The sequence below is a fragment of the Halopseudomonas oceani genome (assembly GCF_963677335.1).
GTDB lineage: Bacteria > Pseudomonadota > Gammaproteobacteria > Pseudomonadales > Pseudomonadaceae > Halopseudomonas > Halopseudomonas oceani.
This window is the reverse complement of record NZ_OY781932.1, coordinates 1,406,030-1,521,372: the sequence shown is the minus strand read 5'-3', so window position 1 is coordinate 1,521,372 and position 115,343 is coordinate 1,406,030. Positions and strand designations below refer to the sequence as shown.

Sequence of the window (115,343 nt, the reverse complement as noted above, 5' to 3'; positions counted from 1 at the left end):
CGGCTCGCTTCATCAGCAACAATCTTGCTGGCAGCGCGCTTGGTGCCAACGAACAGAATCTTGTTCTTGCCAGCAGCCAGTTTTTCCACAAAGCTCAGAGCTTCGTGGAACATCGGCATGGTCTTTTCCAGGTTGATGATGTGAATCTTGTTACGAGCGCCGAAAATGTACTTGCCCATTTTCGGGTTCCAGTAACGGGTCTGGTGGCCGAAGTGCGCACCGGCCTTCAGCATGTCACGCATAGAAACTTGGGTCATGATAACTCCAGTAAGTCGGGTTGGGCCTCCACGCATCCCAGCATCCAACCCCGAAGGGCACCCAGGACACCGTGTCGATACGTGTGCGGTTTTTAAGGTAAATGCCGAGCGAATCTGACGACTCTTTTCTCAGCGGGGCGCTTTATACCATATCGCCAGATGCGAATAAAGCACTGCCGGGTGGCAGGCGACACACGGCCCGCTCAACAGCGCCGCGCAGGTCTGATAGAATCCCGTGTTTGTCCACTGTCGCCAGCCGGCGCCCAATCAAGAGAATCCAGCCATGACCGTTACCATCAAGACCGCCGAAGACATTGCCGGCATGCGGGTTGCCGGCCGCCTCGCGGCCGAGGTTCTGGAAATGATCGGTGAGTACGTCAAGCCAGGTGTCACCACCGACGAACTCAATACCCTCTGCCACGACTACATCGTCAACGTCCAGAACGCCATTCCGGCCCCGCTCAACTACGGCGGCGCACCCGGTCGCATGCCCTTCCCCAAGTCCATTTGCACCTCCATCAATCACGTGGTCTGCCACGGCATCCCGAACGACAAGCCGCTAAAGAATGGCGACGCGCTGAATATTGACGTCACTGTGATCAAGGACGGCTACCACGGCGATACCAGCAAGATGTTCATGGTTGGCGAGGTAGCCGAGTGGGTCGAACGCCTGAGCCGCGTCACCCAGGAGTGCATGTATAAAGGCATCGAAGTAGTACGCCCTGGCGCCCGCCTCGGCGACATTGGCGCAGTCATTCAGGAGCATGCCCACGCCAACCGCTACAGCGTGGTGCGCGAGTACTGCGGTCACGGTATCGGCAAGGTGTTCCACGAGGAGCCGCAGATTCTGCACTACGGCCGCGCTGGCACCGGCATGGAATTGCAAGAAGGCATGACCTTTACCATTGAACCGATGATCAACCAGGGCCGCCCGGAAACCCGCCTGCTGGGCGACAACTGGACAGCGATCACCAAGGATCGCAAGCTCTCTGCACAGTGGGAACATACCATTCTCGTCACGGCCGACGGTTACGAAGTGCTGACCCTGCGTAGCGACGAAACCTTCCGCTAACCGGCGACTGATTCGCTGTCCGGCCAAACCGACCTGCCGAGGAACTGAAATGATGGATGACGCGCTTTTCGATCCGGGCCAGTTCCAGGCAGAGCTGGCACTCAAGAGTAGCCCCATAGCCGCCTTCAAGAAGGCCATTCGCCAGGCCGACACACTGATCGCTCAACGCTTTCAGGAAGGGCGCGATATTCATCAGCTGATCCACGAGCGCGCCTGGTTTACTGATCAGATATTGCAGCAGGCGTGGGCACGGCTGCCCTGCGCTGGTGACCCGGGCATCGCCCTGCTGGCGGTCGGTGGTTATGGGCGCGGCGAGCTGCATCCGCACTCGGATATCGACCTGCTGATCCTGTTGCGCGGCGACGCCGAACCGTTCCGCGAGTCGATTGAGGCCTTCCTCATGCTGCTCTGGGACGTCGGTCTGGAGGTGGGCCAGAGCGTACGCAGCATCGAGGAGTGTCAACACGAGGCCCGCGCCGACCTGACGGTGATTACCAACCTGATGGAGTCGCGCACCCTTGCAGGCGATGAGGCCTTGCGTCAGGACATGATGCAGGCAATCGATACCAGCCACATGTGGACTGACGCGGAGTTTTTCCGCGCCAAGCGTGCCGAGCAACACGCCCGGCATGCCAAGTTCAACGACACCGAGTACAACCTCGAACCCAACGTCAAAAGCTCACCCGGCGGTCTGCGCGATATCCAGACCATTGCCTGGGTTGCACTGCGCCATTTCGGCACCAACGATCTGAGCGAGCTGGTACAGCAGGGCTTTCTGAACGAGCCCGAGTACCGCATTCTCGATTCCGGGCGCGCCTTTCTGTGGAAAGTCCGCTTTGCCCTGCACACACTGGCCGGGCGCGCCGAAGACCGTCTGCTGTTCGATCACCAGCGCGCCCTTGCCAAGGTGCTGGGCTACGAGGGAACCGACAGCAAGCTGGCGGTCGAGCGCTTCATGCAGAAGTACTACCGGGTGGTGATGTCACTGTCCGAGCTGAACGATCTGCTGATGCAGCACTTCGAGGAAATCCTGCTGCGTAACGCCGAGGCGGCGGATATTCGCCCGCTCAACAGTCGCTTCCAGGTACGCAACCATTACATTGAGGTAACCAACCCGAACGTTTTCAAGCGTACCCCATTCGCCATCCTTGAAATTTTCCTGCTGATGGCCCAGCACCCGGAAATTCGCGGCGTGCGCGCCGACACCATCCGCTTGCTGCGCGACCATCGCCACCTGATCGATGACGACTTCCGCAGTGACATCCGCAATACCAGCCTGTTTATCGAGCTGTTCCGCTGCAAGGAAGGCATCCACCGCAACCTGCGGCGGATGAACCGCTACGGCATTCTCGGCCGCTACCTGCCCGAGTTCGGCAAGATCGTCGGCCAGATGCAGCACGACCTGTTCCACATTTACACGGTCGATGCGCACACCCTGAATCTGATCAAGCACCTGCGTAAACTGAACCGCCCCGAATATCAGGACAAGTACCCCCTAGCCTGGCGTATATTCTGCCGCCTGCCCAAACCGGATCTGCTTTACATGGCGGGGCTGTACCACGACATCGCCAAGGGCCGCGGCGGCGACCACTCCGAGCTAGGCGCGGTCGACGCCGAACTGTTCTGCACCCGCCACCACCTGCCAGCCTGGGATACCCACCTGGTCAGCTGGCTGGTGGAAAACCATCTGCTGATGTCCACCACCGCCCAGCGCAAGGACATTTCCGACCCACTGGAGATTCACGACTTTGCCACCCGGGTCGGCAACCAGGTGCGACTCGACTACCTCTACGTGCTGACCATCGCCGACATCAACGCGACCAACCCGACGCTGTGGAACTCCTGGCGCGCGTCCTTGCTGCGCCAGCTGTATACCGAGACCAAGCGCGCCCTACGCCGAGGCCTGGACAACCCGCCGGACCGCGAAGAGCACATCCACCAGACCCAGCAGGCAGCACTCGATATTCTGGTGCGCAACGGCATCGAGGAAGAGGATGCTGAGGACCTCTGGTCAGAGCTGGGTGAGGACTATTTCCTGCGCCACACTGCCAGCGATGTGGCCTGGCATACCGAGGCGATCGTCCAGCACAACGACCGCCATGGTCCGCTGGTGCTGATCAAGGAAACCGCCCAACGCGAATTCGAGGGCGCCACTCAGATCTTCATCTATACCCCGGAGCAGAACGACCTGTTCGCGGCGACGGTGTCGGCGATGGATCAGCTCAACCTGAGCATTCAGGATGCGCGCATCATTACCTCGACCAGCCAGTTCAGCCTGGACACCTACATCGTGCTCGATTCCGACGGTGGCTCCATCGGTGAAAACCCCGAACGGATCCGCCAGATCAAGCAGGGGCTGGTCGACGCCCTGTCCGACCCGGACGCCTACCCGAGCATCATTCAGCGCCGCGTGCCGCGTCAGCTCAAGCACTTTGCCTTTGCGCCCGAGGTCACCATTTTCAACGACCCGAGCGGCCTGCACACCATTTTGGAGTTGAGTGCACCGGACCGGCCCGGCCTGCTGGCGCGCATGGGCCGCATCCTCCTCGACTTCGACATCAGCGTGCAGAACGCCAAGATCGTTACCTTGGGCGAGCGCGTGGACGACGTATTCGTCATCACCGACGCCAACAACCAGGCACTGTCGGACCCGCAGCTGTGCGAGCGCCTGCAGCAAACCATTATCGACACACTCAGCAGTACCCAGCCGACCGGCCAGGAGTACAGCAGCCCTATTGCCATCGGCCCCTGAGGACACCGCATGAATCACGACCTGCAGCGCCTGCAGCCCTACCCGTTCGAAAAGCTGCGCGCCCTGATCGCCGACGTCACCCCGAACCCGGCCCTGCGCCCGATCTCGCTGTCGATCGGCGAGCCCAAGCATCCGTCGCCGCCGTTCGTGCTGCAGGCGCTGGCCGACAACCTCAATCAGGCAGCGGTCTACCCGACGACTCAGGGCAAGCCCGAACTGCGGCAGAGCATTGCCGACTGGCTGACCAAACGCTTTGCGCTGACCAGCGGCAGTCTGGATATCAACAGCAATGTCATTCCGGTCAACGGCACCCGTGAAGCGCTGTTCTCCTTTACCCAAGCACTAATCGCCCGTGACCCGCAGGGCTTGGTGGTCAGCCCCAACCCCTTCTACCAAATCTACGAAGGGGCGGCATTTCTGGCCGGCGTTGAGCCGCACTACCTGGCCTGCGACGGCAGCAACGGTTTTATCCCGGATTTCAGCGCCGTCCCGGCTAACGTCTGGCAGCGCTGCCAGTTGCTATTTATCTGCACGCCCGGAAACCCGACCGGTGCGGTCACTCCACTGGACACCCTGCAGCAGTTGATCAAGCTGGCCGACCAGTACGACTTCGTCATCGCCTCGGACGAGTGCTACAGCGAAATCTACGCCCCGGACGGCCCCGCGCCGGTCGGCCTGCTGCAAGCCTGCGCCGCCATGGGCCGTGACGACTACGCCCGCTGCGTGGTGTTCCACAGCCTGTCCAAGCGCTCCAACCTGCCGGGGCTGCGCTCAGGCTTCGTCGCTGGCGACGCCAGCCTGCTCAAGCCGTATCTCACCTACCGCACCTACCACGGCTGCGCCATGCCGATCCACAGCCAGATCGCCAGCATCGCCGCCTGGAATGACGAGGCCCACGTAGCCGACAACCGCGCCCAGTATCAGGCCAAGTTCGACGCTGTTCTTGCCATTCTCCGCGACGTGATGGAAGTGGAACGGCCCGACGCCGGTTTCTACCTGTGGCCCAAGACCCCCATCGACGACGAGACCTTCACTACCCGCCTGCTGGCCGAGCAGAATGTCGCCGTGGTGCCCGGACGTTACCTGTCACGGGAAATTGATGGTTATAATCCCGGCGCCGGACGGGTCCGCATGGCGCTGGTCGCCCCGCTGGACGAGTGTATTGAAGCGGCCGAACGCATCCGCGACTTCATCAGGAGCCTGTAAGCCATGATTACCCTGTACGGCATTAAAGCCTGCGACACCATGAAAAAGGCTCGAACCTGGCTCGATGAGCACGGTGTCGACTACCAGTTTCACGATTACAAGACGCAAGGCATCGACGCCGAACGGCTGCAAGCCTGGTGTGCCGAACACGGTTGGGAAGTCATCCTCAACCGCAAGGGCACCACCTTCCGCAAGCTTGACGACGCGGACAAGGAAAACATCGATACAGACAAGGCGGTTGCGCTGATGCAAGCCAACCCCTCAATGATAAAAAGACCGGTACTGGATATCGGCTCGCAGCGCCTGGTCGGCTTCAAGCCGGAGTGGTACGCCAGCGCGTTTGAATCCAATGCATAGCACTAGCATCAAAGGAACCGCCCCATGAGTGAATGTTTCAGTCTGGCCTTTGGCATCGGCACCCAGAACAGCGCAGGTGATTGGCTGGAGGTGTTTTATCCGCAGCCCCTGCTCAACCCCGGCAACGCCCTGATCGACGTGATCAAGGCCGAGCTTGGTTACGCCGAAGGCAACCAGGCAATCGGTTTCGCCGCCAGCCAATGCGGCGCACTGAGCCAGGCACTGAATGCGGCCGGTTTCAGCGAGCAAGCGGCACTGGTGGCGCAGATGGCCGACAGCAGCCGTCCGCTGGTCGCGACCGTACTGGCCAGCGACGAAGCGCCCAGCTCCACCCCGGAAGCCTACCTCAAGCTGCACCTGCTCTCGCACCGCCTGGTCAAGCCGCACGGCGTGGTACTGGCCGGCATCTTCCCGCTGCTGCCGAACGTCGCCTGGACCACCCAGGGCGCCATCGACATCAACGAACTGCCGCAGCGCCAGATGGCCGCGCGCATGAAGGGTGAGTCGCTGGTCGTGCACAGCATCGACAAGTTCCCGTCGATGACCGACTACGTGGTCCCGGCCGGCATCCGTATCGCCGACACCGCCCGTGTACGTCTGGGCGCCTACGTGGGCGAAGGCACCACCGTCATGCACGAAGGCTTTATCAACTTCAACGCCGGTACCGCAGGCACCAGCATGGTTGAAGGCCGTATTTCTGCGGGCGTGTTCGTTGGCAAGGGTTCTGACCTGGGCGGCGGCTGCTCCACCATGGGCACCCTGTCCGGCGGCGGCAACATCGTCATCTCCGTTGGCGAAGGCTGCCTGATCGGCGCCAACGCCGGTATCGGTATCCCGCTGGGCGACCGCTGCACCGTTGAAGCCGGTCTGTACATCACTGCCGGTATCAAGGTGGCACTGCTGGACGACGCCGACAACCTGGTCGAAATCGTCAAGGCCCGCGACCTGGCCAACCAGTCCGACCTGCTGTTCCGTCGTAACTCGCAGACTGGCGCCATCGAGTGCAAGACCAACAAGAGCGCGATTCAGCTGAATGATATGCTGCACGCCCACAACTAATCGCGTTGTGGGAGCTGCAAGCGGCAAGCTATAAGCGGCAAGCAGTCCGCGAAGAGGCCCGTACCGGTGATCGGTTCGGGCCTTTTTTATAGCTACAAGCCTCAAGCGGCAAGCTACAAGCTACAAGCAGTTCGAGTGACGGGAGTTATCAGCGCTATAACCTGCAAGCGTGCTGGGGTAAGCCTGAAACCACAAAGCGCTTTTTGCTTTGGCTTTCGGCTTGTAGCTTGAGGCTTGCAGCTCGCTTTGCGGGCTAGCGCAGCAACCGCTGCACCGCCTGCGCCGCAGCCACCATGCCGAAGGTAGCGGTAACCATGGTCACAGCACCGAACCCACCGGAGCAGTCCAGACGTACGCCCTCACCGACGAAGGATTTCTGGGTGCAGACGCTGCCGTCGGGTTTGGGGTAGCGCAGTTGCTCTTTCGAGTAGACGCAGGGTACGCCGAAGCTGCGTTTGCTGTCGGCACGGGGGAAGTTGTGATCGCGACGCAACAGTGAGCGGGCCTTGGCAGCCAGCGGGTCGTTGACCGTTTTCGAGAGGTCTGCCACGGTGATTTGCGTCGGGTCGATCTGCCCGCCAGCCCCACCGGTGGTAATCACCGGGATCTTCCGGCGGCGGCACCAGGCAATCAGCGCGACCTTGGCGTTGACGCTGTCGATGCAGTCCACGACGCAATCGATGTCATCGGTAATCAGCTCAGCCAGATTATTCGCCGTCACAAAGTCCATCACCGCATGCACCTGGCACTCCGGGCTGATCGCCCGCAGACGTTCGGCCATCACCTCGACCTTGGGCTTGCCGACCTGACCGTCCAGCGCGTGCAACTGCCGATTGACGTTGCTGACACAAACCTCGTCCATATCGATCAGGCTGATGCGACCAATACCGCTGCGGGCCAGCGCCTCGGCCACCCAGCTACCCACCCCACCGATACCCACCACCACAACATGGCTGACGGCCAGACGCGCAAGCGCCTCCGTACCATACAAACGGCCAATTCCAGCAAAACGGGGGTCTTCGGTGATCACGGGGCATCCTCCTGCGGCCGCACAGTATACGGCAACAGGCAAAAAACTCGGCCTGAATTATTGATAACGCTTATCATTTGCGTAAAATACCCGAATTCACAACATCGATACGCAGCATGAACCCGGTCCACTCCCTGCTGGAACTCTACCTTCGCCATCGCACCGACCTGATCGACTACGCCCAGCCCATCGTCCGCAGCAGAGCCCAGGCAGAAGACATCGTGCAAGAAGCCTGGCTACGCTTCAGCCGCCAGAGCAGCGCGCGGCGCATGGATAACCCGGTCGCCTACCTGTATCGCATCGTGCGCAATCTCGCAGTAGACAGTAGCCGGCGGCAGCAGATCGAAAACACTCAGCCGGATGGCGATGCGCTGCTCGACAGCCTGCCCTCGGCACTCGGCCAACCCGAAGCGATTGCCCAGCATCAGGACACATTAAAACGAATCGAGGCGGGCCTGAACTCCCTGCCAGAACGCACCCGACGCGCCTTTCTCTTGCACCGCGTGCATGGACTCCGCTTCAAAGAGATCGCGGCAGAACTGAGCATATCCACTACCCTCGCCCACCAGCTGGTGCATACTGCACTGCTTCATTGCATGCAGCAGGTCAACGATGACTGAGCCATACGCCAAAGACAGCCCGGACGCCGCTGCCGCTGACTGGCTCCTGCGACAACAGCAGGCTCCGGACGACCCTGCGCTGCACGCTGAACTACAGAAGTGGCTGCAGCAAGACCCAAACCACTGGCGGTCATGGCAACGCGCTCAGCAAGTCTGGCAGCTCACGGCAAGCCTGGCGCCGCTGCCGCAGCCAGGCCATTCCAGGCAACGCCGCTGGCGCTATCCGTCAGCACTTGCGGCCAGCGTTCTGCTAGCCATAGTCATCAGTCAAAACCTAGTGCACAAGCACCCGCAATACCACAGCGATAGCCAACCCGAACAGATTACTCTGACCGACGGCACCCGCGTATTTCTGGATGCTGGCACCGAGCTGGATGTCAGTATGGCCGACGACAGCCGCCAGCTCGAGCTGCACAAGGGCCGCGTATTCCTGCAAGTCAGCCCAGACGCCAGCCGCCCGTTTCAGGTGTCCACGGATGACCTGACCGTCACCGTCACCGGCACCGCCTTTCTGGTAGATACCGATACCAGGCGCAATGCTGTTCAGGTTCGCGAGGGGCAAGTCAGAGTGGTCCACCCGGACGGACCAGAGGTTACGCTCAATGCAGGCCAGCAGCTTGCCGCCAACCAGTGCCGGCACAACTGCGTCAGTACAGTGGACAGCACCCAAATTGCCGAGTGGCAAAGCGGCTACCTTACGGTTCAGGACCAACCGCTGACCAGCGTGCTGGCGGAGCTGGGCCGATATCAGTCCGGATACCTGTGGCTGCGCAGCCCGGAGCTCGGCCAGAAGCGGGTTACCGGCCGGTTCAAACTAGACACTCCGGATGCAGCCTTACGTGCCGTTTTAGGCCCCTACAATGCCCGTATCAACAGCGTTTCCCCCTGGCTGACCATCATCAGCGACTAATTTTTTCCCACATTGCTGAAAAAACGCGGCACTCACACGTCACACCTTTGCAAACGCGAATCATTATCAATAGAAAGATTCAAAAGGGAGCCGTGTCTGTGCCCAACCAAACCACCCTGCGGTCAGTCCGCCCTGGCGCACTTGCGTGCGCGATTGCTCTGGGGCTTATCCCGCTCGTCAGTCAGGCCAACACTGTCAGCACCGAGCAAATAAGCTTTCACATCTACGACATCCCGGCACAACCCTTGGCAACCGCATTACTGGCGTTCAGCAACCAATCAGGCCTTCAGGTCAGCGCGCCGTCAGAATTGCTGACTGCTCATCAGGCGCCAGCCATTAAGGGGCAGCTGTCGGTTCTGACTGTGCTTGGCATGCTGCTGGAAGGCAGTAGCCTGAGCTGGCAACTCAGCGACGACGACACTGTCATCATTCTTCCGCAGCAACTGATTCAATCCGACGCCGCCGGTGAGGTTCGCTTGCCCACCATCCAGGTCCTTGCCGAACACACGTCCAGCCCCTACCAAAGCAGCAACACCTTGCTCCGTTCAGTAATCGAGGCCCTGCCGGCAGGCAACGGTGACATCACCAGCCTGCTTAAAACCAACCCAGCGGTGCAGTTCGAGAACAGCCAGCAAAGCAGCCGCACGCCAGGCGAAATCAGCCCGGCCGATATCAGCATTAACGGAGCCCAGTTCTATCAAAACGCCTTCATCGTTGACGGCATGAACATGAACAACGATATCGACCCGGCGCAGGAGGACACCCCCTACCGCCTGTTTGCGGTGCCCGGCCGCAGCCAGGGTCTGGCGCTGGACACCGATCTGCTGGAAGAGATCGAAGTACTCGACAGCAACGTGTCCGCCGCATACGGCGGGTTCAACGGCGGCGTAGTCAATGCCCGCACCCGCGACCCCAGGCGCGAGATGTCCGGCAGCCTGTCCTACCAGATCACCCGCTCGGAGTGGACCGAATACCACATTGACCCAGTGGAAGCCGACGACGTTGAAAACGCCTCCTCCTGGGATGACGGCCAGCCGGAGTTCGAGAAAACCACGGTGCGCGGTACTCTGGAAGGCTACCTGAACGACGACTTCGGCCTGCTCGCCAGCTTCAGTCAGAAGCGTTCGGAGATCCCGCTCAGCTTCTATTCCTCACACCTGGTCGATACCTACGGCTACCGCGAAGAAGAACAGACTCGCAGCATCGACAACTACTTTCTCAAAGGTATCTGGCATGCCTCCGACCGCCTGACCCTGCGTGGCAGCGTCGCCTATGCGCCAGAAGAGGCACAGTACTTCCGCTCAAACATTGCCAACTCGGACATCTACATCGAGTCTGGCGGCACTCAACTCAACCTGGAAGGGGTTTGGCAGGGAGACAACCTCACCCTCACCCAGAGTCTGGGCTGGAACCAGCTGGAGCAGTCTCGCAACCCGGACTTTGACGATTACTACGCCTGGCGCACCTCGGAAAGCAAATGGTGGGGCACCGGAAACAGCACGCTGGAAGGCGAGTTTGGCGATATCGAACAGCAGCAGTCCGGCTGGCAGTACAAGCTCGACGCCGCAGCGAAACCCATCAACTGGCTGGCCAGCGAACACCGTCTGCGCGGCGGCCTGGAGATCGGCGAAGACGAGGTCTTCTACGAACGCACCAGCGAAAGCAGTACCTATGTCACCCCCCGCGAAACCGACACCTGTACCAACAGCGCCGGCCAGCAAGTCGACGCCTGTTCCATGGGCCTGACCAACAACGGCTGGGCCGGCCAGTACATGAGCCGCCGCACCCGATATGCCGCCGGCGACTTCAGCTTTACCACCCTGAGCTGGGGCGCCTGGCTTGAAGACGATATCCAGATCGAACAGCTGCGCATCCGCCCGGGCGTGCGGATAGACAGCGACAACTACATGGACCAGACCACCATCGCTCCGCGCTTTGCCGCAGAGTACGACCTGTTCGCCAACGGTAATACCCTGCTGCAGGCCGGTGCCAACCGCTACTACGGCCGTAATATCGCCGCCTGGCGCCTGCAGGAAGGCCGCAATCAGTTGCGTTACAATAGTGAAACCCGGGCATCGATTGACGACGACTGGACCGTCGGCACCCAGGCACAAAACCAAGTCAGCTTCAGTCAGCTGAATATTGCCTACGACGATGAGCTGATGCTCGGCGTGGTACAGCGCTGGAATAATCTGGAGTTCGGCCTCAAGTACGTCAACCGCAAGGGGCGCGATCAGGTCGTTCAGGTCAGCGGCGAAACCCTCGGTGAGCCGTCCACCGATCCGACGCTGGATGACGACTACACCACCTGGGCTAACGAAGGCAAAAGCGAAACCGACATCATCACGCTGATGGTCACGCCGCTGCAGGCCTATTCGCTTTGGGGCACCAGCACCAGCGGCCAGTTGGCACTGGACTGGACCAACAGCAAGAGCAGCGCTCCCACCTATTTCGATGACAGCGCCGGCGAGCTGTACTACGAGAACCCGTATATCTCCTACCAGGGCAAGTTCATCCGCTATGCTGACCGCCCGGCCGATAACTTTACCCGCCCCTGGACCGCACGCCTGACCACCATCACTCAGGTACCGCAGGCCAACCTGATCTGGAGCAACTTCTTCCGCTACCGTGCCGACTACAGCAAAGTGGCCGATACTGGCGAGAACATCGACTATCAGGGCGTCTCTGTCGACGTCTGGGAAGTACAGGATTACGGCGGCGCGCTGACCTGGGATATGCGTCTGGCATGGGCGCTGGATCTGCCAAAACAGCAGGAGGTGTTCGTCAACGTCGACGTGTTCAACGTGCTAAACGAACGTAGCGCCGCAGAGGTATCCAGCAACAACACCGTTACCTACGAAGTCGGACGGCAATTCTGGCTGGAACTGGGCTATCGATTCTGAGCCATGTTTATGCACACAGGTTTCATTGTCGCAGCCCTGCTTGCGGTGCTGGGCTCCGGGCAGTCCCGCGCCGCCGAACCCTGCGACCTGAGCACAGCCGCCTGTCTGCGAGCGCACTACAGCGCACCGCAGGCGCAATGGCCACCGGCGCAGATTGACGCCGGGCAACCACAGCAGGACCTGGCCCCGCTGCCGGTCCTTCCTGCTCTGGACCCTGCACGTGTGGCGCTGGGCGCAGCCCTGTTCAGTGAGCCGCTGCTGTCGCAGGCACGCGACATTGCCTGCAGCAACTGCCACGACCCACAAAAAGCATTTGCCGACGGGCTGCGCGTCTCTCCCGGGCATCAACAACAACTCGGTACACGTAACACGCCAAGCGTGGTTGCCGTCGCGCTGATGGAGTCATTGTTCTGGGACGGTCGCAGCCCCAGCCTTGAAGACCAGGCGCTGAAGCCAATTGAAGCCCCGCATGAGATGGCCGCCCGGCTGCCTGAAGTGCTGCAGCGGCTCAATCAGCACCCGGAGTACCGCCAGCGCTTCGCTGCTGCCTTCGGCGACTCGCCCGTGGACGCCATCAAGCTGGCCAGCGCCCTGGCCGGCTTCCAGCGCAGCCTGCTACCCCAAGACCGTCCGCTGGACCGCTTTCTGCGCGGCGACACCACCGCACTGAGCGACCAGCAACTGCAGGGGCTGCATCTGTTCCGCACCAAGGCCCGCTGCCTGAACTGCCATCAGGGCCCGGCCCTGACCGATCAGCGCTTCCACAATCTGGGCCTGACCTACTATGGCCGCAAATATGAAGACACTGGCCGTTATCAGGTGACCACTAACCCAAACGATGTGGGTAAGTTCCGCACGCCATCTCTGCGTCTGGTCGCCCAGACCGGACCCTGGATGCACAACGGCCTGTTCCCTGATCTGAGCGGGGTGTTGCACATGTACAACGCGGGCATGCCGCAGCCTCAGCCTGCGGTGCATCAACAGAAAGACCCGCTATTTCCGGAAACCTCCAAGCTTCTGCGACCGCTAGGATTGACCAGCGAAGAGCTGGACGCGCTGGAGGCCTTTCTGCACACACTGTAATCGATCAGAAAACAACCAGCGTTACGCAGGCGCCGGTCTGTATACGATTGCCCCGGATATCCTGACGTTATCCACAGCCTCATCCCCAGCTTCTGTGCACAACGGGTGACAAGCCCCCAGCAGCGTGGGATGCTCCACCACCAGATCAGGAGTCAGCATGTCACCCAGCCCATCCAAGCCACCAGCACTGCATCCGCGCAACCGCTACCAAGGCCGCTACGACTTTCCCCTTTTGGTCCGCAAGTGCCCGCCACTAAAGGCTTTTATCCGCCAGGGCAAAGGTGGACAGACGACCATCGACTTTACTGATCCGGCCGCTCTGCGCTGCCTCAATGGTGCGCTGCTGACCCACTGGTACGGCATCAACGGCTGGCAGCTTCCGGAAGACGCGCTGTGCCCGCCCATCCCCGGCCGCGCCGATCTTATCCACCACTTGGCGGATTTGCTTGCAAGCAGCCACGATGGCGTTATCCCCAAGGGCGCGAGCCTACGCGGGCTGGATGTGGGCACCGGCGCGAATCTGATTTATCCCCTGATCGGCAATGCTGAATACGGCTGGCAATTTGTTGGCAGCGACATTGATGCCGACGCGCTGCGCAACGGCGAGCAGATCATTGCAGCCAACCCGGCTCTGCAGCCACAGATCGAGCTGCGCCGACAGTCCGAGCCGCAACAGATCTTCAACGGCATCATTGCAGCCGACGAGCTGTTCGACTTTACCGTCTGCAATCCGCCGTTCTACCGCAGCGCCGAAGAAGCCCGACAGGCCAATCAACGCAAGTGGCAGGGGCTGGGCAAGGCTCCGGCGGGACGCAACTTCGGCGGCCGTGCCAACGAGCTGTATTGCGCCGATGGCGAGAACGGCTTTCTGCAGCGCATGACAGAACAAAGCAAGACGCACGCGTCACAGGTGTTCTGGTTCACGACGCTGGTCGCCAGCGTCGGCAGCCTGAAAACGCTACCCGAGCAGCTGCGCGCGCTCGGCGCCACCGACGTACGGATCATCGACATGGGCCAGGGCAACAAGCGCAGTCGGCTGCTGGCCTGGACCTTCCTCGACAAGAAACAGCGTCGTGCATGGCGTCGGGCGCGCTGGCCCGACACGCGAATCTGAACAGCCAGTGCCGACCTCGATCACCGGCCGGAACCGAACGGTCGTCACTTAGGCAAGCAGCGCCCTGATCAGGCGGGAAGAGCGCCGCATGACTCTGGTATGATGGCGCCTTCCTCTGCCCAGACGAACCGGAACCATGACCGAGCTATCCCCTACCCTGCAGCTGGCCTGCGACCTAATCTCCCGCAACTCCACCACCCCAGAAGACGCTGGCTGCCAGCAATTGATGGGCGAGCGACTGGCGGCAGTTGGTTTTCAGCTGGAGCCATTGCGCTTCGGCGAGGTCGACAACCTGTGGGCGCGACGCGGCAGCGAAGGCCCGGTGCTGTGCTTTGCCGGCCACACCGATGTGGTGCCGACCGGCCCGGTCGAGCAATGGCAGACCAACCCGTTTATCCCGCAGATTCATGACGGCATGCTGCATGGCCGCGGCGCAGCCGATATGAAGGGTAGCCTTGCGGCGATGGTCGTGGCGGTCGAGCGCTTCGTTGCCGCCCACCCGGAGCACAAAGGCTCCATTGCCTTCCTGATCACCAGTGACGAGGAAGGCCCGGCAACCGACGGCACCGTGAAGGTGGTCGAAACCCTGGTCGAGCGTGGCGAGAAGGTTGACTGGTGCATCGTCGGCGAGCCCTCCAGTACCGAACTGGTCGGCGATATCGTCAAGAACGGCCGCCGCGGCTCGCTCAACGCCCGTCTGGTCATCCGCGGCAAGCAGGGCCATGTGGCCTATCCGCATCTGGCGCGTAACCCGATTCATCTGGCCGCCCCTGCACTGGCTGCGCTGGCTGCCGAGGTGTGGGACGAAGGCAATGCGTTCTTCCCGCCGACCAGCTTCCAGATTTCCAACATCCACTCTGGTACCGGTGCGACCAACGTGGTGCCCGGCGAGCTGGAAGCGCTGATCAACTTCCGTTTCTCCACCGAATCGACCGTTGAAGGACTGCAGCAGCGCGTATGCGACCTGCTGGATGCCCACGGCCTGGAGTACGAGCTGCACTGGACGGTGTCCGGTCTGCCCTTCCTGACTGAACCCGGTGCCCTGCTCGACGGCGTCTCGGCAGCGATCAAACAGGTCACCGGCCGCGAGACCCAGCCGTCGACCTCCGGCGGCACCTCCGATGGCCGCTTTATCGCGACCATGGGCACCCAGGTGGTTGAACTCGGTCCGGTGAACGCGACGATTCATCAGGTCAACGAGTGCATCAAGGCCGATGATCTCGACCTGCTGACCGACATCTATCAGGTCACGCTGGAACGGTTGCTGACCTGATGCTGCAACTGATCTGCCCACACTGTCATGCCCCGCTGAGCAACGTTGAGCGCCAATGGCGCTGCCCGGCCGGCCATAGCTACGATCAGGCCCGCCAGGGTTACCTGAATCTGCTGCTGGTGCAATTCAAGAACAGCAAGCAGCCCGGCGACACGCCGCAGATGCTGGCCTGCCGTCAGGCGTTCCTCGACGCTGGCCACTACCAGCCGGTAAGCGATGCAATCAATCAGCTATTTGCCGAATCCAGCCCCCAGACCCTGCTTGATATGGGCTGCGGTGAGGGTTACTACACCGAACGCCTGGCCCGCACCCTGCCCGACACCGCTATCGGTGGCTTCGACATCAGTAAGGACGCCATCATCAAGGCCTGCCGGCGCAGCCGCAGCATCCGCTGGATGGTAGCCTCCAGTGCTCGCCTGCCAGTTGCCGACCAGAGCCTGGACGCAGCCTTGAGCGTGTTCAGTCCGTGGTCTGCAGATGAGTGTCTGCGTACAGTCAGACCCGGCGGCCGCGTGCTGATCGTTGGCCCGCACAGCGACCATCTGCTGGCCCTGCGTGAGCGGCTGTACGACCAGATCCACCCAACGCCAGCACTGATCAAGACACTGCCGGACGGCCTGCGCATCGCCTCGGAGCAGACCCTGCGCTATCCTTTGCAACTGACAAGTGAGGATCTGGGCAATCTGATCGGCATGACGCCGCACGGCGTACGCAGCCGCCCCGAACGCCAGCAGGCCATCGCCGAGCAAGGTATTGAGGGCCTCGAAGTGGCCATGCAAATGATCATGCTGGAACGTTGCTGAGACCACTAACACGCCAAGGAGTAGCCGTGCGCCAACCCGATATCGAAATCTACCTGCGCGACGACCACGTAGCAGACCTGCTGGACTGGCTGCACAAGGTCATGGGCCCGTTGACGTTGGACGAACCCAAAGGGCTAACCCAGCATGGCGCCCTGCATGCAGACCAGACCATTCCGCTGATGGTAGTACGTAAAGCGGCCGGAAAATGGGCGAGTATCTGGTTCGACAGCGACGCGACCCCGTGGGAGAGCGATCGCGACTGCGCCCGAGCAGTGCACGCTGCACTCGGTCACGAAGTACGCTGCTCGGTAGGCGGCTGGGAAGAGGCTGATGGCGAGGCCGATGCCGACCGCTGGCTGAAGGTCAACGCCGACGGCGAACAAGAATTTCTATGGGCCCAGTAAGTGACCTATCTGCCAGACCTTGACCGCTTCCACGTTATCATGGTGGCGAGCAGCTGCGTCATTGTGGCGCTAGCGGTGGTGTTGCACTACGAGGTGCTGTCACGCCTGCACCGCTTTCTCGACGTCACCAAGATGGGCGAGCGGCCGCGCATCCTGACTCTGATCTTTGTGCTGCTATTCACCCATATCGCCGAGATCTGGCTGTTCGGTCTTAGCGCCTTCTTCCTGCTGCAAATGCCTGAGCAAGGCGGTATTGTCGGCCTGGAAAGCATTACTCTGTTCGAAACCATTTACCTATCCGCAACCACCTATACCACTCTTGGATACGGCGACCTGACACCGACCGGACACATCCGCTTTCTCTACGGCACCGAATCGCTGACAGGGCTGGTTCTGGTCACCTGGTCCGCCTCACTGACCTTCATCGAACTGCAAAGACAGTGGCAAGGGCGACGTCGGCATCCTTGAAACAGCGTCACCGGCCCCCCATCAATAGGGTATTGTCGGAGGAACCATGATGCTGATCTGCTGCCCCCATTGCCAACGCAAGAATCGACTGGACGCCAGTCGCCTCTCCGCCGCTCCCGTCTGCGGCGCCTGCAAGCAACCGCTGTTCAACGGCCAGCCCATGGCTGTCGATGCGAACGGGTTCGCCCGTCATGCCGGTGCAGACCTGCCGCTGGTAGTCGATTTCTGGGCAGCCTGGTGCGGACCATGTCGACAGTTCGCGCCCACCTTCAGCCAAAGCTGCAGCCAACATGAACCCCGAGCGCGCTTTCTCAAGGTCGATACCGAGGCTGCGCCCGATCTGGCCGCCCGTTTCGGCATTCGCAGTATTCCGACGTTGCTGATTGTGCATCAGGGCAAGGAAGTTGCACGGGTGAACGGTGCGTTGCCGGCTGGCGAATTTGACCGCTGGCTGCGCAGTCAACTGCCTACAGCAGGCTAAAAAACAGCAAAACAGCTCCGCAGCGCAAGACTACCCGCGCCGGGAAGAAGCGACGGCTGCCTGGCGGCAGCCGCTCAATCAAGATATGGGCGGTTACAGCTTGGTGACATCATCCGCCTGCAGGCCCTTCTGACCCTGCGAAACGGTGAACTCAACCCTCTGACCTTCTACCAACGTGCGGTGACCGTCACCACGAATGGCACGGAAGTGCACAAACACATCCGGGCCGGACTCGCGCTGAATGAAACCAAAACCTTTGGCATCGTTGAACCACTTCACGGTCCCCTGCTCACGCTCTGCCATTACCACATTCCTCGTCGTACCTGATCTGTTCCGCTGTCCGCCCGCGGACAACGCGTGCTCAATCGCCAGGTGCACGCACCCGGAGATCGTTTTTCGAGTCTAGTTCAAGGTTTCAACGCTGCAAGTTGCGCAAGGAAAGCGGCAACCGCCCGAACGGGCGGCTGCCGTGGGAAGGTCAGTTCTGTGCCGGCTGCGCGGCGGTGTCTTCGGCCGGCTTCAGGTCGGCATGGCGCAGCACCATGCGATCATGCTGAGCCACCCCCAACTGAAACGCCCAGCGTGGATCAGCGTTGACTGTCAGTGGATTCTCATCACTCTGCCCCAGCCCGTCGATGGTCAGCCAGTAGGCCCCGCCGAGCTCGTAGAGCGACGCTTCCAGCGTCGCACCAGACCAACTGCTCAGTTGCATCGTGAGCACCGGCTCCCCCAGCTGCAGCGCAGTACGCAGCGATACGTTCTGCGCCCGTAGGTCCGCCAGCGCCAGCACCATCGAGTTCAGCTCACGCTCGTGCCCGTTGGCCTCGCCATCGGTCAGCTTGAAGTTGTAATCCCCCTCGCTGGCCTTGTCGAGCTGCAGCTCCTCGCCATCGCTATAGCGCCAGTGCGCTGTAGCAATCTGCTCCAACGGGATCTGGCTAACCTGCAGGTCAAGCCAGTCCTGCGGGTTGGATGACATGCTCAGCGCCCGGTTGACCAGCCAGACCTGGTCCTGATCGGTAAAACGAACCAACTGGTCACTGCCGACCTTATTGCCGAACAGTACACCAAAGCCGCCATCGGCCGCCTTGATGCTGACCCGCAGAGCGCTGTCGTTACCTTCACCTTCGGTCAGCCCCAGGCGCTGGTGATACTCGGCATTGCTTGTCTTTGCCTCGATCACTCGCGCCTCGCGTAGCGCCAGCAGCAACGCCGCCAGCCGCTCCCGCTGCAACAGAAACTGATCTCGGCTGGCAACGGTCCAGGCCTCGCCATCACGCTGCAGCACAACCTGCTGAGCGCCATGAGCCAGTTCGATCTGCTCGACACCAGCCAGCAGCGCCAGTTGCGCTTCGTCCAGCAGTGGGTGACTTTGCAGATCAGTCACCCGATCACTGTTTCGAACCTGCAGAGCAACGGCAACCATCGCCACTGCCACTACCGCCAATGCGATAAGAATAATCCTGCGCATGTTGTCTCCTCAGCGTTTGCGGCGAATGCGGCCCAGCAACCACCAGAACAGCACGCCCAGTGTCAGCAAGGCGGGTACTGCCGCGGTATTCAGCCACTTCAGCTTGGTGCCCAGCTCGTCAATATCGGCGTTCAGCTGGTAGCGCACATCACGCAACTGCTTGCGGATCGCCACCTTCTCATCGAGAAAGGACTGAATGGTGTCCCGCTGCTCGGCGGTCAACTCGGTCAGCTGGGTAGGGTCCTGCCCCTGCTGCAGCTGAGCCAGTTTCTGGTCCGTTTCGGCCAGACGCTGCTGCAGCCGTTCCTCGCTGGCACGGAACCGGCTCTCGGCCTTACGCTGCAGCTCTTCTACTACCGTGAACGGGCGGCTGAAGTCACCACGCGAGCGGACACTGATCAGCGCATCCGAGCCGGACAGGTTATCCAGCGCATTGACCAGCAGGCCGGCGTTCTCTGCCCACGGCTGGGCGATGCGCTGGCCAAACAGATCGCGCACCTGGGTCCACATGCGGTCAGTCAGCATATCGGTGTCGGCAATGACCACCACATTGATGTTGTCCGCCTGTGTAAGCCCCGGCTCATGCCCTTCCATTCCCTGCGGATAGGCCGTCTTGGCCGGCCCCTGCAAACGGGCTGCCAGAGTGTAGACATTATCGTCTGGAGTGAAGCCCTTGAGCAGGTCTTCCGGGTCGCGCAGAGCCGAGAATGCTTCACTTGGCACCAACGCACTGAGGGCCGTGCTCTGCATCAGCGGGGTGAATTGAGTCTCGCTGCCTTCCACAGGCACCAGTGCGCCACCAGTGGCATAGGTCAGCAACTGCAGCGGCGCAGTAATGGTATCGTCCGAGTTAATCTGGTCTGCTTCCACTTCCAGCCAGCCGATATGGCGCGCCGGGCGCTGGCCAGGGCCACGCCCCACTGCCATCCCCTGCTGGGCGTCCACCACCACCTTGGTCGGATCGTAAGCTACGCCCCAGACCTGCAGCAGCGGCCCGAGATCGGAAGCCTTGCCGTCGGCCATGCCTTCGATCATCGCCTCCATACCCTGATCCGCCTCGGCGAAGGGGTCAACGTAAGCGAGCAACTTGCCGCCGCGCAGCACGAACTGATCGATGGCGTAGAGAGCCGCTTCACTCAGTGCCTTGGGATGAATCAGCAGCAGTACGTCGATGTCATCAGGAATGCTGTCGATGTCCTCGGCCAGCGGCTTGACATCAAACACCTGACGCACCTGCTCCAGCGACATCCAGGGCGCATCGGGTTGCTGAGTATAGGGATTCATGCCGCCGTCCACCGGCAGGCCGGAAATCAGGCCGACCTGAGGCTTGTCCGGCTTGGCCAGGGTGCTCACCAGACGGCTCAGCTCATACTCGAGCATGCCTTCCTGTTCCAGCGCAAAGAACGGAATCACTTCGCGCTGGGCCAGTTCGTTGGTGCCCGCCAGACCGAAGTACAGCGACTCCCCGCCATCGCTCAGCGGAATCGCCTGCAGACCAAATTCAGCGGCACGGTCTTCGGCCTCGGAGAACGGCTCCGGATCAATAATATGCAGACGAATCTTGCCGTCAGCACGGCGCTCGTACTCCTTGAGCATTTCCTCGACCCGGCGCTGGTAGTTACGCAGCACGGTCAGATCCTTGCTCGCCGAGTCAGAGAAGAAGAAATACAGATCAATCGGCGAGTCGAGCTCGGCGAGGACCTGCTTGGTGCCATCAGACAGGGTGTACAGTTTCTGTTCTGTCAGGTCCAGACGCGCGCTGGGGAACAGGACAGTGGTAGCCATGTTGAAGGCAAAGAAGGCCAGCAGCAGTACCAGCAGGCCGGCACCGGAATACATTAAACGTTTCATCGTGTTAGCTCCTTTGCCTCAATCGGCCTTTTTCAGGTCGATGACTACCGCCGTCGCGAGCAGCCAGGCGCCCATCAGCGAGAAGAAATACAGCAGGTCACGCACATCAAGTACGCCCTTGCTGATGGCTTCAAAGCGGGTCAGAAAGCTGAACGACGCCAGCGTATCCAGCACCCACTGCGGTGCCCAGCCACTAAAGGCGTTCTGCACCATCGAAACCCCGCTGACAACGAACAGGAAGCAAACCACCACACTGAGGATGAAAGCGATGACCTGATTCTTGGTCACCGCCGACATGCAGGAGCCGATGGCCAGATAACCGCCCGCCATCAGCCAGCTACCGATGTATCCGGTCAGGATGGCGCCGTTGTCCGGTGCGCCCAGATAGTTCACGGTCAACACCATCGGAAAGGTCAGCAACAGCGCGATACCAACAAACACCCAGGCGGCCAGAAACTTGCCAAGCACCATGGCCCCACGCGACACCGGCAGGGTCATCAGCAGTTCGATGGTGCCGGACTTGCGCTCCTCGGCCCACAACCGCATGGCCACCGCCGGAATCAGGAACAGGTACAGACCTGCGTGAAAGTTGAAGAAGGCAATCAGGTCTGCCTGACCCGCCTCGTAAAAGCCACCGACATCGAAGGTAAACAGCGACGCCATGACCAGAAAGATCACGATAAAGATATACGCCAGCGGCGTGGCGAAGTAACTGCCCAGCTCGCGGCGGAAGATAACACCCAGATTGTTCATGCCGATTCCCCCGAGGTCAGACTGCGGAACACGTCGTCCAGGCGACCGCGTTCCACCGACAGTTCATTGACCTGCCACTGCTGCTCACGTGCCAGTTGACCAACCGCCGGGAAGATCACTTCACCCGGCTTGGCCAGCACGGTCAGCGCTAGGCCATCTGCCGCACGCTCTACCGTGGCCACACCGGGCAGCGATTCGAGCGCCGCGCTGTCAGCGGGCGCAGCCAGCGACAAGGTGACGGCTTGGTGATAACGCGAGCGGGCTTCCAATTCGTCCGGTGTGCCGTCAGCCAGCAGCCGTCCCTTGCCGATGATCACGGCACGGGAGCAGACAGCACTGACCTCTTCGAGGATATGGGTAGAAATCACTACAATCTTGTTGCTGCCTTCAGCCAACTGCTGAATCAGGCGACGTACCTGATGCTTCTGGTTGGGGTCCAGACCATCGGTAGGTTCGTCCAGAATCAGCACCTGTGGATCGTGCAAAATCGCCTGGGCCAGGCCAACCCGACGCTTGAACCCCTTGGACAATGTCTCGATGCGCTGGCCCAGCACCTCCTGCAACTCAACCTGTTCGACCGCACGCTGCACATGACGCTGACGCTCCGCGCCGCGCAGCCCGCGTACACTGGCGATGAACTCAAGAAAGCCCTTGACGCGCATGTCGCCGTAGCAGGGAGCACCTTCCGGTAGATAGCCCATCTTCTGCTGCGCCAGCAGCGTCTGGGCCTGAATATCAAAACCGCAAACCGAGGCCGAGCCACCGTCAGGTGTCAGAAACCCGGTCAGCATCTTCATGGTAGTGGACTTGCCGGCCCCGTTGGGCCCGAGAAAACCGAGCACTTCACCCGGCTTGACGTCAAACGACAGATTGTCGACGGCGACGTGATCGCCGAAGCGTTTGGTCAGGCTGTTTATGCTTATCATGCCTTTTATTATTCCCCCAAAATGGTCTTTCGCGCGGCCTGCAGCTGGCTTCTCCGGCCAGCGGTCGCCCCTGATATCCATGCCGGTTTACGACAATGCAACTGTGCAGTGGTTCACAATCGCGTGAGGCAAAATGCCCCGTCTCCGGCTGGATACGGATATGCACGAGGCAGTGACTATATGAATCCCCCCGGTGCATTTCAAGCGAACCTTTTGCCTGACGCCCCCGCCGTCGCCAAGGCAGGCTGCGAGCAACCGGTAAACCAGCTAGAATCCGCTGCAAACCGCTTTGCGCCAACCAGCCACCGCCAATGCAGCCTCAGAGATACTTATGTCCGCATCCTACTCTTCCCTGTTCGGTCGCCTGCGCTTTGGGCTGGCGCGTCGTGCACTGTATCTCTGGGCACGCTCTCGCCGCATTGGTGATGACGACACCATCGATCCCCAACGCCCGGTGATCTATGTATTGCCCTATCGCTCGCTGAGTGACCTGATCGTTGCCGACCGCGAGTGCGTGCGTGCCGGACTGCCCCGCCCGGTGCGCGCACCGCTGCCGCCGCTGGACGAGCGCGAGTCCTACGTTTTCCTGAACCACCAACGCTCCTGGGTTGGTCGCCCCGACCCACGGAGCCAGTCGCCACGCCTGGGCAAGGTGCTGGACTGCGCCCTGGACGACGCAGCCAGCGTGCAATTGGTGCCGATCACCGTATTCTGGGGCCAGTCACCGGACAGCGAATCATCACCGCTGAAGCTGCTGTTCGCCTGGAACTGGATGGGCGGTCGCCTGCGCAAGTTTCTCGCCATCCTGCTGCAAGGCCGCAAGGTGCGCGTGCATTTCGGGCCACAGGTTCCGCTGCAGACACTGCTTGAACCCGGCATGGACCAGCAGCGCGCAGTGCGCCGGGTCAACCGGGTACTGCGCGTTCACTTCCGCCAGCAGCGTGCCGCAGTAGTTGGCCCGGAGCTGGTTCACCGCAGCACACTACTCAAGGGCCTGCTGCATGCACCGCTGGTACGCGCTGCGATTGCCCAGGAGGCGAGCGAAAAAGGCATCGACGAGCGCAAGGCACAGGCGATGGCTGCGCGCTACGCGAACGAGATAGCCTCAGACTTTACCTATACCATCATCCGCTTTCTGGAAGTGGTGCTGAGCTGGTTCTGGAACAAGCTGTATGACGGTATCCGGGTCAACAACATCAAGCCGATCCAGGACATCGCCCGCGGCAATGAAATCATCTATGTGCCCTGCCACCGCAGCCACATCGACTACCTGCTACTGTCCTACCTGCTGTTTCGCAACAGCATGACCCCGCCGCATATTGCCGCCGGCATCAACCTGAATATGCCGGTCATCGGTGGCATTCTGCGCCGCGGCGGCGCCTTCTTCATGCGTCGCAGCTTCAAGGGCAATCAACTCTATACCGCGGTGTTCAACGAATATCTGCACGCCCTGTTCAGCCGGGGCTTCCCAGTCGAGTACTTCATCGAAGGCGGTCGTTCGCGCACCGGTCGCATGCTCAGCCCGAAAACCGGCATGCTCGCCATCACCCTGCGCAGCTTCCTGCGCTCCCCGCGCCGCCCCATCGTCTTCGTACCGGTCTATATTGGCTACGAACGGGTACTGGAAGGTCGTACCTACCTTGGCGAGTTGCGCGGCCAGGCGAAAAAGAAGGAGTCGGTATTTGATATCTTCCGCGTGCTGTCTGCCCTCAAGCTGCGTTTTGGCCAGGTGGCGGTCAACTTTGGCGAGCCGCTCGCACTAGCCGACTTCCTCGACCGCGAGCAGCCGGATTGGCGTAGCCAGACCCTGGCCCCGGAATACCGCCCGGCTTGGTTGAATGCCACAACCAACACGCTAGCCCGTGAGCTGACCAGCGGCATCAGCGCTGCCGCCGACGTCAATCCGGTCAATATGGTCGCGCTGGTGATGCTGTCCACCGCCCGCCTAGCGCTGGATGAGACCTCGCTGGCCCGTGCGCTGGACCGCTACAAGGCACTGCTGCAGGCAGTGCCCTACAGCAATGGCGTCACCCTTCCAGCAATTGATGGTCAGGCAATGATCGAGCACGTGGAATCCATGCAGATGATCGACCGCCAGTCCGACGCCCTCGGCGAGATCATGCGTCTGGACGAGCCGCAGGCGGTACTGATGACGTACTACCGCAATAATGTGCTGCATCTGGTCGTATTGCCCGCGCTGATTGCCTGCCTGTTCCAGAACAACCCGAGGATGACCCGCGAGCAGATTGAACGCTTGGTCATGGGCATCTACCCGTATCTGCAGGGCGAACTGTTTCTGCAGTGGAACGAAGCAGAGCTGCCTGAGGTAATTCAACAGTGGATAGACAGCCTGATCGAGCAGCAACTGCTGCGCGAAGCCGATGGCCAGATTCACCGCCCGGACCTCAGCTCAGCGGAATTCGTCATGCTCAGCCTGCTGTCGCGCAGCATCATCCAGATTCTGGAGCGCTTCTATATGGTCTCGGCGCTGCTGCTGAACTTCCCCAACGGCAGCCAGACCGCCGAGCAGCTGGAGGCGCGCTGTACGGTGATGGCCCAACGGCTGTCCATCCTGCACGGGTTGAACGCCCCGGAATTCTTCGACAAGACGCTGTTCCGCCAATTCATCCAGCGCCTGACCGACGAACAGGTGCTCAGCGCCGACGATGAAGGCCGCCTGCGTTACGTGTCCGGACTGGAAGATATTGCCGAAAACACCGCGAAACGGGTGCTCAGCGCCGAAGTGCGGCTGTCGATTCGCCAGGTCGCACGCAGCGCAGAAGGCTCAAAACACCCGGAAAGCGCGAGCTGACCGCAGGTCAGTCGAGCTTTTTCTTACCATAAATGTCGTACCGGCTGGACTGGCCGGCCAGCTGTGCACTGGGCTGCTGACCGGCAATCGCCGGAGCCTTGCGCGGCCGCTTGACCGCGACACGGTGGCTGGCCAGCTGCAGAGCGGCAGCCAGCAGTTGCGGCGCGTCATCGTCATCACCAGCCAGCGGTCGGAACAGGCGCATCTCCTTCTTCACCAGCGCCGACTTGTCGCGATGCGGAAACATTGGGTCAAGGTGAACCACCTGCGGTACATCCTGCTGCCAGGCGCCCATCGCCGCAATCGCATCGCAGTGCATCAGCCGCATGCGGCTGGCAATCTCCGCGACCTCACCGCCGGCCGCCCTGGCTCGTTGCAGGCCGTCTTCCAACAGCGCGGCGATCACCGGTTGACGCTCCAGCAGGGTCACCTCGCAGCCCAGCGCGGCAATCACGAACGCATCGCGTCCCAGCCCGGCAGTCGCATCCAGCACGCTAGGCCGAATGCTGCCGCGAATACCGACCGCACGGGCAACCATCTGCCCTGCCCCGCCGCCAAACTGGCGCCGATGAGCCATCGCCCCACTGACAAAGTCGACCCGTATCGCGCCGGGCGCCCCCGCCTCAGTGCTGCGCAGCGATAGCCCTTCATCATCCAGCTCCAACAGCAAACCTGCACCGTCCGGCAGATCCCCCAGCACCGGCAACTGCAACCGCGCAGCCAACGCCTCAGCGGCGATCTGAAAGCGGCCATCCAGCCAATTGACCGCCAGGGTTAAGGGCATGTCGTTACTCATGAAGCTTCCTGTCGATATCAGAACAAGCCGCCCTGCTGCGGCGTTTCGGCGGCCTCACGCTCACCGGGCCAGAGTGGCATCGGCGGCAACGCGGGCAAGCGCTCACAGAGCGCGGCATGAAAGTCTCGGGCCAGTTGAGGAGCCAACAGGTTGTCCGGGGTATGCATAAACAGCATCGGTTGGCGCCCATCCTGCAGCCACTGCACGCACTTGTCGAGCCAGGGTGCCAGCGCCTTCCAGTTGGCAGCCAGGTCCATACCGCCAATAAAACGCACACTGGGCCGCTCGCTCAACGCGATGGCGTGAACCGGCAGACGCGGCTTGCGCTGCTTTGCCTCAAGGGTAGCGGGATCAGTTGCATCGCTGGCAAATAAGGCTCGGCTGTCGAAGCTGATCCGTTCAACACCGCGCTGATGCAACAACCGATTGAGCTGACGCTCGGCCTCGTCCTTACGAAAGAAGCCCGGATGACGCACTTCGACTGCATAGCAGTAATCGCTCGGCAAGCTGTCGAGAAAACCTGCAAGCGCACCCAGCGCTTCCGGCGCGAAGCGTTCCGGCAGCTGCAGCCAGATCGGCCCCAGTCGCTGCTCCAGTGGTGCCATGCGACTGAGGAAGGTCTTCAAAATCGGCTGTGTCGGATCCAGTCGACCGCCGTGACTGACCTCACGCGGCAACTTGGCACAGAAATGAAAATCGTCCGCCAGCAGCTCGGCCCAGCGGGCAACCCGCGTGTCACTGGGCAACGAATAGAAAGTGGTATTGCCCTCGACCGCACCGAAGACCCGGCTATACTGCGCCAGCCGCTCGTCCGCATCGCTGCCACGGGTATAGAGATGACCAGACCAGGACGGCTCGGCCCAGAGCGGGCAACCAGTGATAAAACGCATGGGTAACACGGTCACGACATCAGGCGTAGGTGTCAATGCCGACGATGGCGTCGGCGGCGCTGTCGACCGGCATGTTGGCGGTGCTTTGATAGCTGGCCAGTGCCTGATTGGCACGGCCGTAGACGGGCTCGTAAGACTCGCGACGGGCCGGAATATACTCAGCGCTCGGTGCCGAGGCGGCGACCATCTGACCTGCAGGCAAACGGGTTTGCGTTACCCCAGCCTGCTCGTTGCCAGGCACGGACGCAGCAGCACTGTTACCAGTCGTATTGGCAATCGCGCGGCTGCTGCGGTCAGGCAGCGATGAGTAGGGATTAAAACCGTCCAGGCGCACCAGATTCGCTCCGAAGATAATAGGGCCAGCTTACGCCTGGCCCTTGGGCGTGGCAACCTTGTCGCGCAGGTAGACCGGCTGGGCATCAGCGGCATCCATCACCTCACCTGCCAGCCAGCTCGGCAGCGCCAGGGTGATCAGGTCGCGTGCGTCCGGCAGCATCTGCGGCCAGCTGCGCTCGGCCGCCACCGCCAGGCGATCGGCGTACTGCCAGCCGGTGCCGGCACCGGCGACCACGCTGACGCCTTCGGGCAGGCTGACCGCTTCCGGAGGGCAGACCCGCTCCGCATCAAGCGACCGCATGACACCGTCCTGCAGGCCGTACAGCCCCCAGTAGACTTCGTCCATGCGTGCATCAATCGCCGCTGCAACAGTTTCGGCACCGTGCTCACGCCACGCGCGCTGGGCCAGCGCTGCCAGATTGGACACAGCGATCACCGGCTTCTCGGCGGCAAAGGCCAGCCCCTGCACCATGCCGGTCGCGATGCGCACACCGGTGAAGGCACCGGGGCCACGACCAAACACCAGCGCGTCAACATCCTGTAGGCGCAGGTCACGCTCATTGAGCAGCTCCTCGATCATCGGCAGCAGACGCTGGGCGTGCTGACGCGGAATCACTTCGCTGCGCACGGTGACGTTGCCGCCATGCAGCAGCGCGGCGGAACAGCATTCGGTGGCGGTATCCAGAGCAAGCAGTGTGGTCATGGTCGGATTCTGAATTCAGGGCCGGGCATTGTACAAAAATGCAAAGACCCGTGCGACCGAAGTCAGCACGGGTCTCAGGGTCACGCGGACAGGACTCAGTCCAGCGCGATGATGACCTTGGCAGTAATCTGCTCGACGCTGCCGATGCCTTCTACCTTGGCGCACTTCGGCGTGCCCTTGGCAGCAGACAGCTTCTGGTAGAAGTCGACCAGCGGCTTGGTCTGGGTGTGGTACACCTGCAGACGCTTGCGTACGGTCTCTTCCTTGTCATCGTCACGCTGGATCAGGTCTTCGCCGGTGACGTCGTCCTTGCCGGCAACCTTCGGCGGATTGTGCTCAACGTGGTAGACACGGCCGGAACCCGGATGCACACGGCGACCGGACAGACGGGCAACGATTTCCTCATCAGCAACAGCAATTTCCAGTACGCGATCGATGTCGATGCCGGCTTCAACCAGCGCTTCGGCTTGCGGAATGGTGCGCGGGAAGCCATCGAACAGGAAGCCGTTGACGCAGTCATCCTGAGTGATACGTTCCTTGATCAGGCCGATGATCAGGTCGTCGGAAACCAGGCCGCCGTTGTCCATGACCTCTTTCACCTGCTTGCCAAGCTCGGTACCGGCCTTGACCGCTGCGCGCAGCATGTCCCCGGTGGAGATCTGCGGGATACCAAAACGCTCGCAGATGAACTGGGCCTGTGTGCCCTTGCCCGCCCCTGGGGCGCCCAACAGGATAACTCGCATGATGTACTCCTCGTCTAACTGAATCCGAGCTGTCAGCGGCCCTAAACCAGCGACCTGCCTGGCACCCACGCGGTGCGCAGATGCGGAAAAATTCGCACTATCCAGGCGGTGCTGGATCGCAAAGGGGGATCAACATACACGCCCGCGCCGCCATGCACAAGACGGACCATTGTCGCAGGCAAACAAGCCATTGAAATACTTGACGATCAGCGCAGCCCATCAAGGCTGCGCTTTCTGTCGTCAGCCGGTATTACGCATCCCGGCGGCGATGCCAGCCATGGTCACCATCAGCGCGCGCTCCAGATCTGGATCGACCTTCTCGCCCTGGGCGCGGGTACGCGCCATCAGCTCGGCCTGCAGCACGTGCAGCGGATCGGTATAGGGATTGCGGATCGCCACCGACTCGCCCAACGCCGGATTATGCGCCAGCAAGACCTCGGTATCGCGCAGTTGCAGCACAACCGCTGTCGCCTGTTCCAGCGCTGCACGCAGTCGCTCACCCAGCGGCCAGAGGTCCTGGCTGGCTAGGCGCCGCTCGTAGAAACGAGCAATATCGACATCGGCCTTGGACAACACCATTTCCAGCATCTCGACCCGCGCCAGGAAGAACGGCCAGCCCACCATCATCTCACGCAACTGCTCCTGCTTGCCGGCATCCAGCGCCTCCCGCAGCGCCTGCCCGGCACCTAGCCAGGCCGGCAGCATCAACCGGGTCTGGGTCCAGGCAAATATCCAGGGAATCGCGCGCAGGGTTTCAATACCACCCTGACTGCGTCGCTTTGCCGGCCGGCTGCCGAGCGGCAGGCGCCCCAGCTCCTGCTCCGGGGTGGCTTGCCGGAAGTACTCAACGAACTGCGGCTCGCCGCGTACAGCCCCGCGATACACCTCCACCGAGCGATCAGCCAATTGCTGCATCAATTCCCGCCAGGCCGGCTTTGGCGCAGGCGGCGGCAGCAGACTCGCTTCCAGCACCGCACTGGCGTAAAGCTGCATGCTTTGCACCGCGATACCGGGCAGCCCGAACTTGAAGCGGATCATCTCGCCCTGCTCGGTTACACGCAGCTGGCCGCGCACCGAGCCCGGCGGTTGCGACAGGATCGCCATGTGCGCAGGAGCACCGCCGCGCCCCACGGTGCCGCCACGGCCGTGGAACAACCGCAGACGCACACCATGGCGCTGGCAGACACCTACCAGCGCTTCCTGAGCGCGGTACTGCGCCCACCCGGCAGCCAGCGTGCCAGCATCCTTGGCCGAGTCGGAGTAACCGATCATGACTTCCTGCTCGTCACCAACCAGCGCGCGGTACTGATCCAGCGCCAGCAGCCGATCGATGGCATCGGCGGCGTGGTCCAGATCATCGAGGGTCTCGAACAACGGGGCAACCCGCATCGGCCAGCTGACGCCAGTCTCTTTGAGCAGCAACTTGACCGCCAGCACATCGGAGGGGTGCGAAGCCATGGAAATAACGTAGGAACCAAGCAGCTCTCGCGGCTGCTGAGCGACGACCCGGCAGGTCGCCAACACTTCAGCCACGTCGGCAGACGGCTGCCAGTCAGGCGGCAGCAGAGGACGGCGACTGTGCAACTCCTCAAGCAGGAAGCGACAACGGGCGTCTTCGTCCCAGTCGGCGTAGTTACCCAATTGCAGGTATTGCGTCAGTTCGCTAAATACCTCGGCATGTCGCGCCGCATCCTGACGAATATCCAGGCGCACCAGCCCGAGACCAAAGGCGTTAACCCGTCGCAACGTATCCAGCAGCGGACCATTGGCAATGCGCTTGAGACCAAACTGCATCAGCGAGCGGTAACACAGTTCCAGCGGGCCGCGCAGGTCGTCCAGCTTGTGCAAGACTTCGTCAGGCATCGGCACATCAGCAGTAAGCGACTGTTCCGCCCAGCGCCGGCTTGCCTGCAGCCGGGTACGCAACTGCTTGAGCACCGAGCGATAGGGCTCATCGACCGACTCGGCTTGCGCCAGCAGTTCGTCGCTGGCCGCGTGCATCGATAGCTGATTGGTCAGTTCCTCGATGTCGCGCAGGTACAGATCCGCCGCCATCCAACGCCCCAGCAACAGCACCTCACGGGTCACTGGCGCCGTCACGTTGGGGTTGCCATCGCGATCACCGCCCATCCAGGACGCAATTCGCACCGGCGAGGCGCGCAGGTCAAGGTGATGCCCCGTCGCCTCATGCACATCGGTATCAAAACGACGAATAAACTGCGGCAATGCCTGCCACAGTGAATGTTCGATCACGGCAAAGCCCCATTTGGCCTCATCGACCGGCGTCGGGCGGGTACGGCGAATCTCATCGGTATGCCAGGCCTCGCTGATCAGCCGCGCCAGATCCTGTCGAACCTCGTCCTGCTCGGCAGCAGTCAGGTCGTCGTGGTCGCCCCGGGCAAGGGCCGCCGCAATGGCATCGTACTTCTGAATCAGGGTACGACGGGTGACCTCGGTGGGATGCGCGGTTAGCACCAGCTCAATATCCAGCTCGTTGACCTGCTTGACGATGGCCTCGGCGCTGAAATTTTCCTGCTTCAGCCGGGCCAGCAAGTCACTCACGCAGCGCAGTTCAAACGCCAGCGGCTCGTCGGCACGGCGACGACGGATGCGGTGATGCTGCTCGGCGATATTGGCCAGGTTGAGAAACTGATTGAAGGCCCGACATACCGGTAGCAACTGACTGTCCGGCAGGTCCTGCAAGGCACTGAGCAGCGCTTCATTGGCGGCCTGATCTGCCTTGCGGCCCTGCTTGGCGCCCAACCGAATGCGCTCGATGCGCTGTAAAAAGTCCTCTCCCAGATGTGCCTGGATGGTCTGCCCAAGCAGGGCTCCCAGATTGTGGACGTCTTCACGCAAGCGAGCATCGATATCGGTCATGGACTTACCTCCGAACGTTTTGGGACTACCAGCATGCGATGCACGCCCCCGCCTGACAAGGGGCCAATGGCACTTAAAGCCATGTCGATGGTCTATGCTCAAGGAGTCGCCACAAGCGAACCCGGAAGTACAGACCTGTTGTGCCAGTTTTGACTGCAGATGACAGGTCGACAAGCTCTCACAAGGGGGAAACCATGAAGATCCGTGAACTCACCCAGACTTGGGAAAAAACCGCCAAGGGCCGCGTTACCCGTAATACCTATGACGTGCACCTGTCACTGGAAGATGCAGCGCGCCTGGAAGCGCTGCACGAAATGTATCCAAAACGCCGCATCGAAGACTTGATCACCGACCTGCTCAGCGCAGCGCTGGAAGAACTCGAAGCCAGCCTGCCCTATCAGGCCGGCACCAAGGTGATTTCCGTTGATGAGTTGGGTGATCCGCTCTACGACGACGTTGGCCCTACGCCACGCTATCTGGAGCTGAGCCGCAAACACCTCAGGGAGCTGATCGAACGTCAGCAGGAAACCCAGCATTAGCAGCGGCAATCACGGTCACGGCATGCCGTGACCGTACGCAAGCAGGGTAGCGAAGGTGTCGCGTGACGCCCGCAGGTTACAACCCCGCTTGCTTGGCCATATCCCAAAAGGCGTCGAGTTCGTCCAGAGCGCGCTCGGCCACCGTAGTGCCCTGCGCACGCACTTGATCTTCGATAAAGCGGAAGCGCCGCTCGAACTTGGCATTGCCCTGACGCAAGGCGTTTTCCGCATCCACGCCGAGATGACGCGCCAGGTTGACCACGCAGAACAGCAGGTCACCCATTTCCTCTGCGACAGCCTGCTGCTGGCCAGCGGCCAGTGCTTCGCGCACCTCATCGAGCTCTTCGCTGATCTTGTCAATGACCGGCGCTGCCTCGGGCCAGTCGAACCCGGCGGACGAGGCGCGCTTCTGCAGTTTTTGCGCGCGACTCAGCGCCGGCAGCGCTGCGGGCACATCATCCAGCAATGAAAGCTGTTCAGGCTGGTCTGCCTTCTCAGCCCGTTCCTCGGCCTTGATCTGCTCCCAGCGCTGTTTGATCTGCTCAGGTGCCAAAGTCAGGGTGCCAGGCGGGGTACGCAGCTTGCCATCCGGGAACACATGGGGGTGGCGCCGCACCAGCTTGCGGGTGATGCCATCCACCACCTCGTTCCAGCCAAAACGCTGCTCTTCATCTGCCAGCTGAGCGTAATACACCACCTGAAATAGCAGGTCACCCAGCTCGCCACGCAATTGGTCGAAATCGCCCTGCTCGATGGCATCGGCGACTTCGTAGGCCTCTTCCAGCGTATGCGGCACGATGGTCGCGTAGCTCTGCTCCAGATCCCACGGACAACCGTGCTGCGGGTCGCGCAGGCGCTGCATCAGGTACAGCAGATCATCCAGCTGATAGCTCATCCGCGAGCTTCCTGACGGTTGCGCCGCGCCTCGATCACGTTCGGCAACTGGCTGATCCGGGTCAACAGACGGCTGAGCAGACCGAGATTCGGAATTTCGATAGTCAGCAACATGGCGGCGTAGTTATCGTCCTTGTTGGTACGCGTATTAACCTCCAGCACGTTGATCTTCTCGTTGGCCAACAACAGTGAAACGTCGCGCAACAGACCGGAGCGGTCGTAGGCCTTGATATAGATCTCCACCGGGTAGGTCTGCACTGGTGCGCCGCCCCAGCTCACCTCGATCAGGCGCTCAGAGTCACGATCCTGCAGCTGCATCGCATTGGCACAGTCGGCGCGGTGGACCGTGACGCCGCGACCGAGGGTGATATAGCCAATGATCGGATCGCCCGGCACCGGCTGACAGCAGCCCGCCAGTTGGGTCATCAGGTTGCCGACACCCTGAATATAGACGTCGCCGCGGCGGCCGACAGAAGAGCGGCTCGGCTTCTTCGGAATCAGCTCCAGCTGCTCGCTGTGACGATCCGGCTCGACCAATTGCTGGGCCACAGTCACCACGTGGGCCAGACGCATATCGCCGGCTCCGACAGCGACGAACAAATCTTCCTGACTCTTCAGCCCGAGACGGTCGATCAGTTGCGCATAGTCTGCGCCGTTCAGGGCCATACGGGTCAGTTCGCGCTCGACCATCAGCTTGCCGGCCTGAACGTTCTGCTCGCGGGCCTGCTCCTTGAACCAGTGCTGCACCTTGGCCCGCGCGCGCGACGTGTTCAGGTAGCCGAGGTTGGGGTTCAGCCAGTCACGACTCGGCCCGCTCTGCTTGCCGGTAATGATCTCGACCTGCTCACCGGTCTGCAGCAGGTAGTTGAGCGGGACAATGCGGCCGTTGACCTTGGCGCCGCGGCAGCTGTGACCGATCTCGGTGTGTACCCGATAAGCGAAATCCAGCGGGGTCGCGCCCTTGGGCATGTCCAGCACGTGCCCATCGGGCGTGAACAGATAGATGCGGTCCGGCTCAAAGTCGACCCGCAGCTGCTCGGCCAGCCCGCCGATATCGCCCATTTCTTCGTGCCATTCCAGCACCTGCCGCAGCCAGGCGATCTTGTCTTCGTAGGCGTTGGAGTTGCTGTCCAGGTCGGTTCCCTTGTAGCGCCAGTGGGCGCAGACACCGAGCTCAGCCTCTTCATGCATACCCTGGGTACGGATCTGTACTTCCAGCACCTTGCCCTCAGGGCCGATCACCGCAGTGTGCAGCGAGCGGTAGCCGTTCTCCTTGGGATTGGCGATATAGTCGTCGAACTCGTTGGGAATGTGGCGCCACAGGCTGTGCACCACACCCAGCGCGGTATAGCAGTCACGCACCTGCGGCACCAAAATCCGCACCGCGCGCACGTCGTAGACCTGACTGAAATCGATGCCCTTGCGCTGCATCTTCCGCCAGATCGAATAGATATGCTTGGCCCGCCCAGTGATGTCGGCATGAATGGACGCCTCTTCCAGCGCCGCACGCAGCTGCCCCATCACCGCATCGATATATTCCTGCCGGTCAAGCCGGCGTTCGTCCAGCAGCTTGGCAATCTGCTTGTACTGGGCAGGCTCCAGATAACGGAAGGACAGATCCTCCAGCTCCCACTTGATATGACCGATACCAAGCCGGTGCGCCAGCGGCGCATAGATGTCGAACACCTCGCGGGCAACCCGGTAACGCTTCTCCTCCGGCGCGTCCTTGACCGCCCGGATGGCGCAGGTGCGTTCAGCCAGCTTGATCAACGCAACGCGTACGTCGTCGACCATGGTCACCAGCATCTTGCGCAAATTCTCGACCTGTGACTGGGTGTTGAACATGGCATTGTTGCCGGGGTTCTGCGACACACTGATCGCCGCCATGCGCTGGACACCATCAACCAGATGGGCGACGGTCGGGCCAAAACGGTGCTCTACCTCGGTGATATCGGTCTTGCGCTCACGCACCGCGCGATAGACCACGGCGGCGACCAGCGAATCCTGGTCGAGTTTGAGGTCGGCAAGAATCTCGGCCATTTCCAGACCGGTGCGGTAGCTGCTGGCGCCGTTGGCCCAGATGTTTTCGGCCGCAATGGCCTGCTGCTCGAGGTCACATGCCCACTCGCACGCCTCATGCAGCACCTGGGGATCGCTGAGCTGGGTCCGCTCCCCGATTCTGCTAATCCAGGCGTCGATGTTGACGCTTCCATCCTGATTGATCGGGTGTGCTGCTCTGACCTGTACCATCTTTCTTATCCTCGCCCAGAGGCGATCTATTGTCTCCGGAACAATGCCATGGCTTCGACATGGGCGGTCTGGGGAAACATGTCCATGATACCCGCCCGAACCAGGGTGTAGCCCTTGCCAGCCAGAATTCCCGCATCCCGCGCCAGCGTGGCCGGATTGCAGGAAACATAAAGTATGCGTTCAACACCCATCGCCGCCAGATCTGCGGCCATTTGATCTGCGCCGTCGCGCGGCGGATCAAGCAAGGCAGCGGTATATGTCTGGGGCCCTGCTGGCATTTCAAGTGGCTTCGACAGATCAGCCGGCAAAAAGTGCACTGCCGGCAGTTTGTTTTTACGCGCGTTGTCCTGCGCCCGCGCGACCATCTCTTCACTGCCCTCAATGCCGACTACTGCTGCACCCGCCCGGGCCAACGCCAGGGCAAAATTGCCGACCCCGCAGAACAGATCCAGCACCGCCTCGCCCGGCTCGATAGCCAGCCAGTCCAGCGCCTGGTTAACCATCGCCTGATTAATCTGCGGGTTGACCTGGGTAAAGTCACCCGGGGCAAACTCCAACATCAACTGCTGATCAGCCAGCCGATAGGCCGGCTCGGCGGCAGCGCCCAGCGGTACAGCCGACAAGTCATCACCCTGCAGCCAGCAGCTCATGCCGAACTGCGTGGCAAAGGCTGCCAACTGCTGCTGGTCCTCGGCTGGCAACGGCCGCAGGTGGCGCAGCACCAGTGCCGGATGTTCTCCACCAATCAGTTCAACATGACCCAAGGTCTCGACCGCCTCAAGACCACGCAGCATGCTCGGTAGCGCCTTGAGCGCGGCCTCTAGCTCCGGCACCAGAACAGGGCATTGCTCCACATTAACCAGCTCACTGCTGGCCCGCTGACGAAAGCCCACATCCAGCTCACGCCGCTGCCGGTCCCAGCGCAGCGCAATACGTGTCCGCTGACGATAGCCGTATTCCGGCCCGGACAATGCCGGCGCCCATTGCTTTGGTTCAAGTTGGGCGAAATGTTGCAATTGCTGGGCCAGTGCCTGCTGCTTGATCTCCAGCTGCTGCGTGTGTGCCATGTGCTGCAGACTGCAGCCACCACACAATTCAACGTGCGGACAACGCGGCTGCTGACGCTCTGGACTACTCTGCTGTAGGCTTTCCAGGCGTGCCTCGATCAACTTGCTACGCGCCCGGACAACCCTGGCGGTAACCTGCTCGCCGGGCAAACCGCCCTCGACAAAGGTAGTTCGTCCTCGCCAGCGGCCGATGCCGCGGCCATCGTGGGTCAGGCGCTCAAGCGCAAGCTCGATGCGCTGGCCAACCGCAGCAGGCGCGTCGGCGACGGCGGTTGCGCGCGGGCGACCGCGACCGCGCTTCATACCGGACCGTCGTATACGCCGGTGGACAGGTAGCGATCACCACGATCACAGATGATCGCCACAATGACCGCATTCTCGACCTCGGCGCTGATCCGCAGCGCTGCTGCAACCGATCCACCGGACGACACGCCGCAGAAGATGCCCTCCTCCCGCGCCAGTCGACGCATGGTCACTTCGGCTTCCTGCTGGCCCATATCGATCACCTGATCCACCCGGGTGTCATCAAAGATGGTCGGCAGATATTCCTTCGGCCAGCGACGGATGCCGGGAATGGCGGCACCCTCGATCGGTTGCAGGCCGACAATCTGAATCGCCGGATTCTGTTCCTTGAGGTAACGGGAAGTGCCCATGATGGTACCGGTGGTACCCATTGAGCTGACGAAGTGGGTCACGGTGCCCCGGGTGTCACGCCAGATCTCTGGACCGGTGCCGCGATAATGGGCCTCGGGATTGTCCTCATTGCCAAACTGGTCGAGCACCTTGCCCTGCCCTTCGGCCTGCATCCGCAAAGCCAGATCCCGGGCACCTTCCATGCCCTGGGCCTGGGTTACCTCGATCAGCTCGGCACCGTAGGCGGTCATCGCCGACTTGCGCTCGGCGCTCATGTTGTTCGGCATGATCAGCACCATGCGGTAGCCCTTGATGGCCGCCGCCATTGCCAATGCGATGCCGGTATTGCCAGAGGTGGCTTCAATAAGGGTGTCGCCGGGCTTGATATCGCCGCGCACCTCGGCTCGCTCGATCATCGACAGCGCCGGACGGTCCTTGACCGAGCCAGCCGGGTTGTTACCTTCAAGCTTGACCAGGATGGTGTTGCTGGTATTGCCAGGCAGGCGCTGCAATCGCACCAGCGGCGTGTTGCCGATGCAGTCGGCGATGGTTGGGTAACTCATGAATCCACCTCGGGGCCGGTTGACCCGGACAACTGGGTCATCAAAGCTGTGCTTTTTGCTAAGTCGGCCTATGATACCGGCAACGGCGTAGTGGATATACCTAATGAACGAGATCGGCATCAAGGCGCGGCTCCTGCTGATGACCCTGATCCCCGCGGGGATTCTGGCCACGGCGGTCGGCGCCTACTTCAGCTGGCAACACCTTGGCGACCTGCAACAGCAGTTACTGGAACGAGGCCAATTGACGGCCGAGCATCTGCAGCGACCCGCTACCGAAGCACTGCTGGCGCGGCAGCCAGCGCGACTACGTAGTGCGCTGGCCAGCACCCTGAACTACCAGGACGTACGCGCAGTCGCACTCTACGACGCAGACCGTCACCCCCTTGAACACAGCGGCCCGCAAATGTTCGTTGCCGATAAACCGCTGCCGGAAACCCCGCTTGCCGCTGGCACCGGCCTGCAGATTCGCAGCGGCGAACGCAGCACCCGGTTCATTCTGCCGTTGCAGGCAAGTCCGGAGCTGCTGGCCAACGCTGAGCGCAACGATATCGAACCTGATGCCCTGATCGGCTGGCTGGAAGTCGAGCTGAGCCACGGCAATACCGAGCTGCGGACCTACCAGACCCTGCTCAGCACCCTGGTACTGATCCTGCTGGGATTGCTGATCACCAGCCTGATGGTGAGCCTCATGGGCCGGCGCATTCTGGAGCCGATTGCCGACATCAACCAGGCCATCGCCCGCATCAGCAAGGGCCAGCTGGACGTACGCCTGCCGAAACAGGGCGCCCGGGAGCTGGATGATCTTGCCGAAGGCGTGAACACCATGACCCAGGCGCTGCAGAGCGCCCAGGGCGAGCTACAACAAAACGTCGAGCAAGCCACCGAGGACCTGCGGCAGACCCTGGAAACCATCGAGGTTCAGAACATCGAACTGGATATGGCCCGCAAGGCCGCGCAGGAAGCCAGCCGGATCAAATCCGAATTTCTCGCCAACATGAGCCACGAACTGCGCACCCCTCTCAATGGCATCCTCGGCTTCAGCAACCTGCTGCAGCGCACTGAAATGACTACTCGCCAGAGCGAGTATCTGGACACCATCAGCAAATCCGCGAACAACCTGCTGGCCATCATCAACGAAATACTCGACTTCTCCAAAATCGAGGCGGGCAAACTGACGCTGGAAACCATGCCGTTCAATCTCCGCGACCTGATTGAAGACACCCTGACCATGCTCGCACCCGCCGCGCACCAGAAGCCGATCGAATTGGTCAGCCTGATCTACAGCGACGTACCGCTGGGCCTGAGCGGTGATCCGCTGCGCATGAAACAGATTTTGTCCAACCTGCTGAGCAACGCGATCAAGTTCACCCATGCAGGCTCGGTTTGCCTGCGGGTAATGCTGGAAGAAGACAACGACAGCAATGCTACTCTGCGCATCAGCGTTACCGACACTGGCGTCGGGCTTTCCGAAGCGCAGCAGAAATCACTCTTCCGTGCTTTCAGTCAGATCGACAATTCGCTGACCAGACAAACCAGCGGCACCGGTCTGGGGTTGGTCATCACCAAACGTCTGGTCGAAGAAATGCACGGCGACATTGGCCTCAATAGCGCGCCGGGAGAAGGCTCGGAGTTCTGGCTGACGGTGACCCTGAACAAGTCCAGCCAGGCCAGCGACGACCTGCCTGAGCGGCCGCTGAGCGGCATCCATGCTGCGGTATACGAGCCACTGGCACTGACCCAGCAGGCGCTGCTGCACTCGCTGGATGATCTTGGTCTGCGCACTAGCATCTACCCCTCCATCGCCGCGCTGGACAGCGCCCTCCGCTCGCCGGAGGGGCAGGATATACAGCTTGCGCTGATCAGCAGTGGAGAAAACGACGCAGAGTGGGCGGAAAGCGCCCAGGCTGTGCAGCGCTGGGCAGCCGCTGGTCACTGTCAGAGTATCCTGCTGGTCAACACCGTTGCCCAACCAGACCTGCTGGATCAGTTGCCAAAGGCGCATTGCGCGGTACTTTCGCGCCCCCTGTGCATGCGTAAGCTGTATCGCACGACTACCCGTCTGCTGGCTCCTCGCGGCGATACCGGCGCCTCAGAGGTTTCATTGCCCCCCACGGGCGAGCGCCGCAGCAACCCGAACAGCGTCAGCATTCTTTGCGTTGATGACAATCCAGCCAACCTGAAACTGGTCGACACCTTTCTGCAGGAAATGGGCACCCGTGTGCGCACCGCATCCAGTGGCGTGGAGGCGCTCGATATTCTCGACGAACAGCGCTTCGATCTCATATTCATGGATGTACAGATGCCTGGTATGGACGGGCGCCAGACTACCGAAGAACTGCGCATCCGCGAGGATATGAGTCAACAGTCCGCCACCCCGATCGTCGCCCTGACCGCCCACGCACTGGCGGATGAGCGTCGCAAGCTGCTTCGCTGCGGAATGAATGACTACCTCAGCAAACCGATCAACCCGGAGCAACTGCGCGACTGTATTTTGAAGTGGACCGGTCACGACCTTTCGGCGGTGACCGCTCCCGCAATCGAGCCGCCCGCAGCATCAGAGCCGCCACGCACCGAACCGCGCATCCTGGATCGTGATGAAGGACTGCGACTGGCCGCCGGCAAGGCCGATCTGGCGCAGGATATGCTGGAGATGCTGATGCAGAGCCTGCCCGGTGATCGCGAACAGATCGAGCGCAACTACCAGGCTGGCAACCTGGACGCACTACTGGAAACCGTGCACCGGCTGCACGGTGCAACCCGCTACTGCGGCGTACCTGAGCTGCGCAAACGTTGCCTGCAGACCGAGACAAAACTCAAGGAAAAGACGCCCTGTGATGACGAGGTAAAACAGCTGCTGGAGGCCATCGACCGATTGCAGAGTGCGCTGTCAGTCCTGTGACCAGATGGCAAAGGCTAACGCCTGCTCACGCTCATCACTGAGCGATATCAGCATGCGCCCGCCACCGCCGGCGGTCACGCGCTCCGCCGCCGCGCCGCTCAGCACCACCACTGGTGCCCCCAGCGGGTCGCGGTCGAGCTGCATGTGCTGCCACGACAGACCACCCGCCAGCCCCGTGCCCAGGGCCTTCATGATCGCTTCCTTGGCGGCGAAACGCTTGGCCAGAAACCGCGCAGGCTGGCCGTGCGCCGCAAAGCGCGCAAACTCATCAGGTGTCAGGATACGACGCGCAAAACGTTCGCCCTGACGCCCGAGCACCGCCTCGATCCGCTCAACCAGCACCAGGTCGGTGCCGATACCCCTGATCATCGGCCAGAGGCTTCCATAATCAACTGGCGCATGTCACGCACCGCCCCGGCAAGACCAGAGAACAGCGCACGGGCAATGATCGCATGGCCAATGTTCAGTTCGTTGATGCCGGGGATGGCCGCGATAGCCTCAACGTTATGGTAGTGCAGGCCATGACCGGCATTGACCACCAGCCCGAGCTTGCGCGCGTAGTTGACCGACTCACGAATACGTTCCAGAGCCTGCTGTTGTTCGGCCCCCTCGGTATCGGCGTAATGGCCGGTATGCAGTTCGATCACCGGTGCCCCCAGGCGTTTGGCCGCTTCGATCTGGCGCGGGTCCGGGTCAATAAACAGCGAAACCTCAGAACCAGCCGCAGCCAAGCGCTCAATGGCAGCCTGCACGCGGGCCTCGTTGCCGCAGACATCCAGGCCTCCTTCGGTAGTCAGCTCCTCACGACGCTCAGGTACCAGACAGACATGAGCAGGTCGGATCTTTTCGGCGAATGCGACCATTTCGTCGGTGACCGCCATCTCAAAATTCATCCGCGTCTGCAGCACCTGGGCAAGCAGCAGAATATCGCGCTCCTGGATATGCCGACGGTCTTCACGCAGGTGAACCGTAATTCCATCAGCCCCGGCCTGCTCAGCCTCAATGGCAGCCTGTACCGGATCCGGATAACGCGTACCACGGGCCTGCCGCAAGGTAGCAACGTGATCAATATTGACGCCCAACAGAACGCGATCAGACTGGCTCATGCAAGATTCTCCGTTGACTATGCCGGGGCGACCATCCGCCCTGGCCTCAGCGCGGCTCGCCCGTGCGACCCGGCGCAAATAATTGGCGGCTGACCAGTGGGCGATCACCCAAGTGGACAGCCAACACCTGGCGCATCAAGCGCTTGGCAATCGGCAGAGCCTCGGGGTCAGCCCAGTTCTGCGCAGCCATTGCCAACAGCCCCCGTCCAGGCAAGCCGCCCTGGGTGGCATCCACCACTGGGTATAACCCCATATCCGGGCTCCAGCAGTAGAGGGTGTCAGCCAGCACCGGCTGCTGATCGGCATCCTCTGTCAGACTAAAACCGTACCCCAGCAGCACTATCAGCTGCCACTCGAATTCACGCAGAACGGGCTCGACCGAGAGCGGAGTCAAAGCCAGCTGTTCCAGTGCAGACTGATAGCCAGCAAACAGGAGCGTCTGGGCGTCACCCGGTGACAGCAAACGAACCAGCAGTTCATTGAGGTACATGCCGCTAAACAACGCCTGGCCCTGCAATCGGGCGTGGGCACCGGCGACTTCGGCCTGCTGCAGGGTTTTCAGATCGCCACGCCCCTGCCAGCTCACCAGCAAAGGTACAAAGGGCTGTGGCTTTACACCGCGACCGCTACGCGCACCACGCCAGACGACCCGCTGCAGTCCGCCCTGCAGGCTGAGCAGGTCAACCAGCGCGCTGGTGTCACGATAAGGCCTGCTGTGCAGGACGTAGGCGGGCTGCAGATGCTCGCGCATGCAGGTCAGTCGTCGAAACGATAACCCAGCGAGCCGAGGGCGCGCTCATCATCGGACCAGCCGCGACGCACCTTGACCCACAGATTGAGCATGATCTTGCTGCCAAACAGTTTCTGCATGTCGAGGCGCGCTTCCTGACCGATCTTCTTCAGTCGGTCACCGCCATCACCAATGATGATTTTTTTCTGACCTTCACGTTCCACCAGAATCAGGGCGTGAATATGCAGAATGCGTCCTTCCTGTTTGAACTGCTCGATTTCAACCGCGACCTGATAGGGAATCTCGGCCCCGAGCTGACGCATGACCTTCTCGCGGACCAGCTCTGCGGCAAGAAAGCGCGAGCTCTTGTCGGTCAGTTGATCTTCAGGATAGAAGTGTTCACTTTCCGGCAGCCGCTCGGCAATCAGCGACTCAAGACGGTCGATGTTACGCCCCTGCAGAGCGGACACCGGCACCACCTCGGCATTGGGCAGTTGCTGTGTCAGCCACTCCAGATGCGGCAACAGTTCATTCTTGTCTTCCATCCGGTCAAGCTTGTTAACCACGATCAGCACCGGACACGAGACATACTGCACCCGCTCCAGCACCATCTGGTCCTCGTCGGTCCAGCGCAAACGATCCACAACGAACAGCACCACATCGACATCACGCAGCGCCTGACTGGCGCTCTTGTTCATGAAGCGGTTGAGCGCCTTTTCGTTTTCCTTGTGCAGACCAGGGGTATCGACATAGATTGCCTGCACCTCACCCTCGGTCTTGATACCCAGAAGGGTATGGCGCGTGGTCTGCGGCTTGCGCGAGGTGATGGCCAGCTTCTGCCCAAGGATATGGTTCAGCAGAGTCGATTTGCCGACATTGGGGCGGCCAACAATGGCTACATAGCCGCAGCGGGAAACAGCATCAGTCATCGGCACGCTCCACACCCAGGGCGATCAACGCCAGCTGGGCTGCCTGTTGTTCTGCCAGACGCCGGCTACTGCCGACCCCGAAGGTTCGCTCAGCCAACAGCGCGACCTGACAGTCCACCTTGAATGTTCTGCAGTGGGCTTCGCCACTGCTCTCGATCACCTCATAACGAGGCAGCTCGCTCTGACGCGACTGCAGAAACTCCTGCAAACGCGTTTTTGGGTCCTTGTTGTTATCTACCAGCGTCAGGGTAGCAATGTGCCCCCCCAGCCAGTGCAGAACGCGTTCACGCACAGCGTCCAGCCCGCTGTCGAGGTAGATAGCACCGATAATGGCTTCGGTCGCATCAGCAAGAATCGACTCACGGCGAAATCCGCCGCTCTTCAATTCGCCGGACCCCAGCCGCAGGTACTCACCGAGCTCAAAGCCTTTGGCAAGCTCAGCCAGGGTGACGCCCTTGACCAGCCGCGCACGCAACCTGGAGAGCTGTCCTTCGCGGGCCTGGGGAAAATGTTGAAACAACATCTCGGCAGCAACAAAATTCAGAATCGAGTCGCCCAGAAACTCCAGGCGCTCGTTGTTGCGTCCACCAAGACTGCGGTGGGTAAGGGCCAGTACCAGTAGGTCCTGATCCTTGAAGTGGTAGCCTATCCTGCGCTCTAGTCGGTCTAACTTATTGCTCACTTTAATGGTCTGACAATGAATGTTTCGTCAAAGTGAACCAGCAGGTCCACTGTGTTCAGTAGCGGCGCGCGCACCTCGTACTTGAGCACCAGGGTGTAGGCATTCTGACCACTCTGGGTCACCTTGATGGCTTCTTTTGGATTGATGTCGCGGATACTGTTTAGCTGCATGCCCTTTTCAATGTAAGTATTGAGGTCACGCAGCGAGTTGATCTTGATCGTCGGATCTTCGTTGACCGTCGTAATCATGTTGCGCAACGAGTAGTGGTCCATGTAAATCGGGACCAGCTTCATCGCGATAACCATGCCGAATACGACCAACGCGATAACGGCCAACCAGCCGAAGAAGGAAGCCCCTTTCTGTGAGTTGCGCATGATAACCTCGTAGTCCGTTGTTGATGTTATGTCCTGTTCGGCCCGCTCAATGAATCAGAGCAACGCTCGAAAAACTTGGCAAGTTACTCAGTTTTGGCTCGGGCCAATGCATCCAGACCGCGAATGCCTTGCCCACAATATAGTTGTCAGGAACCATGCCCCACAACTCCCTGGGCATTTCCGTTGACTGCCAGTAACGGCTGTCGTTGGAGTTATCCCGGTTGTCCCCCATCATGAAATAGTGCCCCTCCGGCACCACCCATTCATTGGGGCGGGGTGTCTGCGACAGCTGCTTCTGACGAATCAGGTGGCTGACCGCGCCCAACTGCTCCTGGAATATCTCTGCCTTGGCAACGGCCTGCAGCGGGTGACCGTCAGGCACTTCGTCATCCGGTATGACCTCAATCAATTCATGCTCGATCTTCTGGCCGTTGATATACAGCTGCTTTCCAGCATAGCGGATATGATCACCGGGCAAGCCGACTACCCGCTTGATGTAGTTAATAGTCGGATCATTGGGATAGCGAAACACCATGACATCGCCGCGCTGCGGCTCACCCACCGGGATGATCTTGGTATCGATTACCGGCAGACGAATGCCATAGGCAAACTTGTTAACGAGGATAAAATCCCCCACATCCAGCGTCGGCTTCATTGAGCCGGATGGAATCTGAAACGGCTCCACCAGAAACGAACGCAGCACCAGCACAACCGCCAGCACCGGGAAAAAGGATTTGCCGTACTCGACCAGCAATGGCTCCTTTTCGAGCCGCTCGATGGTCTGGGGGTCGGCCACATCGACCTGGGCTTCGTAACTGGCTATCGCACGACGACGACGAGGCGCGAGAAGAACGAGATCAAGCAGGGCCAGAAACCCACTGACGGCAACCGCAATCACCAGCACCAGTGGAAAGTTGATATGCATCATCGTTCGCGCTTACCGTCTCTAGTTGTCGACTTTCAGTACCGCCAGGAACGCGTCCTGCGGGATCTCCACACTACCTACCTGCTTCATGCGCTTCTTACCAGCCTTCTGCTTTTCAAGCAGCTTTTTCTTCCGGCTGGCATCACCACCATAGCACTTGGCAAGTACGTTCTTGCGCAGCGCCTTGACGGTTGAACGGGCAACAATCTGGCCACCGATAGCGGCTTGAATGGCCACATCGAACATCTGACGCGGGATCAGGTCCTTCATCTTCTCAACCAGCTGCCGCCCCTTGAACGCCGCATTGTCACGGTGCACGATCAGCGCCAGCGCATCGACCTTCTCACCATTGATCAACACATCCAGGCGAACCAGTTTAGCCGGCTGGAAGCGATCAAAGCTGTAATCGAGCGAGGCATAACCGCGGCTGACCGACTTGAGACGGTCAAAGAAATCCAACACCACCTCGTTCATCGGCAGGTCGTACACGACCTGAACCTGGGTGCCAAGGAAGATCATGTCGTGCTGTACGCCACGCTTCTCGATACACAGGGTGATGACACTACCCAGATGGTCCTGCGGCACCAGGATGTTGGCCCGCACGATGGGCTCGCGCATTTCCTCGATCATCGATGGGTCAGGCAGCAGCGAGGGGTTGTCGACATAGATGATTTCGCCACCCTTCGTCACGACCTCGAACACAACGGTCGGTGCGGTGGTGATCAAATCAAGGTCGTACTCACGCTCGAGACGCTCCTGAATGATCTCCATATGCAGCATGCCGAGGAAACCGATACGGAAGCCAAAGCCAAGCGCTTCGGAGCTTTCCGGCTCAAACTGGAGTGCGGCATCGTTCAGCGTCAGTTTTTGCAGCGCCTCACGAAAATCCTCGAAATCATCTGAACTGACCGGGAAAAGACCGGCATAAACCTGTGGCTTGACCTTCTGGAAGCCTGGCAGCGAGCTGACATCCGGCGTAGTCGACAGGGTCAGGGTGTCGCCAACCGGGGCACCGTGAATATCCTTGATACCCGCGATGATGAAGCCCACCTCGCCCGCCTTCAGGTCAGCCGTTTCGGTATGCTTGGGGTTGAATACGCCGACGCTGTCGACCAGATGGGTCTTGCCGGTCGACTTGACCAACACCTTGTCACCCTTCTTGATACGGCCGTGTTTGACCCGTACCAGCGACACAACACCGAGGTAGTTATCGAACCAGGAGTCGATAATCAGCGCCTGCAGTGGCGCTTCGAGATCCCCTTCCGGCGAAGGAATGGTGTGAATCAGCGCTTCGAGCACATCCTCCACACCAATACCGCTCTTGGCTGAGCAAGCAACCGCATCGGTGGCATCAATACCGATCACGCTCTCAATCTCTGCTTTTACTCGCTCGGGCTCGGCCTGCGGCAAGTCGATCTTGTTCAGCACCGGCATGACCTCAAGGCCCTGCTCGATGGCGGTATAACAATTGGCTACCGATTGCGCTTCCACGCCCTGGGCGGCATCAACCACCAGCAGCGCGCCCTCGCAAGCTGCCAGCGAACGACTGACCTCGTAGTGAAAGTCGACGTGACCGGGAGTATCAATGAAGTTGAGCTGATAGGTCTTGCCATCTTTGGCGGTGTAATACAGCGTAACGCTGTGCGCCTTAATGGTAATGCCGCGTTCCCGCTCCAAATCCATGGAGTCGAGCACCTGGGCTTCCATTTCGCGCTCGGTCAGGCCGCCACAAATCTGAATGAAGCGGTCAGCCAGCGTCGACTTGCCATGGTCGATGTGGGCAATGATGGAAAAGTTACGAATCAGGCTCAGGTCACTCACAGCGCGGATCATCCAGACAGGGTTGCCAGACTTGGCGAGACGGGGAGGCGACTCCCCAAAACAGCCCGCGAGTTTACCTGATTAGCTGCAATGTCGCCATCGCTGCAGCCCCCGGTCATCGCCCTGTTGACACCGTCGATGACCGGGGGCTGCAAACCGCTGGCCTTACTGCGCCAGACGGAAGGTGATATAGCTGGCGCGCCCCTGACGAATCACCCGCATAGAGATGGAGCGATTGTCCGGAAGATCACTGGCGATCTGGGTAAAGGTCTCTACCGAATCGACCGAACGGTTGTCGAGGTTGGTGATGATGTCACCGGGGCGCAGCCCCACCATAGCCCCCGGGCCACGACTAACCTCACGCACCACGACACCGGAGTGAATATCCAGATTTTTCTTCTGGTCATCACTCAACTCGGCGACAGTGACACCAAGACGATTGGATGACGTGCTCGGCGCCTGATCGTTGCCACCAGCTGCAGCGACCGCATCATCATCCGGCAACGTGCCGATTTCCATGGTCAGGGTCTTGCGCTGCTTGTCACGCATCACCACCAGAGTTGCTTCGGCACCGGGACGCACTCGACCGACAGCATGCGGCAGGTCGGAAGAGCGAACCACCTCATGGCCATTGAATTCGAGAATGACGTCACCAACTTTCAGCCCACCCTTGTCCGCAGGACCGCCAGGCATGATTTGGGCAACCAGCGCACCAGCTGGCTTGGGCAGATCAAAGGACTCGGCCAGATCCTTGTTCACTTCCTGAATCACAACACCGAGCCAGCCGCGCTGCACGCTACCGTTGTCCTTGATCTGCTGCACCACATCCATCGCTACATCAATCGGAATGGCAAAGGACAGCCCCATGAAACCGCCGGAACGAGTGAAGATCTGAGAGTTAATCCCCACAACCTCGCCATCCAGGTTGAACAGCGGGCCACCGGAGTTGCCCGGGTTGATCGCTACGTCAGTCTGAATAAAGGGCACGTAGTTTTCATTAGGCAGGCTACGCCCCTTGGCGCTGACAATACCCGCAGTCACCGAGTAATCGAAGCCAAATGGCGAACCGATGGCCAGCACCCACTCACCGGGCTTCAGGTCGGCCGACTTGCCGATCTTGACCACCGGAAGATCATCACCGGCATCAATCTTCAGCAGCGCCAGATCAGAGCGCGGGTCCGCACCGACCAACTCAGCCTGCATTTCACGGCGATCAGACAGGCGCACAAAAATCTCGTCCGCATCCGCAACAACATGATTGTTGGTCAGCACATAACCATCATGGGAAATGATGAAGCCCGAACCCAGCGACTGCGGCGCTTCGCGCTCGCGCGGCGATGGCGCCTGAGGGAAGCTACGTTCAAAAAACTCACGGAACATCGGTGGCATACCTTCCAGATCCGGCATGCCCTGAACACCAGCCATCGGCTGGCTGGAAACTTTCTGACGGGTACTGATATTAACGATAGCCGGCGATGCCTCTTCCACCAGCTCAGTAAAGTCCGGCAAGTCCGCTGCAACCACCAGCGATTGCCACCCTAGAACCAGCACACTTGTCGCCGCAAGGGCCCAACGTCGAACAGACAGCATAAGTCTGATTACTCCTCACTTGTACTCAAGGACAATCCTGCAAAGGCATCAACCGTTCAGCCGCCCCTCCGGAGCGAAGGGCATCATCTGCCCGGCAGAGCGCAACACCTGCGGCATCATTTGCGGATCACGCTGCGCTCGCTGGCCATGCCAACGCACCACTGCAAAACCGGCAGCCAGGCCCAGTAGGGCTGCGCCGATCATGCCGGGCTCCGCCACGCCTGCAGCCTGCGCCAGCAGAGCACTGGCAAACAGTCCGAGCAACGGAACCATGTACACCCAAAGGGCGCCACGTACGACGGCGTCTTCGGGAATACCGATAAACACCTCATCACCAATCTGCCATTGCCGATCAGTCAGCGCACGAATAAAGCCGCGCTTGGCACCAGAACCTACCCTGGAGAGCAATGCCTGACCGCAACCTGCCTTGGCTGCACAAGAGCCACAGGTGCTGGTGCGCACGGTTTCCACCCACACAGCGCCTGCCTCAACACTCAAGACCCGCCCGCGCTCTTCAATCACTGCGCGATCTCCCCTGCAGAATGAGGAAAGGAGGCGGCTATACGCTCGGCCGTTGCCGGGGGAATCTCACCAACGATAGTTGCCAAATAGCCCGTACCATCAATCTGCAGGCGGCGGCTGACCGCTACCGTTGGCCCCAGCTGCGCCAGCAGATCCTCGGCCAACGCTCCTTCCCCGAGCGGCTCGACGAACAGGGTGAACCGGGCAAGCCCGTCACTGTAAGCCTGGCTCATGACCGGCGACTCATTACTGGCGAGAGCACGGACAATCGGCGCTCCGGCGGTAAAACCCGGCGGCAACCAGCCCGGCTCCCAGCCCGAGGTATCAACCAGCTTTTCGGGCTGCGGCTCGGCCACAGCAAGGCACCCAGGCCCCGCTTCCAGCTGATCATCGTCCAACTCGCCAAAATGCACATCCGTAAACTGGAAGCGCTCGAGCAGGACATTACGCTCGTTGATCAGCAAAGACTTGAGCAACATGCCGGTCTGATCATCGAGGTAGAGTTCGTAGGCGTAACGAAAGGAATCGCGCGGCTTCATGGCGACCACGGTCACCGGACGGTTGGCAACCCGCGTCTTGCCGAGCACATCAAGGGCATACCAGCGCTCGAGCCGCCCCGGATTCAGAGTGGCCGGCGCATCGCCGTGCCAACCGGAAACCGCCGCGAAGGAGCTGGCGCATTGCACCTGTCCATCCCGGCGAACCCACTCCTGGGGTTCGCCATCGGCGCGCAGCAGTCGCTCGGTGATACCGTCGTCATCAGCACGATGCCAAATATGATGGGTACTGAAACTGCCAGAGCGCTCGTAAACAAATGCGCCTGAGTAACTTTGCTGCCCTACTGCATCAACCATCCCTTGCAACCACTGGCTGGCATCGCGGGCCTGGGTCAGTGGCGAGATCAGCAGAGCTGCCAGGGAACAGCAGCTCAGCGTACGTCGACACCCGACCACTAGCGGCCTTCCATGCTGGCAGCTCGGGCGTAGGGAATCAGCTGCGGACTGGCTGCCTGCGCGCTGGCTTCGGCGTGCTCGCGCAAATAACGACCAATGCGTTGCTCATGCCAGGCCGAAGGTGCCTGAGCCGGGGCAAGTGGCTCTGCGCCCGCATTACCGGTCTGCGAATAGCCCGCCAGAACAGCGCCCGAACGCGCCGTCGGATTAGCCTGCAGCATGGAAGGCGCTGGCATGGTCGCAGCAGTCATCTGAGCGCCATTGGGCGCCTCGCCCTGATTGACCATACGTACACCAACCAGCACCGCTAGGGTGACCGATGCCGCGACCGCCACCCGACTGACGTTGCGCCAAATGGCCGAACCCGTCTTGGTCGCCGACGCTGCAGGTGCCATCTGCACGGCTGGCTCGTCGTGCAAGGCGGCTGCAATACCTGCCGACAGGTCGATCGAACCCTGCCACGGCTCCTTGTGCATTACCGAACGTGCCAGCTGATAGCGCGACCAGGTACTACGCAGCTCCGGATTCTGCTCGGTGGCCTGGAGAACACGGCGCACTTCCAGTTCGTCAGCCTCGTTGTCCATGAGCGCGGAAAGAGACTCCTGCAAGACTTCGTTTCTCATTGCTTTACCTCTGCTGTTGGCCCATTGGGCTCACTGCGTTGCACCCCACCTTGAAAACCTATGCCTCAAGCAACGGTTTCAAGGCTTTGTCGATTGCTTCCCGCGCCCGGAAAATCCGGGACCGAACTGTACCGACCGGGCAGTCCATCACGTTCGCAATATCTTCGTAGCTCAACCCTTCAAATTCACGAAGGGTCAAAGCCGTCCTTAAATCATCAGGCAACTGTTGCAAGGTTCGGTTCACTACTTGCTCGATTTCATCGCGCAACATATCGCGCTCGGGCGAGTGAATGTCCTTGAGAATACTGTCGCCGTCGTAATACTCCGCTTCGTCTGCAGCAATATCGCTGTCCGGTGGGCGGCGATTGCGCGCCACCAAGTAATTCTTCGCCGTATTGATCGCAATACGATAGAGCCAGGTATAAAACGCACTGTCTCCGCGAAAATTCCCGAGCGCCCGGTACGCCTTGATAAAAGCTTCCTGAGCGACATCCTGCGCTTCGTGACTGTCGTGCACGAAACGAGTCACCAGCGCGAGAATCTTGTGCTGGTACTTGAGCACCAGCAGATCAAAGGCGCGCTTATCGCCCTTCTGCACTCGTTCAACCAGCTGCTGATCACTCTGCCCGGTCATCGCTGAACCACTCTTCGAAGTCCGTGACCGGCGTTGTTATCGTAGACACAAGATGTAACCAAAAGTTCTCCCCTCACTCAGGTACAGGATTAGGAGCACGACCGATGAAAAAAAGTTCCCCTTTGAATGCAATAGGCCATCACTTTTATCAACCGCAGTGATGCCCGAAGCACTCCCCCATGGGTGGCAGTATTGTGAGGCACTCAGCTTCTATATACTAGGACGCCTCGCAAGCACTGAGTGCAATAAACGCAATGACTCAACAACGGCAATACGATGTATTGGTCATCGGCAGCGGCGCCGCCGGTCTGACGCTGGCGCTGCACCTGGCAAGCGACCTGCGGGTCGCAGTTCTGAGCAAGGGCCAGCTGTCCGAGGGCTCCACATTCTGGGCTCAAGGCGGCGTTGCAGCCGTGCTCGACGACACCGATACCGTTGATGCTCACGTACAGGACACGCTGATCGCAGGCGGCGGTCTGTGCCACGAAGATGCCGTGCGGCAAATTGTCGGCGACAGCCGCGATGCCATCGGCTGGCTCATCGAGCAGGGAGTACCTTTTACCCGCGAGCGCAGAGAAGACGGGAGCGAGAGCGACGACTTCCACCTGACCCGCGAGGGTGGGCACAGCCATCGCCGCATCATTCACGCCGCTGACGCTACTGGCGCCGCGATCTTCAATACCTTGCTGCAACGCGCCGAAGAGCACGCCAATATCGAGCTGCTGGACAACCGGGTTGCGGTTGACCTGATCACCACCCAGAAGCTCGGCCGCGACGGCAATCAATGCCTCGGCGCCTATATCCTGAACCGCTCGACGGGCCACGTCGAAACCGTTGCTGCGCGCTTTACCGTGCTAGCGACCGGCGGAGCGAGCAAGGTCTACCTCTACACCAGCAACCCCGATAGCGCCTCCGGCGACGGTATTGCCATGGCCTGGCGCGCCGGCTGCCGAGTTGCCAACATGGAGTTCAATCAGTTCCACCCTACCTGCCTGTATCACCCGAAAGCCAAGAGTTTTCTGGTGACCGAAGCGTTGCGAGGCGAAGGCGCGTTGCTGCGCCTGCCCAATGGCGAGCGCTTCATGCCGCGTTTCGATGAGCGAGCCGAACTGGCGCCACGGGATATCGTCGCCCGTGCAATTGACCACGAGATGAAACGCCTGGGCCTGGACTGCGTCTATCTGGACATCACCCACAAACCGGCCGACTTCATCCGCAGTCACTTCCCGACCGTGCATGAGCGCTGCCTGGCATTCGGCATCGACATCACCAAGGAGCCAATTCCGGTGGTGCCCGCAGCACACTACACCTGCGGCGGCGTGATGGTAGACAGCAGCGGACGCACCGACGTTAAACAGCTTTATGCGATTGGCGAAACCAGCTTTACCGGCCTGCATGGCGCAAACCGTATGGCCAGCAACTCACTGCTGGAGTGCATCGTCTACGGTCGTGCGGCCAGCAGTGCCATCCTCGACCAGCTGGCCAATACCAAGATGCCGGAGAATCTGCCCAACTGGGACGAGAGCCAGGTTACCGACTCGGATGAAGATGTGATCATCTCGCACAACTGGGATGAGCTGCGCCGCTTCATGTGGGACTACGTGGGGATCGTACGCACCTCAAAACGACTGCAACGGGCCAAACACCGGGTCGACATGCTGCGCGGGGAAATTCACGAGTTTTACAGCAACTACCGGGTCAGCCGTGATCTGCTGGAGCTGCGAAACCTCGCCCTGGTCGCAGACCTGATCATCCGCTCAGCCATGCTGCGCCATGAAAGCCGAGGGTTGCACTACACCCTGGACTTTCCGGCACAGCTGGACGAAGCGCTGGATACTATTCTGCAGCCGCCCAGCGCTGGCGACTGAACCGCAGCCGCAGTCGCAGCCGCCGCAGGCTCTCCTCGGAGGCAGCGTCTGCAGGCAGCACCACTGACACCGGGCACCAGCGACCTGGCTCACGCAGGCGCACCACCGTCAGCATTGCGCTGACATAGGTATCAGCCAGCAGCCGCGCCGCCGCTTCGGAGCCGTCACGGCGCAAGATATGCCAACCGTCACCATCAAAACGTAAACCGGTGACCGAGTGCGGATGACTCAGGCTGACCTGCCGCGGCCAGATCCAGCTGCAGTAAACCGCCACCAACAGCACACATAGCAGGCTCGGCCAAAGACTCAAGGCGCTGTGCACCACGCCGATACAGGCCAGCAGCGCCATCAGCGCCAACGCCAATGCCAGCCAGCGCGAAGGCTGGCGGCGCAACAGCAGAAATTCAGTCGGGCTGTACACGATCCAGAATCATCTCCACAATGCGTCGCAGATCCGGATCCTCCGGCTTGCCACGCTGCATGAACCAGCCAAACATATCCTGATCCTCACACTCCAGCAGCGTCTGATAGCGCTGCTGATCGTCCGCCTCCAGCGTCGGGTACACTTCCTGCAGGAAGGGCACCAGCAATACATCCAGCTCCAGCATGCCGCGGCGGCTGTGCCAGAACAAACGCTTCATTTCTATATCGGCCGACATCGGCAACTCCACAGTGAGGATTGAACTGCTTGGTAAAAGCCGCATTATAACGGCAAGCAGAGCCTGACAAGCACCTGCCCTGCCCCTATGATGTACCACCTGAACCAATGGAACAACGACAGGTATGACTCAACTACCCGACCTTGCCGATCGCTTCACTGACGACCGGGCAGACTGCGCCACCTGCGTCAGCTGGCTGAGCCACGAAGGCATCATTGCCGTTGACGGCGCCGACACCGACAAGTTCCTGCAGGGCCAGATCACCTGCGACCTTAAAACCGTCAGCGCTGATAGCAGCTCGCTGGGCGCCCGCTGCAACCCCAAGGGGCGTATGCAGTCCAGCCTTCGCCTTTGGCGCAGCGATCAGGGCGTGATGCTGAGCCTCGCTCACGAGCTGATTGAATCCCAACTGGCGGATTTGGCCAAATACGCCGTGTTCTACAAGTGCCAACTGACCAACCAGAGCGAGAAGTGGATCGGCTTTGGCGTCTGGGGCGAAGCGGCTGACGCTGCCCTGCAAAACTGCGGCCTCACTCTCCCGACCAATGGCGCAGTGGTGCACAAAGACAACCTGTTCGCCATTGGACTGCCAGGCGGCGCCTGTTCGCTCTGGGTCCCAACCGAACGCGCCGGGCAGCTACTCGATCAGTTGTGCCAATACGCCAGCCCGGTCAGCCTGAACCAATGGTTGTTGCAGCAAATTCAAAGCGGCGTCGGCCAAGTCACCGGGCCGACACGCGAAAGCTTTATTCCGCAAATGCTAAACCTCCAGCAACTGGGCGGCGTCAGTTTCCGCAAGGGCTGCTATACCGGCCAGGAGATCGTCGCGCGCATGCAGTATCTGGGCAAATTGAAGCGCCGCATGTATCGCCTACTGATGGCTGGCGAGGCCTTGCCCCCTCCCGGCACCGAAATCGTCGACCGCGACAGCGGCAAGGCTGTTGGCGAAGTCGTCATGGCCGCTCGTGGCAGCAAGGCGGTAGAAATGCTGGCTGTTCTTCAGAAGGATGCGGCACAATTGACCACACTGAGCGCCGGTGACAGCGACGGGCCACTGATCAGCCTTGCCGATCTGCCCTATGAACGCGAACTAACCACCGCCGAAGCCGAATAACACAGACTAAGGGACACGAGATGACCGATCTTGCCCAGCGCGTCCAGGACGAACTGATCCAGGCCATTGAAAAAGACCAGCTGGTGCTGCCGACACTGCCGGAAGTTGCCCTGCGCGTGCGTGAAGCCGCCGAAGATCCGGATGTCAGCATCCCTCTGCTGGTCAAGGAAATCAGCAACGACGCGGCCCTTAGTGCCCGCCTGATCAAGGTGGTGAACAGCCCGCTGCTGCGCAGCCGGCAGGAGATCACCGATCTGTCTATGGCGGTCAATCGGATGGGTATCACCTACACCGCCAACCTGGCCACAGGTCTGGCTATGTCGCAGATGTTCCAGGCGACCTCCGATGTTATCGATCGGAAGATGCGTGAAGTCTGGACTCGCAGTACCGAAGTGGCGGGCATCAGCCATGTCCTATGTCGCCATTACACCAAGCTGAAACCAGACCAAGCCACCCTGGCGGGCCTGGTCCATCAGATCGGCGTGCTGCCCATTCTGGCTTATGCAGAAGACAACTCGCAGCTGCTGCGCGACTCGATCAGCCTGAATCTGGTCATCGAGCGCATCCATCCTGTGCTCGGTGACCGCATCCTGCAGGCCTGGGACTTCCCGGAGCCACTGCGCCACGTACCGTCAGAGCATCTGGACTTCAAACGCAACTCACCGAGTGTCGACTATGCCGACGTCGTCCAGGTCGCGGTGCTGCAGTCACTGGCCGGCACCCAGCACCCATTTACCCAGATGGACTGGAGCGCCATCCCCGCCTTCGCCAAGCTGGGCCTGGACCCCGCCGGAGAACAGGAAGATGAAGACCTGTCAGCAGAAATGGAAGCCGCCATGCAGCTGCTCGCCTGAGTCAGCTGCGGGTCAGGCCTGAGTCACCGTCGCGTCCACTGCGGCGGTCGCTTCTCAAGGAAGGCATTAACGCCTTCAACGGTATCTTCCAGTTCAAACAGATCAACAAAACGCTCCCGCTCACGCGCCAGCAGCGTGTTGATCGGCTGGTCCCTGCCACCCTGAATCAGCTCCTTGCAAAAATGCACCGCCGCCGGACTCTGCCGCGCAACCTGCGCCGCAAGCCGCAACGCCACACCTAGCGCCTGTCCCTGCTCGACACACTCCTCTACCAGCCCAATACGCTCGGCACGCACGCCGTCGATCCGCTCACCGCAGAGAATCATCCGCTTGGCCCAGCCCTCACCAACCAGCCAGGCGAGTGCCTGCGTCCCACCCGCACAGGGCAGCAGCCCTACCCCCGTCTCGGGCAACGCCAGCTGGGCCTGGCGCTCGGCAATACGGATGTCACAGGCCAGTGCACACTCCAGTCCACCGCCCATGGCGTAACCGTTGATGGCCGCGATGGTAACCCCGGAAAAATCACGCAACGCCTCAAACGCCAAGCCAAACAGCCTGGCCATTTCCCGAGCCCGTGCCGGGTCGCCATCAGCAAACATCTTCAGGTCGGCACCGGCCGAGAAGAAGCGCTCACCACGCCCGGTGAGCACCAGCGCATAGATATCCGGGTCATCGTTGAGGTGGTTGAGCAGCTCCGGCAGCCCGTGCAGGGTGTCGGAGTCCCAAGTGTTGGCTGGCGGGTTATCGATGGTGACCAGCGCCGTGTGGCCGGCCTTTTGTACCACCAGCTTGTCGGTGCGCGGAACCAGCGCGGTGTAGGGTTGCAGTGCGTGTTCCATGACAATCTCCAGCAGTCTTCAGACAGTTACCGGGGAGGGTCTGGCAAGCTCCAGTTGATGGGTGCCAACCCCTTACTGACAAGATAGTCGTTCGCCGCGGAAAAGTGGCCGTTGCCAATGAACCCACGGTGGGCCGACAAAGGCGAGGGATGCACCGAGGTCAGCACACAGTGCCTGGCTCGATCAATCTGCTCCCCCTTGCGCTGGGCGTAGCTGCCCCAAAGCAGAAAGACACAGTTCTCGCGGCGCTCGTTGATGATATCGATCACCCTCGAGGTAAAACGTTCCCAGCCACGCTTGGCGTGCGAGCCCGCTTGCCCCTGCTCGACCGTCAGCACCGCATTGAGCAGCAGCACACCCTGTTCAGCCCAGGACTGCAGGCAGCCGTACGGCGGTATCGGCAAACCGAGGTCACGATTGATTTCCTTGAAGATATTCTGCAGCGACGGCGGCGTACGCACCCCCGGCGGCACCGAAAAACTCAAACCGTGTGCCTGCCCAGGGCCGTGATACGGGTCCTGCCCGATGATCACTACTCGCACCTTGTCCAGTGGCGTCGAGTTGAGTGCGTTGAAGATCAGCGGGCCCGGCGGAAAAATGACCTTGCCAGCTGCCTTCTCGGCCTGCAGGAACCGACGTAACTGCTGCATGTACGGCTGTTCGAATTCGTCCTGCAGAACCTCAAGCCAGCCTGCTTCCAACTGCACTGCCCGCTCGGTCATAGGTTACTCCGCCAGCGGCACAGCCTGATTGATGCAACGCACCACGCGGTCGCGGCTGTCCTTGAGCACCCCGGACAGCCCGTTCATGTTGCTGGCATGCAGCACCAGAACGCCGTCAACACATTCGGCCTCGTGCTTGGCCGGATTACGGCGCAGACTACCGGCCTCCTCCGAGCCCACAGTCACTACTCGATAGTCCGCGAGCTCCAGACCCTTTTCCGGATTGACGAAATTCAGATAGCCGTATAGGTGCAGCACGGCAACGGTGGCAATCACGGTAATGATGGCCGTGAGAATGATCGGCAGCTTGTTGACTTCCTGCGCTTGCGACATCGAATACTCCGATTAAAGAATGTTGGCGTAGTCTGCTTCGACCCGGTCCAGACTGAGGTTGTTCAAAAAGCCCGAAAAGCACATCCAGGCGCTCAGGGCGTTGAGGTCAGCAAAGGGCGCAGGCAGGTAGCGCGGCGGCACCACCAGCCCTTCGTCCACCAATTGCCCCAGGGTGCGCATGTCCTCCAGCGTGGTCTTGCCACAGAACAACAGCGGAATCTGCTGCAACTTGCCCTTGCGCACCGCCAGCTGAATATAGTTGTAGGTCAGGATAAAGCCCTTCAGATAGACCAGATCCTTGGTAAACGGCAGGCCATTACTGGCCGAGCCACGGAACACTCGACTGGTGTTGTTGTAGCTGTCGTCACGGGAATAGTCCTCATCCCGATAGAACTGAAAGACATCAAGAAAATCCCCGCCGGTTTCGGCAATCTGAATCGCCCGGGTCCGGTCGGTCAGTTTGCGCAGCCGCGCGGGATAGGAGTTGAATGTCAGCACCTCCATCAGGATGGCCAACCCTTCCTGGGTTACCGTCGAGGACGGCGGCCCCTTGGCCAAAAACGTACAGATCGGCTGGTGCTGGCCATTCAGGCTGGTCGCAACATGCACCATCCCCTCGTGCACGGCGAGAAGATTCAGATCACGCTGATTGAACATCGCATCACTGCGAATCTTGATGTAGTCAGCGCCCGCTGCAGCGTCGGCAACGATCCCATCGGACTCGAACACACGCACCGCCTGGTCGTCCGGAAACGCCTCGTTCATCCTCGCCTGCAGAATGCCTACGGCGTCCGGCGCCGCTATGGTCTTCGGTTCGCGCACCAGCTCGGTACGGGCGATATTCTTCAGCGACTCACTGAGCATGATACCGAGATCAGTCAGTGTCGGATCGCCTGCGTGAAAGGCGTCCGACGCCGCACCGTACAGCTCCTGCGAGATCAGGCCAAAATCCCGGGTGCCACGTGCTTCCAGCATACGGATGACCGTCCGGTACTCACGGCACATCCGCCGCATGATCTGACCGACCGGGTTGAAGCTGCCAAGCTGACGGGTGATATCGCGCTCGATATCCTGAAAGATCTGCCGCCGCTCCGCCGAATCAAAACCCAGCGGGCGTTGGGCGTAGTAGTCGGGATTGATATCAGGAAGCGCCTTGCAGCGCTTCTTGAGGAAGGTGTCGCGGATGTTGTCGTCCCACTTGATCGCATCCAAAACCCGAATCGGCGCCTGCGCCTCGACAATCCGATCAGACAGACTGCGGATGACCAGCTGATACTGCTCACTCTGTTTCACGGGTGGCTCCCTTTGGTCGCAGCTTCAAGCCTTAAGCCTTAAGCCTTAAGCCGCAAGCTACAAGCTACAAGCTGTCCGTGCATTCACGCAATCTCGCGGACTACGCGGACAATCTGATGCTCATCATAGTCCTAGACAACACGAACTACTTGCCGCTTGAAGCTTACAGCTTGCAGCTGGCGGCGAAGCCGCCTAGGCCGTTTCTGGCCGCATGTGCGGGAACAGGATGACGTCACGGATCGACGGTGAGTTGGTCAACAGCATCACCAGACGGTCGATACCGATGCCTTCACCTGCGGTCGGCGGCATGCCGTATTCCAACGCGCGGACGAAATCGGCGTCGTAGTGCATGGCTTCGTCGTCACCGGCGTCCTTCTCTGCCACCTGGGCGAGGAAGCGCTCGGCCTGGTCTTCGGCGTCGTTAAGCTCCGAGTAGGCGTTTGCGATCTCACGACCACCGATAAACAGCTCGAAGCGGTCAGTGACGCTCGGGTTCTGGTCATTGCGACGGGCCAGCGGCGATACTTCGAACGGGTACTCGGTAATGAAGTGCGGCTGTTCCAGCTTGTGTTCAACCAGCTCCTCAAAAATCATCACCTGCAGCTTGCCCAGACCTTCGTGACCAAGCACCTTGGCGCCGGCCTTCTTGGCGATGGCACGGGCCTTCTCGACGTCATTGAGATCGTCGGCGGTAATGTCCGGGTTGTACTTGAGGATAGAGTCATACACCGACAGACGCACAAAGGGCTCGCCGAAGTGGAATACCTTGTCGCCGTAGGGCACGTCAGTGGTGCCCAGCACCGCCTGCGCCAACTCGCGGAACAACTCTTCGGTCAGGTCCATGTTGTCGCGATAGTCTGCGTATGCCTGATAGAACTCGAGCATGGTGAACTCGGGGTTGTGACGGGTCGAGACACCTTCATTGCGGAAGTTGCGATTGATCTCGAACACCTTCTCGAAACCGCCGACCACCAGCCGCTTGAGGTACAGCTCCGGCGCGATGCGCAGGAACATCGGCATATCCAGCGCGTTGTGATGGGTCTCGAACGGCTTGGCCGCCGCGCCGCCCGGAATGGTCTGCAGCATCGGAGTTTCGACTTCCAGAAAGCCACGGTCATTAAGGAAACGGCGGATGTGCGCAATCACCTGCGACCGCACACGGAAGGTATGACGCGCTTCCTCGTTGACGATCAGGTCAACGTAGCGCTGGCGGTAACGCTGCTCGGTGTCGGTCAAACCGTGGTGCTTGTCCGGCAGCGGGCGCAGTGACTTGGTCAGCAGGCGCACGTCCTTCATATGCACATAAAGATCGCCCTTGCCGGAGCGCGCCAGGGTACCTTCAGCGGCAATGATGTCGCCCAGATCCCAGGTCTTGATCGCTTCCAGGGTCTCGGCCGGCAGGCCCTTGCGGTCAACGTAGACCTGCAGACGGCCAGAGGTATCCTGCAGCACCATAAAGGCACCACGGTTGAGCATGATGCGCCCGGCGATCTTGACCGGGATCGCCGCCGCTTCCAGCTCTTCCTTGCTTTTGCCCTCGTACGCTTTCTGCAGATCAGCGCACAGGCTGTCGCGGCGGAAGTCGTTAGGGAAGGCAATACCCTGTTCGCGGGCAGCGGCCAGTTTGGCCTTGCGCTGGGCGATCAGCTGGTTTTCTTCCTCGTGTTGGGCGTGCAGGTCTTGCTGCTGGTCGGTCATATCGATGAATCCCGGAAAAAATCAATTCGGTTGTTGGCCCGCAACGCGGGCCATGGCGGATTGCCGTGCGGCGGCCGGTTTATAGGCCCATTTTCAGGCTGGCCTCGATGAATTCATCAAGATCGCCATCCAGTACCGCGTTGCAGTTGCTGTTCTCGATACCGGTACGCAGATCCTTGATACGCGACTGGTCAAGCACGTAGGAGCGGATCTGGTGTCCCCAGCCAATGTCGGACTTGGTGTCTTCCAGTGCCTGCGCGGCCTCGGAACGCTTCATCATTTCCAGCTCGTACAACTTGGCCCGCAACATCTTCATTGCGTGGTCCTTGTTGGCGTGCTGCGAACGCTGGTTCTGGCAGCTGACCACGGTGTTGGTCGGAATGTGGGTAATCCGTACCGCCGAGTCGGTGGTGTTAACGTGCTGACCACCCGCCCCGGAAGAGCGGTAGGTATCCACCCGCAGGTCTGCCGGGTTGATATCAATTTCGATATCGTCGTCGATCTCGGGTGCGGCAAAGACCGCCGAGAACGAGGTGTGACGACGGTTACCGGAGTCGAACGGGCTCTTGCGCACCAGGCGGTGCACGCCAATCTCGGTGCGCAGCCAGCCGAACGCATATTCGCCACGAATGTGCACGGTCGCACTCTTGATGCCGGCCACTTCACCCTCGGACAGCTCAACAATCTCCGCATCAAACCCGTGCTGGTCCGCCCAGCGCAGGTACATGCGCAGCAGAATGTTGGCCCAGTCCTGCGCTTCGGTACCACCGGAGCCAGCCTGAATATCCAGATAGCAGTTATTGGCATCCATCTCGCCGCTGAACATACGGCGGAATTCGAGTTTCTCCAGCGCCTCCTGCAGACGCTTGAGCTCGGTTACCACATCATCGACCGCGCCCTGATCGCCCTCTTCGGCGGCCATTTCGAGCAGTTCGCCCGCATCAGCCAGGCCACCACTCATCTCGTCGAGGGTACCAACGATGTCGGCCAGTTGTGAGCGCTCACGGCCCAGGTTCTGGGCCCGTTCGGGCTCATTCCAGACGCTGGGGTCTTCCAGCTCACGCTCTACTTCGGTCAGGCGATCACGCTTGTGATCGTAGTCAAAGATACCCCCTGATGGTTTCAGAGCGGCTTCTCAGGTCTTTGATGGTGTTCAGAATCGGATTGATTTCCATGGTGACGGACCCCGGCAGGAAAAAGCCGCCATTGTAGCCGAATTCAGCCGCCGAGTGCAGCTGTCATGCCCGCGGCGCAAAGGCGCGCAGAAACACCAGGGCGCCAAGTCCCCAAAGGGCATTGAGAATGAAACCGATGGCAAAGCGCGGCACAAACAACTGCCAGTCCAGCCCATACCCCTTGAGTGGGAAAACCAGCAGCAGCGCGACCAGTGTCAATGCGATCCCGCCAAACAGGGCCGCCTTGAGCCAGATCAGTTGCTTGCCCATACGCGCCAGAGCGAGAACCAGTACCACGCCCCAAACCCCACCCCAAAATGCGGAAGACACCACTGCCGGCACCGACAGCGGCGCAACCGGATCAAGCGAGAAGGCAGGAAAGGGGACCACACCTGCGGCATGCAGCAGCGCCAGCGCAGGTTGATGGAAACAGAAAACCGCCAGAAACCCGGCCGTGAACGCAAGCAACCAGTGACGCATTGGAAACCCGCCCGATCAGCTGAAAGTCACTGCACTATAGCAGCCTCAAGCGAGCCCACTTCCGGCGCCCGCACCTGATTCGACAGCTGCTCCAGTATCGGGTAGATATCCAACGCCGACTGCGGCCTGCTGAACCAATATCCCTGGACGAAGTTGCAGCCTTCATTGTGCAAAAAGTCCATCTGCTCCGGGGTTTCAATCCCTTCGGCGATCACATCCATATCGAGCCCACGGCCTAACCCGATAATCGCCCGACTGATCGCCTTCAAACGCTCATCATCTGGCGCTTTGGTAATGAAACTCTTGTCGACCTTGATGATGTGCAGCGGATAGCGGTGCAGGTAACCCAGCGACGAAAAGCCGGTCCCGAAGTCATCCAGCGCGATTCGGATACCCATACTCTCAAGCTCACGCAACGCTGCCAACGTGTCGGGCACATCGCGCATCAGCAAACTCTCGGTAATTTCCAGCACCAGACTGGACGGCGGCAAACCGGTTTCGCGGAGGATTTGTGCCACCCGGTTGGCAAAGCCCTGTTCCTGCAGCTGGCGACTGGACAGGTTCACCGAACAGCGCAGGCCGGCCAGCCCCTGTTGGTGCCACTGACGAACCTGGGTGCAGGCCTGCCGCAATACCCACTCACCGACCTCGACAATCTCACCCGACTCTTCCAACACTGGGATGAACTCGTCCGGCGATACCAAACGAGTACCCTGCCACCAACGCAGCAGAGCCTCGACGCCGACCACCTGGGAGCGCCCGGCAGAAACCTGCACAATCGGCTGATAGAACAACTCAAACTGTCGCTGGGCAAGCGCTTCGCTGAGCGCGTTTTCCAAATTCAGCCGCTGATTGGCTTCCTCTTGCAGCGCATCACTGTAGAGCGCCAGCTGGGACTTGCCGAACGCCTTGGCACGGTAGAGCGCAAGGTCCGCCTCACGCAGAACATCCTGCTGCCCGTCATGCCCGTTCAGGGGCGCCACGCCGATGCTGACACTGACCGACAGCCGCCGGGCCGCAGCAATGATCGGGTAATGCAACGCGTGCATGATGCGCTTGGCAACCACTTCGGCGTCACCGGCCATCGCCATGTCATCCAGCAGCACGACAAACTCGTCACCACCAAAACGGGCCAGATGGTCGCCCGGGCGCAGGCAACGCTCAATCCGCTTGGCGACCTGAATCAGCACCTGATCACCGACCTGGTGTCCCAGACTGTCGTTAATCAGCTTGAATCGATCCAGGTCGATAAACAGCACAGCCGAATGACGCGCCCCCGGCTTGGACTGACGCTGCAACGCCTGAGTCAGCAACTGGCTGACCAGTTGCCGATTGGGCAGCCCGGTCAGCTCATCGTGCAGCACCATGTGGGCCAGCTCCTGCTCAGTCTGCTTGCGCTGGCTGATATCCGTCAGCGACCCAGCCAACAGGTGCTCACCATGCAGGTCGGTCGAGGCAACCCCACGGATCATTACCCAGATCAACCGTCCCCAGCTGTCGCGCACCTCGCACTCAACATGCAGATAAGACTGACGGCCATCCAGGTGCGCCTGAACCGCAGCACGGAAGCCGCCACGCTGGGCTTCAGGAATCAGGTTGGCCCAATCGGCCAGGGTGCGCGGAGCACGCGCCGCATCCAGCCCGAGCATGGCCAGCCAGCGATCAGAGACGTGCAGCCGGTCATCTTCGACATGCCACTCCCAGAGCCCGTCATTGGCCCCCTGCACCGCTCGCGCATAACGGTCTTCACTGGCCTGCAGCGCCACCTTGCCGGCACTGGAATAGGTATCCACCGTAAGACTCAGATCAAAGAAGGCTACCTTGAGCAGGCAGCCGTACAACTGCTCGGCAAGCTTGGGGTCGGCATGCCACTGGCGATTGATCGCCCGGTGCATGAAGTCGAGATAGAAGTGAAACGCCGCCAGATACCATTTTAGGTCGACACCCAAACGCTCGTGGGTCAGCCCCACCAGCAGCCGCAGACGCACATACTGCAGATCATAGGGGCCACGTAACAGTTGCCGAAAATAGTTCTGCTGCTGCGCCTTGAGCAGCGTCAAACGACCGGGATAGCCCAGCAACCTAGCGGGTTCGTCGAATTGCTCAAAGTGCCTGAACAGTGCATCAATGCACTCAAGATGGAGCCGATCCAGCGCCAGGAGGTGAACAGTCAGGCAGGCAAAGCCGTCGTCATTGATCAGCAGCAGACGCAAGCGCTGCCTCACCTCATTCGGGTTCAACCCGAGGTGACGCTGCATATTCAGCAACTGCTGCTTCAGATCCTGCACGGCCTGGGCCCCCAGCGCACCCGGCAAGGCCCGGGCGGAAAGAATGGTGATGCATTTTCGATCTATGTATCACTGCATGAAAACCAAAAGCGCAGAGCAGGTCAATCCCCTTTGTACGCTAGACCGTATCTGCTGGCTCAATATGACGAACCATCAGTTGCAGACTCTGGCGACCACGAAACTCGTTGATGTCCAGCGTATAGGCCAGCAGCACTTTGTTGATGGCTGCATTGGGCCAGTGCTGCGGCTCAATATTGAATGCGATCGCATCCAGCGGCTCTGCGCTGCCCGGCAGGCGCAGCACCAGCTTCAGATGGCGCTCGCCAACCAGCCGTTGCTGCAACACCTGAAACTCGCCATGAAACAGCGGCTCCGGGAAGTGCTGCCCCCAGGGTCCCGCCTCGCGTAGCGACGCGGCAATATCCATGGACAGGTCGCCGGCCTCCAGCTCGCCATCGGACAACAGCCGCCCGGTCAGATCCTCGGCCTCCAGCTGACGACGCACTTCAGCGTCAAAAGCCGCGGCAAAGGCCGGAAAATCGGCTTCCCGTAGCGACAGACCGGCCGCCATGGCGTGGCCGCCGAACTTGCTGATCAACTCAGGATGACGCGCCGCTACCGCATCCAGTGCATCGCGGATATGCAGCCCGCTGACCGAACGCGCCGAGCCTTTGACCATCCCATCCCCCGCGTCGGCAAAGGCAATTACCGGGCGATGAAAACGGTCCTTCAGGCGCGAGGCGAGAATGCCGATCACGCCCTGATGCCACTCGGCATCGTACAGGCAGAGGCCGAACGGCAGGTCCGCCTCCTCAAGCTGCATGCCTTCAAGCGTTTTCAACGCCTGCTGCTGCATGTCGCGTTCGATTGCCTTGCGGTCGCGGTTGAGGCCATCCAGCTCGCGCGCCATATCCAGCGCCAGTGATTCGTTGTCGGTCAACAGACACTCAATACCGAGGCTCATATCGTCGAGCCGCCCTGCCGCGTTCAATCGCGGACCAACAATAAACCCGAGATCGGTGGATACCAGCCGCTCACGCGGCCGCCCTGCCACCTCCAGCAGGGCACGAATACCCGGTCGGCAACGGCCGGCACGAATACGCGCCAGCCCCTGATGCACCAGAATCCGGTTGTTGGCATCCAGCGGTACCACGTCTGCCACGGTGCCAAGGGCCACCAGGTCCAGCAGCTCCGCCAGGTTCGGCTCGGCTCGGCCAGTTTCGACAAACCAGCCGCTTTCACGCAGCGCCGCACGCAACGCCAGCATGACATAGAAAATCACCCCGACGCCGGCCATCGCCTTACTGGCAAAGCCGCAACCGGGTTGACTCGGGTTAACGATGGCATCGGCTGCCGGCAGCTGCTCGCCCGGCAAGTGATGGTCGGTGACCACTACCTGCAGACCGGCGGCCTTGGCCGCAGCAACGCCATCGATGCTGGAAATGCCGTTGTCGACCGTCACCAGCACGTCCGGCGAGCGGGTGAGAGCCACCTCGACAATTTCCGGGGTCAGGCCATAGCCGTATTCGAAGCGGTTGGGCACCAGATAATCGACCCGCCCAGCGCCAAGCATACGCAGCGCCAGCACGGCAACGCTGCTGGCGGTGGCGCCGTCCGCGTCGAAGTCACCGACAATCAGAATCGACTGACGGGCACGCAACGCCTGTTCCAGTACCGCGACAGCCCGATCGATACCGAGCAAACCGTCGAACGGCAGCAACGCCTGCAACCGCCGATCCAGCTCAGCCTCATTGAGCACGCCGCGGGCAGCGTACAGACGGGTCAACAATGGCGGCAGATTACCCAGGGCGGGCAGCGCTGAGGGCAGCGGGCGGGTTGCTATCTGCATCAGCTCAACGCTCGCCCTGAAGCCACTCGACCGGCAATTCGTGCTGCTGATCACCGTCGCTGACATAGAGCACCCCATCGCTGATCATCACGCCCCAGTCGATGCTGCGCGGCAAGTCAGTGGACAGCGCCTGCAGCGGCTCGTCAGGTAGCGCAGCAACATTCAGGTTGGCCAGCGATGTGACGGCAGAAAGCTGTTTATTGATCCACACACGGGTGTTGCCATAGACCAACACCGACACCTTCCCGGCACGACGTGAGCACCAGGTCATGCGTTCAGCGTCGGGCTGGCCAACTTCGATCCAGTGCTCAACCCGATCATCCAGAGTTTTCAGCCACAGCGCGGGTTCGTCGACATCAGACAACCCGCGGCCGAACGTCAGGCGCTCGTGATACCAAAGCGCGTAGGCCAGCAGGCGAACCGCCAGCCGCTCTTCGGTCTCCGACGGGTGACGGGCCACCGTCATGCGCACGTTCTCGTACACACCCAGGTCGGTATCGGTAATGTTCAGCTGAACCTTGTAGGGGGTTGCCTGCAATGCCATGAGGAGGGTCCTGTGGGAAGCCGGGCGGCAGTGTACCGCATCCGCCGCACCGACGCAGAACCGCTCAGACCGAGAAGCGCTGCCAAAGCCCCTCGAATTCGCGTACGTAATCCGCCACCAGCGGTGGGTGATCAATCACCAATAGGTTTTCCTGATTGAAATCGCTGGCACTGCGTGTCCAGTTGAAGCTGCCATTGAGCAGGATCCGGTCATCGAACAGGGCAAACTTGTGGTGCATGTGATAAGGGCCCGGATCGACCCGCAGGGGAATACCCTCATCGCGCAGCATGGCGATGTCGCTGCCCATATCGTGCTGCTTTTCATGGTCGCTGATGATCCGCACCTTGACCCCGCGCTGATGACAGGCCAACACCGCGCGACTCAAACGGTCATCAGAGATAGTAAAGACACAGATGTTCAGGCTGTTACGCACCTGGTTACACAGGTCCAGAATCCGCCGCCGGCAGCTTTCACCCGGACTGAAGTGCGCACTGGCCACCTGCACCTCGTTGACCTGCGAGGTATCCAGCGTCTTGACCACCTGTTCAAGCCACTTCAAAGCAGGCAAGACGTTCTCCGGCTCGGCCACCAGTTCGCGCACTAGCGCAAAGGCCCGGTTACGCAAAAAGCGAACGCGGTCAGGTTCAAGACCACCACCCAGTTCGCGCAGCTCGACACGCTCCTCGTTGCTCAAGCGCAGATCAGCCACGCTGTCACGTAGAACTTGGTCCAGTTGCTGAAAATCCATCATTGCTCGCCACCACCCTGCTCATCCACGGTTACCACTTTCAGTTGCCGAACAATGTCGAGCAACTGCGTCTGCGCCTCGCGTCCAGCCAGCACCTGCCGATCCATGACCTCAGCCAGCGGCGTGACCGTGGCGCGCATGCTGTCGGACAGGCCTTCCAGCATCTGCTGGATCAGCTCTTTAGGCGGCATCACCACCCGCACCTTGGGACTCAGCTTGTGCAGCGAGTCCAGCGCGCCGAGCAGCTCCTCCCAGGGCACCGCAACCTCGCTGCCCTGCTTGCCTCCCAACGCCCGAACACTCTGAACCAGATCGTTCAGTTGGCCGACCACACGCTGCCCGACCTCGGCATCATCACCGCCCATCGCGCGATTGCGCAGGAAGTCCGCCTTGATTTGCTCCCAGCGGGCCGCACGCTCTGCGTTCAGGGTGCCACGCAGCTCAGCCAGCTTGAGTAAATTCTCTTCGGCGCCAGTGGTGAGCAGTTGCGACTCACCTTGGTAGTGGTCATCGATCAGTTGCTGCAGCTCCTGCTCGTTCATGACCGCAGAGACCTTCTCGGCCAGCTTGTTCATGTTGCGATAGCTGCCCTGCAACTTGAACGGCGGTTCGGTTCGATACCGGTCATCCTGCGCGGCACTTGCGATGTATTGCTGATTGACCCGCAGCACCACGTCGCGCAACTGCATCAACCGCTGCAGCGTGGCGACCATATCGTTGATCTCCGCCGCGCTGTAGTCATAACTCAGCTCGTTGGCAGAGAACGGCTTACCTTCAGCCTTGGCCACCAGGCGATAAAGATCATTCAGATCGCGGCCAGCCAGCGGCGCCAGTACCGCGTTGGAGGTCAGACTGTTCTCGATATAGCTCAGGGCAAAGACGTCATGCATGCCAGCCAGGGTATCGCCGAGGTTATAAATATCAGCGCGGTTGGCCAGCATGTCGGGGATACGGAATACCTCACCCGACTCGGTATAGGGGTTACCGGCCATCACCACGGCAAACTTGCGGCCACGCATATCGTAGGTGCGCGTGCGCCCCTTCCAGACACCCTCGATGCGTCGCGTGCCATCACAGAGCGAGATGAACTTCTGCAAAAACTCGGGATGGGTATGCTGAATGTCGTCGACATACAGCATCACGTTGTTACCCATCTCCAGTGCCAGGTTCAGTTTGACCAGCTCCTGCGCCGCCGTTGCGTCCGGCGCCTGTGCCGGATCGAGCGAGCGCACCTCATGCCCCAGCGCCGGACCATTGATCTTCATGAATACCAGGCCCAGGGCGTGGGCAACGTATTCCATCAATGTGGTCTTGCCGTAGCCTGGCGGAGAAATCAGCATCAGCAGACCATTGAGGTCCGAACGCCGCCCCTCTCCTACCGTGCCCATCTGCTTGGCGAGGTTATCGCCAATGACGCCAAGATAGACGTCATTGATCAGCCGGTTACGCACAAAGGAAGAGAGCGGGCGAGGTTTGAACTCTGATAGCCGCAGAGTCTTGCGCTGCTCGTCAAGAATCTGCTGACGTACCTGCTGATAACGCCCCAGCCCGGGCTGGAAGTGCTGACGGTGATGGCGCAAGCGGCTGAAAAACTCATCGACCGCCAACACCAGTCGTCCCTCCTGCACGCGCGGGTGCTGACCCAACAAGCCGGAGACCTCAAAGCGCAAATCCACTTCCGCAACCGTCACCTGAACCTGCGATTCAAGCAAACAAAGCGCAACCGCTTCCGGCACGTAGCGGCGCAGCGGCGCAAATGCCTCCTGCTCGCACAAGCCGCCAAACCAGTGCAGCAGAAACTGCCATTGCTGCCCGGGCGATCCAGCCAATTGCTCAACGGCTTGCCGGCAACTATCCCACAGGCCAAGGGGTGACAGGTGCGCTTGCAGCCCGACGCGCAACTCCTGAGCATAGCGACTGAACTGCCAGACCGGCTGGGGCTCAGCCAGCCACTCGACCAGCCAGGCCGCGCCAGCCTCCAGCACGACTGCGTCGACCTCAGCAAGTCGCTCCTCAAGCCACAACTGCAAGCTAGACTGAACCTCACCCTGCAGCTGCAACAGCGCTTCCGAGCGACCGAACAGCTGCCGAATCTGCAGCACGGCAGCAGCGCGCTCGGCCCACCCGGAGATAAGCGCGGTATCGACATTCTGCGCCCAGAACAACATCGCCAGCGCCCGCGCCTGCGGGTCGAAGCGCAGCAGTCCGGCACTATCAAGCAATGGCAGCAGCTGTGCGAGGATCAGCGCAGCGTCATGGTCATGAATACCCTTCTCATAGCCTTCCCGGTAGCGCGGGGTCGCCACCTCTCGCAGCGTGCGAACCAGTTGCTCCGGCTCCAGCAACTGCTGGTGCAATAGCGCCATACTGAGGCCCGCTTCAGCGCGCTGCGCCAAGGCGATAACCTCGCCTGCCAGATACTCCGCCCGGTACAGCAATGGCGACTCGGACAACAGGCCTCCATCCCAGTAGTCTCGCAGCGCATCCAACTCATCATTGACCAACGGCTCGAAGTAATCAGTGCCGGTCAGATGCAGGCTCAGCGAGTCACCTCGCGGCAGCAGAGTCAGGTCCAGCTCCTGGGCGTTGACGCTGAAGCGGTGACGTGGCCCGAGGCGAATAACGTTGCCGCCCCCTTCGAATAGCTCACGCTTGTCGCGCAACCCGCGCACCGCCTGATCGCGAGCGCCCTTGAGCCGCGCTTCAATGTCATCGGCCTTGACGTTATCGTGCAGCTCACGCAGGCGCTCGATCAGCTCGCGTAACTTGAGGATCAGTGGGTCGGTCGCAAAGAAGGCATTAAGCAGATCTGGCTCGGTCAGCCGACCGGTACGCCTCGGCAGGCTGTCGATAATGCGAACGGCCGCGTCCTGCAGTCCCTGGGCGCGACGCTGACGCTCATCCAGCAAGCGCTGACGGTGGCTCTCAAAGGTTTCCAGCAGCTCTTCACGCTTGTCGAGGATGTCAGCCAGGAAAGACTCATGGCCACCAAACTGGCTTTCCAGTTCCTCCAGCTGAACCAGTAGACGGGACAATTGCTCATCGCAGCCTTCCGGGTTCTGCGCCTGCGCCAGTGCGTTGGTAATCGCCTGGCTGAACAGTTTGAACTGAGCACCAAATTGCGCCACCTGCTCGGCCGAACCAAGCGACTTGCGACGCAGCTCTGCCCGTGCCTTGGATTGATTGAGCTTGGCATACAGCTCCGAGATTGCTTCGACCACGCGAGTACGCTGGGTCGCATCGTCAATACGCAGCGAGGCCATCAGCTCCGAGAGCATGTCCAAACCCGCTGCCATCGCGGTCAGCTGCTCCAACGGTTCGGCCAACTGCGTAACGGTCTCTGCCTGCTGGGCACTGGCATCCAGCTGCTCCAGCTGCTGGTGATACGGAGCCAGCGCCTGCTCGCCCGACAGGAAGCTGGATACCTCCGCCGCCAGACGCTCATGCTCGGTGAGCAGCTGCGCTTCCATTTCATCAATCTGAGCAACATCGATATAACGAAGCTCGCGAATGGTGAGCAGCTTGCCCCGCTGTGCATTGAGCGCGCCCAACGCATCAACGTAAGTCTGGACTTCGGTAAATTCCTGTGTCGAGAGTCCGGACATCAATTCGCGCTGACGCGTGCTGGCCTCGTTCATCGCCCTGGCAGACTGCTGTCGTATGCTCTCGACTTTCTCGAACTCGTCCAGCACCATCGCCGCGCTGGACGCTATCTGACGCAGCAGCGGCGCAATGCCGCCACAGGCATCGTCACTCAGCCAGTAATAGGAATCGAACAGCCGCTGAGTCTCCTGACAGAGCAGCGCATAACGCTGCAGCGAGACTTCGTCACTATCTATCTCACGCGACAGGCTGAGCAGGTCGGACACCCCGCGCACCAGTTCAGCGTTGCCAATACGACCGAAGAAGCCGCCACGCTGGGGCTGGGCTGCAGCGTGTTCATCGGTGTAGAACGGCGTCTGCCAGATCTGCATCGGGTGGATGCGGGTTGGCTCATCTCCTTCCGACGAGAAAATGACCATGCGCCCGTCGGCCAGCCGCGCATGACCATGACCGAATAGCGGATTCTGCAGCTCGCGGCTGATGAGGTTGTAGGTAAATAGCGCCGAACGCCCCTGCTCGGGATGGTAGAAAACGTACTGAACGTCCTCTCCGTTTGGCGAGCGAACGGAACGCTTGAAGCGCATCCCCTCCATCGACTGATCGAAGGTGCGGTAATCGCCGCTCTGCAGATAGCAGCCACCAGGGAAGATGATGCCGTGATCTTCCGGCAGTTGCACACAGGCCTGCCCAATCGCATCGATGCGCTGCACCTTGCGGGTCAGGGTATTGAAAACCAGATAGCGCCACTGCTCCTCGCGGTACGGCAGCACCTTCAGCAGAATCAGGGTGCCAAGGTGGGCGTACTCGATCTGCACATCATTCAGCGACTGGGTCTTATCGGCGACCGGCTCGCGGTAGATACCCAGACCGTCCTCGGTATTGTTCTCTACCTTGACAGTCAGATCACCACCCAGGGTGTCGACAAACAGGGTATCGAGAATATTGAAATGCGAGTGCCGGCCCTGCACCACAGCGTCGCGGCCGGCAGCGGTCCACTCAAAATCAAAGGGGCGCGGCAACTGGATGTCACGCTCACCGCGGTTATCGATGTAGCGCACCTGACTGCCATCAGCGGACACCGACCAGCGGAAGACGCGCACATCGCTGATCCGCTCGCCAATCTGAAAGGCCGCCAGCAACTTGCCGTCACGCACGCTCAGTTGCAGTAGCCGCGTGTTCTTGTAGTAGCGATAGAGCTCGTCAAAGTCGTTGACGAAGCTGGCCTCAGCCAGAAAGCTGCCGGCCAGATCAACAGGCTGGGCGTCGTACTCGCCATCCTGCTGAACCAACCGATAAAGGGAGAAAACGTCCTGTACCCGGGTTTCCTGCTTGAGCCCGATAAACACGTTGTAGCCGAACAGCATCAGCCCGCCGACCTGAGCGATATCGCGTGCGATGCAGTTGTTTTCGGTGCGCACGCGCGTGCGACCAATCACTTCAATCGGCTGACTGCCAAACTCCTGCTGCCGCTGGGCATTCAGCGCCTCGGCCAGACCGGCAAGTTGCCGGCCCTGCTCCAGCAGCCGCTTGTGCAGCACCTCGTAGGCACCGCCTTCAGCTACAGCCCGATCAACCAGGCCCTGCGCCTGATCTTCGCCTGCTGACTCTGACATCCTCGTCATTCCCGAATTTGCTAAGCAATGCGACACCCCGGCCGCGCCGGGGCGTCAAGCGAAAGAGCCTGTCAGGCTTCAGCGTCGCCTTTGTTGGCCACGTTCGGCATGTCACCAGTGCCACGCCCGGCCAGCAGCCGCTGCAGCACATCCTGAACGACCGGACTCTTGCCGACCACGCCCTCAATCGCTTTACCAACCGACAGCGACTTGGCGAAGGAATTGAAGAAGTCACCCTCACCGCCGACGATTTCAATGTTGGCCTTGGCGAGCGCGGTAGAGAGGACTTCCGCCTGATCCCGGGCGATGTCCTTGTTGGCAGCAATAGCCGCCATTGCTTCATCAAAGCTCTTCTCAAGCTGCATACGGAATTCTTCGTGCTGACGTGCGTCGTCGCTGAGTTCACCCAAAGCGGAGAACTTCTTGCCCAGACCCTCGGCCTCGGCGTTCAGGCGCTCCAGCAGCACTTCGGCCTCGACCAGTCCCAGGTCCTTGGCGGCACGTGCCTTGGCCACACCCAACTGCTCTTCCCCGCGAGCCTGCGCGGTCAGTTTTTCTTCCAGCACCTTAGCTTCAGCCAGACCTTCCTTCTCGCGAGCAGCTGCCTGCGCCTCGATCACCCGAGCCTGCGCCAGCCCCTGCTCCTGCTCACCTTTGGCTTGCGCGATCAGCTGTTCGGACTGAATGTGCGCCTCGGCCAGGCCTTCCTTCTCTTTCGCTGCAGCGGTAACTTCACGGACACGGGCAGCAGCCAGACCGTCGGCGGCGGCTTCAGCCTGAGTACCCTCGGCGCGTTTTTTCGCTGCCTCAGACATTTTGGCTGCAGCCTCGAGTTCGGCCTGAGCCAGGTTGTTCATCTCCACAGCCTTATGCCGCGACTTGGTTTCGTCCGCCTCGGCCTGCTTGACCTGACGCACCAGCTCCTGCTCGGCCTCGGCCTGCGCATTGAGCACCTGCACTTGTTTCTGGCGATCGGCTTCGGCGACCTCGCGTACTTCCTTGATGCGCTCTTCTTCCTGCGCCACGGTTTTCTCGACCGCGACCCGCTCGCGGATTACGCCAGCGATATTCTTGCGCTCTTCCTCCAGCGCCTTTTCCTTTTCGATGCGCTGCAGCTCAACTTCACGCTCGCGGGCTACCACCTCCAGATCACGGGCACGGGTGACTTTTTCGACCTCGATCACCACCGCGCGCTGGCGATTCTGCTGAGCCACTTCGACTTCCCGGTGATGGTTTTCGCTACGGATATCCAGATCCTGCTGGGTCTGGATGCGGGCTTGCTCGGCCTTCAGGCGCTCTTCTTCCTGCACCTTGATGGTCTCCGCCTGCTCGCGCGCGCGGATGGTTTCAATTTCACGCTCTTGACGGGCCTCGGCGTCAGCCTGCTGGCGCTCAAGGGACAAAGTCGCCTCACGCGTCTCGACATTCTTCTTCATGATCGCGAGCTCTTCGTTACGCTCCAGCTCGTTGGTGATCACGTTCTGGGTCGCCGTCAGCTCGGTAATCTTGCGAATACCCTGAGCATCAAGAATGTTGGTTGGGTCCAGCGAGACGCGCGGCGTTTGCTCAAGATAGTCAATCGCCACATCTTCCAGCACGTAGCCGTTCAGATCGTTGCCGATGACCTCTATGATGCGGTCACGGAAATTCTGACGTTCCTCGAACAGGCTGACAAAGTCGAACTTCTTGCCGACGGTCTTTAGCGCTTCGGAGAACTTGGCATTGAACAGTTCATTGACCGCCGTGCGATCGGACGCACGATCAACGCCAATCGCCTTCGCTACCTTGAGCACATCCTGCTGGGTCTCATTGACTCGCAGGTAGAAGGCAACGGTGATATCGGCCCGCAGGTTATCCTGACAGATCAGGCCGTCCTTGCCGCGCCGGTCCACTTCCAGCGTCAACAGGGAGATTTTCATGAACTCTTTCTTGTAGATCACCGGATAAACCAGTGCCCCGGTGAAGTGCACCTTCGGGGTGGAGCTCATGTCGTTCACGATCAACGCCGTGCCCTGGGGCACCTTGATGTAGAACGCATTAAAGAGGACAAAAAAACCGACGATCAGCAAAAAGACGATGCCAACCCCGATCAGGAAGGGCATTACCATGGACATACTCATTACGCTCAAACTCCTTTGCAGGACGACACAGCACCCGAACAGTGCCGCCTCGCACTATTTCCCGTTAAATTCGTCTTCACCGATAACCCGATAGGCGTGCTCCGCCTCCAAGTATTCCAGCAGGACCAGTCGGTCACCGCGCTTGAACCCCAGCGCCGGGTCCGCTCGCACACGCAGGATCAAGCCTGCACCGCCGTCTTCCATCACCGCCTCGCCCAGCCGATCACTGACCAGAGGCGATCTCACCACCACGACCTGGCCGAGCAGCGAGCGCGTGGTTGAGCCCAGCGCCTTGCGAAACAGCGGCCGCAACGGCGCCACCACCAGCCGGGTGACGGGCACGGCTACCGCCAGCGCCAGCACGATGACCACCAGCCCCAGGGGATAACGCAGCAAGCCCAGCGGCAGCCAGCCCAGCAACAACAGCTGCGTGAAGTAACTGGCCAGCCAGGCAAAGAACACCAGCACCGTCAGCACCAGGGTGACCGGGACGTCATGCAGCCCCAGCTTCATCAGCAGACCGCCGAGGCCTTCGGCATTGGACGGGTCGTCCATGCCGCCGTCACCGCCGGCATCCAGCACGTCAACATCCAGCGCACCCAGCGCCACCGTCAGCCAATACAGCATGGCCACGCACAGCATGAAGCTGAAAACCACCACCGGAAACGTCAGCGACGCCTGAAAGAAAAGCTCCATCCCGATCCCCTTCCCTAACCGCTCAAAGCACCTAACTATCAGAGCGCTGCTTCAGACGCTCCAGCACACTGTCTGCGCTGCCGGAAGCCGGCGTAATGCCCGCCGCCCGCAATTTCTCTTCCAGCGCCTGGTCGGGGCTGCCCTCAACCGCCAGCTCGGCTGCGGCCTCCATACGGGCGCCACGCTCCGCCTGTTTCTGCTTGATGCGTTCTAGCGACTCGAGTGCCGTGTGCATCTTGGCCTGTGAGCCGCCGTAACGCTGGGACACCGCAAGCTGTGCTTTCTGCACGCTTTCAGTGGCCTTAACCACATCAACCTGCTGCTTCAGTCGCTTGATATTGCCCTCAGCCTGCTGCACCGCCTGACGCAGGTTCGCCACGCTGGTCGCGTAGGCCTCAGCCTGCTCGGACTCCAGTTTTGCCTCGTTTTCCAGGCCGGCAATCTTTTCGGCAACCTCTCGGGCCAGCGCCTCGTTGCCCGACTCGAGCGCCTTCAGGGCGTACTGCTCATACTCGGCAATACGCGCCGATACCTTGCTAAGTTTGTCGGCAGCCAGCTTCTGCTTGGCCATGATATTGGCCAGCGCTTCGCGAGAACGATGCAACTCAGCATCGGCATCACGAATTTCCTGATCGAGGATACGCAGGGCCTGGCTATCGACCAGCGCCTCGCCTGCTTCCTGAGCACCGCCCCGCATTGCAGTCAGCAATTTGCTCCACACGTTCATCAGCTTTCTCCTTGTCAGGCTGGCATCGCCAGATGATTCTCATAGGCTTCGGTAGCCTTGATCACGTTGTCCGCCAGCAGCTCGATCTCGAACACTACATCAGACAGTGCCGAGCCAGAGCTCAAGGCACCGAACATGGTGTAGCAATCGGTACCATCAGCCAGACGCTCAAGGCCGATACTCGACAACGGGAACAGCTTGTGGGTGCGCAGCACCTCTTCATTGAAGGCTGGCAGATCACGCACATCCGACGTCGGCCACAGTAACGCCTCAACAATCACTTGCTCGCCAAATACCGCGATAAAAAGCGGCAGATCGCCATACTCATGCATGGTGACGTGCAGACTGGCGTCGCTACCGTCGATTAACTCGACGCTCGCTCGCGTGCCCTGAAACAGCTCCGTGCCACTCAACGCCTTGTGCAACGCTGTGGCAGTCCAAACCTGCTGCATGCTCATGTCTATCTCCTTCTCCATTGAGTCCAGCTGGGCCATCGGCTGGCGCAGCTTGCGTTCTACTGCCATGAGCGCAGAGGCATGCTCGGGCAATATCCAGACTTCTTTCTTGACCAGCCCCTGCTCACGCAGGCGCTGGCGATAAAGTCGCTGATAATAAGCAGATGATTTCTTTTCCATGAAGCGAGACTAGACCATCACATGTAACAAAGCAATGAATTACATGTGATGTTTTTGTGCGTGTTTTCAGGACAGCATCAAGCGCGGCGCCAACAGGCAATAAAAGCAGAGGGATCAAGATGAGGCAGGCCTTCCAGGCAACAGGAGAGGAGGCACAATCCGTGCACCGGCTATTTAACTACAGCAACCCGCGTTGCGTCAGGCTAAGAAAAGACAACTCGCGCACAGTTCGGCGCTTTGTCAGTAAGGCGATTGCGGATAGCGAAACAGCATCGGCACCAGATGCAGAATAACCAGCGCCAAGCCCGCGCAGAGCAGCCCCGTCGCCTGATGACCCAAACCGATAGTCACGCCGATGGCAGCGGTCAACCAGATACCAGCCGCGGTCGTCAGCCCCTTGACCTGATTACTCGCATCACCCTTGAGAATGGTGCCCGCCCCTAAAAAACCAACACCGGCAATAACACCCTGAACAACCCGACTCATGGCATCGTCTAACGCCCCGCCGACATCCGGAACCAGCACAAACAGCGCCGCGCCCAGACAGACCAGCATATGGGTACGCACGCCGGCAGCCTTGCCCTGCCGCTCGCGCTCCAGACCGAGCAGACCACCCAGCAGCGCTGCCAACATCAGCCGCAGCGTGACACGAGTGCCCTGCTCCACATCCGTGAGATCAGAAAACTCGTCAACCAATGTATCGCCGACGATGCTCATTATCCGCTCCAACTCAAGCATGGCGCCCTCCTGCACTCCTGTGTAACTGTGAGTCGCTGCCGCACCAGTGGTTCAGTCAGCAGCGGATTGTCGGTATTCACTGGCTTGCCACTCCAGCCGCGTTATACTGCGACAAAGACCACTCACCTGATGACCCGATGCCCCTTGCGCTAACCGCCATAGCCCTGTTTGCACTGCTGTTTGCTTGCGTCGCCGTGTGGCACAGCAGGCGACAGGCAACCACCTTCAAGGCATTGCTCAAGCTATCGCCCAACGGGCTCCTCATACTGGACCGCCAGCTGCACATCCGCTGGCACAATCCCGCCGCAGCTCGCATGCTTGGCCTCCCCGATCAGCCCCTGCCGCGGAATACTCCCATAACGCATTGGCTACCCATGCTCACAGCGCTGCCGCCCCCCCTGCAGCGCGTAGAAACCCTGCTGGACAACGGTCAGCAGAAACTGCAGCAGGAACTTACGCGGCTGGCCGACATCGGGAACCAGCACGTTCTATTGCTGCACCCTGAGCAGGCAATGCAAGCTGGCGGCGAATCAATGGAACGCTTCAAGCGTAGCCAGTATTTCGCACGGATCGGCACCTGGGACTGGGATATTGATACCGACCGCCTGTACTGGTCAGAAGCCATCTACGGCATGTTTGGTTATCAACCGGGAGAGGTGACGCCGTCCTACAGCCTGTTCTGTAACAGCGTGCACCCGGACGACCGGGAGCGAGTCAGGGCAGGCGAACTGCATTGCATCGAAACCGGCGAGAATCACGACGAGGAATACCGCGTCATCTGGCCCGACGGCAGCGTGCACTGGGTGCGGGAGACCGGTAACGTGGTGAAAAACGAACAGGGTCAGCCGGTCAAGATGATGGGCGTCGTTCGGGATATCACCGAAGAAAAACATTCGACTCGGGAGCTGGAGCAACGCGCTCACCAAGACCCGCTGACCGGCCTACCCAACCGCCTGATGCTTGAGCAGCGGCTGGAGGCCTCTCTGGGACTGGCCAGAACGCAGCAAACGCGGCTGGCACTGGTATTTATCGACCTTAATAACTTCAAGGCGATTAACGACCAACACGGTCATGCAACGGGTGACGAAGTACTGCTGGAGGTTGCCAAACGTCTGCGCAGCGCCGTTCGCAGCTCGGACATGGTTGCCAGGCTGGGAGGCGATGAATTCGTGGTACTGCTGGAGGGACTATCGCGCCACACCAAGGTCAGCGACGAAGCGCATCAGATCTGCGAAAAGCTGTTTGCCAGCCTCACGCCAGCCATGACACTGCAGGGGCGCGACTACCGGGTCGGCAGCAGCCTCGGTATCGCCATGTTCCCAGACCACGCCGCCACCATGGACAAGCTGATCCATGCGGCCGACCTGGCCATGTATGCGGCAAAACGCAGCGGCAACAACCAATATCGACTGGGTGAAGACCTGACTACCCACGCCCACCTGCTGCAAAGCTGATCTCAGCCGCGCAACCGTCCAATCAGGGTGAACGCACCCACCAGCACTGCGCCAACAACGATCCCAAACCCGGCGTTGAGCAGCGTCGGCATTATCCCGTCCAGCAGCATTCCCAGATACGGCAGTTCACCCAACCGTTCCGCGCTGCTCTCGATCCAGTGATGGACCACCGATAAGCCGTGCGCCAGGATGCCGCCGCCAACCATGAACATCGCTGCCGTTCCAACCACAGACAGCGTCTTCATCAGCCAAGGTGCAGCCCTGAGGATGCCCTGCCCCAGCCGTTGCAGCAGTGGGCTATCCTTGCGCGTCAGAGCAAGGCCACCGTCATCCAGTTTGACGATGCCGGCAACCAGACCATAAACACCGATGGTTATGACAATCGCAATCCCCGACAGCACCACCAACTGACGGATCAGATCGGCTTCCGCCACCGTACCCAGAGTAATCGCAATAATCTCGGCCGACAGGACAAAATCCGTTCTGATTGCCCCCGCAATTTTGGCCTTCTCAAACGCAACCACATCCACGCTCTCATCCTGCAGGACTTCAAGCGATTGCTTGTGCTCTGCCGCTGTGTCGTGAAGAAAACGATGCGCCAGCTTTTCTGCGCCCTCATAACAGAGGAAGGCACCGCCCAGCATCAGCAACGGCGTAATAGCCCAGGGTGCGACCGCGCTGATCAGCAGCGCAGCCGGGACCAAAATGAGTTTGTTGCGAAACGATCCCTTGGCCACCGCCCACACCACCGGCAGCTCCCGCTCAGCCCGAACACCGGTAACCTGTTGGGCGTTAAGCGCCAGATCATCACCCAAAACACCGGCCGTCTTCTTGGCCGCAACCTTGCCCATAACCGAAACATCATCCAGCACCGACGCAATATCGTCGAGCAATACAAGCAAACTGGTAGCCAAGTCATCCTCCTGATCAATCCCGTATCGTACGCCGATCATAGACCCTGTCGGCGAAAAAAAATCTGACCCAATGCGGCCCTGCCGACTCAAGTCCAGAGCCCGTAGGCCGATGCAGCTATATCCTGCATTCATCTGCCCCTATCCGCGCTACCAAGAGGTTGTCATGTTCGGAGCACGCCTTAAAGCAGAGCTTCAGCACAGTCAGCAACTGCTCGCAACCCAATCGCACATCCTCAATGCAATCCGCAAGAACATCGCCTGGATCGAATTCACCCCAGAGGGCGAGATTCTCGATGCCAACACCGCGTTCCTGAACGTTGTCGGCTATCAGCTTGAGGACGTTCGTGGCCGCAGGCACAGCCTGTTCTGCGCACCGGAACTGGTCAACAGTAACGAATATCGCCGCTTCTGGCAGCGTCTGGCCAGCGGCGAGAGCTTCAGTGACCGCTTCAGCCGTATCGCCAAGGGCGGCGATACGGTTTGGCTGGAGGCGAGCTATATCCCCGTCATCGACGCCGCAGGCCAGGTATCAAAAGTCGTGAAACTGGCGTTCGACATTACCCGGGAAGTACAAGCCGAACAGCAACATCAAAGTCTGTTGAATGCCATCAACCGGTCAATGGCGGTGATCGAATTCACCCAGGACGGCGAAATCGTCACCGCCAACGATAACTTCCTGCAGGCCATGGGGTACCGCCTGGATGAAATCAAAGGCAAGCACCACCGGATGTTCTGCAGCCCGGAAGTCGCCAGCAGCCAACAGTACGAGCAGGCCTGGCAACGACTGAATCGAGGCGAGTTTCTCTCGGACATTTTCCAGCGCGTCACCCGCAGCGGCCACACCATCTGGCTGCGTGCAACCTACAATCCGCTCTACGACGCCAACGGCAAGCTGTATGGCTTCGTCAAGTTTGCCAGTGACATCACCGCCCAAGTCGAGCGGCGCAACGCCGAATCTGCCGCAGCCCAGCTCGCCTTCGAGATCGCCGCAGAAACAGATGAAAGCGCCCGCACCGGCGCCGCGACAGTAGAGGAAGCGGTTGACGTAGTCCGCTCCATTGCCGACGAACTGGACAGTGTCTCCGGGCACATCAACGCACTGAACAGCCAGTCAGAGCAGATCAACAGCATCGTGCAGGTGATCCGCGGCATCGCTGATCAGACCAACCTGCTGGCCCTAAACGCTGCCATCGAAGCGGCCCGCGCCGGCGAGCAGGGTCGCGGCTTCGCCGTGGTCGCCGACGAAGTGCGCAACCTGGCTGCCCGCACGGCTCAGGCGACACTGGAGATCAACGAGGTGGTGCAACAGAATATGGAACTGGCACACAGCGCGGTCGATGGCATGGCCGGCAGCCGCAGCAAATCGGAACAGGGCGTGGTGCTGGCCAACCGAGCCGGTGAGGTGATGCTGGAGATCCGCGACGAGGCGCAGCGGGTGGTCGATGCCATCGGCCAATTCGCCGAAGCCATCAAGGACTGAGCAGCGTTCCGCGGCCGCCGCCTTTGTCCTACACTGGCGGCCCAACCACCGCACCCGGAGCCCGCATGAATGCTGCCAAACCCCTCGCCGGCCTCAAGGTCATCGAACTCGGTACACTGATCGCCGGCCCCTTTGCCGCGCGCATCTGTGCCGAGTTCGGCGCCGAGGTCATCAAGGTCGAGTCGCCCAACGGCGGTGATCCGCTGCGCAAGTGGCGCAAGCTCTACGAGGGCACCTCGCTGTGGTGGTTTGTGCAGGCCCGCAACAAGCAGTCGCTGACCCTCAACCTGAAAGATCCCGAGGCCCTCGATGTACTCAAGCAACTGCTCGGCGATGCCGACATCCTGATCGAGAACTTTCGGCCCGGCACACTGGAAAAGCTCGGGCTGGACTGGGATACCTTGCACGCACTCAATCCGGGGCTGGTCATGGTGCGGCTATCCGGTTTTGGTCAGACCGGCCCTCAGAAAGACCAACCGGGCTTCGGAGCGGTGGGCGAGTCCATGGGCGGGCTGCGCTACATCACCGGTTTCGAGGACCGCCCGCCGGTACGTACCGGCATTTCCATCGGCGATTCCATCGCCGCGCTCTGGGGCGTGATTGGCGCACTGATGGCGCTGCGGCACCGGGAGGTCAATCAGGGCAAGGGTCAGATCGTCGACGTCGCGCTGTACGAAGCCGTCTTCGCGATGATGGAAAGCATGGTGCCCGAGTTCGACGTGATGGGCTTTGTGCGCGAGCGCACCGGCAACATCATGCCCGGTATCACCCCCTCCTCCATCCACACCTGCAGCGACGGCAAGGCAGTGCAGATCGGCGCCAACGGCGATGCCATCTTCCAGCGTTTCATGCGCGCCATTGGCCGTGACGACCTGGCCGACGACCCGACCCTGGCCGACAATGCCGGCCGTGACGCCAGACGCGACGAGCTGTACGCGCTGATTGACCGCTGGGCCGCCAGCCTGCCGCAGGAGCAGGTATTGCAGATGCTGGAGCAGGCCGAAGTCCCCGCCAGTAAAATCTATTCAGCCGCCGACATGTTCACCGACCCGCAATACCTGGCCCGCGAAATGTTCCTCAACGCCACCCTGCCCGACGGCAAGCCGTTCAAGATGCCGGGCATCGTGCCCAAACTGTCGGACACCCCCGGCAGCGCCGAATGGACCGGGCCAGCACTGGGCGAACACACTGACAGCATTCTGCGCCAGCTTGGCTACGACGAGGCACAGATTGCCGAGCTGCGTGGGCGCGGCGCGATTTAGCGGTACATAAGCAGAGACGCACAACGCACTTGTCGTGCCGTCTACGTGCTCGGACGCAGAGTGTGGGAGCGATCAAGTTTTAAACCCGAGATAACTTGCAAGGCTCGAATGGTGGAGTGCGCACCTGCGTTTCGTCCCGTTTACGCGGGCGAGTAGCGCAGGGTTGGCAGGAAACAGGACGGCAGCCTGTTTGAGGCTCGCAGAGCCGAGTTCTGCCGGCCCCTGCCAAGCCGAGCAACGCAGCGAACCCGAAGGGCCGCGTAGCCGGGTGCCCGAGGGGGGGGGGGGCGGGCAAGCGCTCCCCCCCTTGGCTCGCCGTAAAGGCGAAAAGCTGATTAGACAACAACGCGATACAGGAAGCGCCGCCCAGAAACCACCTACGCTCAAGTGCGCAAGCGTGACGAAAAGGCCAGCCGGAATCCCCACCCTAAGCGGTGATTAACCGGCTTAGAACCCAGCCCCTAATCAAAATCCTGCTTCTCCATCCACGGAATAATCCGCTCGAACGCCTGCTCAATCCGCTCCAGCGAGGTCGAGTAGCTCAGCCGCAAGGCATTGCTGCAGCTGTTGCCGAAGGTCTCGCCGGGAATGGTGCACACCCCGGTTTCCTTCAACAGCCGCAGCGCCACATTGGTGCCGTTCACCCCTTCCGGCAGCGACGGAAACAAATAGAAAGCGCCTTCGGGCTTGTACCCGGTCAGGTGCGGCGTCTGCTCTACCAGCTCCACCAACCGATCCCGGCGCCGGGTGTACTCACTGAGCATCTGCTCGATAAAGGCACCACCACTGCGCAAGGCCGCCACCCCCGCCCACTGGAACGGCGTGTTGGCGACCGTCGTCGTGAACATGTGATAGCGCCGCAACTTCTTGATCGCCGCCTGACTGCCGATCAGCCAGCCGATGCGCATGCCCGCCATGCTGTAGGTCTTGGAAAAGCTGCTGACCACCATGACGTGATCCAGATCGCTGCAGCACGACAGCACCGACGGATACTCACGCCCATCGTAGATCAGGTGGTCATAGACCTCATCGCTGATGACGTGGATACCGCGATACGCCGCCTCCTCCAGAATCGCCTCCAGCGTTTCGCGCGGATACAGCGTGCCGGTTGGGTTACTTGGCGAGTTGAGCACGATGGCATGGGTGTGCGGCTCAATGGCGTCGATCACTTCCTGCGGATCAAGCTGGTGGTTGTTCTCTGCGCGGGTGGTGATTTCGGTCACCTCGCCACCGTTCATGCGAATCAGCGGCGCATAGAGCATGAACGCCGGATCCGGCACGATAAAATGGCGACCAGGTGCTGCCACCGCCGTCAGCGCGAGATAGATCGCCTCAGTCGCGCCAGTGGTGACCATGATGTTATCCGGCGTCAACGGCCGCTGATAGCGCTCGCTGTAATACTCCGCCAACGATTCCAGCAGTTCGGGCATGCCGGCATCCATGGTGTAGCCGGTCTGCCCGGCGCGCAGCGCCTCAATCGACGCTTCAACCACGACGTCCGGCGCCGGCAGATCTGGCTGACCGATAGACAGATGGATGACATCATCCAGACTGGAAGCCAGGTTTACCATCTTGCGAATCCCCGGGATGGGGATGGTCAGCAGTGCCGGATTCCAGATTGGATCCTCGGATTCATACAGATCAATATCGGAGCTTCCCAGTGCCATGGCATCACTCCTTGGCGCCAGCAAACAGCGCTGGCCGACGGTCGGTTAACGGTGCAGCCTGCTGATAGGCGTGGCCTGCGCGCAGCACCAGCGCATCATTGAAGCGCGCGCCCACCAGTTGCAGACCAATGGGCAGCCCCTGGCTGTCAAAGCCGCAGGGTACCGACAGCCCCGGCTGGCCGGTCATGTTGAACGGGTAGGTAAAAGGGGTCCAGGTCGGCCAGCGTGTGCTGGGCCAGTCCTCCGGCACCTCGCGTCCGGTCTTGAAGGCGGTCAGCGGCAGGGTCGGGGTGAGCAGCAGGTCGTACTTCTGATGGAACGCCGCCATACGTTCACGCAGTGCCATCGATTCGTTCATGGCGCCCATGTAATCCAGCATGCTCAAACGGGCCGCCTTTTCCGCTACCTTGACCAGTTCCGGGTCCATCACGGCGCGTTTTTTCGGTCCCAAGTCACGAATGGCATTGGCCGCGCCGCCGTAGAACAAGTGACCGAATGCCGCCAGCGGATCACTGAATCCGGGGTCAACCCGCACCACCTCGGCACCCAGTTCGGCAAACACCCGGGCTGCCTGAGCGACCGCCGCCTCAACTTCGGGGTCGACATCCACGTACCCGAGGTTCGGACTGTAGGCGATTTTTAGCCCTTTCACGCCACCGCTCAGCTCAGCCAGGTAGTCAATACCGCGCCGGGGTACCGCATTGGTATCACGGTGGTCCGCTTCGCACAGCACATTCATCATCAGGGCGCAGTCTTCTACCGTCCAGGTCATCGGACCGGCATGAGCCAGCGTGCCAAAAGGACTGGAGGGCCAGTGCGGCACCTCACCAAACGAGGGTTTGAGGCCAACGATGCCGCAGAAGGCCGATGGAATGCGGATGGAACCACCGGCATCGGTTCCCAGCGCCAGCGGCGCCATGCCCAGCGCCACCGCTACCCCGCTGCCACCGGAGGAGCCGCCCGAGGTCTTCTGCGGGTTCCAGGGGTTGTTGGTAACACCATTAACCGGGTTGTCGGTGACCCCTTTCCAACCCAGTTCAGGCGTTGTGGTCTTGCCGATGGGTACGTAACCGTGGCGCGCCAGCGCAGCAGTGCAGGCGCCGGTCTTGTCCATGGTGCTCTGCGGATCAACGGTATGAGAGCCTTTGAGTGTCGGCCACATCGGCGTGAGGAAAACATCCTTGACTGCCACCGGAATGCCGTCCAACACGCCCTGCACGCGCCCCTCGACATAACGCTGCTCCGACGCCCGCGCCAGCGCCAGCGTGGTTTCGCGGTCAACCAGACAAAAACCATTGGTGTGGCTGTCGACACGCTCGATCTGGTCGAGCATGGCACTGGCCACCTCGACCGGCGACAGCTGCCGGTTGGAAAAATGCTCACGCAACTGCATCGCCGTCATTGCCAGAATTTCATCGGACATGCTCGTCTCCTCAGTGCCAACGCGCCCTCGCCGAGCGCTACTTCCCCCTGCCAACCCGGTTCAACAGGGGCTCATCGGCCAACCAGCGCTGCAGGTTGGCCAGAAATTGTTCTCCCAGTGCCTGTCGCCAACCGATGAAATCACCGGCCATGTGGGCAGACAACATGACATTAGGCAGTTCCCACAAAGGATGCCCCGCTGGCAGCGGCTCAGGATCAACCACATCCAGCACGGCGGCGCCCAGCTGGCCGGCCTGCAAGGCCGCGACCAGATCATCTGTCACCACGATGGCACCGCGCCCGACGTTGACCAGCAGCGCATCAGCGCGCATGCGCGCCAGCCGATCATGGTTGATCAGGCCGCGCGTGGCGTCGGTCAGCGGTGCGGTAATCACCACAATGTCAGCCTCGGGCAACGCCTTATCCAGTTGTTCACTGGCCAGTACGCGACTGAAGTGTTCGGCGCTGCGGGCGGTCCGGGCGATACCGGTCACCTCGATATCCAGCGCCGACAGCAGCCGCGCCACCTCGCTGCCAATGGACCCGGCGCCGATCACCAGCGCCCGCTGCCGGGCCGCCAGCCGGGTTTCCCGGTGCTGCCAGCGCTGCTGGCGCTGCAAGGCAAGGTTGCCGAAGCTGTCCTTGGCATGCATCAGCACCGCACCCAGCACGTACTCGGCAATGCCCAGATCAAACACGCCGCGCGCGTTGGTCAGCAGCACATCGCTGTCCCAAAGCGCCGGAAACATCAACGCATCAACGCCAGCACTGGTCGCATGCACCCAACGAATGCGGTGTTCAGCCGGCCAGCAGCGTTCAAGCAGGTCGGTGCGAAAATCCGTCACTACCAGCACATCGGTCTGCGGCAGATAGGTACGCAGATCAGACTCGCTGCTGACCGTGCGCAGCTCTACCGTGGTTGGCAGATCATCCAGCCCCGGCAGCGGCGCTTCGCCGGGCGCAACCAGTACCAGCGCGCGGGTCATGCCGCCACCTGCTCTACTGCCCGGGTGAAGCGGGCAACCGCCTCGTCAACTTCCGCACTACTGACCGTCAGCGGCGGCAGCCAGCGAACGATCTGCCCCTCGGTGCCGCAGCGCAGCAGCAGCAACCCCTGCTCCTCCGCCGCGCTGGTCAGCCGGGCGGCCAGATCACCGCGCGGGGTGCGGAAGTCATCGGCAATCTCCATCCCCAGCATCAGTCCCTTGCCGCGCAGGGTGTCGATCATCGGGAAGCGTTCTTTCAGCCCGTGCAGGCGCTCATTCAGCAGCTCGCCCTGGCGGGCGGCGTTCTCGACCAGCTGCTCACTGTCGATCACCTCCAGCGTCGCCAGCGCCGCCGCACAGGCCACCGCGTTGGCGCCATAGGTGCCGCCCTGTGAACCGGCCAGGCCCTTGCTCATCAGGGCTTCGGAAGCGGCAATGGCCGACAGCGGAAAGCCGCTGGCCAGGCCCTTGGCGGTGATCACGATATCCGGGGTGACGTCAAAGTGACTGTGGCTCCAGAACCGTCCGGTGCGGCCATAGCCGGCCTGAATCTCGTCGCAGATCAGCAAAATGCCGTGCTGCCGGCAGCGTTCGGCCAGCCCCTGCATGAACGCCTTGTTGGCCGGGTAATAACCAAATTCGCCCTGCACCGGCTCGATCAGCATGGCGGCGGTGTCGCTGGGCGCAGTGCGGGTTTTCAGAATGTGGTCCAGCTCGCGCAGGGCAAACGCGGTAGCCTCTTCCTCGGTCCAGCCATAGCGATAGGCATGCGGGAAGGGCGACACCTCGACCCCGGCCATCATGGGGTGGAAGCCGGTCCGCACCTTGGTGCCGGAGGTGGTGAGGGAGGCGGCCGCCATGGTGCGACCGTGAAAGCCGCCGTCAAACACGATGATATTGGCCCGTCCGGTGGCCTGCCGCGCCAGGCGCAGGGCCGCCTCGACCGACTCGGAGCCGGAATTGGCAAAGGCCACCGAGTCGATGCTCTCAGGCATGCGCTCGGCCAGCGCATCGGTCAGTTCCAGCATCGGCCGATGCGCCACCGTGGTGTACTGGGCATGAATCACGCGGCCGACCTGCGCCTGCGCCGCCGCCACCACGGTCGGATGGCAATGGCCGGTGCTGGTCACACCAATGCCGGAGGTAAAGTCCAGATAGCGGCGGCCGTCGGTATCAACCAGCCAGCTGCCTTCGCCGTGATCGACACAGACCTGGCTGGCCTGCTTGAGTAGCGGTGACAAATGGTGCATAGCCATCTCTCCTGTCCTTTCGGCGGGCCGGAGCCCGTATCTGATCGGCCAGCAGCCCGCAGAGCGAGCTCTGACACGCGAGCGGGATCAGTGCAGCGCGGCAATCACGCCGGCGGTCACATCCCGACAGGTTCGCTGTTGGCCTGCGGTGGTCACCAGATCCTTGGCAACCGCCAGACGCAGCCGTTCAGCAGCCTGTGCGCAGCCCACCCAATCCAGCATCAGTGCTGTGGTGAGCAGCATGGCAGCAGGGTTTGCGAGCCCCTGGCCGGCGATATCCGGCGCGCTGCCATGTGTGGGTTCGAACAGCGCGGGCATCGCCCGGCTGTCCGGATTGATATTGCACGACGGCGCCAGCCCCAGTCCGCCCGACAGCACGGCGGCCAGATCCGTCAGAATGTCTCCATGCAAGTTGCTCGCCACGACCACATCGAAGGTCCACGGGCACTGCACGAACTTCATGCAGGCGGCGTCGACCAGCTCGTGGTGCACGCCTATCTCGGGGAACTCGGCGGCAACCTCGGCAAACACCTCGGTATACAGATCACCCCAATACGGCTGGGCGTTGCGCTTGGTGATCAGGCACACCTGCGCCGCCGCCCGTCCCTTATTCGCGCAGTGGAAGTCGCGACTGCCCTGCCCCCGTGCAGCCAACCGCTCACGGGCACGGGCAAAGCCATGACGAATCAGCCGCTCGGTTGCCCGGCGGGTAAACACTTCCAGCTGGGTCGCCACCTCATCGACGCTGCCGCGGTGCAGCCGGCCGCCCTGATTGACGTACTCGCCTTCACTGTTTTCGCGAATCACCAGCATATCGACCTCAGCGGCGCGGGGGTCAGCCAGATACTGCGGTGCGCCCGGCAACAAGCGCGCCGGCCGCTCGCAGGCCCACAGGTCCAGCCCCTTGCGAAACTGCAGCAGCGGTGCCAGCGAGACGCTGTCGGGCAGGCAGTAGCGTTCGGCATCAGTCAGCGGCCCCGGATCGCCCAATGCGCCCATCAGCAGCGCGTCATAGGCTTGCACCCGGGTCAGGGCATCGGCGGGCATCATCTCGCCGTGCTGGCGGTGCCAGTCGGTCGACGGCCAGTCCAGCCAGTCCCAGGTCAGACCGAGCGGGGTCTGGCGATCAAGCGCGGCAAGCACCTCGGCAGCGGCCGCCATTACCTCCGGGCCGATGCCATCGCCGGGCATCAGGGCGATGCGCCTTGGCTCGGTCATCTGTCAGGCCCCGCCCATGCACAGGTATTTGATCTCGGTGTACTCATCCAGCCCGTGCCGCGAGCCCTCACGGCCCAGCCCACTGGCCTTGACGCCACCAAAGGGTGCCGCCGCGTTGGACACCGCGCCTTCGTTGATGCCGATAATGCCGGCCTCCAGCGCATCGGCAACACGCCAGACGCGATGGATGTTGGTGCTATAAAAATAGGCAGCCAACCCGTAGGGCGTATCGTTGGCCAGCGCGATGGCCTGCTCCTCGGTATCGAAACGGATGACCGCGGCCAGCGGGCCGAAGGTTTCATCGGCGCAGACCTGCATGTCCGGGGTCACGCCGGTCACCAGAACGGGCTCAACGTAGTTGCCTTTGGCCTCGCCGGGTGAGGCGCCGGCGACATGCTTAGCGCCTTTGGCCAATGCATCGTCAAAGTGTTCCTGTACCTTTTTCACCGCGGCCCGGTTGATCAACGCGGACTGGGTCACGCCTTCCTCAAAGCCGTCGCCCAACTTGAGCTTGCCCATCGCCTCGGCGAGCTTCTCGACAAACTGGTCGTGAATGCCACTCTGCACCAGAAAACGGTTGGCGCAGACGCAGGTCTGGCCGGTGTTGCGGAACTTGCAGACCATGGCGCCCTCGACCGCACGATCCAGATCGGCATCGTCAAACACGATAAAGGGCGCATTGCCACCCAGCTCCAGTGACACCTTCTGGACGTGCTCGGCACACTGCGCCATGAGTTGACTACCGACACTGGTCGAGCCGGTAAAACTCAGCTTGCGCACCGTCTCGCTGCCGGTCAGCACCTCACTGATCATCGACGCCTTGCCGGTCACCACGTTAAACACGCCCGCCGGAATGCCCGCTTCCTCCGCCAGCACACCGAGCGCCAACGCGGTGAACGGCGTGGCACTGGCCGGTTTGACGATCATCGGACAGCCTGCTGCCAGCGCGGCACCGGCCTTACGGGTAATCATTGCCGCCGGGAAATTCCAGGGCGTGATGGCTGCAGTCACCCCAATCGGCTGACGGGTCACCACAATATGCTGCCCGGGCTTGGCACCGGGAATGGTCTCGCCGTAAACACGGCGTGCTTCCTCGGCAAACCAGCGAATGAAGGACGCCGCGTAGTCCACCTCACCACGGGACTCCACCAGCGGCTTGCCCTGCTCCAGCGTCATCAGGCTGGCAATATCCTCGCGGTGCTTGAGCATCAGGTCGTACCAGCGCATCAACAGGTCAGCACGTTCCAGCGCGGTGGTCTTGCGCCACTCGGCAAAGGCCTGGTCGGCCTGGGCGATACACTCGGTGAGCTGCGCCTCGCTCAGGCTGGGTACGTTGCCAATAATTTCGCCACTGGCCGGATTATCCACCTCAATCGTCGAGCCATCACTGGCATCAATCCATTGGCCGCCCACCAGACATTGCTGGCGAAACAGACGGGATTCGGTGAGACGGGACAGAGCAGACATGTGGCCTCCTGTAGGGATTCCGCAAAATATGAAGCCAAGCGCAGAGACGCTTGGCTGACTGAATAAAACCGATACGCAGCAGGCTGCGCAGAAGCACCGGCAAAGCCATATTGAAGACTTCCCGGCAGGAACGTGTTTCTTCACAGGGTAGGTAGGATCGAGGCGAGAAGCAAACTTCCGGCAGTTGAGGAACCGTGACCGCGCCGGGCAGTCTAGAGTGAGTTGCAGGGTGTATTTTCCGCACTCTGCCTGACCCCCAACTTGAGGAGGCAACACATGCAACGGATATTCACCACGCTCGCCGGCTTGCTGCTCGCCAGTGCCGCCACTCTGACCATGGCTGAGACTGCCGCGCCCGAGGGTGCCAGCGTCTACTTCATCTCGCCGACTGACGGCGCTACCGTCAGCTCACCGGTCACAGTGCAGTTCGGGCTCAGTGGCATGGGCGTTGCCCCTGCTGGCGTCGAGCGCGCCGCAACCGGCCACCACCATCTGCTGATAGACACCGATCAACTGCCGCCGGCCGGTCAGCCGATTCCAGCCGACGATCATCATCGTCACTTCGGCGGCGGCCAGACCCAGACCAGCCTCGACCTGCCGACGGGCAAGCACACCCTGCAACTGGTTGTCGGCGACCACAATCACGTTCCCCTGTCACCCTCGGTCGCCTCCGAGCGCATCACCATCACCGTCGAGTAATATCCCCCGCCCTGACTGCCTGCCAATCAGTCAGGGCGAGCGCTGTCCAGGGAACTGCAGCGCCTCTGGCTAATGCTGCCTCGAGCTAGGACCGGACCAATTGGAGCCAGCGCACAAGCAGCTGCTGGCCGCCGACGCAGCGGCCCTACGCTGGCTGCACCAGCAGGCCTGCGGATAGGCCAAACGGTTGGCCGACTGAGACAGGCGCTCGAATTGCACCGGAGTGGCCCGACAGCCCACCGGAACAATACCCTGTTTTAGGTACTTGCCATCCCGGCATATGGCGATATGCTTCTAATCGGCCGGCCATGCGCTGGCGATCCATTCGGACAGGCCGCCCGGATCTACCAGCGCGACGGTAGGCCCGAACGCCGCGTGGCCGTTAGCCATATCTTTTTGTTCGGTTTGACCGATCAGCTTTTGCGCCTACCAGAAAGGCGCACCCAGGGAGAGAAAAATGATCAAGAAAGCCTTAGCACTGTTTGCCGTCCTGTTTCTGTTCAGTGGCCCTGCCTCCGCTGGCTTCGACGGCTACGTCGAGGTGACCAACAACACCGGTTATGACATTTATTATCTGTACGTCAGTCATGCCAAGTCCGATTCCTGGGAAGAGGATGTGCTGGACGACGACATTTTGCCCAACGGACGCACCGTGCGTGTCAACCTGCGCAACGCCAAGTCCTCGATCTTTGACATCCGCGCCAAGGATGAAGACGGTGACACCTACACCATCTGGGATCTGGACGTTGCCCGTCACGACGTCGTATTCACTCTGGATGATATGGACTGAGATCCTGCTGCGGGGGGGCTTAGCCGCCCCCGCAGGCTGTCGCCGCAGCCCAGCTAGTCCGCGCGGCGCACCACCCAGAGCTGATACACCAGCGCCAGCACCACAGCCATCCCCGCCGGCAGCAACAGCGCCCTGAACTGCCACTGGCCAAAGCCCAGCGCGCCGATCGTACCGCCCAGAATAAAACCGCCAATCAACAGCAGAAACAGGGTTGCCTTGCGCCGATCCATAGGCACCCCACGCAGGCGCGCGCCCAGCATAACGCCCAGATCAGTGAAGATACCTGAGACGTGGGTGGTGCGAATGATGGCTCCACTGTAGGTAGTAACCATCGCGTTCTGCAGCCCACAAGCGGCCGACGCCAGATAGTGCCCAGCCAGACTGTTGCCCTGCAGAGCGAACATCGCCAGCACCAGCAACAGCGCTTCCACCAGCAGCGCAACGCCATAGCGACGGCCATGCTCCAGCGCACTGCTGCCGATAAACAACCCGCTGAACGCCGCCCCCAACACAAAACTGAGCAACACCAGCAACAGATGCAGCACTTCGGCAGACTGCAGGTGGGTCAGACCAACCCCGAGCAGCGTCGAGGTGCCGGTCAGGTGCGACACCGCCTGATGGCTGAAGCCCAGCAGGCCGACCGCGTTGACCACGCCGGCCATCAACGCAAGGGCAAAGGCACCCGCCTCAATCCAGGATGGCAATCTGGAAATCACGCTCCCCCTCCTCCGGCAAAAAGCCCATCATACGCCCGATAAGCCCTGTTGGCCCGGCAGCGCTTCAGTTCGTCAGCAGAGGACACCGCAAGCGTGGATATCCGTCGCCAACTGCGAGTAGAATCGCTGTTTTTCGAAATTTCGACAGGACACTCGCACATGGGTCGCGCTTATCAGAACCGCAAGGAATCCATGGCCAAAACGGCCGACGCCAAAACCAAGCTCTACAGCAAGTACGCGCGGGAGATCTACGTTACCGCCAAGTCCGGCGGCGTCGACCCCGATGGTAACCTGGCGCTGCGTGGTCTGATTGATCGCGCCAAGAAGGACCAGGTCCCCGGCCACGTTATCGACAAGGCGATCGACAAGGCCAAGGGCGGCGGTGGCGAGGACTTCGCAAAGGCACGTTATGAAGGCTTCGGCCCCGGCAACTGCATGGTCATCGTCGACTGCCTGACCGACAACCCGAACCGCACCTTCGCCGACGTGCGCAACTGCTTCACCAAGACCAAGAGCAAGATCGGCACCGAAGGCAGCGTCAGCCACATGTTCGATCACTGCGCGATCCTGGCGTTCAAGGGCGAAGATGAGGAAGGCACGCTGGAAGCGCTGATGATGGCCGACGTTGACGTCACCGACATCGAGAACGAAGATGGCGTGATCACCGTGTTCGCCCCGCACACCGAATACTTCAAGGCCAAACAGGCGCTGATCGATACCTTCGGTGAACTCGACTTCGAGGCTGACCTGATCCAGTTCGTGCCGCAGACCACCACCGAAATCAGCGGCGATGATGTTGCAATGTTCGAGAAGTTCACCGACATGCTGAACGACCTCGACGACGTGCAGAACATCTTCCACAACGCCGAGTTCTGACACCGCTACGGGCGCTCCTCAGGAGCGCCCTGCCTGCCCTGCCCCAGCCGCTTCGCTACCCGACTCCGTCATCGCATCAAGCTCTCGCCGCTGCTCGCGCATACGCTCCAGCTGCGCCTTGATCGCCGCCTTGCGTTCACCATCAGCGCCTTTGGCCTCCTCTTCCAGCGCACGCGCCTGTTCGGACAGTTGCGCCTTGCGCTCGGCCAATTGCTGCGCCAGCTCGGCCTTATCAAACAGCACTGCTTCGGCTTCAGCGGCCTGCGCAAGGCGCTGACGATGCCCGCCACCCGCCGGAATAAACACCTGCTCAGCAGGCACCGGGCGTTGATTCATGATGGTGGGTGACATGATCTCGATGCCCGCGTCGTGCAAGCCATCGAGAATCGCCTTGTACAGGTTGGAGCGCGCCGTAATCAGGCCGCGCGCTTCGGGCAGCACCCCGGATACCCGGTAGCCGATGGCAAAGTTGCCTAACTCCAGCAGCTGTACAAAAGCATCCTGCAGGCCACTGGACTTGGCTGCGGCGAGCAGCAGTGGCTCGATATCAGCGTGATGGGTGTCGTATCCAAGCGACAGCTCTGCCGACACCAGCGCGCCGTCGCTGCGCAAAGTGGCAATAGGCCGACTGGTCAGATAGCTGTTAGGCAACGCAATCAGCTCGCCACTTTCAGACTGAATCTCGGTATCAAACAACCCCCGCTCAGCCACCCGTCCAAAGTGCTCACCCACGGAGATAAAGTCACCCAGCACAAAGGGCCTGGTCATGCGCATCAGCACACCCGCTGCAAGGTTGGCAAAGATATTGGAAGACGAGAAGGCAAAGACACCGGAGATCAGCAACCCCAGCAGCGCGATGATCTGATTGCGGGCGCCCTCGCTGACCGGCAAGGCGAGAATAACCGCAACCAGACCAACCAGGGTCAGCGCCAGCATGATCAGCTGGCGTGAAAATAGCCGCTCGTTGCCCAGATCGCGATTGCGCCGAATCAACAGAAAGTGCGCAAGCGCCAGCACCAGCGTCACCAGCCCGAGCGTCAGCAGCAGCGGTATGGACGCCAGAGCCGCTGCCACAATATCTGTCAGCAAGTTCATACCGCCTCTCCCGTTCGTTTGTGTCCAGGGTAGTACTTGGCCGCTTCGGGGCGGCGCAGCTGTTGAAACGCCGCCACCTCCCAGGGCCGAATCGCCATGATCATACTGACGCCAAAACGCTGCTCCAGCGGCAGTACCAGGTCTTCCTGATGGCTATGCCGAAACGCCTGGGCCAGACGCTGCAGTTTCTGGTGCATCTGCTCGGTGGATTGCGGCGACAGCATCCCGCTGAGGAACAGTCGCAGCTCGCCAGGGCGATTGAAGTGACACTGGAAGAAATCGCTCTGCACCTGCTGCTCGAAGAAGCGCTGAATCGGCCCGCCCTGCTGCCAGCGAAAATCATGACTGATCAGCGGCTTGATACGGTTGCCCGGCAGCAGTTCAATCAGCCCCATGCGATCCAGCCGCGCCAGGCGGCCCACCGCTTCCACCTCACTGAGCTGATAGGTATCCAGCATCTGCGCCAGACTCCAGCGATTCAGAGCGCAGATCGCCACCAGCAGGAGGCGGTCATCGCCCACCAGTTCCTGCTCCTGCTCGGCAGTCAGCGCATCGATGCGCTGGGCCTGATCCAGCCGGCGGACCAGATCGGTGATCTCCAGCCCCAACAGCGCACAGATCTGATCCAGCCGCTGCAGCGAAAACTGCCGCTCAGAGAACAACCGCTTGACGCTCGCCTCCGACAATTCAAGCGCCTCGGCAACCTGTTGATAGGTGATTCCACGCTCTTTCAGCGCGCCTTTCAATGCCGCGACAATCGCTGCGGTCTGCGCCATATGACAATACCTTTACAAACAATTAATGCGGTGAAGGCGGTTCGAGCCGCCAGAAAGTATCGCCATGTAATACCTTAAGCGCCCTTCTGCGCAACCTTTTCGGTCGCGCTGGCATCGCCGAGTGCACCCGTGCACAGTCCGCTCCAGACGCAGCCACAACCCCTGCGCACCCCACGTTCTGGAGGCAACACCATGGATACCGAGATCAACAGTAACTCCTCAGGCTGGATTTTCTTCGTCAAGGCGTCGTTCGCGATCGCCCTGCTGGCAACTGGCGCGGGCGTGGTATTCGCCCCCACCGACCTGCTGGTCAAGGGCTACATGTCGGTCTGTGCGCTGTTTCTGGTCAGCACCACCATCACCCTGTCGAAAACCATGCGGGATGAACACGAAGGCAAGCGCATTCACAACCGCCTGTCCGAAGCCCGCGCCCAACAACTGCTGAAAGAATATACGGAGTAACCGTCATGACACTCTGGAGAAAAGTAGGCACCCTGTTCCGCGCCAGCGCCCATGAACCGCTTGAACAGCTGGTAGACGCCAACGCCCTGCGCATCATGGAGCAGGAACTGCGCGACACCGAGCACGCCATGCTGCTGGCCAAGCGCGAGCTGGCTGGGCTGATGGCCACCATCAAGCAGCTGCAGCGCAGCAACGAGCAGCTCAGCACCGACCTAGCCCAGCGCGAAGAACAGGCGCGGCAGGCACTGGAGCGAGATGAAGCCGGGCTGGCCTACGAGCTGGCCGAGTGGATCGCCGCGCAAGAGAACCAGTTGCAGCAACAGCGCCAGCAGGCCGAGCAGCTGCAGCGGCAGGAAACCAGTCTGCGCGAACAACTGCGCCGCGCGGCGCAGATGCACCAGCAGTATCGCCGCGAACTACAGCTGGCACGGGCCAACCGCAGCGCCGAGCGCCTGCTGGGCAATCTCGGTCAGCAGACCCGTGGCCTACAAGCCCACATGGGCGATCTGGCCAGTTCTCTGGAGCGCATTCGTCAACGTCAGGACAACGCCAGCGATCTCGGCGCCGCCCTCCAGCAATTGCAGGACGAGGACGACGGCAGTGCACTTGACCAGCGCCTGCAGCGCGCCGGCATTGCCACCGGCAAGACCGATGCCAACAGCGTGCTCGCCAGACTGCGGGGCAACGCCAGCGCTAGCGAATAGGCAGCACTATCAGGAAGGGCGACACCCGTCGCCCTTCCATAGCTTTTTTATTCCTTAACTAACAATAAAGAATATTTAATCTATTCTTCAGCGGATGCCACAGTGGGTTCTCACCCAATCGGAGCCATCCCATGAAGCGCTTTTCCCCTCTTGTAGCCCCCATTTTGCTCGCTTGCAGCAGCCTGCTGTTTGCCGCCCCGGCTGTCGAACACCTGCGCCTTTCGCTGATACCCACCGCCGTGTCCAGCGGCGCCGCCGAGGCCATGGTCGTCAGTGGCGGGCGCTGGACCACCGAGCGCCATCTGGTGCATGCCGCGGTGCTGATCGAACACCCCAAAGGCCGCTTTCTGTTCGACACCGGGCTGGGCCGCCAGACCGCCGAGGCCTTTGCCCGCAACAACTGGATAAACCGCACGCTACTGGCCTACGAGCAGCTGAACCCGGCGCGCGACCAGCTGGAAGCGGCCGGCTACAGCGCCAACGATATCGACTTCATTTTGCCCAGCCACCTGCACTGGGATCACCTCGGCGGGCTGCCGGACTTCCCCGGCATTCCAGTCAAAGTGCTGCCCGGCGCACTGGAGGAAGCCCGCGACCATGGCGAGCCGCCAGCCTTTTTGGCCGAGCAACTGGAGGGCGAACGCGAGTGGCAACAGATCGAACTGAACAACACGCCCTATCAGGGCTTTGAACGCAGCCTCGACCTGTTTGGCGACGGTCAGCTGATTCTGGTCGATCTGAGCGGCCATACCGCCGGCCAGGCCGGGCTGTTCGTCAATCTGCCCTCCGGCCAGCGCCTGTTTCTGATCGGCGATACCAGCTGGACCGAACGAGGCGTTGAACAGAACAAGCCACGGCCGGTATTCGTGCAATGGCTATCCCACGTCGACAGCGACCGCGAACGCAACAGCCAGCAGCTCAAGCGCGTACATGAGCTGCATCTACGTGACCCGGAGCTGCTGATCATTCCGGCCCACGACGAGTTCGTCGCGGCTGGCCTGGCCCAGTTTCCAACCTTCGAGGAATAACGATGGATCTGCGCAGCCTGCGCTACTTCTGCGCCGCCGCCGAAGCTGGCAGCCTGACCGCGGCGGCCGAGCGCTGCCATGTCGCCCAGCCGTCAATTTCCAACGCCGTAGCCCAGCTCGAGCATGAATTTGCCCTGCGGCTGTTCAGCCGTAGCAAGAGAGGCGTGACGCTCACGCCCGAGGGTGAGGCCTTCTATCAGGAGGCCGCGCGCCTGCTTGGCAGCGCCGGCGAAATGGAGCAACGCTTCAAGCGCGTCGAGCGCCCCACCCTGTCGGTCGGTATCGACTCCAGCCTGGCCAGTCGCGACAGCGGCTACCTACTGCAGCTGACCGCAGGCAGGCTCACGGATTATCGCCTGCAGGTACGCAGCCAACCCGCTCAAAGCGCAGACCTCTGGCTGCTGAGTGAACGGCAGGTGCCGGCCGGCTATCACTTTATCGCGCTGCTGGAACAAGAGTACCGCCTGCTGCTGCCACGCGGCTGGTCCCTCAATCAGCCACTTGAGCTGGAACAGGCTACCCAATACCCGTGGATCGACCGGCTCGACTGCGAACTGCGCAGAGCTTTCCTAGAGCGCCTACCCGAAGTGGCCGACCACGCCAGCATGCAGGTGGATACCGAAGACCTGGCCCTGAGCCTGGTGCAGCACCGCCAGGGGGCAACCGTTATGGCGGTCAGCGACGACATCGACCTGCTGAGCCCGGCCATCGACAGCCACTCCCTGCGCGGACTGGTACCCGAGACGCTGCGTCATCGCCAGTTGGGACTGGCCTGTCGGGCTGAACTGGCAGACAGCATCATCGCCGCATTCGGTTAGCCCCCTCTTTTCGCCCCTGCGCAGCTGGCCTACACTCGGCTGATGCCACTGACACCCGATGCCGACCCACTTTATCAAGCCGCCCGTCACCACGTGCGTTGCGCCCTGCTGCCTATCGTCAACGGGACGGCACCGGATGCCGACGCCATTCATCAGTTACGCGTCTGCTGCAAGCGCTTAAGGGCACTACTGCAGCTGTACCGTCCGTATGCAGGGCACCAACGGTTGCGCCAGTTGGACCAGCAGCTCAGACAGATCGCCAAAACGCTGGCCGGCAGCCGCGATCTGCACGTACAGCAGCAACTGATCAAGCAGCTCGCCAGCAGCCTGGACACACCGCTGAGCCCCACACTCAATAGCCGGCTAATGCAGGCATCACATACCCGTGCGCCGAGCAGCGCCGACAGCGAGCATCTGATTGCCGCCTTCGCCGCCGTCCTCGCTAACTGGCCCCATTCGGCCAGCGGCACAGTCGACCATTGGCATGTTGGCCTGCAGCGCACCTTCAAACAGGCACGCAAACTTGCTCGACGCGCCTGCAATAGCGATCAGGATGCGCTCTATCACCGCTGTCGAAAATGGACCAAATATGCGCTGTATCAGCACGAACAACTGCACGATGCGCGTCTGCCGGCCGATCGCCAGATGAAACGGTTGGCGCGACTGGGTGAACGACTTGGCGAGCTGCAAGACCTGTGCAACCTGCAAGCCCAACTCCAGCGCTTGCCCGCTTCGCCAGACAGCGCAGCGCTGGCCGCTCGACTGGAACAGCGCAAACACCACTGCAAACGCCGTATCATTCGGCTGTTCATACGGACATTCGGTCGGGGCGGATTTCGCTGCTGATCCGAGAGGCAGTTATTCGAGGAGACAATGATGGATTGGCGCGGCAGACGGCGAAGCAGCAATATCGAAGACCGCAGAGGCGACAGCATTTCAAGCGCCGGTGCTGGCGGCGCACTGCTGCTGCGTTTAATTCCCATGCTGATCGGAACCCGCGGCGGCCGCTGGGTTCTCGCCATTGGCGCGGTAGCCATCATCGGCGGCAAGATGCTCGGCATCGACCTGCTGCCCTTGCTGCTTGGCGGCGGCCAAACCGTTACCCAACAAAGCCAACGTCCGCTCTCCCCGGCTGAGCAGGAACTGACCGAATTCGTCAGCGTGGTGCTGGCCGATACTGAGACCACCTGGCATCAGGTATTCCAGAGCATCGGTCGGCAGTATCAGGAGCCCAAACTAGTGCTGTTTTCCAACCGTGTGCAGTCCGCCTGCGGCAGCGCCAGCTCGGCCGTTGGCCCGTTCTACTGCCCGGGCGATCAGCAGGTCTATCTGGATCTGGCGTTCTTCAATGACATGAAACAGCAGCTTGGTGCCCCCGGCGACTTCGCCCAGGCCTACGTCATCGCCCATGAAGTGGGCCACCACGTGCAAACTCTGCTGGGCATCAGCCAAAAGGTGCGCCAGGCGGGCGCCGGCCGCAGCCAGGCCGAGGTGAATGCGCTGTCAGTCCGTCAGGAACTGCAGGCCGATTGCTTTGCCGGCCTCTGGGGCCACGCCGCCAACCGCGAACGCCAGCTGCTGGACCCGGATGATCTGGACGAAGCCCTGACTGCCGCCAGCGCCATCGGCGATGACCGCCTGCAGCGCCAGGCCGGCCAGGATGTGGTACCGGACAGCTTCACCCACGGCACCTCGGCGCAGCGGGTGAAATGGTTCAAACGCGGCTTCGACAGCGGCGACATCACCGCCTGCGACACCTTCGCCGGGCCGCTCTGACCGCCGTCAGGGCTGTGCTGGCCGTGCGCCGAACCAGCGCGGCCAGCGGGCGTTGACCCAAAGCGATAGCCCGATCACCACGGAACCAGCCGCGAGCCGCAGCAGATCGGCATCGTGATTCCAGATTAGCAGATTGACCAGCAAACCCGCCGGCACCAGCGCATTGTTCATAATGCCGAGGGTGCCGGCGTCCACTTGCGCGGCACCGCGATTCCAGAACAGAAAGCCGAGCCCGGACGCTACCAGCCCCAACCAGACCAGCACCGACCATTGCAGCGCGGTATGCGGCAGGCGTTCCGGATTACCCAGCAGCAACCAGGCTGGCAGCATCACCATCAATGCACCGATGAAAAACAACCCAAAGCCCTGCCATTGCTGCGTCGAGGTCAATTCATAATGCCGAGCCAGATGGGCGTACCCCACCTGCCCGGCCGCAAAGGTGAAGTTGGCCAACTGCAGAATCAGAAAACCGCGAATAAAGCTGTCACTGAGGCCGTCGTAACGCATGATCCCGGCACCGACCACCGCAATCGCCGCGGCGACCAGCGGGCCCAGACTGAAGCGCCGGTTCAGTAAGTCATCAATGACCGCCACATGTAACGGAGTAAAGATGGTAAACAGCAGCACCTCGGGTACCGATATGTACTCGAAGGATTGATACAGACAGATGTAGGTGACCCCAAACTGCAACGCGCCAACCACCAGCAAGCCCGGTACCACCGGGCGGGGCAGCAGGCGCACTCGCAACAGCGGCAGGAACAGCAACCCAGCCAGCATGGCCCGCGTCAGCACGGCGAAATAGCTGTCGACCTGACCCGCCAGATACTCGCCAATCAGGCTGAACGACACCGCCCACAGCAGGGTTACCGCAACAAGATAAGGCATTCGAACTCCGCCACAAGAATCAGGGCAGCGAGTATAACCCGGCCACCGCTCGTCGCCTGAATTGCAAAATAAATTGCACACAACTTAAATTGCGACCATAGTCAACACATAGATTGTGTACAACTTAAATTTAGACAGGAGAGCAATCATGACCATCGAGAACGTTGTCTATCGCGCCTACGCAGAGGCCACCGGCGGCCGGGACGGTCGCGCCGTTTCATCAGACGGGGTACTGGATATCGAACTGACCACGCCAAAAGAACTGGGCGGCGCAGGTGGCCAGGGCACCAACCCCGAGCAGTTGTTTGCCGCGGGCTACTCGGCCTGTTTCATTGGTGCGATGAAGTTTGTCGCCGGGCGCGACAAGTTGCCGATGCCAGCCGATGCCTCGGTTGAGGGCGTGGTGGGTATTGGTCAGATTCCGCAGGGCTTCGGCATCGAAGTGGAACTGCGCGTCAGCCTGCCGGGCATGCCTGCAGAGCAGGCCGAACAACTGATCGAGCGCGCCCACCGAGTCTGCCCGTACTCCAACGCCACCCGCGGCAATATTGATGTGACCCTGACCCGGGTCGAGTAAGACGCACAAACAACAACGGCGCCCAAGGGCGCCGTTGTTGTGTCAGCCGCTTCGCTTAGAGTGGCTTGCCGCGATTGCCATGCGCGGCAACAAAGGCCTGCACGTCTGCCAGGCTGTTCGGCAGCACGGTCATACGCTCTTCGCGCTCGAACAGATCGCTCAGATGCGCCGGTAGGTGCAATGCTTCGCCAACGCCAGCCTGACGGACCGCATCCGGGAACTTGACCGGGTGCGCAGTCCCAAGGGTGATCATCGGCGTCGACAGCGAGCGACGACATTCACGGGCTGCACGTACGCCAATGGCAGTGTGCGGGTCCAGCACTTCGCCGCACTGCTCGAATACCTCGGCGATGGTTGCACAGGTGCCTTCGTCGTCAACTGCCAGCGAGTCGAACAACTTGCGCGCCTCAGTCCAGCGATCATCTTCGACCGACAGCTTGCCGCTGACCTTGAAGTCGTCCATCAGCTTGGCCACCAGCGCACCGTTACGACCGTGCAGATCGAACAGCAGGCGTTCGAAGTTGGACGACACCATGATGTCCATCGACGGCGACAGCGACGGGTGCAGGGTGTCCTTGTCGTAGTGATTGCCGCTCATGAAGCGGTGCAGGATGTCGTTGCGGTTAGTGGCAACGATCAGTTGGCTGATCGGCAGGCCCATATTGCGCGCCAGGTAACCAGCGAAGATGTCGCCGAAGTTGCCGGTCGGTACCGAGAACGCCATGGAGCGCGCCGGGCCACCGAGCTGCAGGGCTGCGTGGAAGTAGTAGACGATCTGCGCCATGATGCGCGCCCAGTTGATCGAGTTGACCGCGACCAGACGAGTACCCTTGAGGAAGCCCTGGTCGGCGAAACTGGCCTTGACCATCTCCTGACAGTCGTCGAAGTTGCCTTCGATGGCGATGTTGTGGATGTTCTCGCCAAGGATGCTGGTCATCTGGCGACGCTGCACCTCGGACACCCGGTTGTGCGGGTGCATGATGAAGATGTCGACGTTCTCGCAGGCTTTGCAACCCTCAATGGCGGCCGAACCGGTATCACCAGAGGTAGCGCCCATAATCACCACACGCTCGCCGCGCTTGACCAGGAAGTAGTCGAGCAAACGGCCCAGCAGCTGCAGGGCAAAGTCCTTGAACGCCAGGGTCGGGCCGTGGAACAGCTCCATCACCCACTCGTTGCTGTCCAGCTGACGCAGCGGTACAACGGCCTTGTGCTCAAAGACGCCGTAGGTGTCCTGCAGAATCTGTTTGAAATCGGCATCCGGAATGCTGCCACTAACGAACGGACGCATAACGTTGAACGCTAGCTCGTGGTACGGCAGGCCGGCCCAAGACGCAATCTGCTCCTGGGTAAAACGCGGCAGGTTCTCGGGTACGTACAGACCGCCGTCAGAGGCCAGACCGGCCAGCAGCACGTCTTCGAAATTGAGGGCCGGAGCCTGGCCACGGGTACTGATATAACGCATATCGGCAAACCTTCGGTTTGAGCTGCAAGCCGCAGACGACAAGCGGCAAGTACCGGGGTTACTTGCCGCTTGTCGCTTGTCGCCTGCCGCTGAATTAGTCCAGTTGTTCCACGCGGATCCGCATCAGCGGACCGGCGATATCTTCAAGCGACTCCAGCGCGGCAATCGCGTCGTTCATGTTCTGCTCGCGCACGCGGTGAGTCAGCAGAATCATCGGCACCAGGCCGTCCTGCTCTTCCACGTCCTTCTGCATGATCGATTCGATGTTGATGCCACGCTCGGACAGGATGGTCGCGACCTTGGCAAGCACGCCCGGGCGGTCCTGCGCGTGCAGGCGCAGGTAGTAGGCGGTTTCGACCTCGTCAACCGGCAGCACCGGCAGATCCGACAGCGCATCAGCCTGGAACGCCAGGTGCGGAACGCGGTTGGTCGGGTCGGTGGTCAGGGTGCGGACCACGTCGATGATGTCGGCAACAACGGCGGAAGCCGTCGGTTCGGCACCAGCACCGGCACCGTAGTAGAGCGTGGAGCCAACAGCGTCGCCGTTAACCATCACCGCGTTCATCACACCGTTGACGTTGGCGATCAGACGGTCGGCCGGGATCAGGGTCGGGTGCACACGCAGCTCAACGCCCTGCTCGGTGCGGCGCGCCACACCCAGGTGCTTGATGCGGTAACCCAGCGCTTCGGCGTAGTTCACGTCAGCGGTGGTCAGCTTGGTGATCCCTTCGGTGTAGGCCTTGTCGAACTGCAGCGGAATACCGAAGGCAATAGACGCCAGAATGGTCAGCTTGTGCGCCGCATCAATACCTTCCACGTCGAAGGTCGGATCAGCCTCGGCATAACCCAGCGCCTGCGCTTCAGTGAGCACGTCTTCAAACGTCCGGCCCTTGTCACGCATTTCAGTCAGGATGAAGTTGCCGGTGCCGTTGATGATGCCGGCGACCCAGTCGATGCGATTGGCCGCCAGACCTTCACGCAGCGCCTTGATGATCGGAATACCACCGGCGACCGAGGCCTCGAACGCAACCATCACGCCCTTGGCGCTGGCAGCAGCGAAGATCTCGTTGCCGTGCACGGCAATCAGCGCCTTGTTGGCGGTGACCACGTGCTTGCCATTTTCGATCGCCTTGAGCACCACATCCTTGGCCAGCGTGTAACCGCCGATCAGTTCGACAATGATGTCGATCCCGGGGTTATTGACCAGTTCGAAGACGTCGTCGGTTACCGGTGTCATACCCAGGCTGCAGGCCGGGTTCGGGTGCCGGGTTGCAATCTGGGCGACCTCAATGCCACGCCCAGCACGCCGGGCAATTTCCGTCGCGTTGCGCTGCAGAACATTGAAGGTGCCACCGCCGACGGTGCCCAATCCACAAATACCTACTTTGACCGGTTTCAAACTTTGGTCCCTACCTGGTTGTTAGTCGATTACATGAAAACGCGCTGGAGAGGTGCTCGCCAGCGCGGTTATTACTGATTTTCCAGCGCGATAGCCGCTAGTTGAGCGGCTGGCTGATAACCGGGGATCAACACCCCGTTGGCCATAAAAATGGCCGGCGTACCCTGCACGCCTACCTGCTGACCCAGTTCGTACTGACGCGCAACCGGGTTATCACAGCTGGCCGGCGCAATTGCATCGTCTTGCTTGGCTGCGGTCAACGCGGCCTTGCGGTCATCTGCGCACCAGACTGACTGCATGATGCTGGCTGCACGGGACTGCATACCACCGCGCGGGAACGCAGCGTAGCGCACTTCGATACCTAAGTCGTTCAACTGCTGCACTTCATTGTGCAGCTTGCGGCAGTAGCCACAGTCCACGTCAGTGAACACCGTGATATGGGTCTTCGGTTGCTCGGGCGCAAACACGATCAGTTCTTGCTGCGGCAAGCCGTTGATCACCGCACCGATGTTACGCGCCTCGGCGATGGACGTGAGGTTTCGCGGCCGGCCGTCATTGACCTCAATCATCGAGCCCTGGACGAAATACTTGCCGTCTGCACTGGCATAAAGAACGCGGCCACTTTCCAGTTCAACAGTGTACAGGCCCGCCACGGGAGACTCGCTCACGACCTTGACCGGCACATCAAAATTCATCGTCTTCAGAGCGTCCCGGATCGCCTGATCGGGGTTCGCCATGACTTGTGTCGCTGCCAGAGCCAGTATGGCGGCCAGGCCGATTTTCAGTCGCATAGTCCACTCCTTTTGAAGACCGTCAAGCTTAACATGAATAAAGGAAGCACTGACCAATTCCACACGCGCTCTGCAAACGATCGAGACTGCGAAAATAAAGCGCAGTGCACAACCAATAACGGCCCTATTGGCCGGCGGGAAACGCAGCCAGATGCGGGCTTGAGCACTCGTCCGACGGAGTACTCCGCACCACGGGGTTCACCCTCGTGGATGGTGCTGCGCGTGCAGATCATGCAAGCGCTGCCGCGCGATATGGGTGTAGATCTGCGTGGTAGAAAGATCACTGTGCCCCAGCAGCATCTGCACCACCCGCAGGTCAGCCCCGTGATTGAGCAGATGCGTCGCAAAAGCGTGGCGCAAGGTATGCGGCGACAGCCCGCTGCGGATACCTGCCGTCTGCGCATGCAACTTGATGCGGTGCCAAAAGGTTTGCCGCGTCATCATCCGCCCCAGCCGACTGGGAAACAGCACATCACTCGGCTTGCCAGCCAGCAACGCGACGCGAGCAGAATGCAGATACTGCTCCAGCCAGAGCATCGCCTCCTCCCCCAACGGAACCAGCCGCTCCTTGCTGCCCTTGCCGGTTACCCGCACCACACCCTGACGCAAATTCAGCTGATCCAGCCGCAGCCCGACCAGCTCACTGACGCGTAGCCCGGTGGCGTACAGAACTTCCAGCATGCAGCGGTCACGCATGCCGAGGCTGTCTTCGCTGTCCGGTGCCGCGAGCAGCCGCTCAACATCAACCTCACTCAACGCCTTCGGCAGCGGCCGACCAATCTTGGGCATGGCCACGTCACGGGTCGGATCTTCGGCAATCAACTGCTGGCGCAGCAGGTAGCGATAGAAACTGCGCACACAGGACAGCAGACGCGCGCTGGAGCGCGCCTGATAACCCGCGCTCAGCCGCCAACCCAGGTGCGCCATCAGATCAGCACGCGACACCTGAAGCAAGCCAGTGCGGCGCTGCCCCAGCCAACCGGCCAGCGTCCGCAGGTCGGTGCGATAGGCACTGCAAGTGTGCTTCGATAAGCCCTTTTCCAGCCAAAGGCTATCAAGGAACTGATCGATCAGCTGCTGATCCGCGTCACTGACCGGCATTGGCGCAACATCAGGCATGGATTTGACTCAAGTGGGCGGCGACCCGTCGATTAAAAACACTCAGGCACAAAAAAGCAGCCCTCAGGCTGCTTTTTTGTGGGTCAGTTGTCCGATCAGGACAGCTTTTCCTTGATGCGAGCAGCCTTACCGGACAGAGCACGCAGGTAGTACAGCTTGGCCTTGCGAACGTCACCGCGACGCTTGACAGTGATGCTGTCGATCAGCGGCGAGAAAGTCTGGAAAGTACGCTCAACACCAACACCGCTGGAGATCTTGCGAACGGTGAAAGCCGAGTTCAGACCACGGTTACGCTTACCGATAACCACGCCTTCGAAGGCCTGCAGACGTGAGCGCTCACCTTCCTTAACCTTGACCTGGACGATAACGGTATCACCCGGTGCAAACGCGGGGATTTCCTTGGACATCTGTTCAGCTTCAAGCTGGGCAATAATATTGGACATCTTGCTTCTCCTGCACAGGCCGTCGGACCTGTTTCAATGGTTATCGGTTTCCTGCTCACGGATATATTCCGCCAGCAGCTGTTGCTGTTCTTTGCTCAATTCCAGCTCTTCGAGCAACTCTGGCCGACGTTGCCAGGTTCGACCCAAAGACTGCTTGAGACGCCAGCGCCGGATCAGTTCATGATTACCGCTGAGCAACACGTCCGGTACGCGTTGCCCATCAAATTCTTCCGGTCGGGTGTAATGTGGGCAATCGAGCCATCCCGCCGAAAAGGAATCTTCTGCCGCAGAATCCGCATGCCCCAGTACACCGGGAATCAAACGAGTCACCGCGTCCAGGAGCACCATCGCTCCCAGTTCGCCACCGGACAACACATAGTCGCCAATGGAGATTTCCTCATCTACGCAGCGATCGATGATGCGCTCGTCGATGCCCTCGTAGCGCCCGCATAACAGCACAAGGCTGTCCAGCTGCGCCAGCTGTTCGACGCGTTTCTGCGTCAGAGGCTGCCCCTGCGGAGACAGGTAAATCACCCGCGGGGTGGAGGGAGCCTGCTGACGGATGGCTTCAATTGCCTCCAGCAGCGGCTCAACCTTCATCAGCATGCCGGGACCACCGCCGAAAGGGCGATCATCCACCGTGCGATGACGGTCATGTGCGTGTTCGCGCGGGTTACTGAAAGCGACTTTCAGCTGCCCTCGCTTGACCGCCCTGCCGGTAACACCGGACTCGGTCAGCGCCGCAAACATCTCAGGAAACAGGGTAATGACACCGGCCCACACCGGTCAGAACTCCGCATCCCAGTCGACCAGTATGACTTTCGTCTCCAGATCGACCTTGACTACAAACTGGCCCGGCAAATAAGGCAACAGACGCTCACGCTGATCAATACTGCCCTCGCAGGGCTTGACCACCATGACATCGTTGGAGCCGGTTTCGAGCAGGTGATCCACCTTCCCGAACAGCTGCCCTTCCTGGTTGATAACCTGAAGGCCTTCCAGTTGATGCCAGTAAAAATCGCCATCTTCGAGCTCAGGCAGTGCGTCAGCCGCAATACTGATCTCGAAATTGACCAGCTCCTCGGCTTTGTTGCGATCATCAACCCCCTTGAGGTTGACCACCAGCACGCGCCCTTGGACGCGACCACCGAGGACAGACACTGTGCGTTGCTCGGTGCCCCGATTCAGGGACCACTCCGCATAATCAAGCACGTTGTCCAGCGGGTCGGTATGGGAATAAACCTTTACCGCCCCACGCACCCCATGAACCGAAACAATCTTGCCGAGTACAACCCGTTGGGCCCCGGCCGGCTCAGGAGTATTGGCCATATCAGGCAGCAGCCTGACCAGCTTCCTTCAGCAGAGCTGCAACGCGATCAGAGGGCTGTGCACCCTGGCTCAGCCAGTACTGGACGCGCTCTTCGTTCACGGACAGACGCACTTCAGCACCAGTGGCTACCGGGTTGAAGAAGCCTACACGCTCAACAAAACGGCCATCGCGAGCGTTGCGGCTGTTGGCAACGGTCAGATGATAGAAGGGGCGCTTCTTGGAGCCACCACGAGCAAGACGAATGGTTACCATGTCGACATCGTTTCCTGTGTTTGAGTATCGCTACTTAAAATCGTTTGCGGGCCCGCAGCTAACAACGCATGCACCTATAGCCCGAAAGGTCGCGTATTCTACGGAATATCCCGACCAATGAAAACTCTTTTTTCAGCAGCAACCGGCACCACCGGTCAGCTGCATGCCCCAGCGCCACAAAACGGCGGTCAGGGCAGTCCTCAGAACCGCGGCATACCGCCACCCGGAGGCAGCATGCCACCTCCGCCACCGCCCATGCCCCCCATACCGCGCATGAGCTTGGCCATACCGCCCTTGCCGGTGACCTTCTTCATCATCTTCTGCATCTGCTTGTGCTGCTTGAGCAGGCGCCCGATGTCCTGAATTTGGGTGCCGGAGCCTGCTGCGATGCGGCGCTTGCGCGAACCGCTGATAACGTCAGGATTGCGGCGCTCGGCCGGCGTCATCGAATTGATGATCGCTTCCATACGTTTGAACTGCTTGGCCGCTTCGGTCTGTGCGGTTTCCATCTGGGCGGCGTTAATCTTGCCACCCATCATCGGCAGCTTTTCCATCATCGAGCCAAGACCGCCCATGGCGTTCATCTGCTGCAATTGATCACGGAAGTCCTCGAGATCGAAGCCTTTGCCTTTCTTCAGCTTCTTGGCCAGTTTCTCGGCCTTGTCCTTGTCGATCTTCTGCTCAGCCTGCTCGATCAGGCTGAGCACGTCGCCCATGCCCAGAATGCGCGAGGCAACGCGGTCAGGGTGGAAGACTTCCAGCGCGTCGATCTTCTCGCCCATACCGAGGAACTTGATCGGCTTGCCAGTGATATGGCGTACCGACAGCGCGGCACCGCCACGGGCATCACCGTCGACCTTGGTCAGGATCACACCGGTCAGCGGCAGCGCCTCGTTGAAGGCCTGTGCGGTGTTGGCGGCGTCCTGACCGGTCATGGCGTCGACTACAAACAGGGTTTCCGCTGGCTTGGCTGCCGCGTGCACCTGCTTGATCTCGGCCATCATTTCGTCGTCGACGTGCAGACGGCCAGCGGTATCAACAATCAGCACGTCCATGAAGCGGTTCTTCGCCTCACGCATCGCCGCCTCGACGATGGCGACCGGCTGCTGATCAGCGGAGGACGGGAAGAACTCGACCTGCACATCGGCGGCCAGCGTTTCGAGCTGCTTGATCGCCGCCGGACGATAAACGTCGGCGCTGACCACCATAACCTTCTTCTTCTCGCGCTCACGCAACGTCTTGGCTAGTTTGGCCACGCTGGTGGTCTTACCCGCACCCTGCAGGCCGGCCATCAGGATCACCGCCGGTGGACTGACAGCCAGGTTCAGCCCCTCGGACTGCCCCATGACCGCTTCCAGCTCGGACTTGACGATCTTGACGAAGACCTGGCCCGGCGACAGGCTGCGCGACACTTCGGTGCCGACCGCGCGTTCACGCACCTGATCAACAAAGGTCTTGACCACCGGCAGCGCGACATCGGCCTCCAGCAGCGCCATGCGCACTTCACGCAGGGTGTCCTTGATATTGTCTTCAGTCAGCTTGGCCTGACCGGTCACACCACGCAGGCTGTGCGACAGGCGCTCGGTAAGATTCTCAAACATGATGCATTCTCCCAGGGCGGGCCTTGGTGGGCAGCCCGGCCGCATTTTCAGCCGCGCAGTATACCCCGCGCACCCGACACAGGATAGGGAACACCGGCAGACGCTTTCACCCGGACGCGGCTTATGCCACACTGCGGCTTTGTTGATAATCGCTCGCAAGGACGTATGACAGCCCTCGCCCCCAGCCTGTTGGCCGCCGGTTTTTACCTCAGCGGCATCCTCTATCAGATGCACTGCCTCGGCAAACGCCTGGCCGTCAGCGCCAGCCTGTTACGCGCCATCGGGCTGGTCGCCCTGCTGGCCCACGCCGTCAGCCTGTATATTCAGCTCACTACACCACAGGGCTTTGCCCTGGGCCTGTTCAATATCGGCTCGCTGATTTCCTGGCTGGTAGTGGCAGTCACGCTGATATCGAGCTTCCGTGCGCCGGTTACCAGCCTGCTGCTGGGGCTCTATCCAATGGCCTTGATCACCGGTCTGCTAGCGGGCTTCTTCCCCGAACAGGGCACCACCCTGCCAACCGATCAGGACGGCCTGCTGGTGCACATTCTGCTGTCTGTGCTGGCCTACGGCATCTTCACCATTGCCGCTTTCCAGGCGACCCTGCTGGCGGTCCAGGACTACCAGCTCAAGCACAAGCATCCGACCCGCTTTATTCGTACCTTCCCGCCATTGCAGACCATGGAACAGCTGCTGTTCCAGTTCCTGCTGTGTGGCGAGATCCTATTGACCCTGGCATTGGTCTCGGGCTTCGTGTTTCTTGAGAACATGTTCGCTCAGCATCTGGCCCACAAGACCCTCCTCTCGTGCTTGGCCTGGGTCGTGTTCGGCATTCTGCTGTGGGGCCGGCACTTCCGCGGCTGGCGTGGCAGCAATGCGATCCGCTGGACGCTCGCGGGCTTTCTACTGCTGATGCTGGCCTACTTCGGCAGCAAGCTGGTGCGCGAGCTGCTGCTGGCCGCCTGACCCTTCTACGACCCGCCTGAGGCAAGCCCTTGAACGAATCCCATACTGGCATACTGCTGATTCTGCTGGTGGTACTGATCGTGCTGTCGGCGTTCTTCTCCAGCTCCGAGACCAGCATGATGAGCCTCAACCGCTACCGGTTGAAGCACTTGAGCAGGGAAGGTAATCGTGCTGCCCGCCGCGCATCACGCCTGCTGGAACGGCCGGATCGCCTGCTCGGCACCATTCTGGTCGGCAACAACATCGTCAACATCCTGGCCGCGTCTATCGCCACGGTGGTTGCTGTCGACATCTGGGGCGAAGCCGGCATCGCCATCGCGACGATGATCCTGACCGTGGTCGTACTGATCTTCGGCGAAATCACACCGAAGACGCTCGCTGCCTTGCGGCCTGAGCTGATTGCCTTTCCGGCCAGCGTCATCCTGTCTGCGCTGCAGCGCCTACTCTACCCGGTGGTCTGGGTCTGCAGCGCGATCAGCAATCTGTTGCTGCGTCTGCTGGGGGTGAACCCAAACGACAAAGATGGCGATCAGCTGACCACAGAGGAACTGCGTACCGTGGTCCGGGAGGCTGGTCTGGGTATTACCCGCAGCCGCCAGAACATGTTGCTGGGCATCCTCGACCTGGAAAAAATGACTGTCAACGACATCATGATCCCGCGCAACGAAGCGGTCGGCATTGATCTGGACACCGACATGACGGCGATCAATCACCAGTTGCGCAGCTGCCACTATACCCGGCTGCCGGTCTATCAGGGCGACATCAACAACGTTACCGGCATTGTCCACATGCGCTCAATCGCGCGCTTGCTCAGCCGCGGCGAGCTGACCAAGGAAGCGCTGGTGGGCGCCTGCAAGGAGCCCTATTTCATCCCGGAAAGTACGCCACTGCACACCCAGTTGTTCAACTTTCAAAAGCAAAAACGCCGCATTGCCATCGTCGTTGACGAGTATGGCGATGTCATTGGCCTGGTGACGCTGGAAGATATCCTTGAGGAAATCGTCGGCGACTTCACCACCGAGATGCTCAGCCTGAGTCAGGACATCCACCCACAGGCCGACGGCACCTACGTTATCGACGGCAGCGCGTCCATTCGCGACATCAACCGCCACCTGCACTGGAAGCTACCCGCCGACGGCCCCAAAACCCTCAACGGCGTAATCACCGAACAGCTGGAAACCATTCCAGAGACCGCCGTCTGCCTCACCACTGGCGGCTACCGCATGGAAATCCTGCAGACCAAGGACAACATGGTGAAAAGCGCAAAGGTGTGGGAGCGTGCACGGGATCAGGCGCCCCCGCATGGCGCCAGCGCCGCCGATCAGAAGGTCGACGAAGACAACTGACGGACAATGCCCGCCGCCCATTGCTGGTAGCCAGCGGCGGACGGGTGATAGCCATCCCGGGCCAGGTAGCCAGGCTCAAACGGCATATCCAAAGACAGATAACGCGCACCACAGCTGTGCGCCACCCGTCGCAGATCCGCGTCCATCAACCCTGCCCGCAGGCCGAACCAGCCACGCAACGGCTGCGGTAGCGCGCGAAAATGCCCCAGCGGCGGCACCTCGGTCAGCATGACCTGACCGGAACAACGCCCCAGTTGCTCGATAAGACACTGCAAAGTGCGCCGCCAGCGCGGCCTTGACGTGAGATGAGTGGTGTCGTTGACACCGAGCACGATGAGCGCAATATCCCACCGCTGCTCCAGAGCCGGAGGTAACAGATCCTGCAGACAGTCTGCAGCGACTGCGCCGTTGCGGCCAGCGGCCTGCCACTGTACCGGGCGCCCAAACTGCTGTGCCAGCTGACTGGCCAACTGCCCGGTCAACGCCTGCTCCTGACGCTCAACCCCGACACCCGCCACCGTTGACTCCCCAACCAGCAGCAGTTTCAGTGGCCGGTCGCTCGAACCATCCGGCGCCGTGACCAGCCCCTGCCAGGGCTGCTGCGCATCCGGCAGCCGCAAGGCGGTACGCTTGACCCAGATGGCTTGTGGCAGCAGCAGCGGCAAAGCCGGTGCTGCCAGATACCACCAGCGACTCAGAGCTTGACCTCCACCGCCGACGCCGAACGCACCGCCTTGGCAACTGCAGCCTCAATCGACTCGTCACGCGCCAGCGCAACCCCCATCCGGCGCTGACCATCGACTTCCGGCTTGCCGAACAGCCGCAGCTGGGTGTCTGGCTCCTTGAGTGCGGCAGCCAGATTACCGAAACTGACATTGGCCGACTGCCCCTGCACCAGCACCACAGCCGACGCAGACGGGCCAAACTGGCGAATCACCGGTACTGGCAATCCCAGAATGGCGCGGGCGTGCAGGGCAAACTCCGACAAATCCTGCGAAATAAGCGTCACCAGACCGGTATCGTGCGGGCGCGGTGAAACTTCGCTGAACCACACCTGATCACCTTTGACGAACAGTTCCACGCCAAACACACCACGGCCACCGAGCGCCTCGGTAATAGTGGAAGCAACCCGTTTGGCTTCAGCCAAGGCACCTTCACTCATAGCCTGCGGCTGCCAGGACTCGCGGTAGTCACCTGCTTCCTGGCGATGACCAATCGGCTCGCAGAACGTGGTGCCGCCGCTGTGGCGCACCGTCAGCAGGGTAATTTCATAATCAAAATCGACAAAGCCTTCGACAATCACCCGCCCCTGACCGGCACGACCACCGGACTGGGCATACTCCCACGCCTTGTCGATATCGGCCTGCTCGCGCACCAGACTCTGCCCTTTGCCGGAGGAGCTCATCACCGGCTTGACCACGCAGGGCATGCCGATAGTCGCCACGGCCGCGCGGTACTCGGTTTGGGTGTCCGCAAACTGATACGCCGAGGTCGGCAAGCCCAGCTTCTCGGCCGCCAGACGACGAATACCTTCGCGATCCATGGTCAAACGCGCCGCCTCGGCGGTCGGCACCACGTTGTAACCTTCGGCTTCCAGCTCGACCAGCGTCGCGGTCGCTATGGCTTCGATTTCCGGCACAATATAGTCCGGCTGCTCGGCCTCAATTACCTCACGCAACGCCTGACCATCCAGCATACTGATAACGTGACAGCGGTGCGCCACCTGCATTGCCGGCGCATGCTCATAGCGGTCTACCGCGATGACCTCACAGCCCAGCCGTTGCAGTTCGATCGCCACTTCCTTGCCCAGTTCGCCCGAGCCCAGCAGCAATACCCGCGTCGCATCTTCCGCGTAGGGGGTCCCGATTACCGTCATGCCTGTTCTACCTTAAAGAGTTGAATGAGTAGCGGTGCCAATCCACAGCCCCTGCCCGCGCGCGCGCTCCTCGCAGCGAGCCAGCACCTCGCGACGCTGCTCGTCAGACAGCCGCCCCCAGGTCGCGATCTCCATACCGGTTCGTTGGCA

Annotated in this window: 108 protein-coding genes and 1 pseudogene (2 of these 109 running past the window's edge); 37 read left to right on the top strand and 72 right to left on the bottom strand. The window is 60.9% G+C overall.

The annotated features are described in order from the left end of the window. Positions 1 to 257, bottom strand: the beginning of a protein-coding gene (gene rpsB, locus ACKPCU_RS07200) for a 30S ribosomal protein S2 (protein WP_321350994.1). The gene continues 481 nt to the left of window position 1, outside the view; 257 of the gene's 738 nt are visible here — the first part of the coding sequence; it begins with the start codon at positions 255 to 257; the stop codon falls past the left edge of the window. Positions 258 to 540: 283 nt separating this feature from the next. Here rpsB and map point away from each other — a divergent pair, with 283 nt between their 5' ends. From map to dapD, 5 genes are read left to right on the top strand one after another with little or no spacing between them, the layout of a single operon-like run. Further along, the gene (gene map, locus ACKPCU_RS07195; protein ID WP_321350992.1) at positions 541 to 1,329 is read left to right on the top strand and encodes a type I methionyl aminopeptidase; all 789 of its coding nucleotides are present in this window, start codon (positions 541 to 543) and stop codon (positions 1,327 to 1,329) included. 52 nt (positions 1,330 to 1,381) lie between these two features. After that, positions 1,382 to 4,081, top strand: a complete 2,700-nt coding sequence (locus ACKPCU_RS07190) for a [protein-PII] uridylyltransferase (RefSeq protein WP_229744360.1) — start codon at positions 1,382 to 1,384, stop codon at positions 4,079 to 4,081. Positions 4,082 to 4,090: 9 nt separating this feature from the next. Next, complete coding sequence (gene dapC, locus ACKPCU_RS07185) at positions 4,091 to 5,287, top strand: succinyldiaminopimelate transaminase (RefSeq protein ID WP_321350989.1); 1,197 nt, start codon at positions 4,091 to 4,093, stop codon at positions 5,285 to 5,287. Between the two features lie 3 nt (positions 5,288 to 5,290). Continuing rightward, positions 5,291 to 5,644: an ArsC family reductase gene (locus ACKPCU_RS07180; protein ID WP_321350987.1), complete on the top strand. Its 354-nt coding sequence runs from the start codon at positions 5,291 to 5,293 to the stop codon at positions 5,642 to 5,644. Between the two features lie 24 nt (positions 5,645 to 5,668). Beyond that, positions 5,669 to 6,703, top strand: a complete 1,035-nt coding sequence (gene dapD, locus ACKPCU_RS07175; protein ID WP_321350985.1) for a 2,3,4,5-tetrahydropyridine-2,6-dicarboxylate N-succinyltransferase — start codon at positions 5,669 to 5,671, stop codon at positions 6,701 to 6,703. Positions 6,704 to 6,956: 253 nt separating this feature from the next. Here dapD and tcdA read toward each other — a convergent pair whose 3' ends face one another. Then, positions 6,957 to 7,733 carry a tRNA cyclic N6-threonylcarbamoyladenosine(37) synthase TcdA gene (tcdA, locus tag ACKPCU_RS07170; RefSeq protein WP_321350983.1) on the bottom strand — a complete coding sequence of 259 codons (777 nt, stop codon included), beginning with the start codon at positions 7,731 to 7,733 and terminating at the stop codon, positions 6,957 to 6,959. Between the two features lie 116 nt (positions 7,734 to 7,849). On the opposite strand from tcdA, the gene ACKPCU_RS07165 reads away from it, so the two are divergent. From ACKPCU_RS07165 to trxC, 10 genes are all read left to right on the top strand, one after another. Next, entirely contained in the window at positions 7,850 to 8,353 is a 504-nt protein-coding gene (locus tag ACKPCU_RS07165) for a sigma-70 family RNA polymerase sigma factor (RefSeq protein ID WP_321350981.1), read from the top strand. Further along, on the top strand, positions 8,346 to 9,263 hold the full coding sequence (locus ACKPCU_RS07160) for a FecR family protein (RefSeq protein ID WP_321350979.1): 918 nt from the start codon (positions 8,346 to 8,348) through the stop codon (positions 9,261 to 9,263). Before ACKPCU_RS07165 ends, ACKPCU_RS07160 begins: the two co-directional genes overlap by 8 nt. A 98-nt stretch (positions 9,264 to 9,361) precedes the next feature. Next, positions 9,362 to 12,166, top strand: coding sequence for a TonB-dependent receptor plug domain-containing protein (locus ACKPCU_RS07155; protein WP_321350977.1), 2,805 nt, complete (start codon positions 9,362 to 9,364; stop codon positions 12,164 to 12,166). 3 nt (positions 12,167 to 12,169) lie between these two features. Beyond that, on the top strand, positions 12,170 to 13,249 hold the full coding sequence (locus ACKPCU_RS07150; RefSeq protein WP_321350975.1) for a cytochrome-c peroxidase: 1,080 nt from the start codon (positions 12,170 to 12,172) through the stop codon (positions 13,247 to 13,249). A gap of 157 nt (positions 13,250 to 13,406) precedes the next feature. After that, positions 13,407 to 14,363, top strand: a complete 957-nt coding sequence (rlmF, locus tag ACKPCU_RS07145) for a 23S rRNA (adenine(1618)-N(6))-methyltransferase RlmF (protein WP_321350973.1) — start codon at positions 13,407 to 13,409, stop codon at positions 14,361 to 14,363. 136 nt (positions 14,364 to 14,499) lie between these two features. After that, positions 14,500 to 15,636, top strand: coding sequence for a succinyl-diaminopimelate desuccinylase (dapE, locus tag ACKPCU_RS07140; protein ID WP_104736956.1), 1,137 nt, complete (start codon positions 14,500 to 14,502; stop codon positions 15,634 to 15,636). Beyond that, positions 15,636 to 16,439 (top strand): putative RNA methyltransferase, encoded by an 804-nt coding sequence (locus ACKPCU_RS07135; protein WP_321350971.1) that lies wholly within the window; start codon positions 15,636 to 15,638, stop codon positions 16,437 to 16,439. The genes dapE and ACKPCU_RS07135 overlap by 1 nt, the downstream gene beginning before the upstream one ends. Before the next feature lie 26 nt (positions 16,440 to 16,465). Further along, the gene (locus tag ACKPCU_RS07130; protein ID WP_104736954.1) at positions 16,466 to 16,843 is read left to right on the top strand and encodes a hypothetical protein; all 378 of its coding nucleotides are present in this window, start codon (positions 16,466 to 16,468) and stop codon (positions 16,841 to 16,843) included. Further along, positions 16,844 to 17,311 (top strand): potassium channel family protein, encoded by a 468-nt coding sequence (locus ACKPCU_RS07125; RefSeq protein ID WP_211287062.1) that lies wholly within the window; start codon positions 16,844 to 16,846, stop codon positions 17,309 to 17,311. It begins immediately after the preceding gene. A gap of 46 nt (positions 17,312 to 17,357) precedes the next feature. Continuing rightward, positions 17,358 to 17,792 (top strand): thioredoxin TrxC, encoded by a 435-nt coding sequence (trxC, locus tag ACKPCU_RS07120; protein ID WP_321350968.1) that lies wholly within the window; start codon positions 17,358 to 17,360, stop codon positions 17,790 to 17,792. Between the two features lie 93 nt (positions 17,793 to 17,885). On the opposite strand, the gene ACKPCU_RS07115 is transcribed toward trxC, so the two are convergent. From ACKPCU_RS07115 to ACKPCU_RS07095, 5 genes are all read right to left on the bottom strand, one after another. Further along, the gene (locus ACKPCU_RS07115; RefSeq protein WP_104736952.1) at positions 17,886 to 18,095 is read right to left on the bottom strand and encodes a cold-shock protein; all 210 of its coding nucleotides are present in this window, start codon (positions 18,093 to 18,095) and stop codon (positions 17,886 to 17,888) included. Between the two features lie 175 nt (positions 18,096 to 18,270). Further along, positions 18,271 to 19,263: a DUF4340 domain-containing protein gene (locus ACKPCU_RS07110; protein ID WP_321350961.1), complete on the bottom strand. Its 993-nt coding sequence runs from the start codon at positions 19,261 to 19,263 to the stop codon at positions 18,271 to 18,273. 9 nt (positions 19,264 to 19,272) lie between these two features. Further along, complete coding sequence (locus ACKPCU_RS07105) at positions 19,273 to 21,114, bottom strand: GldG family protein (protein ID WP_321350959.1); 1,842 nt, start codon at positions 21,112 to 21,114, stop codon at positions 19,273 to 19,275. An 18-nt stretch (positions 21,115 to 21,132) separates the two neighbouring features. After that, positions 21,133 to 21,867: an ABC transporter permease gene (locus ACKPCU_RS07100; protein ID WP_104736949.1), complete on the bottom strand. Its 735-nt coding sequence runs from the start codon at positions 21,865 to 21,867 to the stop codon at positions 21,133 to 21,135. Next, positions 21,864 to 22,793: an ABC transporter ATP-binding protein gene (locus ACKPCU_RS07095; RefSeq protein ID WP_104736948.1), complete on the bottom strand. Its 930-nt coding sequence runs from the start codon at positions 22,791 to 22,793 to the stop codon at positions 21,864 to 21,866. Before ACKPCU_RS07095 ends, ACKPCU_RS07100 begins: the two co-directional genes overlap by 4 nt. A gap of 331 nt (positions 22,794 to 23,124) precedes the next feature. On the opposite strand from ACKPCU_RS07095, the gene plsB reads away from it, so the two are divergent. Continuing rightward, complete coding sequence (gene plsB, locus ACKPCU_RS07090) at positions 23,125 to 25,605, top strand: glycerol-3-phosphate 1-O-acyltransferase PlsB (protein ID WP_321350954.1); 2,481 nt, start codon at positions 23,125 to 23,127, stop codon at positions 25,603 to 25,605. A gap of 7 nt (positions 25,606 to 25,612) precedes the next feature. Here plsB and ACKPCU_RS07085 read toward each other — a convergent pair whose 3' ends face one another. The 6 genes from ACKPCU_RS07085 to ppc all read right to left on the bottom strand — a co-directional run bounded on the left by ACKPCU_RS07085 (position 25,613) and on the right by ppc (position 31,953). Next, on the bottom strand, positions 25,613 to 26,401 hold the full coding sequence (locus ACKPCU_RS07085) for a class I SAM-dependent methyltransferase (protein WP_321350953.1): 789 nt from the start codon (positions 26,399 to 26,401) through the stop codon (positions 25,613 to 25,615). Positions 26,402 to 26,418: 17 nt separating this feature from the next. Next, positions 26,419 to 27,291, bottom strand: a complete 873-nt coding sequence (locus tag ACKPCU_RS07080; RefSeq protein ID WP_321350951.1) for a DUF72 domain-containing protein — start codon at positions 27,289 to 27,291, stop codon at positions 26,419 to 26,421. 19 nt (positions 27,292 to 27,310) lie between these two features. After that, the gene (locus ACKPCU_RS07075) at positions 27,311 to 27,625 is read right to left on the bottom strand and encodes a hypothetical protein (RefSeq protein WP_104736944.1); all 315 of its coding nucleotides are present in this window, start codon (positions 27,623 to 27,625) and stop codon (positions 27,311 to 27,313) included. 30 nt (positions 27,626 to 27,655) lie between these two features. Further along, positions 27,656 to 28,330: a tRNA (adenosine(37)-N6)-threonylcarbamoyltransferase complex dimerization subunit type 1 TsaB gene (tsaB, locus tag ACKPCU_RS07070; RefSeq protein WP_321350949.1), complete on the bottom strand. Its 675-nt coding sequence runs from the start codon at positions 28,328 to 28,330 to the stop codon at positions 27,656 to 27,658. Between the two features lie 95 nt (positions 28,331 to 28,425). After that, the gene (adk, locus tag ACKPCU_RS07065) at positions 28,426 to 29,073 is read right to left on the bottom strand and encodes an adenylate kinase (protein ID WP_321350947.1); all 648 of its coding nucleotides are present in this window, start codon (positions 29,071 to 29,073) and stop codon (positions 28,426 to 28,428) included. A gap of 240 nt (positions 29,074 to 29,313) precedes the next feature. Next, a complete protein-coding gene (gene ppc / locus ACKPCU_RS07060) occupies positions 29,314 to 31,953 on the bottom strand; it encodes a phosphoenolpyruvate carboxylase (RefSeq protein ID WP_321350944.1) in 2,640 nt (879 codons plus the stop codon). Positions 31,954 to 32,147: 194 nt separating this feature from the next. Between ppc and ACKPCU_RS07055 the strand changes: the two genes are divergently transcribed. Further along, a complete protein-coding gene (locus tag ACKPCU_RS07055) occupies positions 32,148 to 32,492 on the top strand; it encodes a pilin assembly protein (protein ID WP_104736940.1) in 345 nt (114 codons plus the stop codon). A gap of 76 nt (positions 32,493 to 32,568) precedes the next feature. Here the strand turns inward: ACKPCU_RS07055 and mazG are convergent, their stop codons facing one another. Genes mazG through cysM form a run of 4 tightly spaced genes read right to left on the bottom strand, consistent with a single transcriptional unit; the run spans position 32,569 to position 37,899 of the window. Continuing rightward, positions 32,569 to 33,387: a nucleoside triphosphate pyrophosphohydrolase gene (mazG, locus tag ACKPCU_RS07050; RefSeq protein WP_104736939.1), complete on the bottom strand. Its 819-nt coding sequence runs from the start codon at positions 33,385 to 33,387 to the stop codon at positions 32,569 to 32,571. Next, entirely contained in the window at positions 33,384 to 35,636 is a 2,253-nt protein-coding gene (gene relA, locus ACKPCU_RS07045) for a GTP diphosphokinase (RefSeq protein ID WP_321350941.1), read from the bottom strand. The genes mazG and relA overlap by 4 nt, the downstream gene beginning before the upstream one ends. Positions 35,637 to 35,662: 26 nt before the next feature. Then, positions 35,663 to 37,006 (bottom strand): 23S rRNA (uracil(1939)-C(5))-methyltransferase RlmD, encoded by a 1,344-nt coding sequence (rlmD, locus tag ACKPCU_RS07040; protein WP_321350939.1) that lies wholly within the window; start codon positions 37,004 to 37,006, stop codon positions 35,663 to 35,665. Then, positions 37,003 to 37,899 (bottom strand): cysteine synthase CysM, encoded by an 897-nt coding sequence (gene cysM, locus ACKPCU_RS07035; protein ID WP_321350936.1) that lies wholly within the window; start codon positions 37,897 to 37,899, stop codon positions 37,003 to 37,005. The genes rlmD and cysM overlap by 4 nt, the downstream gene beginning before the upstream one ends. 103 nt (positions 37,900 to 38,002) lie before the next feature. Between cysM and ACKPCU_RS07030 the strand changes: the two genes are divergently transcribed. Then, complete coding sequence (locus ACKPCU_RS07030; protein ID WP_321350934.1) at positions 38,003 to 40,798, top strand: response regulator; 2,796 nt, start codon at positions 38,003 to 38,005, stop codon at positions 40,796 to 40,798. On the opposite strand, the gene acpS is transcribed toward ACKPCU_RS07030, so the two are convergent. The 13 genes from acpS to rpoE all read right to left on the bottom strand — a co-directional run bounded on the left by acpS (position 40,787) and on the right by rpoE (position 51,687). After that, on the bottom strand, positions 40,787 to 41,167 hold the full coding sequence (gene acpS / locus ACKPCU_RS07025) for a holo-ACP synthase (protein ID WP_104736934.1): 381 nt from the start codon (positions 41,165 to 41,167) through the stop codon (positions 40,787 to 40,789). The genes ACKPCU_RS07030 and acpS overlap by 12 nt on opposite strands. Further along, positions 41,164 to 41,904: a pyridoxine 5'-phosphate synthase gene (gene pdxJ, locus ACKPCU_RS07020; protein WP_321350932.1), complete on the bottom strand. Its 741-nt coding sequence runs from the start codon at positions 41,902 to 41,904 to the stop codon at positions 41,164 to 41,166. The genes acpS and pdxJ overlap by 4 nt, the downstream gene beginning before the upstream one ends. 46 nt (positions 41,905 to 41,950) lie before the next feature. After that, on the bottom strand, positions 41,951 to 42,655 hold the full coding sequence (recO, locus tag ACKPCU_RS07015) for a DNA repair protein RecO (RefSeq protein ID WP_321350930.1): 705 nt from the start codon (positions 42,653 to 42,655) through the stop codon (positions 41,951 to 41,953). Between the two features lie 5 nt (positions 42,656 to 42,660). Next, positions 42,661 to 43,563: a GTPase Era gene (gene era / locus ACKPCU_RS07010; protein WP_104736931.1), complete on the bottom strand. Its 903-nt coding sequence runs from the start codon at positions 43,561 to 43,563 to the stop codon at positions 42,661 to 42,663. Continuing rightward, entirely contained in the window at positions 43,556 to 44,245 is a 690-nt protein-coding gene (rnc, locus tag ACKPCU_RS07005) for a ribonuclease III (protein WP_321350927.1), read from the bottom strand. Before rnc ends, era begins: the two co-directional genes overlap by 8 nt. Further along, on the bottom strand, positions 44,242 to 44,619 hold the full coding sequence (locus ACKPCU_RS07000) for a DUF4845 domain-containing protein (protein ID WP_104736929.1): 378 nt from the start codon (positions 44,617 to 44,619) through the stop codon (positions 44,242 to 44,244). The genes rnc and ACKPCU_RS07000 overlap by 4 nt, the downstream gene beginning before the upstream one ends. A 46-nt stretch (positions 44,620 to 44,665) precedes the next feature. Further along, a complete protein-coding gene (gene lepB, locus ACKPCU_RS06995) occupies positions 44,666 to 45,544 on the bottom strand; it encodes a signal peptidase I (RefSeq protein WP_321351773.1) in 879 nt (292 codons plus the stop codon). Positions 45,545 to 45,565: 21 nt separating this feature from the next. Beyond that, positions 45,566 to 47,365, bottom strand: coding sequence for a translation elongation factor 4 (lepA, locus tag ACKPCU_RS06990; protein WP_321350925.1), 1,800 nt, complete (start codon positions 47,363 to 47,365; stop codon positions 45,566 to 45,568). Positions 47,366 to 47,530: 165 nt separating this feature from the next. Next, positions 47,531 to 48,964 (bottom strand): DegQ family serine endoprotease, encoded by a 1,434-nt coding sequence (locus ACKPCU_RS06985; RefSeq protein WP_373289801.1) that lies wholly within the window; start codon positions 48,962 to 48,964, stop codon positions 47,531 to 47,533. A gap of 39 nt (positions 48,965 to 49,003) precedes the next feature. Beyond that, positions 49,004 to 49,477, bottom strand: a complete 474-nt coding sequence (locus ACKPCU_RS06980; RefSeq protein WP_321350922.1) for a SoxR reducing system RseC family protein — start codon at positions 49,475 to 49,477, stop codon at positions 49,004 to 49,006. Then, the gene (locus ACKPCU_RS06975) at positions 49,474 to 50,430 is read right to left on the bottom strand and encodes a MucB/RseB C-terminal domain-containing protein (RefSeq protein ID WP_268236182.1); all 957 of its coding nucleotides are present in this window, start codon (positions 50,428 to 50,430) and stop codon (positions 49,474 to 49,476) included. Before ACKPCU_RS06975 ends, ACKPCU_RS06980 begins: the two co-directional genes overlap by 4 nt. Beyond that, positions 50,430 to 51,053 carry a sigma-E factor negative regulatory protein gene (locus ACKPCU_RS06970; RefSeq protein WP_104736926.1) on the bottom strand — a complete coding sequence of 208 codons (624 nt, stop codon included), beginning with the start codon at positions 51,051 to 51,053 and terminating at the stop codon, positions 50,430 to 50,432. The genes ACKPCU_RS06975 and ACKPCU_RS06970 overlap by 1 nt, the downstream gene beginning before the upstream one ends. A 58-nt stretch (positions 51,054 to 51,111) precedes the next feature. Continuing rightward, positions 51,112 to 51,687 (bottom strand): RNA polymerase sigma factor RpoE, encoded by a 576-nt coding sequence (rpoE, locus tag ACKPCU_RS06965; RefSeq protein ID WP_104736925.1) that lies wholly within the window; start codon positions 51,685 to 51,687, stop codon positions 51,112 to 51,114. A 254-nt stretch (positions 51,688 to 51,941) separates the two neighbouring features. Here rpoE and nadB point away from each other — a divergent pair, with 254 nt between their 5' ends. Further along, a complete protein-coding gene (nadB, locus tag ACKPCU_RS06960; protein WP_321350919.1) occupies positions 51,942 to 53,555 on the top strand; it encodes an L-aspartate oxidase in 1,614 nt (537 codons plus the stop codon). Here nadB and ACKPCU_RS06955 read toward each other — a convergent pair. Both ACKPCU_RS06955 and ACKPCU_RS06950 read right to left on the bottom strand, forming a co-directional pair. Continuing rightward, positions 53,524 to 53,976 carry a hypothetical protein gene (locus ACKPCU_RS06955; protein ID WP_321350918.1) on the bottom strand — a complete coding sequence of 151 codons (453 nt, stop codon included), beginning with the start codon at positions 53,974 to 53,976 and terminating at the stop codon, positions 53,524 to 53,526. The two genes, nadB and ACKPCU_RS06955, sit on opposite strands and share 32 nt — an antisense overlap. Continuing rightward, positions 53,960 to 54,214 (bottom strand): FAD assembly factor SdhE, encoded by a 255-nt coding sequence (locus ACKPCU_RS06950; protein WP_321350917.1) that lies wholly within the window; start codon positions 54,212 to 54,214, stop codon positions 53,960 to 53,962. Before ACKPCU_RS06950 ends, ACKPCU_RS06955 begins: the two co-directional genes overlap by 17 nt. Before the next feature lie 124 nt (positions 54,215 to 54,338). Between ACKPCU_RS06950 and ygfZ the strand changes: the two genes are divergently transcribed. After that, positions 54,339 to 55,328, top strand: a complete 990-nt coding sequence (gene ygfZ / locus ACKPCU_RS06945) for a CAF17-like 4Fe-4S cluster assembly/insertion protein YgfZ (protein WP_321350916.1) — start codon at positions 54,339 to 54,341, stop codon at positions 55,326 to 55,328. A 20-nt stretch (positions 55,329 to 55,348) separates the two neighbouring features. Continuing rightward, positions 55,349 to 56,182 carry an HDOD domain-containing protein gene (locus tag ACKPCU_RS06940; RefSeq protein WP_104736920.1) on the top strand — a complete coding sequence of 278 codons (834 nt, stop codon included), beginning with the start codon at positions 55,349 to 55,351 and terminating at the stop codon, positions 56,180 to 56,182. Between the two features lie 23 nt (positions 56,183 to 56,205). On the opposite strand, the gene ACKPCU_RS06935 is transcribed toward ACKPCU_RS06940, so the two are convergent. From ACKPCU_RS06935 to ACKPCU_RS06855, 17 genes are all read right to left on the bottom strand, one after another. Next, on the bottom strand, positions 56,206 to 57,021 hold the full coding sequence (locus tag ACKPCU_RS06935; RefSeq protein ID WP_104736919.1) for an enoyl-CoA hydratase: 816 nt from the start codon (positions 57,019 to 57,021) through the stop codon (positions 56,206 to 56,208). 26 nt (positions 57,022 to 57,047) lie between these two features. Further along, a complete protein-coding gene (gene ung, locus ACKPCU_RS06930; protein WP_321350915.1) occupies positions 57,048 to 57,743 on the bottom strand; it encodes a uracil-DNA glycosylase in 696 nt (231 codons plus the stop codon). Positions 57,744 to 57,746: 3 nt separating this feature from the next. Further along, positions 57,747 to 58,076 carry a hypothetical protein gene (locus tag ACKPCU_RS06925; protein ID WP_104736917.1) on the bottom strand — a complete coding sequence of 110 codons (330 nt, stop codon included), beginning with the start codon at positions 58,074 to 58,076 and terminating at the stop codon, positions 57,747 to 57,749. Positions 58,077 to 58,088: 12 nt separating this feature from the next. Beyond that, positions 58,089 to 59,369, bottom strand: a complete 1,281-nt coding sequence (locus ACKPCU_RS06920; RefSeq protein WP_321350914.1) for a flavohemoglobin expression-modulating QEGLA motif protein — start codon at positions 59,367 to 59,369, stop codon at positions 58,089 to 58,091. A 192-nt stretch (positions 59,370 to 59,561) separates the two neighbouring features. Next, complete coding sequence (gene lysS, locus ACKPCU_RS06915; RefSeq protein ID WP_321350913.1) at positions 59,562 to 61,067, bottom strand: lysine--tRNA ligase; 1,506 nt, start codon at positions 61,065 to 61,067, stop codon at positions 59,562 to 59,564. 79 nt (positions 61,068 to 61,146) lie between these two features. Next, positions 61,147 to 62,242 (bottom strand): peptide chain release factor 2 gene (prfB, locus tag ACKPCU_RS06910; protein ID WP_104736914.1). Its coding sequence is split into 2 segments (ribosomal slippage): positions 61,147 to 62,169 and positions 62,171 to 62,242, totalling 1,095 coding nucleotides; the frame shifts between segments, so codons are not numbered across the junction. A 63-nt stretch (positions 62,243 to 62,305) separates the two neighbouring features. Further along, entirely contained in the window at positions 62,306 to 62,722 is a 417-nt protein-coding gene (locus ACKPCU_RS06905; protein ID WP_104736913.1) for a hypothetical protein, read from the bottom strand. A 26-nt stretch (positions 62,723 to 62,748) separates the two neighbouring features. Beyond that, a complete protein-coding gene (locus ACKPCU_RS06900; RefSeq protein ID WP_321350910.1) occupies positions 62,749 to 65,010 on the bottom strand; it encodes a putative bifunctional diguanylate cyclase/phosphodiesterase in 2,262 nt (753 codons plus the stop codon). Between the two features lie 118 nt (positions 65,011 to 65,128). Beyond that, the gene (recJ, locus tag ACKPCU_RS06895) at positions 65,129 to 66,859 is read right to left on the bottom strand and encodes a single-stranded-DNA-specific exonuclease RecJ (protein ID WP_321350908.1); all 1,731 of its coding nucleotides are present in this window, start codon (positions 66,857 to 66,859) and stop codon (positions 65,129 to 65,131) included. Between the two features lie 4 nt (positions 66,860 to 66,863). Then, entirely contained in the window at positions 66,864 to 67,403 is a 540-nt protein-coding gene (locus ACKPCU_RS06890; RefSeq protein WP_104736911.1) for a YaeQ family protein, read from the bottom strand. 64 nt (positions 67,404 to 67,467) lie between these two features. Next, positions 67,468 to 68,151: a phospholipase D-like domain-containing protein gene (locus ACKPCU_RS06885; RefSeq protein WP_104736910.1), complete on the bottom strand. Its 684-nt coding sequence runs from the start codon at positions 68,149 to 68,151 to the stop codon at positions 67,468 to 67,470. Next, positions 68,151 to 73,367: a DNA repair ATPase gene (locus tag ACKPCU_RS06880; protein WP_321350905.1), complete on the bottom strand. Its 5,217-nt coding sequence runs from the start codon at positions 73,365 to 73,367 to the stop codon at positions 68,151 to 68,153. The genes ACKPCU_RS06885 and ACKPCU_RS06880 overlap by 1 nt, the downstream gene beginning before the upstream one ends. A 71-nt stretch (positions 73,368 to 73,438) precedes the next feature. Beyond that, positions 73,439 to 75,487: a flotillin family protein gene (locus ACKPCU_RS06875; protein WP_321350903.1), complete on the bottom strand. Its 2,049-nt coding sequence runs from the start codon at positions 75,485 to 75,487 to the stop codon at positions 73,439 to 73,441. Between the two features lie 54 nt (positions 75,488 to 75,541). Then, entirely contained in the window at positions 75,542 to 76,183 is a 642-nt protein-coding gene (locus ACKPCU_RS06870; protein ID WP_321350901.1) for a hypothetical protein, read from the bottom strand. A gap of 31 nt (positions 76,184 to 76,214) precedes the next feature. After that, positions 76,215 to 76,910, bottom strand: a complete 696-nt coding sequence (locus tag ACKPCU_RS06865; RefSeq protein WP_321350899.1) for a PspA/IM30 family protein — start codon at positions 76,908 to 76,910, stop codon at positions 76,215 to 76,217. A 14-nt stretch (positions 76,911 to 76,924) separates the two neighbouring features. Next, positions 76,925 to 77,545 (bottom strand): biofilm formation regulator BacA, encoded by a 621-nt coding sequence (bacA, locus tag ACKPCU_RS06860; protein WP_104736905.1) that lies wholly within the window; start codon positions 77,543 to 77,545, stop codon positions 76,925 to 76,927. A gap of 240 nt (positions 77,546 to 77,785) precedes the next feature. Beyond that, positions 77,786 to 78,283 carry an MgtC/SapB family protein gene (locus tag ACKPCU_RS06855; RefSeq protein WP_321350896.1) on the bottom strand — a complete coding sequence of 166 codons (498 nt, stop codon included), beginning with the start codon at positions 78,281 to 78,283 and terminating at the stop codon, positions 77,786 to 77,788. On the opposite strand from ACKPCU_RS06855, the pseudogene ACKPCU_RS06850 reads away from it, so the two are divergent. Next, positions 78,241 to 78,579: pseudogene (locus tag ACKPCU_RS06850) on the top strand (hypothetical protein); the annotation flags it as partial. The gene ACKPCU_RS06855 and the pseudogene ACKPCU_RS06850 sit on opposite strands and share 43 nt — an antisense overlap. Positions 78,580 to 78,657: 78 nt before the next feature. Next, positions 78,658 to 79,737 (top strand): sensor domain-containing diguanylate cyclase, encoded by a 1,080-nt coding sequence (locus tag ACKPCU_RS06845; protein ID WP_321350894.1) that lies wholly within the window; start codon positions 78,658 to 78,660, stop codon positions 79,735 to 79,737. Between the two features lie 2 nt (positions 79,738 to 79,739). On the opposite strand, the gene ACKPCU_RS06840 is transcribed toward ACKPCU_RS06845, so the two are convergent. After that, a complete protein-coding gene (locus tag ACKPCU_RS06840; RefSeq protein WP_321350892.1) occupies positions 79,740 to 80,651 on the bottom strand; it encodes a DUF808 domain-containing protein in 912 nt (303 codons plus the stop codon). A gap of 163 nt (positions 80,652 to 80,814) precedes the next feature. Between ACKPCU_RS06840 and ACKPCU_RS06835 the strand changes: the two genes are divergently transcribed. Beyond that, positions 80,815 to 82,131 carry a methyl-accepting chemotaxis protein gene (locus ACKPCU_RS06835; protein ID WP_321350890.1) on the top strand — a complete coding sequence of 439 codons (1,317 nt, stop codon included), beginning with the start codon at positions 80,815 to 80,817 and terminating at the stop codon, positions 82,129 to 82,131. A 65-nt stretch (positions 82,132 to 82,196) separates the two neighbouring features. Next, positions 82,197 to 83,393 carry a CaiB/BaiF CoA transferase family protein gene (locus ACKPCU_RS06830; RefSeq protein WP_321350889.1) on the top strand — a complete coding sequence of 399 codons (1,197 nt, stop codon included), beginning with the start codon at positions 82,197 to 82,199 and terminating at the stop codon, positions 83,391 to 83,393. Positions 83,394 to 83,854: 461 nt separating this feature from the next. Here the strand turns inward: ACKPCU_RS06830 and ACKPCU_RS06825 are convergent, their stop codons facing one another. From ACKPCU_RS06825 to ACKPCU_RS06800, 6 genes are all read right to left on the bottom strand, one after another. Continuing rightward, the gene (locus ACKPCU_RS06825; protein WP_104736901.1) at positions 83,855 to 85,060 is read right to left on the bottom strand and encodes a pyridoxal phosphate-dependent aminotransferase; all 1,206 of its coding nucleotides are present in this window, start codon (positions 85,058 to 85,060) and stop codon (positions 83,855 to 83,857) included. A gap of 4 nt (positions 85,061 to 85,064) precedes the next feature. Next, positions 85,065 to 86,483, bottom strand: coding sequence for an amidase (locus ACKPCU_RS06820; protein ID WP_104736900.1), 1,419 nt, complete (start codon positions 86,481 to 86,483; stop codon positions 85,065 to 85,067). A 37-nt stretch (positions 86,484 to 86,520) separates the two neighbouring features. Then, a complete protein-coding gene (locus tag ACKPCU_RS06815) occupies positions 86,521 to 87,468 on the bottom strand; it encodes a D-2-hydroxyacid dehydrogenase (RefSeq protein ID WP_321350887.1) in 948 nt (315 codons plus the stop codon). Beyond that, positions 87,465 to 88,718, bottom strand: a complete 1,254-nt coding sequence (locus ACKPCU_RS06810) for an aspartate aminotransferase family protein (protein WP_321350885.1) — start codon at positions 88,716 to 88,718, stop codon at positions 87,465 to 87,467. Before ACKPCU_RS06810 ends, ACKPCU_RS06815 begins: the two co-directional genes overlap by 4 nt. An 87-nt stretch (positions 88,719 to 88,805) precedes the next feature. Continuing rightward, positions 88,806 to 89,936 (bottom strand): isocitrate/isopropylmalate dehydrogenase family protein, encoded by a 1,131-nt coding sequence (locus tag ACKPCU_RS06805; RefSeq protein ID WP_104736897.1) that lies wholly within the window; start codon positions 89,934 to 89,936, stop codon positions 88,806 to 88,808. A gap of 3 nt (positions 89,937 to 89,939) precedes the next feature. Beyond that, a complete protein-coding gene (locus tag ACKPCU_RS06800) occupies positions 89,940 to 91,403 on the bottom strand; it encodes an NAD-dependent succinate-semialdehyde dehydrogenase (RefSeq protein WP_321350882.1) in 1,464 nt (487 codons plus the stop codon). A 276-nt stretch (positions 91,404 to 91,679) separates the two neighbouring features. Between ACKPCU_RS06800 and ACKPCU_RS06795 the strand changes: the two genes are divergently transcribed. Next, on the top strand, positions 91,680 to 92,102 hold the full coding sequence (locus tag ACKPCU_RS06795) for a DUF4399 domain-containing protein (protein ID WP_321350880.1): 423 nt from the start codon (positions 91,680 to 91,682) through the stop codon (positions 92,100 to 92,102). Between the two features lie 457 nt (positions 92,103 to 92,559). Next, on the top strand, positions 92,560 to 92,892 hold the full coding sequence (locus tag ACKPCU_RS06790; RefSeq protein ID WP_321350878.1) for a hypothetical protein: 333 nt from the start codon (positions 92,560 to 92,562) through the stop codon (positions 92,890 to 92,892). A 53-nt stretch (positions 92,893 to 92,945) separates the two neighbouring features. Here ACKPCU_RS06790 and ACKPCU_RS06785 read toward each other — a convergent pair whose 3' ends face one another. Beyond that, a complete protein-coding gene (locus ACKPCU_RS06785; RefSeq protein ID WP_321350877.1) occupies positions 92,946 to 93,608 on the bottom strand; it encodes a YoaK family protein in 663 nt (220 codons plus the stop codon). A 159-nt stretch (positions 93,609 to 93,767) separates the two neighbouring features. Here ACKPCU_RS06785 and ACKPCU_RS06780 point away from each other — a divergent pair, with 159 nt between their 5' ends. Further along, a complete protein-coding gene (locus tag ACKPCU_RS06780) occupies positions 93,768 to 94,484 on the top strand; it encodes a YebC/PmpR family DNA-binding transcriptional regulator (protein ID WP_321350875.1) in 717 nt (238 codons plus the stop codon). Between the two features lie 18 nt (positions 94,485 to 94,502). Here the strand turns inward: ACKPCU_RS06780 and ACKPCU_RS06775 are convergent, their stop codons facing one another. Next, positions 94,503 to 95,579, bottom strand: coding sequence for a mechanosensitive ion channel domain-containing protein (locus ACKPCU_RS06775; RefSeq protein WP_321350873.1), 1,077 nt, complete (start codon positions 95,577 to 95,579; stop codon positions 94,503 to 94,505). Continuing rightward, on the bottom strand, positions 95,576 to 96,355 hold the full coding sequence (locus tag ACKPCU_RS06770) for a helix-turn-helix domain-containing protein (RefSeq protein WP_104736890.1): 780 nt from the start codon (positions 96,353 to 96,355) through the stop codon (positions 95,576 to 95,578). Before ACKPCU_RS06770 ends, ACKPCU_RS06775 begins: the two co-directional genes overlap by 4 nt. 192 nt (positions 96,356 to 96,547) lie before the next feature. Here ACKPCU_RS06770 and ACKPCU_RS06765 point away from each other — a divergent pair, with 192 nt between their 5' ends. The 6 genes from ACKPCU_RS06765 to ypfJ all read left to right on the top strand — a co-directional run bounded on the left by ACKPCU_RS06765 (position 96,548) and on the right by ypfJ (position 101,143). Further along, positions 96,548 to 96,817, top strand: a complete 270-nt coding sequence (locus tag ACKPCU_RS06765; protein WP_088273300.1) for a YiaA/YiaB family inner membrane protein — start codon at positions 96,548 to 96,550, stop codon at positions 96,815 to 96,817. A gap of 5 nt (positions 96,818 to 96,822) precedes the next feature. Continuing rightward, entirely contained in the window at positions 96,823 to 97,521 is a 699-nt protein-coding gene (locus tag ACKPCU_RS06760; protein ID WP_321350870.1) for a PspA/IM30 family protein, read from the top strand. 131 nt (positions 97,522 to 97,652) lie between these two features. After that, positions 97,653 to 98,549: an MBL fold metallo-hydrolase gene (locus ACKPCU_RS06755; protein ID WP_321350869.1), complete on the top strand. Its 897-nt coding sequence runs from the start codon at positions 97,653 to 97,655 to the stop codon at positions 98,547 to 98,549. A gap of 2 nt (positions 98,550 to 98,551) precedes the next feature. Then, positions 98,552 to 99,367 carry a LysR family transcriptional regulator gene (locus ACKPCU_RS06750; RefSeq protein ID WP_321350867.1) on the top strand — a complete coding sequence of 272 codons (816 nt, stop codon included), beginning with the start codon at positions 98,552 to 98,554 and terminating at the stop codon, positions 99,365 to 99,367. A gap of 42 nt (positions 99,368 to 99,409) precedes the next feature. Next, positions 99,410 to 100,213 carry a CHAD domain-containing protein gene (locus tag ACKPCU_RS06745; protein WP_321350866.1) on the top strand — a complete coding sequence of 268 codons (804 nt, stop codon included), beginning with the start codon at positions 99,410 to 99,412 and terminating at the stop codon, positions 100,211 to 100,213. 30 nt (positions 100,214 to 100,243) lie between these two features. Then, the gene (gene ypfJ, locus ACKPCU_RS06740) at positions 100,244 to 101,143 is read left to right on the top strand and encodes a KPN_02809 family neutral zinc metallopeptidase (protein ID WP_321350865.1); all 900 of its coding nucleotides are present in this window, start codon (positions 100,244 to 100,246) and stop codon (positions 101,141 to 101,143) included. A 6-nt stretch (positions 101,144 to 101,149) separates the two neighbouring features. On the opposite strand, the gene ACKPCU_RS06735 is transcribed toward ypfJ, so the two are convergent. Then, entirely contained in the window at positions 101,150 to 102,028 is an 879-nt protein-coding gene (locus ACKPCU_RS06735) for a carboxylate/amino acid/amine transporter (RefSeq protein ID WP_321350862.1), read from the bottom strand. Positions 102,029 to 102,176: 148 nt separating this feature from the next. Between ACKPCU_RS06735 and ACKPCU_RS06730 the strand changes: the two genes are divergently transcribed. Beyond that, complete coding sequence (locus ACKPCU_RS06730; protein WP_321350860.1) at positions 102,177 to 102,605, top strand: organic hydroperoxide resistance protein; 429 nt, start codon at positions 102,177 to 102,179, stop codon at positions 102,603 to 102,605. A 55-nt stretch (positions 102,606 to 102,660) separates the two neighbouring features. Here the strand turns inward: ACKPCU_RS06730 and thrC are convergent, their stop codons facing one another. From thrC to ffh, 9 genes are all read right to left on the bottom strand, one after another. Further along, entirely contained in the window at positions 102,661 to 104,070 is a 1,410-nt protein-coding gene (gene thrC / locus ACKPCU_RS06725) for a threonine synthase (RefSeq protein ID WP_321350858.1), read from the bottom strand. Positions 104,071 to 104,164: 94 nt separating this feature from the next. Next, positions 104,165 to 105,469, bottom strand: coding sequence for a homoserine dehydrogenase (locus ACKPCU_RS06720; RefSeq protein WP_321350857.1), 1,305 nt, complete (start codon positions 105,467 to 105,469; stop codon positions 104,165 to 104,167). A 71-nt stretch (positions 105,470 to 105,540) separates the two neighbouring features. Continuing rightward, the gene (dsbC, locus tag ACKPCU_RS06715; RefSeq protein WP_321350856.1) at positions 105,541 to 106,260 is read right to left on the bottom strand and encodes a bifunctional protein-disulfide isomerase/oxidoreductase DsbC; all 720 of its coding nucleotides are present in this window, start codon (positions 106,258 to 106,260) and stop codon (positions 105,541 to 105,543) included. A gap of 198 nt (positions 106,261 to 106,458) precedes the next feature. Further along, positions 106,459 to 107,379, bottom strand: coding sequence for a site-specific tyrosine recombinase XerD (gene xerD / locus ACKPCU_RS06710; protein ID WP_407651829.1), 921 nt, complete (start codon positions 107,377 to 107,379; stop codon positions 106,459 to 106,461). A gap of 95 nt (positions 107,380 to 107,474) precedes the next feature. Beyond that, positions 107,475 to 107,822 (bottom strand): 50S ribosomal protein L19, encoded by a 348-nt coding sequence (rplS, locus tag ACKPCU_RS06705; RefSeq protein WP_104736878.1) that lies wholly within the window; start codon positions 107,820 to 107,822, stop codon positions 107,475 to 107,477. Between the two features lie 33 nt (positions 107,823 to 107,855). After that, positions 107,856 to 108,572, bottom strand: coding sequence for a tRNA (guanosine(37)-N1)-methyltransferase TrmD (trmD, locus tag ACKPCU_RS06700; protein WP_229744489.1), 717 nt, complete (start codon positions 108,570 to 108,572; stop codon positions 107,856 to 107,858). Positions 108,573 to 108,608: 36 nt separating this feature from the next. Then, the gene (gene rimM, locus ACKPCU_RS06695) at positions 108,609 to 109,151 is read right to left on the bottom strand and encodes a ribosome maturation factor RimM (RefSeq protein ID WP_321350853.1); all 543 of its coding nucleotides are present in this window, start codon (positions 109,149 to 109,151) and stop codon (positions 108,609 to 108,611) included. 1 nt (position 109,152) lies between these two features. After that, positions 109,153 to 109,404 (bottom strand): 30S ribosomal protein S16, encoded by a 252-nt coding sequence (rpsP, locus tag ACKPCU_RS06690; RefSeq protein ID WP_321350851.1) that lies wholly within the window; start codon positions 109,402 to 109,404, stop codon positions 109,153 to 109,155. Between the two features lie 200 nt (positions 109,405 to 109,604). Further along, a complete protein-coding gene (gene ffh / locus ACKPCU_RS06685; protein ID WP_321350850.1) occupies positions 109,605 to 111,005 on the bottom strand; it encodes a signal recognition particle protein in 1,401 nt (466 codons plus the stop codon). A 165-nt stretch (positions 111,006 to 111,170) separates the two neighbouring features. Between ffh and ACKPCU_RS06680 the strand changes: the two genes are divergently transcribed. Beyond that, complete coding sequence (locus ACKPCU_RS06680; RefSeq protein ID WP_104736873.1) at positions 111,171 to 111,971, top strand: cytochrome C assembly family protein; 801 nt, start codon at positions 111,171 to 111,173, stop codon at positions 111,969 to 111,971. 29 nt (positions 111,972 to 112,000) lie between these two features. Continuing rightward, entirely contained in the window at positions 112,001 to 113,317 is a 1,317-nt protein-coding gene (locus tag ACKPCU_RS06675) for an HlyC/CorC family transporter (protein WP_321350848.1), read from the top strand. On the opposite strand, the gene ACKPCU_RS06670 is transcribed toward ACKPCU_RS06675, so the two are convergent. The 3 genes in view from ACKPCU_RS06670 to ACKPCU_RS06660 are tightly spaced (at most 29 nt apart) and all read right to left on the bottom strand, a layout consistent with a single transcriptional unit that may run on beyond the window. Beyond that, a complete protein-coding gene (locus ACKPCU_RS06670) occupies positions 113,293 to 113,982 on the bottom strand; it encodes an SGNH/GDSL hydrolase family protein (RefSeq protein ID WP_321350846.1) in 690 nt (229 codons plus the stop codon). The genes ACKPCU_RS06675 and ACKPCU_RS06670 overlap by 25 nt on opposite strands. Positions 113,983 to 114,011: 29 nt before the next feature. Next, positions 114,012 to 115,193 carry a formate-dependent phosphoribosylglycinamide formyltransferase gene (gene purT / locus ACKPCU_RS06665; RefSeq protein ID WP_321350844.1) on the bottom strand — a complete coding sequence of 394 codons (1,182 nt, stop codon included), beginning with the start codon at positions 115,191 to 115,193 and terminating at the stop codon, positions 114,012 to 114,014. A 12-nt stretch (positions 115,194 to 115,205) separates the two neighbouring features. Then, positions 115,206 to 115,343, bottom strand: partial view of a DUF1289 domain-containing protein gene (locus ACKPCU_RS06660; protein WP_104736869.1) — the 3' portion only. 75 nt of this gene lie beyond the right edge of the window; only the last 138 of its 213 coding nucleotides appear in the window; its start codon lies beyond the right edge, outside the window — the gene reads right to left on this strand; its stop codon occupies positions 115,206 to 115,208.

Bases quoted from the DNA above. Each gene is read 5' to 3' on its own strand.
- map (WP_321350992.1), top strand. From the start codon at position 541: ATGACCGTTACCATCAAGACCGCCGAAGACATTGCCGGCATGCGGGTT.
- ACKPCU_RS07190 (WP_229744360.1), top strand. From the start codon at position 1,382: ATGGATGACGCGCTTTTCGATCCGGGCCAGTTCCAGGCAGAGCTGGCA.
- dapC (WP_321350989.1), top strand. From the start codon at position 4,091: ATGAATCACGACCTGCAGCGCCTGCAGCCCTACCCGTTCGAAAAGCTG.
- ACKPCU_RS07180 (WP_321350987.1), top strand. From the start codon at position 5,291: ATGATTACCCTGTACGGCATTAAAGCCTGCGACACCATGAAAAAGGCT.
- dapD (WP_321350985.1), top strand. From the start codon at position 5,669: ATGAGTGAATGTTTCAGTCTGGCCTTTGGCATCGGCACCCAGAACAGC.
- ACKPCU_RS07165 (WP_321350981.1), top strand. From the start codon at position 7,850: ATGAACCCGGTCCACTCCCTGCTGGAACTCTACCTTCGCCATCGCACC.
- ACKPCU_RS07160 (WP_321350979.1), top strand. From the start codon at position 8,346: ATGACTGAGCCATACGCCAAAGACAGCCCGGACGCCGCTGCCGCTGAC.
- ACKPCU_RS07150 (WP_321350975.1), top strand. From the start codon at position 12,170: ATGTTTATGCACACAGGTTTCATTGTCGCAGCCCTGCTTGCGGTGCTG.
- rlmF (WP_321350973.1), top strand. From the start codon at position 13,407: ATGTCACCCAGCCCATCCAAGCCACCAGCACTGCATCCGCGCAACCGC.
- dapE (WP_104736956.1), top strand. From the start codon at position 14,500: ATGACCGAGCTATCCCCTACCCTGCAGCTGGCCTGCGACCTAATCTCC.
- ACKPCU_RS07135 (WP_321350971.1), top strand. From the start codon at position 15,636: ATGCTGCAACTGATCTGCCCACACTGTCATGCCCCGCTGAGCAACGTT.
- trxC (WP_321350968.1), top strand. From the start codon at position 17,358: ATGATGCTGATCTGCTGCCCCCATTGCCAACGCAAGAATCGACTGGAC.
- ACKPCU_RS07115 (WP_104736952.1), bottom strand. From the start codon at position 18,095: ATGGCAGAGCGTGAGCAGGGGACCGTGAAGTGGTTCAACGATGCCAAA.
- ACKPCU_RS07110 (WP_321350961.1), bottom strand. From the start codon at position 19,263: ATGCGCAGGATTATTCTTATCGCATTGGCGGTAGTGGCAGTGGCGATG.
- ACKPCU_RS07105 (WP_321350959.1), bottom strand. From the start codon at position 21,114: ATGAAACGTTTAATGTATTCCGGTGCCGGCCTGCTGGTACTGCTGCTG.
- ACKPCU_RS07100 (WP_104736949.1), bottom strand. From the start codon at position 21,867: ATGAACAATCTGGGTGTTATCTTCCGCCGCGAGCTGGGCAGTTACTTC.
- ACKPCU_RS07095 (WP_104736948.1), bottom strand. From the start codon at position 22,793: ATGATAAGCATAAACAGCCTGACCAAACGCTTCGGCGATCACGTCGCC.
- plsB (WP_321350954.1), top strand. From the start codon at position 23,125: ATGTCCGCATCCTACTCTTCCCTGTTCGGTCGCCTGCGCTTTGGGCTG.
- ACKPCU_RS07085 (WP_321350953.1), bottom strand. From the start codon at position 26,401: ATGAGTAACGACATGCCCTTAACCCTGGCGGTCAATTGGCTGGATGGC.
- ACKPCU_RS07080 (WP_321350951.1), bottom strand. From the start codon at position 27,291: ATGCGTTTTATCACTGGTTGCCCGCTCTGGGCCGAGCCGTCCTGGTCT.
- tsaB (WP_321350949.1), bottom strand. From the start codon at position 28,330: ATGACCACACTGCTTGCTCTGGATACCGCCACCGAATGCTGTTCCGCC.
- adk (WP_321350947.1), bottom strand. From the start codon at position 29,073: ATGCGAGTTATCCTGTTGGGCGCCCCAGGGGCGGGCAAGGGCACACAG.
- ppc (WP_321350944.1), bottom strand. From the start codon at position 31,953: ATGACCGATATCGATGCTCGCTTGCGTGAAGACGTCCACAATCTGGGA.
- ACKPCU_RS07055 (WP_104736940.1), top strand. From the start codon at position 32,148: ATGAAGATCCGTGAACTCACCCAGACTTGGGAAAAAACCGCCAAGGGC.
- mazG (WP_104736939.1), bottom strand. From the start codon at position 33,387: ATGAGCTATCAGCTGGATGATCTGCTGTACCTGATGCAGCGCCTGCGC.
- relA (WP_321350941.1), bottom strand. From the start codon at position 35,636: ATGGTACAGGTCAGAGCAGCACACCCGATCAATCAGGATGGAAGCGTC.
- rlmD (WP_321350939.1), bottom strand. From the start codon at position 37,006: ATGAAGCGCGGTCGCGGTCGCCCGCGCGCAACCGCCGTCGCCGACGCG.
- cysM (WP_321350936.1), bottom strand. From the start codon at position 37,899: ATGAGTTACCCAACCATCGCCGACTGCATCGGCAACACGCCGCTGGTG.
- ACKPCU_RS07030 (WP_321350934.1), top strand. From the start codon at position 38,003: ATGAACGAGATCGGCATCAAGGCGCGGCTCCTGCTGATGACCCTGATC.
- acpS (WP_104736934.1), bottom strand. From the start codon at position 41,167: ATGATCAGGGGTATCGGCACCGACCTGGTGCTGGTTGAGCGGATCGAG.
- pdxJ (WP_321350932.1), bottom strand. From the start codon at position 41,904: ATGAGCCAGTCTGATCGCGTTCTGTTGGGCGTCAATATTGATCACGTT.
- recO (WP_321350930.1), bottom strand. From the start codon at position 42,655: ATGCGCGAGCATCTGCAGCCCGCCTACGTCCTGCACAGCAGGCCTTAT.
- era (WP_104736931.1), bottom strand. From the start codon at position 43,563: ATGACTGATGCTGTTTCCCGCTGCGGCTATGTAGCCATTGTTGGCCGC.
- ACKPCU_RS07000 (WP_104736929.1), bottom strand. From the start codon at position 44,619: ATGCGCAACTCACAGAAAGGGGCTTCCTTCTTCGGCTGGTTGGCCGTT.
- lepB (WP_321351773.1), bottom strand. From the start codon at position 45,544: ATGCATATCAACTTTCCACTGGTGCTGGTGATTGCGGTTGCCGTCAGT.
- ACKPCU_RS06970 (WP_104736926.1), bottom strand. From the start codon at position 51,053: ATGAGAAACGAAGTCTTGCAGGAGTCTCTTTCCGCGCTCATGGACAAC.
- rpoE (WP_104736925.1), bottom strand. From the start codon at position 51,687: ATGACCGGGCAGAGTGATCAGCAGCTGGTTGAACGAGTGCAGAAGGGC.
- nadB (WP_321350919.1), top strand. From the start codon at position 51,942: ATGACTCAACAACGGCAATACGATGTATTGGTCATCGGCAGCGGCGCC.
- ACKPCU_RS06950 (WP_321350917.1), bottom strand. From the start codon at position 54,214: ATGTCGGCCGATATAGAAATGAAGCGTTTGTTCTGGCACAGCCGCCGC.
- ygfZ (WP_321350916.1), top strand. From the start codon at position 54,339: ATGACTCAACTACCCGACCTTGCCGATCGCTTCACTGACGACCGGGCA.
- ACKPCU_RS06940 (WP_104736920.1), top strand. From the start codon at position 55,349: ATGACCGATCTTGCCCAGCGCGTCCAGGACGAACTGATCCAGGCCATT.
- ACKPCU_RS06935 (WP_104736919.1), bottom strand. From the start codon at position 57,021: ATGGAACACGCACTGCAACCCTACACCGCGCTGGTTCCGCGCACCGAC.
- ung (WP_321350915.1), bottom strand. From the start codon at position 57,743: ATGACCGAGCGGGCAGTGCAGTTGGAAGCAGGCTGGCTTGAGGTTCTG.
- ACKPCU_RS06925 (WP_104736917.1), bottom strand. From the start codon at position 58,076: ATGTCGCAAGCGCAGGAAGTCAACAAGCTGCCGATCATTCTCACGGCC.
- lysS (WP_321350913.1), bottom strand. From the start codon at position 61,067: ATGACCGACCAGCAGCAAGACCTGCACGCCCAACACGAGGAAGAAAAC.
- ACKPCU_RS06905 (WP_104736913.1), bottom strand. From the start codon at position 62,722: ATGCGTCACTGGTTGCTTGCGTTCACGGCCGGGTTTCTGGCGGTTTTC.
- recJ (WP_321350908.1), bottom strand. From the start codon at position 66,859: ATGCAGATAGCAACCCGCCCGCTGCCCTCAGCGCTGCCCGCCCTGGGT.
- ACKPCU_RS06890 (WP_104736911.1), bottom strand. From the start codon at position 67,403: ATGGCATTGCAGGCAACCCCCTACAAGGTTCAGCTGAACATTACCGAT.
- ACKPCU_RS06885 (WP_104736910.1), bottom strand. From the start codon at position 68,151: ATGGATTTTCAGCAACTGGACCAAGTTCTACGTGACAGCGTGGCTGAT.
- ACKPCU_RS06880 (WP_321350905.1), bottom strand. From the start codon at position 73,367: ATGTCAGAGTCAGCAGGCGAAGATCAGGCGCAGGGCCTGGTTGATCGG.
- ACKPCU_RS06875 (WP_321350903.1), bottom strand. From the start codon at position 75,487: ATGAGTATGTCCATGGTAATGCCCTTCCTGATCGGGGTTGGCATCGTC.
- ACKPCU_RS06870 (WP_321350901.1), bottom strand. From the start codon at position 76,183: ATGGAGCTTTTCTTTCAGGCGTCGCTGACGTTTCCGGTGGTGGTTTTC.
- ACKPCU_RS06865 (WP_321350899.1), bottom strand. From the start codon at position 76,910: ATGAACGTGTGGAGCAAATTGCTGACTGCAATGCGGGGCGGTGCTCAG.
- bacA (WP_104736905.1), bottom strand. From the start codon at position 77,545: ATGGAAAAGAAATCATCTGCTTATTATCAGCGACTTTATCGCCAGCGC.
- ACKPCU_RS06855 (WP_321350896.1), bottom strand. From the start codon at position 78,283: ATGCTTGAGTTGGAGCGGATAATGAGCATCGTCGGCGATACATTGGTT.
- ACKPCU_RS06845 (WP_321350894.1), top strand. From the start codon at position 78,658: ATGCTCACAGCGCTGCCGCCCCCCCTGCAGCGCGTAGAAACCCTGCTG.
- ACKPCU_RS06835 (WP_321350890.1), top strand. From the start codon at position 80,815: ATGTTCGGAGCACGCCTTAAAGCAGAGCTTCAGCACAGTCAGCAACTG.
- ACKPCU_RS06830 (WP_321350889.1), top strand. From the start codon at position 82,197: ATGAATGCTGCCAAACCCCTCGCCGGCCTCAAGGTCATCGAACTCGGT.
- ACKPCU_RS06825 (WP_104736901.1), bottom strand. From the start codon at position 85,060: ATGGCACTGGGAAGCTCCGATATTGATCTGTATGAATCCGAGGATCCA.
- ACKPCU_RS06820 (WP_104736900.1), bottom strand. From the start codon at position 86,483: ATGTCCGATGAAATTCTGGCAATGACGGCGATGCAGTTGCGTGAGCAT.
- ACKPCU_RS06815 (WP_321350887.1), bottom strand. From the start codon at position 87,468: ATGACCCGCGCGCTGGTACTGGTTGCGCCCGGCGAAGCGCCGCTGCCG.
- ACKPCU_RS06810 (WP_321350885.1), bottom strand. From the start codon at position 88,718: ATGCACCATTTGTCACCGCTACTCAAGCAGGCCAGCCAGGTCTGTGTC.
- ACKPCU_RS06805 (WP_104736897.1), bottom strand. From the start codon at position 89,936: ATGACCGAGCCAAGGCGCATCGCCCTGATGCCCGGCGATGGCATCGGC.
- ACKPCU_RS06800 (WP_321350882.1), bottom strand. From the start codon at position 91,403: ATGTCTGCTCTGTCCCGTCTCACCGAATCCCGTCTGTTTCGCCAGCAA.
- ACKPCU_RS06795 (WP_321350880.1), top strand. From the start codon at position 91,680: ATGCAACGGATATTCACCACGCTCGCCGGCTTGCTGCTCGCCAGTGCC.
- ACKPCU_RS06790 (WP_321350878.1), top strand. From the start codon at position 92,560: ATGATCAAGAAAGCCTTAGCACTGTTTGCCGTCCTGTTTCTGTTCAGT.
- ACKPCU_RS06780 (WP_321350875.1), top strand. From the start codon at position 93,768: ATGGGTCGCGCTTATCAGAACCGCAAGGAATCCATGGCCAAAACGGCC.
- ACKPCU_RS06775 (WP_321350873.1), bottom strand. From the start codon at position 95,579: ATGAACTTGCTGACAGATATTGTGGCAGCGGCTCTGGCGTCCATACCG.
- ACKPCU_RS06770 (WP_104736890.1), bottom strand. From the start codon at position 96,355: ATGGCGCAGACCGCAGCGATTGTCGCGGCATTGAAAGGCGCGCTGAAA.
- ACKPCU_RS06765 (WP_088273300.1), top strand. From the start codon at position 96,548: ATGGATACCGAGATCAACAGTAACTCCTCAGGCTGGATTTTCTTCGTC.
- ACKPCU_RS06760 (WP_321350870.1), top strand. From the start codon at position 96,823: ATGACACTCTGGAGAAAAGTAGGCACCCTGTTCCGCGCCAGCGCCCAT.
- ACKPCU_RS06755 (WP_321350869.1), top strand. From the start codon at position 97,653: ATGAAGCGCTTTTCCCCTCTTGTAGCCCCCATTTTGCTCGCTTGCAGC.
- ACKPCU_RS06750 (WP_321350867.1), top strand. From the start codon at position 98,552: ATGGATCTGCGCAGCCTGCGCTACTTCTGCGCCGCCGCCGAAGCTGGC.
- ACKPCU_RS06745 (WP_321350866.1), top strand. From the start codon at position 99,410: ATGCCACTGACACCCGATGCCGACCCACTTTATCAAGCCGCCCGTCAC.
- ypfJ (WP_321350865.1), top strand. From the start codon at position 100,244: ATGGATTGGCGCGGCAGACGGCGAAGCAGCAATATCGAAGACCGCAGA.
- ACKPCU_RS06735 (WP_321350862.1), bottom strand. From the start codon at position 102,028: ATGCCTTATCTTGTTGCGGTAACCCTGCTGTGGGCGGTGTCGTTCAGC.
- ACKPCU_RS06730 (WP_321350860.1), top strand. From the start codon at position 102,177: ATGACCATCGAGAACGTTGTCTATCGCGCCTACGCAGAGGCCACCGGC.
- thrC (WP_321350858.1), bottom strand. From the start codon at position 104,070: ATGCGTTATATCAGTACCCGTGGCCAGGCTCCGGCCCTCAATTTCGAA.
- dsbC (WP_321350856.1), bottom strand. From the start codon at position 106,260: ATGCGACTGAAAATCGGCCTGGCCGCCATACTGGCTCTGGCAGCGACA.
- xerD (WP_407651829.1), bottom strand. From the start codon at position 107,379: ATGCCTGATGTTGCGCCAATGCCGGTCAGTGACGCGGATCAGCAGCTG.
- rplS (WP_104736878.1), bottom strand. From the start codon at position 107,822: ATGTCCAATATTATTGCCCAGCTTGAAGCTGAACAGATGTCCAAGGAA.
- trmD (WP_229744489.1), bottom strand. From the start codon at position 108,572: ATGTTTGCGGCGCTGACCGAGTCCGGTGTTACCGGCAGGGCGGTCAAG.
- rimM (WP_321350853.1), bottom strand. From the start codon at position 109,151: ATGGCCAATACTCCTGAGCCGGCCGGGGCCCAACGGGTTGTACTCGGC.
- rpsP (WP_321350851.1), bottom strand. From the start codon at position 109,404: ATGGTAACCATTCGTCTTGCTCGTGGTGGCTCCAAGAAGCGCCCCTTC.
- ffh (WP_321350850.1), bottom strand. From the start codon at position 111,005: ATGTTTGAGAATCTTACCGAGCGCCTGTCGCACAGCCTGCGTGGTGTG.
- ACKPCU_RS06680 (WP_104736873.1), top strand. From the start codon at position 111,171: ATGACAGCCCTCGCCCCCAGCCTGTTGGCCGCCGGTTTTTACCTCAGC.
- purT (WP_321350844.1), bottom strand. From the start codon at position 115,193: ATGACGGTAATCGGGACCCCCTACGCGGAAGATGCGACGCGGGTATTG.